The organism is Propionispora hippei DSM 15287, assembly GCF_900141835.1.
GTDB classification, from domain to species: Bacteria; Bacillota; Negativicutes; order Propionisporales; family Propionisporaceae; genus Propionispora; species Propionispora hippei.
On sequence record NZ_FQZD01000012.1, the window covers coordinates 1 to 114,674 of the forward strand.

A 114,674-nucleotide genomic window follows, 5' to 3' on the forward strand; every position below is an offset into this window, starting at 1 on the left:
GGACGAAACAAAGAGGCAATAGCAAAATATATCCGAGAGCAGTTACAAGAAGATATAATTGTCGACCAGCTAAGTTTGAAGGAATTGACAGACCCGTTTACGGGTGAGCCCGTGAAAAAGTCATAAAAAGAGCCCCTTTAGGGGCTGACTGAAAAGGTTATGCGGTTGGCGGACTTTTTCAGTGAGTCTTGAGACTCAGCTAGTACCTTGCCCTTATAGGGCGTAATCAAGCCACCCGTTTTACGGGTGGTCCTGACTCCCGTGGAACAAAAGATGCAAAACTTCTCATACTATACAATAGATCAGATACTAATACCTTAAGGCTGACGAGGTACTAGTGCACTTATGCTACCTAAACACCTGGTTTTCTCCCTGCGCCGTTGTCACTGCTTCACCTTATGTCCGGTACGAGCGGCTCATCTATCACAGGACATAAAAATCCCTGCCATCTTAGCGAATGATCATAGTGACCAGAGTTCTCGGTGTAGTTTACGGGCATTCTTCACAAAAACAAGAGGCTTCCTCTTGCGTTTAAGCAGGATTTATTTTACCGGCAGGGAAACCTAATAGAAATCAGGTGGCAGCTTTGACGCGTAGACGGCATAGAAAATTGCGCAGAAGGAGTCGTTAGAGGATGAGACGCAGGACACGTATAGTATGGATCGGCGGAATTTTATGCTTCATTTGCCTTGCCGGGTTTCTTTATTTCCAAACCGGTCACCAGCGGCAGGAAGATAAACCTTATGAAATAAAAAAATCAGGAGCTGGCGGTACGGTAGACTTTTCGGCAACTGCCCAGAAGATTCACGTGGCCGTGAACAATGTTCTTGCCGCCGCAGGTCTGCAGGCCGAGGCCGGACAGGAAGGTGAGCAGCGGACAAAGCTGCAGGGAACTGAAGGAACTGTTATCTGGTCGCAGCGTAAAGCCCTGGTTAAAGTTGCCGACGAAGCGGCGGGGAAAAAGCTGGAGACGGCCCTGACGGAAGCGGTACAAAGCATTCCGGCTAAAATCATCGTGCGAAAGGCCGATCAATATCAGGGACATGAGGCTACTCGTTTGGACATTGGTTTGCAAAGTAAGGTGGATAACGAAACAGTCACCTGCATTACCGATCAGCTTTACTTAGTTAATATGCCAAAACCGCAGGCCGGAGCAACAGAAACAAAGCCAAAACCGACCAGGGCGCGGATGGCGATTGTTGTTGACGATTTCGGCTACGCCCGGGAGCCGATCACGGCCTATGCTACCATTGACCGGCCGTTGACTTTTGCCATTTTGCCTTATCGGATGTATAGCAATGAAGCAGCGCAAGCAGGCAGCCGGTCAGACCGGCAATTGATTTTGCATCTGCCGATGGAACCACTAGCGGCCAGTGAGCAATCTGAAGCCACTACCATTACTGTGCAAATGAGTGATGAGGAAATACGGAGTACGGCTGATCAGGCAATCCGTTCCATACCGGGAATTATCGGTGTAAACAATCATCAGGGTTCCCGCGCGACGGCCGATAAGCGGGTGATGAGCCAGGTTTTGAGTGTGGTCAAAGAACATGGTCTGTTCTTTTTAGACAGCCGGACAACCAGCAAATCGGTGGCAATAGAAGTAGCCGGTCCCCTGGGGGTAAGAACCACGTCTAATGATCTTTTCCTGGATAACAACAATGAAGTGGATGCCATAAAACAGCAAATTCGCACGGCGGCCAATATGGCACTGCGTTATGGTGCGGTTACCGTGATCGGTCACGCCCGCCTTCATACGGCCACAGCAATTAAGGAAATGATTCCGGAGCTGGAGGCCAAGGGAATTCGTCTGGTTTTTGCATCGGAACTGCTGTCGTAGCAGACTCACCGGCTTCCTGAGCAAGGATTTTTCCCTCAGCCAGCCAGGACCAGTATTTCTTGGGAATGACACGGCTGGCTAGTTTGATGTTTTTGCGGGTCGTGATATATTGAGAACGGTAGTAAGTCTCCCACAGTTCTTTGAAATTGTCCTGGGCCACGTAAGTTTGATAGTGATCTGCCGACTCGCAGGTGATTGTCTTATTTTCCAGCACGAGAGCTTGACTATTGAGGAGGAAAACCAGTTTATGACTGGGATAGCGGGCAGCTAGTCTCGTGAGAATTAAATCGGCTGTTTGATGGAATAATTGAGGTACGGCGATTAAGGTCCGGTCATTCTCGCCAGGAGAAAAACGGATAAAGCCGGTCATCCGGTGGATTTCATGGGCAACGGCGCGGGTGCGCAGGACAAAAATCCGGCTGATATCGCCAATGCCGCATAAAGTGTAGGCCGGCCCGTAAACAAGTGCCTGTTCCACGGTGGCAAAGATCACGGCCGACCGATCAACTGCACTGTACCGTAAATTAGCATTTACATGCCGCAGCAAGGTTCGCCCGGAGTCTGCAGCAAGCCAATCGGCCTGAAGGCCGCAGGTCAAATGCAGTTGTTCGATTAAACTACGCAGTGAAAAGCGGTTGGCATCATGACTTTCGGTAAGGGAAAATAAACCAAGACCGGTTTCTTCCCCTTTGATACAGGGAAGGTCGTTATGTAGTTTGGCCAGCAATGCAGCCTTAATGATGGAAGCCGGTGTCGGTGAGCAAAAGATCACGGGAATCCCCCCAGAGACTAAGTTGTTCGTAGGCCGTCTTGCGAGGCCTGCTAAGCATGGTAAAACTGCCGAAATAGCGGCCGTTGACAGTGATAAACGGCAGAGCCCGTTTTAGGACAATACCGGCATGCTTTAATTCTATCGGATCGGCAAAATGATGCTCCCGGCGCACTTTGGTGATGGTGGCGGCTGACTTGGGGCCGATACCGGGGATTTTCAGCAGATTGTGGTACGAGGCCTTATTAACTTCCAGCGGAAACAGGTCTGGATGGTGCAGGGCATAAGCGAGCTTGGGGTCCATCTGAAGATCGAAGTTACCGTCATTTTCAAAGACCAGATCGTCTAGGGTAAAGTTATAAAAACGCAGCAGAAAATCCGATTGGTATAGCCGGTTTTCGCGCAACAAAGGAGCCGGTGCAATATCGGCCAGCGGTGTACCGTTTACGGGCTGGAAGGCACTGAAGTAAGCTCGCTGCAGCCGATAATCACGGTAGAGCCGGTTGACAGAACCTATAATATCCCGGTCAGATTCACCGGCAGCACCTACGATGTATTGAGTGGAATGGGTTACTCCTTTTGCCGCTGTTATTTGCTTGCTGATGACGGACATGCCTGACAACAGTTCGGCGTCAAATTGTTTGCTGTGGCTGAGCCGGGCCAGATGGACTGCTGTCGGGGCTTCCATATTGAGCGAGATGCGATTGGCGACCGCAGCGGCGGCCTGGATTTCACTCTCGCTGGAACCGGGCAGTATTTTAAGATGGATATAACCGCCAAAGCGATAATGATTGCGCAGCAGTTCGGCAACCTTGATTATTTCTCCCATCGTGCGCGAGGTCGAATGAAGGATTCCGGAACTCAAGAACAGGCCTTCTACATAGTTGCGGCGATAGAAATCCATAAATAAACCGGCCAGTTCCTCCGCCCGGAAGGCGGTTCGGGGAATATCACGGGCTGTGCGGTTGGGGCAGTAGGCGCAATCCTTCTCGCAATAATTGGTTAATAATACTTTGAACAGGGAAATACATCGTCCGTCCGGAGTAAACGAGTGACAGACACCGCTAGGTAGACTGCGTCCTATAGCGGTGTTTTTAAAACGGTTATTCCGGGACGAAGTGGAAGCACACACATCATATTTGGCACCTTCGCCTAAAAGCTTTAATTTATTTTCCATGTTCTCACCTTTTGCTCGTGGTCTGGCTAAAGCCGGTAGTGTTTATGGTCGGTAACCTTATATATGTAGTATACAACACGAACAAGTGTTTGGCAAACATTTGTTTGCTATTGCTTTTATTGATTGACACAGGGTATACTGAATCTAAAAAGATTCTGCATTTTTATGGACAATATAATTTTTTATAGGAAAAGCGCAAAACTACGTCAAATAATAGCAAAGAAAAATTGAAAGAGGTGATAGCTTGTCTAAACCAATTTACATAATAGGACATCGCAATCCTGATACCGATTCCATATGCTCGGCGATTGGCTATGCATTTCTGAAGGAAGCTTTAGGAGCCCATGTTATTGCGGCAAGGGCCGGGAAAATCAATACGGAAACCAAGTTTGTCCTGGAGACGATCGGTGTGGAACCGCCTAAGCTGATCAGTGATCTATACCCACGGGTAAAAGATGTAATGAGCTATAATAGTGTTTCGATTCACCCCAAGGCGACGCTGCGTGAACTGGGTAATAGTATGAAGCAAAACAAATTGAAATCAATTGCCGTTATTGACGATGAACAGAAACTGGTGGGTGTCGTTTCAGCAGGTGATTTGGCCAACCGGTATTTCGAAGAAGTGGAAATGCAAGATCTGGCCCAAGGTGAAGTTGATTTCTATGGTGTACAGCGAGCGCTTGACGGGGAAGTCATTTGCGGTAAGAATTTGGAACGCAAGGTGGAAGGAAAAGTACGAATTGCGGCAGCCAGAATTTTTACCATACTGAATATTGCCAATCCGGGCGATATCATGCTGGTATCGAACAATTTCGATGCCCAAATGGCGTGCATCCAAAAGGGAGTTGCCTGTTTGATCGTGACCAGTGAGCGGGCGGTGGAAGAAGAAGTAATCGACGCGGCCAATAAGCAGGGAGTTATTATTATCCGTTCGCCCTATGATACATACACTTGCGCCCGGTTAATCAACCAGAGTATACCGGTTCGGATGATTATGCAGAAGAAAATCATATCCTTCCGGTCCGACGATCTGTTAAGCGATGTGAAAAAGGTCATGGCCAGTACCAATTACCGAAGCTATCCTGTGCTGGATCACGGCAAACTGATCGGCTATATTACCAGAGATCATCTGCTTAACAAAACCAAGGAGAAAGTAATTCTGGTCGACCATAATGAACAGAGCCAAGCGGTGGAAGGAATTGAGGAAGCTAAAATTATTGAAATCATTGACCATCACCGTCTTGGCGGGCTGCGGACAAGTGAACCGATTTTTATCCGTCATGAACCGGTGGGCTGCACGGCTACTATTGTTGCCAACATGCTGTGGCATCGTGACGTGGAAATTCCTCCTAAGATTGCCGGACTTTTAATGGCAGCCATTATTTCCGATACCATGCTGTTTAAATCACCGACCGCCACGCCGAAAGACCGGGATACAGCGGAGAAACTGGCTGTGCTGGCCGGGCTTAATCTGGAGGAGTTTGGCATGGCCGTACTGCGGGCCGGTACCAGGCTGGGCGATATGACGGTTTCGGAGTTGCTGCGCTATGATGTAAAGGAATTCCAGATCGGTGAATACCGCGTGGCTGTAGCTCAGTTGTCGGTGCTTGATCCGGAAGAAATTCTGGGAGCCAGGGAACAGATTGAAGAGGATATGGAAAGCATGTGCCACCGGGGGCATTATGACATTGTGCTGTTCATGATCACCGATATTATTAAAGAGGGAACTTATCTGTTATATAGCGGTAAGCAGAGTGTACTGATCGCGGAAGCTTTCGGCAGTGGCGAAGGCGAGGAACTGCTTTATCTGCCGGGCGTCATGTCCCGGAAAAAACAAATTATTCCTCCCTTGTCGGAGGCGGCCAGGGAAAAGTTTTTATAATTTGAAGATGACCTGGGTATTGCTGCAAACATGGCAGGCTTATGCGCTGGATAAATGGAAAGGACATTTATCCAGCGTACTTTTTGTAGGTGTGCCTGCCGGAGCCCTATTTCAGAAAAGGTTTAACGAAGTATGGCAAGAAAGCGCTGCCAGGGATCATTCCGAACAGTTTGAAGACATGCTCTAACCAAGCTGAGGATTTTTTTCGGTAAAAAGGGAATAGGCCCAAGATGGAGAACTTAAATTAAGTCTAAGGAACTGCATAGTGGAGGAATACATGACGAACCATATTATTGATCAACTTAATCCCGCACAGGCTTCGGCCGCAACACATGTTAGCGGTCCGCTGCTGATTATGGCTGGCGCCGGATCGGGAAAAACCAAAGTATTAACCTGCCGGATTGCCTATTTGTTGCAGCAGGGGGTGGCCCCCTGGAATATTCTGGCGATCACTTTTACCAATAAGGCAGCGGCTGAAATGAAAGAACGGGTGCACAACATGGTGGGGGCTGTGGCCCGCGATATCTGGCTGAGTACCTTTCACGCCTTTTGTGCCCGGTTTCTGCGCATGGAAATCGAGAACCTGGTAAGATACAAGAAGAATTTTGTTATTTATGACAGCGGCGACACGCAGGCACTGGTTAAGATGTGCCTGAGAGAATTGAATTTGGATGAAAAACAGTATACGCCGGGGGCGGTTCAGTCGGCAATTTCCAATGCGAAAAACGGGTTGATTGATGCCCGGAAATTTGCTAGAGAGGCCGATACCTTCTATGGGCAAAAAGTGGCCGAAGTATACGAATTATACCAGCAGAAGCTGCTTAACAATAATGCTTTGGACTTTGATGATTTACTGATGCTGTCGGTGCAGCTTTTGGAGCAAAACCAGGAAGTTCGGGAAAAATATCAGCAAAAATTCCAGTACATTATGATTGACGAATATCAGGATACAAACCGGGCCCAGTATCTGCTAGCCCGCTTTCTGGCTGAAAAGCACCGGAATATCTGTGTAGTTGGTGATGCCGACCAAAGCATTTATGCCTGGCGGGGAGCCGATATCCGCAATATTATGGATTTTGAGCAGGACTATCCGGAGGCTGTCACTATCAAACTCGAGCAGAACTACCGGTCAACACAAACGATTCTTGATGCCGCCAATGCGGTTATTGAAAATAATACGGAGCGCAAACCCAAATCATTGTGGACAGATAATCCAAAGGGGGATTCAATTTCCTATTATTTGGCCCACGATGAACGTGATGAAGCGCAATTTATTGCAGATACTATGATGACATTGAATACCGCACAACATGTCTCTTATGGGGATATGGCCGTGTTGTACCGGACCAATGCACAGTCGCGGGTCGTGGAAGAGGCCTTTATGAAAGCCGGTATTGCGTACACCATGGTCGGCGGTCTGAAGTTTTATGACCGTAAAGAGATTAAGGACATGCTGGCCTATTTGAAGGTTATTTTTAATCCTGCTGATACAATAAGCCTGCTCAGGATTATCAACGTACCCCGCCGAGGCATTGGTGAGACCAGCATTGCCCGTCTTAATGATTATGCCGCACAGCATGGAATGAGTCTGTTTGATGTGATCAGCAACCCTGATCTGGTGCCTGATCTGACCGCCCGGGCCAAACGCCCCTTGGAGAACTTAGCTGAGCTGATCTTTAATCTTATGGCGGCAGCCAGTCAACTGCCGGTAGTTCAACTGATCGAAAAGGTCATGGATGAGACCGGATATATTGCCGAATTGGAGAAGGAACATACGCCGCAGGACGAAGCCCGACTGGAAAACTTGCGGGAGCTGCTTTCAGTAGCCAAGGAATTTGCCGCTGGCGAAGAAGATAATACACTGGAAAACTTCTTAAGCCATGTTTCGCTGGTATCCGATATTGATACGGCGGAGCTGGAGGAGGCAAGAGTAACCCTGATGACGTTGCATTCAGCCAAGGGGCTGGAGTTTCCGGTTGTTTTCCTGTGCGGTATGGAGGAAGGGATCTTTCCTCATGCCCGGACCTTGATGAATGAAAATGAAATCGAAGAGGAACGGCGCATTTGTTATGTGGGAATAACCCGGGCCAGGAGAAAATTGTATTTATCCAATGCGCGGATGCGTACCATTTACGGAAGGACAACCATGTATCCTCCGTCGCGGTTTTTACTGGAAATTCCGCCCCAGATGCTGGAGCGTCAACAGCGCAAAACGGAACGGTATGACAGTGGGTATGCCCGGCAGGGCAGTTTTGGTGTGCAGCGAACGGCTATGCCTGCCGCTGCGCCATCGATAATGCGGCAGCCTCTACCTCAGACCGGCGGACAGCAGCCGGCAGCCAATTGGCAGGCCGGCGACAAAGTTCAGCATGGCAAATGGGGGATTGGCACTATTGTGGAAGTACGCGGCAGCGGTGAAGGGCAGGAATTGAAAATTGCCTTTCCTAATCAAGGAATTAAACAGCTAATGACCAAATTTGCACCGATTTATAAAGTGTAGTGATATAACTAGGAGTGAACCAAATGCCTAATGATAAATTGCCAGGCACGCTGGCGGAAGCCGAACATGAAGCGGCAGCCCTACGTGAGCAGATTGAGTACCATACACACCGTTACTATGTACTGGATGAGCCTGAAATCAGCGATCCTGAATTTGATCAGCTCATGCGGCGTCTGCTGCGTCTGGAAGAGGCTTTTCCCAGCCTGGTAACCCCGGCTTCGCCGACACAGCGAGTGGGAGGAGTGCCGGCCGAGGGCTTTACCCGCGTTGCTCATCTCACCCCCATGCGCAGCCTGGGCAATACTTTTTCCGAAAATGAACTGTTGGCCTTTCATCAGCGTGTTGTCAGCGGTCTTGACGGTAAACCGGAAGCAGATATTGAATATGTAGTAGAACTCAAAATAGACGGTTTGGCCATTGACCTGGTCTATGAAAACGGGCATCTACTGCGGGGTGCTACCAGGGGAGATGGTACCGAGGGCGAGGATGTGACCGGCAATATCCGTACGGTGCGTGCCATTCCCTTGCTGCTGCGGGCAGCTCAGCAACCCCTGCCGTCCGTATTGGAGGTGCGGGGGGAAATCTACATGCCCCGCCGTGAATTTGACCGCCTGAACCTGGAGCGCCGCGAAGCCGGTGAACCGGAGCTGGCTAATCCGCGCAATGCCGCGGCCGGATCGCTGCGTCAGCTTGATCCGCGCATGACGGCCAAGCGGGCGTTGGATTCATTTATTTACGGCATTGGTGTACATGAGGGTGTTGAGCTGGAAACTCATGCGGAGACCTTGCAATATTTAGCCTCTCTGGGGCTAAAGGTCAATCCCTATTATAAAGTTTGTAGCACCATGCGGGAGGTAATCGACTACTGCTTGAGCTGGACGGAAAAACGTGGCGAGCTGCCTTATGACATTGACGGAATGGTCATCAAGGTAAATTCCTTGGCTGATCAGGAACGGCTGGGTTATACTGCCAAGGACCCTCGCTGGGCCATTGCCTATAAGTTTCCCACCGAACAGGCCGTTACTACTGTGGAGGATATCTTTGTGGGCGTAGGCCGGACGGGCGTGTTGACGCCGACAGCTATTCTGCGTCCCGTAAGGGTTGCCGGGTCGACAGTGAGCCGTGCCACCTTGCACAATCAGGATTTTATTGAGGAAAGGGACATTCGTGTTGGCGATACCGTTATCATCCATAAAGCCGGCGAGGTTATTCCCGAGGTGGTTTCGGTAATCAAGGAGAAACGCAGTGGCCGGGAAATGGCCTTTGTCATGCCGGCACAATGTCCGGAATGTTTTTCGCCGGTAGTGCGGCAAGAGGGCGAGGCGGCACACAAGTGTACCAATCCGCAGTGTCCGGCGCTTATTCGTGAGGGGCTGATCCACTTTGTCTCACGGGATGCCATGAATATCGACGGGCTGGGACCTTCGATTTTAACCGCCCTGCTGGAAGCAGGTCTGGTGAATGACGTGGCCGATTTGTATAGGGTGACTGTCGAAAAGCTGGTGCCCATAGAGCGGTTAGGGCAGAAGTCGGCCCAGAATCTGGTCAATGCCATTGAAAAGAGCAAAAGCGCCGGACTGGCAAGATTACTGTTTGCCTTGGGTATACGCTATGTGGGAGTTAAAGCTGCCGGTATTTTGGCAAAACATTTCGGCAGTATGGAAGCTGTCCGGGCCGCCAGCGCCGAGGAACTTCGCGAGTTGGATGAGATCGGGGAAAAAATAGCCGAAAGTGTGGTGGCTTATTTTGCCGTGCCGGATAATATTGGTCTCTTGGAAAAGTTGGCCGCTGCCGGCGTGAAAATGACGGAAGACGTGGCGAAAACAGCTAAAAAGCTGATCTTTGCCAAACAAACCTTTGTCTTAACCGGTACACTGCCTACCATGACCAGACAGGAAGCGGCGGCACTCATTGAAAGCTTCGGCGGCAAAGTATCAGGATCAGTCAGCAAAAAAACCGATTATGTCCTGGCCGGCGCAGAAGCCGGCGGAAAATTAGAAAAGGCGCAAGTTTTGGGCGTCACCATTCTTGATGAAGACCAATTCCTGCGCCTGTGTGCCGGGGCAGAGGATTAATTTAGGTTTAATAGCATTTCTTTGGTCATGTTATCCCAGAGTTTCCGGTCCGAGCCGGAATTAATGATCGCAAAGACATAATAGTCCGAGTTCTTTTCCAATAAGTAGGTTTTAACAGCAAAAGGCTGGATTAATTTATAGGTGCGGACAGCCATACTGCCCCCGGCGCTGATCATCTGCAGCTTTCCTTTTTTAGTATATTCAAAGGGATAGAACTCCAGCAGTTCAAAGGAAAAGGATGCCTTTAGCTCCGGTGTGGAAGCGATGGCTTCCTGGATGGCTTTTTCAGTCAGTGCTTTTAACTCTGACTGCTTTTTTTTGTCGTAGTTTTTCATTTCGCCGAGAAAACGGCCTGCAGTTTCCTTCATGTTCGGCGGGAGCTTTGCCGCCAGAACAAACGCCTGATTGTAAGAGCCGTTCTGTTTCAGGGCAAACTGATAGGCGCCAAGGTCATACTGGTTTAGTGCCGTTCTCAGGTTTTCTTCCGATATTTTCTTGGGTATTTCGCCGGTGCTACTGGAGCCTTCCTTTGCCTCTTTCTCTTCTTGCAGTTTTTCACCCATCTTTATGATTTCGATAAATACGTCTTTCATATCGATGATTTCCAGTTGGGACGGTATTTCCAGGGTGCCCAGGAAGGAGATGGTGGAATCCGTTTTCTTGTCTGTTTGGGCGGCGGCATAGCCGAGGGAAGGCAAAGCGCTGACACTTATTGCCAGGGTTAGTATGATTAGCAGGTTTTTAACAAGTCTACTCATTGTATCGCTCCTTACTATACGTCAATATGCTGATATTTTATCATATTTTTGCCAGTTGCAGGGAAGTAACTTTCTGAAAGTCCCTTTTCAGGAAGGTTTGTCCAGAAGTGCCGGAAGGGTTTTGGGCAGATATAAAGTATATGTAACTATAGCTTGAAAATTGAATTTTAGCCATAAAGGGGGATAGCTCTATGCATAAGGTGTATGCTATTATCGGGCCGCCGGCATCAGGAAAAAGCTCAATTGTCAAAAGCTTATACGATCAATATGAGATTCCGGCACTGGTCAGCCACACGACGAGAGCGCCCAAAGCAGGAGAGCGGCAAGGCATCGACTATTATTTTACCGATAAAACCGAATTTACGCAGACGGCCTTTTTAGAAAAGGTAAACTATTCCGGGGCCTACTACGGACTGAGCAAGGAAGAAGTGAGCAATAAAGTGAGCAGTTATCCTGTCTCGGTGGTCGATGTTAGTCTGGCCGGTTTTGAACAACTGAAAAAGATCCTGGGAGAACGGGTGGAATCCATTTATGTTTTAGTCGATAAAGATACAATTTTAAACCGGTACATTCTGCAGGGCGACGATCTGGAAGATATTAAAAAGCGGCTTGATTATGCCGAACTTAGTGGTGAGTTTAATAACTGGCAGATGGCCGATCATGTGGTAAAGAACACGGGAACGATGGCTAATGCGGTAAGGCAGATTTTAGCGATTATGGATTTGGTAAGCTTTAAAAAACGGGAAGAGTAACCTTAAAAAGAGGTTCTAGCCGTGCGCTGAACCTCTTTTTTACAGGCTGATAAATTGTCAGCCCTAATCCAGTGAATACTGGCGGTCTATTTTTCTTCTGCTTTAAGACTGACAAGGTACTAATATTTCTGAATCAGATATACGCCGCTGACTAGCAGGGCCAGGCCGGCGATACGGAACGGGCTGACTGTGTGAATGCTGAAGCCCAGCAGTCCGTAATGTTCCAGGATAATCGAAAGCAGCAGTTGTCCCAGTACGGTCAGGCTGAGCATATTGGCCGGACCAATCAAAGGAGTCAGCATGATAACGGCATACACATAAAAGGCCCCCAGCAGCCCGCCGCACCATTTCCACCAACTAATCTGAGTTAAACTGGCCAGAGGCGGAATCGAGCCAGTGGTTACCAGAACGCAGATCAATAGTGCCATTGAACCGACCGCAAAGCTGATCAGCGAGGCCAGTACCGGATTGCCCAGAGCGGTACGCAACTGGGTATTCAGACCGGCCTGAAAGGTAATGCCTAGGCCGGCGCAAAATGATAAAAGCAAATATAACATAAGGAATTCCTCCTGTGTGTAATCAATGGAAGGCAATAAAAGCGACAAAGAGGTGTTAGTTTGAGTGAGATTAAGCTGGGGCAAGAAGCGGAAACAGAAGTATTGCGTGCAATAAAGGAGTTCTTTCTTACCGAACGGGATGAAGAACTCAGTGATTTTCAGGCAGCGGTACTGCTGGATTTTATGGTGCGGCAGATCGGACCTTACTTTTACAATCAGGCGGTCGCCGATGCACAGGCGTTAATGACTAAAAAGGTAGAAGAGCTATATGGACTGGAAAAGCGGATTGACAATAAGCGCGGTAAAAAATAATGGAATTTCATCCTGCATTCTTTGATTTAAGATAGGAACCTGTCACCACCTGGATTATTGCCGGTAGTTAGGCAGCTTGTTCAGCAGCCGGTAGAGCAGGTCGTCCAGTATATAGTCTGGCCGGCCGCTAAGCAAAAAGGTACCCCGATAAGTTTGCCGGTCACGAACTGTTAGGAAGGAATCGGAACTTTTTTGATAGCTGGCGATATGCAAGGCGATATCGGTTTCCTGAATTTCCTCATTGTCCCAGGTACGGTACGTAAGAGAGCGGAAGGAGGAAACCTCCGCCGCGATGACAATGTCTGCCTGATTGGCGGCTGCCATGGACTGCAACAAGGTTTTATCAAGTACTGGCTTGCCGTTATGCGTTTGTATAGCTGTGTAATCAGCCTTGATGGTGTCTGACGGCAAAAGTTCAAAGACCGGTGTCAGCGAGGCTAACGAGGTATGGAATTTCCGCTCTAGCGCTTGGGTGATCTGACGCTCATAGGTCTGGTCCAGCTTTATATAGCCGGGGGTTATGACCGGCAGGATCGCTACTTTTTGCGGTTGAGCGGCAAGGCAGGTAGTAAAGGACAGGAAAAATGACATGCTCAGCAGAAAAAGAAAGATTTTTTTTCTCATAACAAAAGACTCCTTATTATGGATTTAGCCAGCGCTACGGCCCAGTATGTCTTTGGTTTAGTTATCCATCATTCTTTATTCAGCATTTGGTGTTAATATCCTTTAACGTAAAACAGTGCTTTTATGCATGGGCGGTTCGGGTTGAATTCTGTTGAGGCAAAAAGCCGCCAGCTCCGGAGGTGGCTCGTACCGTAAAACAGGCCGAATTCCCTGACAGCGGCAATATATTATTGAATCAACGGTTTCATTCTTTCTGTGCCGTGGTATAATATTATGGTATAATATAGGTCTTATGGAATGTTTGTGAAACTTTAGTTTGGATGGTGAAAAGATGAAGATTACTCGAAATGATGTGGAAAAAGTAGCGCTTCTTTCAAGATTGGACATGCCGGAGACCGAACTGGAGACCTTTACCGGCCAGCTCAATGCGATTCTGGAATATGCCGATTCACTGAATAAAGTGGATACGTCAGCTATTCAGCCGACGGCCCATGTGCTGCCTTTGAAAAATGTAATGCGGCCGGATGCAGTGAAGACTTCCCTGCCCCGTGAATTGGCTTTGTCTAATGCACCGGAGCAAGAGGATGGTTACTTTAAAGTGCCTAAGATTATAGAGGGATAATAAGCTTCCTGCCGGCTGACAGGTAAAGAAGTGGTAAATTTGTTTTAGGGAGGACTAGTATGGATTTGTTTGCCTATACAGCAAGAGAACTGCATCAGAAACTAATTGACAAAGAAATTACGGCAGTTGAAATTATAAAATCGGTGCATGACCGTGTCGATCAAGTAGAAGGCCAGGTTAAGTCATATATAACGCAAACCCGTGAAGCTGCTATTGCCCAGGCGGCAGCGGTTGACGCAAAACTGGCCCGTGGGGAAGCCATCAATTTTTTGAGCGGCATTCCTGCTATTATGAAAGACAACCTGTGCACGAAAGGCGTTAAAACCACCTGTGCTTCGCATATTCTGGAGCGCTTTGTACCGCCCTATGACGCCACCGTTATCGAGAAACTAGCGGCTAATGATTTGGTGATGACCGGTAAGGCCAACATGGATGAGTTTGCCATGGGTGGTTCGACGGAAAATTCGGGATTTTTCCCGACCCGTAATCCCTGGAATCTGGACTGCGTGCCAGGCGGTTCCAGCGGTGGTTCGGCCGCGGCTGTCGCTGCAGGAGAAGCCATCTGGGCGCTTGGTTCGGATACGGGCGGTTCCATCCGCCAGCCGGCCGCCTATTGCGGCGTGGTTGGCTTGAAGCCGACCTATGGCCGGGTGTCCCGCTACGGCTTGATTGCTTATGCCTCTTCGTTGGATCAGATTGGTCCTATTACGCGGGATGTAACTGACTCGGCCCATGTCATGAATGCCATCGCCGGCTACGATCCGAAGGATTCCACCTCGATTAATGCGCCGGTCCCCGACTATACGAAGTCGCTGGTGAACGATGTGAAGGGATTGAAAATCGGTCTGCCGAAAGAATATTTCGTGGCCGGTATGGACCCGGAAGTGGAAGCGGCTGTACGGAAGGCTATTGAACAATTGGTGGCTTTGGGCGCCGAATGCAGGGAAATCTCCATGCCGCATACGGAATATGCTCTGTCGGCCTATTATTTGCTGGCGCCGGCTGAGGCCAGCTCCAATTTAGCCCGATATGACGGCGTTAGTTTTGGCCACCGTGAGCAAGGCAACGACATTGTCGATATGTATAAAAAAACCCGGAGCCATGCCTTTGGCACCGAAGTCAAACGGCGCATTATGCTGGGGACCTATGCCCTAAGTTCAGGTTATTACGATGCGTACTATCTGAAAGCACTAAAAGTCAGGACGCTGGTTAAACAGGACTTTGACAAGGCTTTTGAGCAAGTGGACGTTATTATTACGCCGACAGCTCCGACTACGGCGTTTAAAATTGGTGAAAAAACCAGCGATCCGTTGGCCATGTACCTGCAGGATGTTTGCACCATTCCGGTCAATCTCGCCGGCGTTCCTGGTATTTCCGTGCCGTGCGGTTTTGCCGGCGGTATGCCGGTCGGTCTGCAAATCATTGGCAAGCCGTTGGGAGAAGAGACTATTCTTCGCACAGCGTATACCTTTGAACAAAACAATGACTATCACAAGCGTTCTGCACGGCTGGGGGGTTAGAAAATGGATTATGAAATTGTAATTGGCTTGGAAGTGCATTCCGAACTAAAAACAAAATCGAAGATATTCTGCGGCTGCAGCACGCAGTTCGGTTCGGAGCAAAATACCAATGTATGTCCGGTATGCTTAGGCTTGCCCGGTGTACTGCCCGTCATTAATGAAAAAGTGATTGAATTTGCCATTCGGGCCGGCCTGGCGTTGAACTGCGAGATTTTGCCCTTTAGTAAATTTGACCGTAAAAACTATTACTATCCCGATTTGCCGAAAAATTTCCAAACGTCACAATATGATTTGCCCATTGCCGTAAATGGTTATTTGGATATTGAGGTAGAGGGGCAGACCAAGCGGATTGGTATCACCCGTGTGCATATGGAAGAGGATGCTGGCAAGCTGGTGCATTCCGGGACGATCAATAATTCCGACTATGCGCTGGTTGACTACAACCGTACCGGCGTACCGCTGATCGAAATCGTATCGGAGCCGGATATCCGCACTCCGGAAGAAGCCAAGGCCTATTTGGAAAAGTTAAAAGCCATTCTACAATATATTGATGTATCGGACTGCAAGATGGAGGAAGGAAGCCTGCGCTGCGATGCCAATATCTCACTGCGGCCACGCGGTACGGAACCGTTTGGCACTAAGGCCGAGATCAAAAATCTTAACTCTTTCCGTTCGGTGCAGCGCGGACTGGAATATGAAGCGGCCCGGCAGGAACAGGTTTTAGAGGAAGGCGGCCGGGTTATTCAGGAAACCCGTTCCTGGGACGAAGCGAAGGGCATTACCCTTTCGATGCGCAGCAAGGAACAGGCTCATGACTATCGCTATTTCCCCGAGCCCGATTTAGTGCCCATCATTGTCGATCCGGCCAAGGTGGAAGAAATCCGGCAGAGTTTGCCGGAACTGCCTGATGCCCGGCAAAAACGCTTAATAAACGATTATGGCCTGTCGTCTTATGATGCCAGTGTGATTACGGCAAGCAAGGCGATGGCCGATTATTTTGATGAAACCGTGGCTTGCCAAGCAGATGCCAAGTCGGTTGCCAACTGGCTGATGGGGGAAGTGTCGAAGCACTTGAATACGGCAGGGCTGGATATTGAAGCTTGCCCGGTTACACCGGTTAAGCTGGCCGGCATGATCGCCTTGATTGATAAGGGGACTATTTCCGGAAAAATAGCGAAAACCGTGTTTGAAGATATGTGGTCAAGCGGCAAGGATGCCGATACGGTAGTAAAAGAAAAAGGGCTGGTCCAGATTAGTGATGCCGGTGCTATCGTTGCTATTGTTGACTCGGTTATTGCCGCTAATCCCCAGTCGGTGGCCGATTTCAAAGCCGGCAAGGAAAAAGCAATCGGATTTTTGGTAGGTCAGATCATGAAACAGACCAAAGGCCGGGCCAATCCGGAAATGGTAAACAAGCTGCTACGGGAAAGATTATAAAAAAATAAGGGCAAAGGCGATAGCGCTTTTGCCCTTATTTTTTTATTTAGATATTATTTGCAGCGGAAAATATATCTTGGCATTAAAGCATTTGTGACCGTACATAATGGTAGTACATACAGCTTTTCAAAAAGAAGGGAAGATCATGCTGCCGGAAAAAGCGGGCTGGAATATCGGTACGGTAATGGCCGTTCATGTGTTACGTATTGTAACCGGGTTGCTGCTGGCGCAGACCGTATATCCCTTTTGGTCTGGTGTTTCTGCTTTTTGGATTGAACTGGTCGATAGACTGACAGTGTTGTTTTTGGTTTGGTTAGTTATGGTTAAAAGCCGGGTGGCTTGGACGGAGGTCGGCCTCAGCCTGAATCATGCCGGCCGAAATGGTTTATGGGGATTATTAGCCGGGGTAGGGTTGCTGACCATTAGTATCTACAGTGAAAAATATTATGCCGCCTGGCTGCTCTTGACACCGGCACAGCATCCACTGGCCGTGCAGGCCCAGGCTGCCGCCTCCTGGCAACAATTGCTGTCCCCTTTATTTTTGGCCGGCGTGGCCGCACCGGTGGCGGAAGAGGCGTTATACCGACTGCTGACTTTTCTGCCACTGAGGGAACGTTGGGGAGTGTGGGGCGGAACGATAGGCAGTGCCGCTATATTTACGCTTATGCATTTTAGTGTGTACTGGTTAGGGGAAATGATGGTGATAGGAATTGGTCTTGCTCTTTTATATTATTGGACAGGATCATTAGTTAGCGCCATAGTGGCCCATTCCTTTGTTAATGCTAGTAAAATATTGCTGCTGTTTTTCGGTGTATTGCCTGTAACGTAACTGAAATTTAGCACAAGGGAGGAGATGCTGTATGCCTCGTTGCTTGCGTTGTGGAAACCGTAAAAGTTTTGTTTCCAGCAAAGTGCTGCCGGCTTCACCCTATAGCAACGGACCACTTTCCGGCTTGATCGGTGATTTTAAAGAAAACGGACTGGAACAGCTTACCAGCATGGGGGCTGTCAAAGCGGTTGTGAATGCGGCCAGCTCCCATCCGAAGGAATATTTTGATACCTGCTTTTACTGTGGCAGCCAGGAAGTGGCATGGGAAGAGGATTTAGCGGCTGCTGAGGCGAACAATATAGATCAATTAACATATATAGAGCCTACAAATCATGTATAGCAAGTTTAGTCAAGGAGAATGAGGGAGAGGGGATTGGCGTAATGACTAACTGGCAGGAACTACCGGCAGATAAGTTGCACTTTATATGTGATGAAAGGTTGCTTGATTTTGAAACGACCCAGACGGTTTCGCCGCTGGACGTTATGATTGGCCAGACCAGGGCGGTAAAAGCGGTTGAATTCGGGCTATATACTCAAAATTCCGGCTACAATATTTTTATTTCCGGCCTGGTCGGTACGGGAAAGATTACCTATGCTAAGGCGGCCGTGACTAAGCGGGCGGCACAAAAGCAAGAATTGCCGCTTGACTGGTGTTATGTGAATAATTTTCATAATGCGGCGCAGCCCAAAGCACTTTCCCTGCCGGCCGGTATGGGCGCTAAATTTCAGCAGGATATGCAAGTGCTCATGGACGAGCTGAAAACTGGTATAGCCAAAGTATTCAGCGGCGATGAGTACGAACAATCCCGCGCCGAGTTGATTAAAACCTTTCAGGATAAACGTACGCTCATTGTGGAAGGGTTTAATAAAAAAGCAGAGGAAATGGGGATACAGCCTCAGTGGTCTACTACCGGTTTTGCCGGTCTGCCCATTGTGGATAATAAAGTACTGACCCAGGAGGAATTTCAAAATCTGGATGTCACACAGCGGGAAGAGATTGAGAAAAAGGCGCTGCTGCTGCACGACAAGGCTGCCGAGGTTATTCGTCACCTGCAGGTAGTGGAACGGGAAGTACGGGAAGAACTTAAAAGTTTGGACAGCCGTATCGGTTTGTTTGCGGTTGGGCATTTGATTGATAGTTTAACCGAAAAATATGCGGACTTTACCGAAGTTACGGCCTATCTGGAGGCTGTTAAGAAAGACATTGTTACTCATATTAATGAATTTAAGCCGCACAACGAAGAAGAGCAAAATCCGCTGATGCTGTTTAAGCGGAATATGCAGGAGACGGGAAAAGAAAAGTACAAGGTCAATCTTGTCGTTGATAATGGAGCTAGCCGGGGGGCACCGGTTGTGGTGGAAACCAACCCGACTTACTATAATCTGGTAGGACGGGTCGAATATGAAACCCGCATGGGAATGGTTAGCACCGACTATACCATGATTAAGGCCGGCGCCTTGCATCGGGCCAATGGCGGCTATTTAATTTTAAATATCCGTGATGTACTGACCAATATCGGTGCCTGGGAAGCCTTGAAGCGGGTATTAAAGACTAAAAAGCTGTATATCGAAAATCTGGGGGAGCAATACGGCATGCTGGCCATGGCTTCATTAAAACCGGAACCCGTACCGGTAGATGTAAAGGTCGTGTTGGTCGGCAGTCCGCAAATCTATTATCTACTGTACAATTATGACGAGGATTTCCGGAAGCTGTTTAAGGTTCATGCCGATTTTGATGTCCAAATGAATAATAATCCGGAGAATATCAAAAGACTGGCCGGATTTATTAGTTCTACGGTAAATCGAAAAGAACTTAAACCTTTTGACCGGGTGGCTGTGGCCAAAGTCATTGAATACTCCTGTCGTCTGGCCCAGAGTCAGAAGAAACTGACTACCCGGTTTAATGAGGTTGTGGAAATTTTGTGTGAGGCCGATGTATGGGCCACGCTGGATAACAGCGAGCTTGTCCGGGCTGAGCATGTTAAACAAGCTATTGAAGAGAAGCGATACCGGTCGAATAAGTACGAAGAACGTTTGCAGGAAATGTTTGCCGACGGGAAATTTTTAATTGATACCGATGAAGAAAAAGTGGGGCAGGTTAACGGTCTGGCCGTTATGGCGGTCGGGGAGTATATGTTTGGTAAACCTTCCCGCATTACCGCCAACACCTATTTGGGTAAAAGCGGCGTAATCAATATTGAACGGGAAACAAAAATGAGCGGCACCAGCCACACCAAGGGTGTTATGATTTTAAGCGGGTATATGGGAGAAAAATTTGCCCAGCGCCAGCCGCTGACGCTGACAGCCAGCCTGACCTTTGAACAAACCTATGACGGTGTAGATGGCGACAGCGCTTCCAGTACCGAATTGTATGCCATCCTATCCAGTCTGTCGGACCTGCCAATCAAACAGTACATCGCTGTGACTGGCTCGGTCAATCAAAAAGGAGAAATTCAACCGATTGGCGGAGCTACTCAGAAAATCGAAGGCTTCTTTGAGGTCTGTAAGATCAAGGGTTTGACCGGCAAACAGGGTGTTATGATCCCCTGGCAGAATGTAGATGACCTTACACTCAACGACGAAGTGGTGGAGGCCGTCCGACAGGGAAGTTTCCATATCTATCCGGTCAAGACTATTGATGAAGGTATTGAAATTTTGACAGGTACTCCGGCCGGGCAGCTTCAGGCAGATGGCACCTATCCGCTCAATACGGTTCATGATTTGGTCGAGAAAAAGCTAAAAGAGTATATGCAAACCTTAATCAAATTGGGAAAAAGTGCGGATAATGAAAAATAAAAAACCTGGCTTGTGCCGAGTCTTGCGGGATACGGGCAAAGCCTTACTCTGAAATAGTGGCCTGGATTTTTGATGTCCGGTCATCAAGAAGGGCGGACAGGTGCCGCCCTTTTTCAAATAAGATAATTGAATTATAAAGGTGATAGTGTGAAAAAGAATATTGCTACTCCGCCGGTAAGAAAAGGCGGTATATACAGTCTGGATATTGTCAGCCTGGGCCATAGTGGCGAAGGTGTTGGGCGAGTGGAGGACTTTACTGTTTTTGTACCGCAGGCATTGCCGGGAGAGAAAGTTAAGGCAAAAATCATAGAGGTTAAAAAGAATTATGCCAAGGGAGTATTGCTGACCGTTGAATCAGCCTCTCCCCGGCGAATAACTGCAAAATGTCCGATCTATAAGTCCTGTGGCGGCTGTCAACTGCAGCACCTTACCTATGAAGGACAATTGGAAAGTAAACGGCAGACTGTGGTTGATGCGATTACCCGGATTGGAAAGCTGGACGGAGTTCCTGTCCACGCTACTTTAGGGTGTACCGAACCCTGGTATTACCGAAATAAAATGCAGTTTCCCGTAGGTTTGACAGACGGAACCGTAGTGGCCGGCTGCTTTGCCCAGGGAACGCATACTATTATTCCCACGACCGAATGCACCATCCAGCATCAGGCGAACAATGTGATTCTGCAGGAAGTGCAAGCCGCTTTACATGAGTTTGGGATTAGCGTTTATGATGAAAATACCGGCACAGGTCTGGTGCGCCATGTATTGGGACGGGTAGGGGTAGCTACCGGTGAAGTGATGGTTGTCTTGGTTACTGCCGCTAAGCACCTGCCTTACAAAGAACAAATCATTGACCGATTGAAAAATCGCATTCTCGGTCTGGTGAGCGTCATTCAAAATGTAAATGGCCGGAAGACCAATGTCATCATGGGCGAGGAGACACAAACACTTTGGGGACGGGATACCATTACCGACCGTCTGGGAGATTTCAACTTTGCTATTTCGGCCCGTTCTTTCTTTCAGGTAAATACCGTACAGGCAGAAGTGCTGTATAAAAAAGCTTTGGAATACGCTGATCTTTCCGGCCAGGAAGTGGTCATTGACGCATACTGTGGGACGGGAACAATCAGCCTGTTTTTGGCGCAAAAGGCCAAGAAAGTATATGGAATAGAGATAGTGGAACCGGCTATTTGTGATGCCCGGCTTAATGCCGAGCGCAATCAAGTGAAGAACGCCGAATTTATCGTTGGTGATGCCGTGGACGTACTGCCGCGCCTGTTTAAAGAAGGCCTGCGACCGGACGTCATTGTCGTCGATCCGCCTCGTGCCGGCTGTGATCGCCAGGTGCTCGAGACCTTTGTTAATATGAAACCTCAGCGTATTGTCTATGTATCTTGCAATCCATCCTCCCTCGCCAGAGACTTGGCGGTACTTAACGAACAAGGATACGAAACACAGGAAGTTCAGCCGGTGGATATGTTTCCGCAGACTTACCACATTGAGGTAGTAGCACTGCTGGAGAAAAAATAAATAGAACAGCCCTTGAAAATGCCGTAAATAAGCCATTTTCAAGGGCTGTTCTTATTATATAGTTTAAATTTAAGGCGGCTTTCTTGGTGTGTATTAAGGTAATTACTGGTTTGTTTGTAGTTGAGAAGTAGAAAAACGGTGTGCAGTTACGCTGATAGGGTTTAACCGTTTGGCAAAAGGAATAACCTTGTGGCGAAATGAAGTCAAGAAATGTCTCACTACAGTTTCGATTAAATGGCTTGATGTTATTCGCGAAAGAGAATATAATATAACACGGTTGGGCTTTATGGAGGTGCGCTGTGGAATACATGACTGCTCAAGAAGCGGCTGAAAAATGGGGTATTACAAAACGAAGAGTACAAATACTTTGTGTGGAGAACCGGATTGAAGGTGCTCAACGTTTAGGAACTATGTGGGCGATACCTCAAAATACAGAGAAGCCTGCAGATGCAAGAATTAAAAAAAACCATAATAACGATAGTTATGAGAAATAGAATATATCTTTTAACTATACTTTGGTTAAAAAATAAGACTAGTGTAAGAAAGAACTTTCAGGAGGAATTTTAATGGTAAAACATATTATCAAATGTGGCGATTGCCTTGAATTAATAAAAGAACAGGAAAAAGCGTCTATTGATTTGTTGGTGACTTCACCCCCATATTGGGCGAAGCGTATTTATAATGGCTCGGGAGAACTAGGATCTGAGCCAACACCAGAAGAATATGTTAAGACGTTAGCTGACTATTTTGATACTTTTAAACCATACATTAAGAAAACTGGAAATTTATTTATTAACATTGGTGATACATATTTTGGATCCGGAGCAGGGGCATGGAATAAATATGTTGATGACAATGGCGATATAACTCAATATCAAAAAGAAAGAAAAGAAAAATACTTTACATTAAAACCGTTGCAGCCGAAAATCAAACAAAATGGTAGACTGTACCAGAATAAACAATTGCTTCTAATACCATCGAGATTTGCCATTGAAATGCAAGAAAGAGGATGGATATTAAGGGATGATATAATTTGGCATAAACCTAATCGAATACCAGCTAGTGTTAAAGATAGATTCAACAATATGTATGAGCACGTTTTTCATTTTGTAATGGCAAAATCATATTACTTTGACCTTGATTCCGTAAAGGTATTGGGGGCTAATGGGAAAATGAAAAATCCTGGTGATATATGGGCAATAAATACTCAACCATTAGATGGCGACCATACAGCATCGTTCCCTGAAAAACTGGTAGAACAGATAATCTCATGTGCCTCACCAGAGAACGGAATTGTCTATGATCCATTTATGGGTACCGGCACTTCTTGGATAGTGAGCGACCGATTAAATAGAAACTTTATCGGACATGAAATTAATCAAGGGTTTTGTGAATATGCAAAAGATAGAGTTGAAAAAACATCAAGAGGTGAAAATATTGCCGAAATTTATTAATATTTCCCATGAGAGGTTATGTGACTGTAAGCCGGGGCATTTATCTTGCATTCCAGCTAAACAGTGGATACTTAATCAAATAGGTGTTTGGGAATTCAAATATGAGGAAAGAGACATTAGAGATAAAAAGCTACACCCTGCAACGTTTCCAATAAGTATGGCTAAAAGAGTAATGGAGCAATTTACACATGTTGGGGAGTTGGTCTTAGATCCTTTTGTTGGCTCAGGAACCACCCTTGTTGCAGCACAGGATTTGGCAAGAAATGCTATTGGATTTGATTTAAAACAAGAATATATTAAAATCGCTGAAAGTAGGATAATGCAACAATCGATAGTCTCTGATTTGATTCATAATTGCCAGCAAATAGCAGTATGTGATGATGCTAGAAATATTCAAGAGTATATACATGAAGGAATAGTCAAATGTGTGTTCACTTCTCCGCCGTATGCAAATTTATTAAACCGAGAGCGTAAAAATAAAAGTAGACGTGGAGATAAACGTAAGAACGATCAACTAGGGGTTGTTGAACAATACAGTCAGGATCCAAGAGATTTGGGAACTCTAGAACAAGCAGACTTTGAAAATGCAATCAAAGAAGTGTTTTCATCCATAAAACCTCTGCTGGCTCCTAAAGCGCATTGTATAATAAATATTACCGATGCGTGGATAGAGGGACGAAGGGTGCCTCTTCATATCAATGTTATTAAAGCTATGGAGGATGCTGGATATCAGTTCAGAAACACAATAATATGGGATAGAAGAAATATTGTCAATCAAATTGGCATCTTCGGTTGGCCAAGTAGTTATATAACGATGGGCACTACATTCGAATATATTCTGGATTTTATTGTAGAACCGACAGTTACTAAATAGGAGTTATAAATTATTAATGTGAATATAGAAGGCTAAAAAGGACAACGTCTAAAAATGTGACGTTGTCCTTTTTCATAAAACAGTTAAATTTCAAGTTGTTCATTATAAAGTCGATTTTTATATGCAGGGCGGACCCTGAATTTTGTGCCATGGTTATGACCTGTTCTGGCGTCAAAATCGATATATACTTGTCCTTCTTCAACTAAAGAAACAAAATTATCAATATCAAGTCCGGTATAAACTTCGAAGTGCTCATAGTGATAATATTCAATACCGTTTTCTCTTTTTGTCGTAGCTTTAACATAAAGCGTATTTTTTAATTTTGCGGAAATTTTACTTTCAATATCATGAAAGTCCCAAAAAGGTATAGGATTCAGCTCAGAGAGGCCTATTCGATCTGCAACAGAATTTTTCCAATGGTCATGATGAGATGCTATTTTTCCAGAATCAAATGTTATAAAAATTTTCTCGTTTTCTCTATCGACACCAACGGTGAACCCTCGGTCACTATAACTCGATGCACTTATTGTCTGGCGAAAACTCATTTCATAGTCTGGATATGTAGTGCCTGCTTCCTGATGTGGCCAACCATATTTAGGTAGTAATATTTTAGGAACAAATCTTGCATTTCGAGGTTTGGGCTCACTATGAAATAAAGTTAGTAAAGAACTTGTTTCTGCTCTTTGACTTTTTATTTCCCATTCACCAAAATCAGGTAATTGCAAATTATTTTCTGAAATTTCTAAGAGGTCCTCTAACGTGTTGCCAACTCCACCTTGATTACCGTAACGTTTATTTTCAATCCATCCCAAATCTTTTATTTCAGAAAGTCGATGAATCAAATTATTTAGGTCTCTTGAAACCAAAATAACACATCCTTTCATTTTAACATAGAATAAAATGAATTTACATAATTTAGTATATCAGATAAAACACGAAATGTACATTTTAAATATCCGATATATAATGGTTAAAAAGCTTAAATGCATACACAAAAGCAGCACTAAGAATGAACACAACGACATTATTATGTAAGCGTACTTGACAAAATAGGTTAAATGTGTAAAAATAGGAAACAGATAAACAATAGGAGGTAATTTTATTGGACAATATCAAACTTAACGATAACCTTATGCGTCGAATTGTCCGTGCTGTAGATAAAGCAATTGCCGATGATGTGCCGCAGTACCTGCGGGAGCATCACAAAGAAACCAACAACGCTATTATTCATCTTCGTGGTGACTGTATCAATGAAAATCTCCGCAAACTGGTAGTTGGAGGAGATATCGAGTTTGTTCCTTTTAAGCGGTATGTGTGGCAGGGCAGAATCATTGTAGACCGAGCCGAAAAGGTTACCTACACGATTACCACTCAGAAAACGCTTCGTGCCGTGCCGAGGAAACAGCGCAATAAACCACATTTTCTGCAGACCATCCTATATATGGAAAATGGTGGTTGCGAAGCATCTGTAAAGCAGATGACCCTTATGGATTTTTTCCCGTTTGAAGCAGAAGATCTGGAAAATGACTATAACTCCATTGTGGAAGGTCTGATTGACCCTACCGAGGGTTATCGCCATTACGTCATCGCCTACGATGCAGACGGCAGCGAACTCAGAGACATTCAGTTGGAGTTTCTGGATAAGGACTTCAATATAATCGCAACGGCATCTCTTAACGAATACATAAAGCCGGATTTTGCACGGCTTACAGATGTCGAGCCTGTTAATGAAGATCTTAGTGATGAGACTGATGGCGAAGCAAGGGGTCTGTTGGCGATTAAGTCTGGACTTCGCCCCAAATTACGGGAGGTTTCAAAACAGGCCTGACAAAATTAAGTCAGGAGATGAAGAATTATGGATAAAAGAATATTTAACGGTAAGCGCCTAAAAAACGGAAGACTCTTTAGGGGGCTTACACTTACTGAATTAGCTGATCGAACAGGTATCAGCAAACAATCACTTTCACTTTACGAGAATGAGCGAAATACACCGGAACATGAGCGAGTACAAGCTTTAGCCTCATCTTTAAGCTTTCCATACGATTTCTTCTTCCAAACGGATGCTTGTGAAACCGTGACGGAGGTAACCTATTTCCGTTCCCTTGCAAGTGCCACAAAGATGAATCGTACCTCACAAAGCGTAAAGTTAGAGTATGTGGCTAAAATGTATGAAGTTCTATTGGAATATATTGATTTTCCTGCTCTCAATTTGCCGGACGTAACCTTTGATGGCAGCGATGATGAGTTTGATGATAAGAGTACAGAGGATACCCAGCGGCAGATTGAATCCATTTCACAACAGATTAGAGAGTTTTGGGGTATTGGCGATGCTCCAATAAAAAATCTACAGTTCTTGCTTGAAAAGAACGGCATTATCGTAACCGGATTTGATACATTGGAAGATAAGATTGACGCATTCAGCCAGAGAACTATTGTCGGTAATAATGATATGTACTTTATAGCTGTTGCCCTTGGCAAGAGACCGGAAGGCAGAATCCGGTTTGATATGGCCCATGAACTTGGACACCTTCTGCTTCATCCATGGAGTGAGAACCTCGAACTCATTACAAAGGAAGAATTTAAGGTCCGTGAAAAACAGGCCAACATGTTTGCAAGTGCCTTGTTGCTGCCCCAAAACAGTTTTGGCAAAGATGTACAGGCATATCCTACAGACTTGAAGTATTACCAGTTTCTCAAGAAAAAATGGAAGGCTTCCATTCAAGCGATGGTTTACCGAAGCAATCAACTCGGTATCATTACCGATAACCAGTTCCAGTATATGATGCGTCAGATATCCAAAAACGGATGGCGCACCAAAGAACCCGGCGATGTTTCGTATGCTTTGAAGGAGAATATATTCCAAGGGGCTATCGACCTTCTTATTGAAGAGAAGATACTTAACCCCGCAAGCATCCTGCGGACTTTCAAACAGTACGGTATTACACTGTATCGCCAAGATATTGAGGAACTACTCCACCTGCGTGAGGGAACGCTTTATGTTGAGGAGAGCAAACCGCAAATCATACAGCTTAAACGCCCTGATGATACGCATAGAGGCAACGAATAAAATGCAACAAAGCCGCCTCCTAAGATAAGTCTCAAGGTGTTTGAAGAGTGGCATGTAGCCACTCTTTCCAAGAAGCGACTTTTTTCATAGGAGGCGTGTTAATGGAAAGACTTAATTCATTCAGAGATGTTATTGAGGACAGGCTTTTTAACGAAATTTTCAATGCCTTGTTAATCTTTGTAGAAGATAACCCTGGTAAATTGGAAGGCAATTCGCACTGCGTAGAAAGTCCGGATGAAGCAACTTTGTCTGATGTTGAGGTCAAGCTTGTCGATATCACTGATTCAGAGGGTAACGAGATTTTTTTTGATGTGGTAGTATCTGCAGAAATCGAAATTGCAGAAACAGTAAAGAGAAACCGTGAAACCGATGGCATAGAGCAGTGGTTTCGGATTTCCTGTTCTGCAGAATTGGAAGATGGGTTTCGAAAATTCTATATATCTGATATACACATTTATAACAAGTATAATAATGGCAAAGAAAACCACCTGTCTGAGTATCTAGTTCCCATCATTCGCAAGGACCAGTTGGATGATGTGGCAGAAGAATTCCTTAAGAAATATTACCCGGAAGCATTAGCAAAGCCAATGGCTGTTCCGGCTCGTGAAGTCGCAAAGCGAATGGGGATTGACGTTCAGGAAGTACATATTACTAAGACTTGCTCTGTTTTCGGACAGACATATTTCTCCGACTGCGAAATACAATATTATGACAGAGATGCCGGGTTATATAAGCCTTTGAATGTAAAAAGAGGAACTATCCTGGTTGACCCCAATGTGTATTTTATGCGTAATGTGGGATCCATGAACAATACCATCATTCATGAGTGCGTCCACTGGGATCTGCACAAAAAGTTCTTTGAACTGGAAAAGCTATACAACAAGGAAGCACGGTCTATCAGCTGCCAGGTTCAAGAAGGCATAAGACCTGAAAGAAATCGGACACCGCTGGACTGGATGGAGTGGCATGCCAATTCCTTAGCCCCGAGAATACTGATGCCTGTAAAGCAGACACGGCAGAAGATTGAAGAACTAATCGCCAAAAACAAGCGAGTGCTTCAGAACGATAATATCGCCGATATCATGGAATCTGTGGTTTTCGAATTATCAGAGTTCTTCGAGGTATCAAGGATTGCAGCGAAAATTCGTATGATAGACCTCGGTTACACTGAGGCTATTGGTGTTTATACCTATATAGATGACCACTACATTTTAAATTATGCTTTTGAAAGAGCGGCTCTGAAAAATAATCAGACCTTTACCATCGGGATGCAGGATGCATTATATGAGTATGCTACGAATGTTGATTTTAAGAAATTACTGAATTCCGGCAAATATGTCTATATTGATGCACATTTTTGTATTAATGATTCCAAGTATATCCGCCACAACGAAAACGGGTATGCGGAACTTACAGATTATGCAAGACAGCACATAGATGAATGCTGTCTTATCTTTGATCTCAAGACTCGAAAAAATAATAGCTACGGGGTCTCCTTCTACACAGAATGTGTGCTTTATAAAAATGCTGTCTCTGACACGATAGTTGAAGCCAAGTATAGTAATTCCGCTCAGAACCAGTTAACTGAAGCTAGAGCCGCAGAATTAAAGAGAATCAAAAATGAGGCAACGCAGACAACAAGAATTATGCGTAGTCTGCCTGCCACTTTTTCCGATACGCTTGTTGCCCATATGGATCGATTGAATTTTACAGTAGAATACTTGGAAGAGATGTCACTGGTAAATGCCAAGACCATACAGCGCATGAGAAACGATGATAGAAAACCGCATAAGCTGCCAACGGTAGTGGCTATTTGTATAGGAATGCAATTAAACCCTGTTCTAAGTGCTGATCTGATAAAGAAGGCCGGTCATACTTTCAGAATTGACGAGGAACACATAATATATCAGATGCTGCTGAACTCGTACTACCAAAACTCAATTTATGAATGTAATGAGATTTTAAGGGCGAATGACTGCAATCCGCTGAGTAAAGCAGAATAAAAAAACAAAAAATTCTTATGTGACCGGACATTTTTTGTCCGGTTGTTTTTTGCCAGAATCGACAGGCCCCCTATAGGCTGCAATATTAATTTGCAGCCTATAGGGGGCCTGTTTTGCATTAAAATAGGACATTCCATGTCCGGGGCAAAACTACACTTGAGCGGTACGATTATGCCATGAGTTGGCCAACTCGTGGCATTTTTCTTTTCCAGAGTTTTGCGAAAAAGTTTTTTTAAATAGGAAAAGAGCCTGCCTATTTAACTTTTAGTATTTAGCTACAGAGCAAGGGAAGGAGGTGAGAAAGCGATGGGACCTAATGAAAGACGCCAGGGAATCATGGAAACACTCTGCCACAGAAGGCAGGAGACTATGGCAAATATGGCATTTGAGTTTGGAGTCAGTGTCCGAACTATTAGAAACGATATTGACTGCCTGTCGCTTTCTTATCCTCTGGAAACTATACGTGGACGATATGGCGGCGGTGTCCGGGTTATGGATGGGTTCTATATGAACCACAAGTATCTGAAGCCTGAACAGAAGGAATTGCTGAAACGGCTCGGCGCGCAGCTGTCCGGCAATGACCTCGCCATAATGAACAGCATCTTCAAAGACTTTGCTCTGAGCAAATAGCACGGGTTACAACCCCGAATTTTGAAAGGATGGTGAATGTAATGAAAAAGGTTTTTGTATGTTCTCCCTACCGTGGAGATATCGAGAAGAACAGCAAGAAAGCTGCGTACGCTGCCAAAATCATATGTGGCTGTGGTTACATCCCAGTGGTACCGCATCTTTATTTCCCTCAGTTTCTGGACGAGAATGACGAGTCTGAGAGAATCCGCGGTATTGAACTTGGCATCGAGCTGATGAAGGGCTGTGATCTGATATGGTTGCTCGGGCCAAGCATTACAAGCGGAATGGAATATGAACTTGAAGCCGCAAAGGAAATCCGCATCCCAGTGATGATATACGATGAGCAGCTTAGACAGATAAACCCTAAAACCCTGATTCTTGACGAGCGTGTGGATGATCACTTCCGCAATGTTGTCAAAGGTCTGAAATTTGAATGAAAGGATGAGTAGCAATGAGTGAAATTTATTTGACTTTGGCTGACGGGTTCGAAAAACTCGCAGCCGGATATCGTACCTTGGCGGCTAATTCTGCTGAAGGTCAAATCAAAGAACAATCTTCTGCAGCCGAACTAAAACAGGAAAGCAAAATCAGTATCGAGTTGGTTCGCGCCGTTCTTGCTGAGAAAAGCCAGGAAGGCAAAACCCGCGAGGTCAAGGCTCTGCTGATGAAATACGATGCAGGAAAGCTCTCAGGTGTGAAGCCGGAGGATTATGAGGCTCTTCTCAAAGAAGCCGAGGTGCTTTAATGAGTGGACATGCAAGATTTTCTCCTTCATCGGCAAATCGCCGTTTGAACTGTCCACCGTCCTTGGTGCTTGAGGAACAGTTTGCAGAAGAAGAGTCTCAATATGCAGCAGAGGGTTCTGCCGGCCATGCGCTGGCAGAGCATCTCATCAGAAAGCACCTTAAACAAAGAAGCAAACGCCCTGTTTCCGATTATTACTCGGACGAGCTGCTCGAAGCTGTAGATGAATATGTGTCTTATGTTATAGGTGAAATTGAGGAAGCCAAGCGGGTCTGCAATGGCCCGGTATTCACTGTTGAACAGCGCGTGGATGCTTCGGACTATGTGGATGAATGCTTCGGTACGGCGGATATGGTCATTGTTACCGATAAGGTGGCGCATATCATTGATCTCAAACTCGGCAAAGGCGTCCCGGTTTTTGCGGAGGAAAATCCGCAGCTAATGATCTACGGACTCGGCATCCTTGGCATGGCAGAGATGCTCTACGATGTGGAAACCGTCAGACTTACAATCTTTCAGCCTCGCTTAAACAATTCAAGCACCTGGAATATTGCTCCGGATACTTTGAAGGCGTGGGGCGAGGAAGTGTTAAAGCCCAGAGGTGCTATGGCGCTGATGGGAGCTGGAGATTTCAATGCAGGTAGCTGGTGCCGATTCTGCAAAGCAAGGAATCAGTGCCGTGCAAGAGCCGAAGAGTTTCTTGCCCTAGCAAAGATGGAGTTTCGTCAGCCTGCTCTGCTCTCGGATGATGAAATCGCAGAGGTGCTGAAGATAGCTGACGATCTGGCAAAATGGGCCTCCGATGTTTATGCCTTTGCCCAGGACCAGGCTATCATCCACGGCAAAGAGTGGAACGGATTCAAACTGGTGGAAGGTCGCAGCAACCGCAAGTATACAAGCGAGGACGAGGCGGCAGAGGCCGCAACTACCGCCGGCTACACAGATATCTATAAACGCTCACTAGTTACCATCACAGAGATGGAACGACTTATGGGCAAACAGGAATTCACCCGTATTCTCGGACGCCTGGTGTACAAGCCTCAAGGCAAGATCACATTGGTGCCGTATTCAGATAAAAGAGAAGCAATCAATAAAACTACCGCTGCGGCGGAATTTCAGGAGGTTTCATTATGAACAAGAATACGTCTGCAACTAAAGTCATCGTACCATGCCGTTTTTCCTATCTTCACTGCTGGGAGCCAGACTCCGTAAATGGTGGTGATCCGAAATACAGCGTTTCGGCTATCGTGCCTAAAAGTGATACCAAGACTGTCGAAGCCATAAAGGCAGCTATTGAACAGGCCAAGAAGGACTCTGCATCTAAGTGGGGAGGTAAGATTCCCGCCAATCTCAAGACTCCGCTTCGCGATGGCGATATCGACCGCCCCGAGGACGAAGCCTACAAAGGCTGCTATTTTTTCAATGCCAACAGCCGTCAGGCTCCACAGGTGGTGGACGGAAAAGTACAGCCAATCCTTGATCAGAGCGAAGTTTACTCCGGCTGTTACGGTCGTGTCAGCGTAACCTTCTATGGCTACAACTCCAACGGCAACCGCGGCGTTGCGGCGGGCCTTGGCAACATCCAGAAGCTCAAGGACGGTGAGGCACTCGGAGGACGCTCAAGGGCAACCGATGATTTTGGAACTGCGGAAGATGAGGATTTCCTCGGCTAAGAACTAATGTGGGGCGGTGGGCAACTGCTGCCCTTTACATACAAGGAGAGGATGAAATGTATTTATCAATAGATATTGAGACTTATTCAGATGTGGATCTGACGAAATGCGGCGTTTATGCCTATGTAGACAGTCCCAACTTTACAGTGCTGCTATTCGCTTACGCATTTGATGATGAAGAAACTAAGATAGTGGATCTGGCTTGCGGGGAGAAGCTTCCTGCAGAAGTCCTTGAAGCACTAACCGATGGAAGCGTTATAAAGACAGCTTTCAATGCAGCATTCGAAAGAACCTGTCTTTCAAGATACCTGAACACACCTCTATCTCCGGCTTCCTGGCAGTGTACGGCGGTGCAGTCGGCGATGCTTGCACTGCCACTGTCTCTTGACGGTGTGGGCGAGGTTTTGGATATTAGGCGAAAAAAGCTCAAGGAAGGCACCGACCTGGTCAGATACTTCTCCATTCCATGCAAGCCGACCAAGACAAACGAAGGAAGAACCAGAAACCTGCCGGAACACTCGCCTGAAAAATGGGAGCTGTTCAAAACCTACTGCATCAGGGATGTGGATGCGGAGCGGGAGATAAGGTGGAAACTCAGGAATTTTCAGATTCCCGAAAGCGAGATGGAACTTTATAGGCTCGACCAGGAAATCAATGATAGAGGCATCATGGTTGACCGTGATCTTGTATCTCATGCCGTTGAGTGTGATCTTCAGTACAAAGATATGGTGACTGCACAGGCTTATGAATTGACTGGGCTTAACAACCCTAACTCTGTCACCCAAATCAAAGAATGGCTTATGGACAGAGGTGTCGAGGTGGAGAGCCTTGATAAAAAATCGGTCAAGGGCCTCATTCCAGAAACGGATGGAGAGGTGCTGGAGGTTCTGAAGCTGCGGCTGTTGATGGCAAAGACCTCGATCAAGAAATATGAAGCCATTGAGCGCTCCGTCTGCTCGGATGGGAGGGTCCACGGTCTGCTCCAGTTTTATGGGGCGAATCGGACAGGACGTTGGGCAGGAAGGCTTGTCCAGGTTCAGAACCTGCCACAGAACCATCTGGCGGATTTGGCTCTTGCCAGAAGCCTTATAAAACAAGGCCGGTATGAGGATGTGGATTTGCTATTTGACTCCGTTCCAGGTGTGTTGTCGGAACTAATCCGAACTGCCTTTGTGCCAAAGCCTGGTACCCGGTTTATCGTAGCGGACTTTTCTGCAATTGAAGCAAGAGTGCTCGCATGGTTCTCTGGTGAGAAATGGCGTCTTGATGTATTTGCCAGCCACGGAAAGATCTATGAGGCATCGGCATCCGCCATGTTCGGTGTTCCTATTGAGGAAATAACAAAAGGCAGCCCGTTTAGGCAGAAGGGCAAGATTGCGGAACTGGCTTTGGGCTATGGCGGATCTGTCGGAGCTTTGACTTCAATGGGAGCTTTGGACATGGGGCTGACTGAAGAAGAACTGCCCATACTGGTCAATCAGTGGAGAAGCGCGAATCCCCACATTACAAAGTTCTGGTGGGATGTAGATGCAGCTGCCACTTCGGCTGTACGTGAAAAGAAGGAAATGGTCGTCGGCAAGGTGTGCTTTTCCTACAAGTCCGGCATCCTGTTCATCACACTGCCCTCCGGCAGAAAGCTCTCCTATATCAAGCCGAGACTCGATACCAACAAGTTTGGCCGTGAAGGCCTGACTTATGAGGGGATTGGCGAAAGCAAGAAGTGGCTGAGGATCGAAACCTATGGCCCAAAACTGGTCGAGAACATCGTGCAGGCAACAAGCCGCGACCTTTTGGCACTCGCCATGCTCAGGCTTCGCAACAGCGGATTTGAAATTGTGATGCACATTCACGATGAAGCTGTGCTGGAGGTTTCAGAAGGATATTCAAGCGTTGAAGATATATGCAGGATAATGTCGGTTGCTCCGGAATGGGCAACAGGATTGCCGCTTAGAGCGGACGGTTACGAATGTGATTTTTATAAAAAAGATTAGGAGGATTAAGGATTATGAATAATATTAAGATTTTCAAAAATATCGAGTTTGGTGAAATTAGAACACTGGAACAGGACGGCAAGCCACTATTCTGCGGTAGCGATGTGGCAAAGGCGTTAGGCTATGCCAAGCCACAGAATGCTATCGATGCACATTGTAGGTATGCCCTAAAACGAGGCATACCGCACCCACAATCGCCTGAGAAAACAATTGAAATGCTCTTTATTCCTGAGGGTGACCTTTATCGGTTGATTGTTAACAGTAAATTGCCATCCGCAGAAAAGTTTGAACGCTGGGTTTTTGATGATGTTCTCCCAACTGTTAGAAAGCACGGTCTTTATGCCAAAGAGGAACTACTGAATGATCCGGACCTCTTTATATCCGCCCTTCAGGAATTGAAGGCAGAAAAAGAGAGAATCAAACTTCTGGAGCTTGAGAATGCGCAAAGCAGACAGATCATTTGTGAACTGCAGCCGAAAGCCAGCTACTACGATTTGATTTTACAGAATAAGAGTGTTATCCCTGTCAGCCAGATTGCGAAAGATTACGGGATGTCCGGTAAGGCCTTTAATAAGATGCTGCACGACCTGGGTGTTCAGTTCAAGCAGTGTAACACATGGCTCTTATACCAGAATTATGCTGACCAAGGTTACACCCAGTCCAAGACATATGCCATTGATGCTGAACGAAGTGCGATGCACACCTACTGGACGCAGAAGGGTAGACTGTTTCTTTATGACTTGCTGAAAAATGAATGCGGCCTGTTGCCGGTTATTGAACGCAGGCTAAGCGCATAGGGGGTGTGTTTCTTTGGGAATCAGCAAATACAACGCGGAAGGTTACTATGATCCGACCGCATATGAAGGCATCCGCAATGCAGAAGCGGATGCCAGAAAACTTAAGATTAAGTATCCCACAGGATATATGGAGCTGAACCTTGATTACTTTTTTCCCTGTACTCTGGACAAAGCCAGGAAGGTCTTTTCTCTGATTCACAGATATTCATCGGAAGTCGACAAAGACAGATTGCTTGCATTCCTTTATGGGTTGGAGAGCAGATATGGTGCCCAGATGCAGGAGTATGCCGATAAGGCAATGTACTATCCTGAGAAAACAGAGGAGTATCGAGAGTACACTTCAAGGTTTAAGGAAGCAAGGCGGCTCCGTCAGCGAACCGCAAGAAACATAGAACTCTTTACCGCAGGGAGGGAACTCAGATGAAAATAAGGCTTTGTACGGGCAATTCCCGTATGGACAAACATTGGAACCTGACGGAAATGGAACTAGACGAGTTCCGTAACCGCATATCCACCACTCACAGAACCGCAGAGACGGTGGAGCAGTACAAGAAACTCAGCAAGGCCAAGCAGGATGAGATTAAAGACGTTGGAGGCTTTGTACTTGGAACCCTGAAAGGTGGCAGACGAAAAAAGGACTGTGTCCTGACCCGCTCGGGGCTATGTCTGGATATGGACTACGCACTGCCAGACACCATCGAACAGATCGAGATGTTCTTTTCCTTCAAATGCTATTTCTACTCCACACATAAACATACTCAAGAAAAGCCACGCCTTCGACTAATTATTCCACTCGCCCGCGAGGTGTCACCCGATGAGTACTCTGCGGTAGCAAGAAAGGTGGCAGAGGAAATCGGCATTGAGCTCTTTGACGATACCACCTATGAACCGAGCCGACTGATGTATTGGCCATCGACCTCCGCTAACGGGGAGGTCCTGTTCCGTGAGATAGACGGAGATCTCCTTGACCCAGATGCAGTCCTTGCCAAATATAAGGACTGGCACAATTCAGCTGAATGGCCGGTATCAAAAAGGCAGCAGACTGTGGTGCAGCGGGAGGTCAAGAAACAGGCTGACCCTCTGGAAAAGCCAGGAACGGTTGGAGCCTTCTGCCGTACTTACTCTGTGACGGATGCCATTGATACTTTCCTTAATGATGTATATCGCAAGAGTGCAATGACCGGTCGCTACGACTATATCCCTGCAGACTCCCAGGCGGGTGTAGTTATTTATGAAGATAAATATGCATACAGCCACCATGCTACAGACCCTGCTTGCGGGCATCTCATGAACGCCTTTGATGTGGTGCGAATCCATAAGTTCGGTGGTCTGGATGCCAGAGCGGACGAGGACACAGAGCCCTCCAAGCTGCCATCCTTCAAAGCCATGCAAGAATTTGTCGTTGATGACGAAAAGGTGAAGCTACGCCTTGCCAAAGAGCGCGAGAGTCAGGCTATGGCAGAGTTTGATGGAGTTGATGAAGAAAACTGGCAGACCTTTCTAGAGCTGGACAAACAGGGGAGGGTTAAAGATACCCTGACTAATATTGCTAATATTATCCGCTATGACAGCAACCTCAAACCCATCGTATACAACGAGTTCAAAAGTATGCTTGATGTGATTGGAGAATTGCCGTGGAGCCAAGTGCGCCCCGGTTGGGGTGATGCCGACCTTGCCTGCGCAAAAGTGTACTTTGAGAGGGTGTACGGGATCTGGTCACCTACTAAATTTAAGGACGCGCTACTAGCGGTTTCATCTGCAGAACGCACCTACCATCCAATTAAGGAATATCTGGCAACAATCGCATGGGATGGAGAGGAACGTATCGACACACTGCTTATAGATTATCTCGGTGCAGACGATACCGCATTCGTCAGAGCAGTTACAAGAAAGACACTTTGTGCCGCTGTTGCCCGTGTATATGAGCCCGGCATCAAGTACGACTCCATCCTTGTTCTTAATGGTCCGCAGGGAGTTGGCAAGTCCACACTCTTTGCTCTTCTTGGACGGCAGTGGTATTCGGACAGTCTGTCCATTTCGGATATGAAGGACAAGACCGCTGCAGAGAAGCTGCAGGGCTATTGGATTCTTGAGCTTGGGGAGCTGGCGGGCATCAAGAAGGTGGATGTGGAGACAGTCAAATCTTTCATCAGCCGGACAGACGATAAATTCCGTCAGTCCTATGGCGTCAATGTGGAAAGCCATCCAAGAACCAACATCATCGTGGGGTCAACAAATGCTGAGAGTGGCTTCCTCCGTGACATCACAGGAAACAGACGCTTCTGGCCTGTTCATGTTACGGGCAACGGGAAATATAATGCGTGGGATTTAACCGAGGTCGACCAGGTTTGGGCCGAAGCCATCGTGAAGTACCGTGCCGGAGAGGAGCTGTTCCTTAAAGGCGAAGTGGCAACGCAAGCATATGTTGCTCAGCAACAGGCAATGGAATCCGATGACCGTGAGGGTATCATCAGCGATTACCTAGACCATCTGCTACCGGAAAACTGGGATGGCATGGATCTTTATCAGAGAAGGAGTTTCCTGGGCGGTAGCGAGTTTGACGGTGCAACCACAACAGGGAGTGTCGGCCGCGACAAAGTCTGCGTGATGGAAATCTGGTGTGAGTGCTTTGGCAAGGAGCGTCAGAACCTCAAGCGCACCGACTCCTATGAAATTGAAGGTATTTTGACTCGCATCGGAGGGTGGCGGAAATTGACCTCCAACAAAACCGGAAAGACTTATTACCCCCTTTATGGTCCGCAGAAAACCTTCGTCCGTGAAAAGCAAGGCACAAAATCGGGGAGTTAGGCACATGCCTATCGTTCCGTAAAAACCAACGGCACAAAGATAGGCATAGCCTAAAATGGTAGTAAAACAGGGTGGCCTGTAAGCTTTGTGCCTATCGTGCCTATAAATAACCATAATGAGCGATAAAAATATATGAAATAGTAGGAATAGGCACATGTATGTCCGTGTACACGCGTATAGAAGTTTTTGGCTTAGGCACGGAACATCGGCACAAGTGCTGAGAGGAGATGGTCTTTTGCGAGAAAGTGCAATAGAAAGAAAATTGGTCACCGAGGTAAAAAAGCGTGGAGGGCTTGCTGTCAAATTTGTATCGCCCGGTCTTGATGGAGTGCCGGACCGTCTTGTTCTATTCCCTGGCGGCAAGATGGCTTTCGTGGAACTGAAAGCCCCCGGTAAGAACATGCGGCCTATACAGGAGAAACGGGCAAGGCAGCTAACCGCTTTAGGCTTTAGAGTCTACTGCGTGGACAACAAAGAAATGATTGGAGGTGTGCTTGATGAAATACAAGCCGCATAGCTATCAGGAATATGCAAAAGAGTTCATACTGGCACACCCGGTCTGCTGCCTTATGCTCGACATGGGACTCGGCAAGACAATTATCACGCTTTCGGCATTATGGCTGCTTGCTTTGGATAGCTTCGACATTGGTAAGATCCTCGTTATCGCTCCCAAGCGAGTAGCTGAAGATACCTGGCCAAAGGAGATGGCAAAGTGGGAGCATCTGACAGGACTTACATTCTCTTTGGTACTTGGCAACCAGAAACAGAGAGAGGAAGCCCTTAACAAACGTGCTTTTGTTTATATCATCAACAGGGAGAATGTATCGTGGCTTATTGAAAACGGCCAATGGGATTTTGACACCGTGGTTATAGATGAACTGTCCAGCTTCAAATCCAATAAGGCACAGCGGTTCAAAACCTTGAAGAAAGTCCGTCCGAAAGTGCAGAGGGTTATAGGGCTTACCGGCACTCCGGCACCGAACTCGCTCCTTGACCTTTGGCCGCAATTGTATCTGTTGGATATGGGGCAGAGGCTCGGGCGCTTCATCGGCGGCTACCGTGAAAGGTTCTTTAAGCCGGATAAGCGCAATCGTGAAATTATCTATTCTTATAAAACCCGTGACGGTGCGGAGGAAAAAATATATGAACTGATTTCCGATGTCTGCATTTCCATGAAAGCCGTGGACTTCCTCGATATGCCGGAGAAGGTGTATAACCGCATTGAGGTTTCGATGGAGAAGAAGGAGCAACAGCTTTACGACCGTTTTCAAAAGGATATGGTTCTTTCCCTTGGTGGTGAGGATGTTGACGCCATCAATGCTGCCGGCCTTTCAAACAAATTGCTGCAGATGGCAAATGGTGCGGTCTACGGCGAGGACAGAAAAGTCCTCCGCATCCACGATAGAAAGCTGGATGCACTGGAGGATTTGATTGAAGCCGCCAATGGCAAGCCGATCCTTGTAGCTTACTGGTATAAGCACGACCTTGCCAGAATTCGTAAGCGGTTCGATGTACGAACAATTGATACCCCAGAGGATATTGACGACTGGAATGCCGAAAAAATACCTGTGGCTCTGATCCATCCGGCTTCGGCGGGTCACGGTTTGAACCTCCAAGAAGGCGGCTCCACCGTAGTATGGTTCGGGCTTACCTGGTCTTTGGAACTGTATCAGCAGTTGAACGCAAGGCTCTGGCGGCAGGGTCAAAAAAACACTGTGGTGATTGCCCATATCGTTACCCGCGGTACACATGATGAAGATGTGATGAAAGCGCTGGAACGAAAGGATATGAGGCAGTCCGCTTTGATCGCAGCGGTCAAAGCCAGGATTGGAGGTGCATCATGAACGAAAGGATAGAGAAAATAATGCAGGATTATCCGCAGATGGTGATGGAACGGACTTGTTTAGAAAATCAGATATTGAATTTTAAAGGCATCACCGGAACCGAAATGATAGAGTCCATGTATTTTACGCAGCCGGAGGGTGAGCGAGTTCAGGCTAGTGGCGTTTCTGATAAGACTGCCCGTATTGCCATAACATACAAGAACAAAATGGAACGTATCAATTGTGAGTGGCGGGAACATTTAGAGAAGAAACATTCTATCCTTGCGGAGGAACTGATCTTTTTCGAGTCAGCTGTTCTTTCCTTGAGCGGCATTCTCCCTGATTTTATTTCCGATATGGTCATCGAAGGCCTTACATGGGATGACCTAGCTGACAAATACCATGTCAGCCGGACGATGGTGGCAAAGTATCGCAAGAAGGCAATCCATGAACTGGAAATTCTGTACGCCATTCACGACCAGGAAATGGCAGAATATATTTTGAGGTGAATGTGATGTGTAAAAGAGGAGATATTTATTTCGTGGATTTCGGAAAGAACATAGATACAAGAAAACAGTGCGGAATCCGTCCTGTGGTTGTGGTCAGCAATAATAAGGCAAATGCCTATTCTCCTGTTATCACCGTTGTGCCGCTCACTTCCAAAATCCACAAGAAACGGTTTCTGCCAACCCATGTGTATATTCCCGTATCTGCCGGATGCGGAATGAGACGTGGAAGCCTGGCTCTTGCTGAACAGGTGGAAGCCATTGACAAGGACCGCCTTCTTGAGAAAAAGGGGTATATTGCTAGCGATGTTATTATGGGGAAAATCACAAAGGCAATACAGATACAGATCGGAGCATACGAAGAATATAACTGATTGAATTTTAGCAGTAAAAGATTTTTTGTTTTACCATTGACACTCTAACGGCAGTATGGTACATTTATCTCAAGATAAGTCTACCGGATATATGGTACAAAAATATGGAGGTGTAATATGGGAAGACAAAATTATATGACGATTACCGTAGCGGACACAATTCAGGATATGTTTAACGAGTTTGTGACAATCAAGGGGATTACAAAAACGGCAGCACTTAATGATGTAGTAGAAATGTATATGCTGGCTAAAGACGAAGAATTGTATTTGAACCTCAAAAAAAAGTACTTAAATGTTGAGGGGGTGAAGAACATGATTGCTGATCGAGATAGTAAGATTGATGATTCAATACCAGAGTACTTGTTTATGAAGCTGGGAATATCCACAACAAATGAAGGCGATGAACTTGATGGAGAAGAAACAGTTAGGGTTTATATGAACGATGAAAAGATCAGAGGCTTTACTTGGTTTTCTACACAGTCTTTGTTTTATGGGATGAGTCAGGATCGAGTGAAGCATTACAACAATCAGATTGCGGCTGGGAAAAAGGTGAAAATCCTTTTTGCAGTCAACAACGAAAATTTCGATAATGACATCGCATTTAGCGCTGATGTTCTGGAAGTGTTTTCTGCCAAGCTTCCGGTGGAATGTCCTGAAGAAGGGCTTCCGGTTGAATTTGATGGTGAAAAGGCGCGCATTTGGATTAAACTTGTTAACATTCAAGATGAAACAAAAATTAATGCGAGCATGATGCAAATAACAAGTACTGGAAGAGATTTAAAACAGACCATATCAAATTCTCAGTATCATTTTGGATATGTGTCATTCAAAGAATAAGAGTATATTTCGCTAAATGGTTTACTGAAGGTGTACTAAAGGTGTACTGCTTTTTCATTTCGACCGCGCTATACTTATAATTGCCAGGAAAGCATACAGAGTCTGGGTTCTCCCCCAGGCTCTTTTTCTTTGGCCGGATGCGTATTTCATCCTTTCACGCATCCGTACATAAGAAGGGAGAAATAATTATGCCGAAACGTCCTAACACCCCGTGCAAGCATCCCTGTTGTGCAAGACTTATTCCTTATGGTTCGCAGTACTGTGAGGAACACGCACCGATGCATCGTCAAGATGCGAAAGGCACAAAGGAAAAAGGATATAATAGTCGCTGGCGTGCGGTAAGAGCAAGGTTCTTAAAAGCACATCCATTGTGCGCAAAGTGCCTTGAGAACGGGCGACTTGAGAAAGCCACGGTGGTGGATCACATTGTTCCCCATCGAGGCGACCGCAAACTATTCTGGGATGAAAGCAACTGGCAAGCGCTTTGCAAGTCGTGTCACGATACAAAAACAATGACCGAGGACCGGTACCAGGAATTCAAGTACTAACCCCCAGGGGCGGTCTGAATCTCTGTGAGCCGCCAGCGCCAAGACCGCCGCCCCCCTTCGCGTGAAAAATCGCAGAATTAACAAGGGGGGATACCCCAAAAGCCTTAGAATACCCTCGTAAATTCATAGGAAATAGCGAAAGTGACCTGAAATAAAGGTTTTCCCCTTTTATCTTCCTCGCCGCTTTCGTCAAATTATTACCCAAAAGACTGTAAAATACTTGCTCAAACGCAGGGTTTCACGGTCTTTTTTTATACAAAATTTTAGCGAAAGGATGTGAAGCAATGACGGATTTCCAAACAAAGCAAATACGAGAACTGCGCATGAGAGGCGTCGGATACCGGGCCATTGCTTCGGTGGTCGGGCTTTCCCGTGATGTAGTTCGCAACTACTGCAAAAGTCACAGCCTATATGGCTATGCCACGGAGTTTACCATGAATATGAAAGAACAGATGCAGCAGGGCAAAGCCTGTCTGTGCTGCGGCAAAGATATCAAGCAACCAAATACGGGTCGGAAGCGTAAGTTTTGCTCGGACAAATGCAGACGGGAATGGTGGGCAGCCCACCCAGATGTCGTGCAGAAAAAGGAAACGGCATTCTATAAAAAGGCTTGTATCTACTGCGGTAAACCCTTCACCGTTTACGGAAACAAGAACAGAAAATATTGCAGCTACGAATGTTATGTACATGACAGATTCTGGCGAGCGGAAGAGGGCAGAGAGACTTATGTAAGTCCTGCCCGGTGTGAGGAGGTAAATTATGAGTGAAATGAATTGGCAATCACTGTCGGTGGATATTCTCCATCCGGCTGCATACAATCCCCGCAAGAAACTGAAGGCGGGAGATAAGGAATACGAAAAAATCAAAAATTCCATTTTGGAGTTCGGATATGTGGAACCCATAATCGTCAATTACGATATGACGGTCATTGGCGGCCACCAAAGGCTGACAGTCTTGAAAGATCTGGGATATAGCGAGGTGCAGTCTGTTGTCGTGCATATCGAGGATGAGAACAAGGTCAAGGCTCTTAACATTGCCCTCAATAAAATCACGGGAGCCTGGAACGAGCAGCTTCTTGCTGATCTTATCGTAGATTTGCAGACAGCAAACTTTAATGTGGATTTGACAGGCTTTGAGCTGCCTGAAATCGACCAGTTGTTTTCCAAGGTCCATAACAAGGAAATCAAGGAGGATGACTTCGATGTAGAAGCGGCTTTGAAAAAGCCTACCGTGACAAAGAGTGGTGACATTTGGCTTCTTGGAAAGCACCGACTCATCTGCGGCGATTCTACCTTGCCGGCAACCTACTCTGCTCTGATGGATGGTAGAAAAGCAAACCTTGTGGTTACCGACCCACCATACAACGTAAATGTTGAGGAAACAGCCGGAAAAATTAAAAACGATAATATGCCCGATGCAGACTTTTATAAATTTCTCTTTTCAGCCTTCGTCAATATGGAGCAGAACATGGAGAATGACGCATCCATCTACATATTCCATGCAGATACCCAGGGGCTCAATTTCCGCAAATCATTTACCGATGCCGGTTTCTATCTTTCCGGATGCTGCATTTGGAAGAAAAATGCATTGGTTCTTGGACGGTCCCCATACCAGTGGCAGCATGAGCCCTGTTTGTTTGGATGGAAGAGAGGCGGCAAGCATCAGTGGTATTCCGACCGAAAGCAGACTACCATATGGGAATATGACAGACCGAAGGCCTCAAAAGAGCATCCGACGATGAAGCCCGTGGCTTTGATGGCTTATCCTATTCAAAACTCATGCATGAGCAATTGTATCGTGCTTGACCCCTTCCTTGGCAGCGGCTCTACGATGATCGCCTGCGAGCAGACGGGACGTATCTGCTACGGCATTGAGTTGGATGAGAAGTTTGCGGATGTTATTGTTAACCGCTTTGTGGAACAGACCGGAAACAGTGAAAGTGTGTTTTTACTGCGTGATGGATCTCAAATCCCTTATGATAAGGTTCCACGCCCGGCAGCGGACACAACAGAAAATATAGAAATATGAGGTCTGGATTGTCTTGACTTATGTGCCTTTCAGAGTGATGTATGTAGTACCAAAAAATAAAGGAGGTTCAGCACATGATTATCAAGACAAATACGGATAACCGAAAAGCACTGGTCAAGGCAATCAGCGAGTTCACGGGCGAGGAGCAAAGCTACCTCGGCCTGCCAAGCTATGCATATCGAGTCGGCGAATTCATCATTGACCGCGACGGTGGGATAACCTGTGAAACCGATGATGGTTATAAGAAGTTGAAAGAGCATTTAATAGAACTTGGCTATCTTGAGTCTGAAGTTGAAGAATTGAATATCAGCATTCCCGCCGACGGAATGGATATGAACGCCCTTCGCAACCTGGTCTTTATGCTTCACAGCAAGCAATACCTTTTGAACCGGGTGGTGGGGCGCAACAGTTTTTCTGTCAGCGAGGACTTGATTAAAGCGCTTGAAACGAACCTGCCCGAAACTAAAGAAGCGTTACTCGCTCTCTGTGGGGCGGACAGCTATGAAGCAACAATCCATGGCATGACTTTTGACGAGGAGACGGTTACCTTCGCATTTCCTTTTTCGGACAACCCCGACAAGAACAGAGCTTATGCGGAACTGGCAGCCTTCATGGTGGCACAGGCAAGGGAGGCCAAGCGGGTAAGCGCTAAGGAACAGAAACCTGAAAACGAAAAATACTACCTTCGCAGTTGGCTTCTGCGTTTGGGACTTGCGGGCGAAGGCGGCAAGGCTTCAAGAAAAGCGCTTCTTACGGGCCTCAAGGGCCACACAGCCTTCAGAACTACCGCCGATGAGGAGAAGCATAAAGCTCGTCTGCTTGCGGAAAAGGCGCGCATGCAGGAATAGGAGGATTCAATAATGAAAGCACTTTTCGGAAGAAAAATGGTCGATATCGAAGAACTAAGGGATGCAACCAGAAAGGCTAAAAAAGAAGGATTTGTTGGATCGGCTTATAAGGTTACTAAAGAGGTCGCACTTAGTGACATCGATTTTAAAGAATTTACAAAGGACTTTCTTAAGGACCAGCCTTGGATTGATAAAGCCGATGGCGGTTCAAATCCAAGCGGTGAAATCCGGTGTATTAGAGTGCTCAACCTTCAAACGGGAGCGAGTATTTTGGTAAACAGCGAGGGTTACAATTATCCGCGGTATACAGCAATAGAAGAATAAGAGAAGCAAACTGCATACGGTTTTCAGCCTGAAAAATAGTTGTGTTTATTCAAAAATAGTACTGGATATTATGTGCTTTTAGAGTGATATATAGTACTACCAGAAGGAAAGAAACACACATTTTGAAAGGGTGAAAACAGATGAAAACGCAGAATTTCGGGATTGAAATCGAAATGACAGGCATCACGAGAGAGCAAGCGGCCAAGGTTATAGCAGTCTACTTCCAAACAGGCGAAACCAATTACGTTGGCGGCACCTACCGCACCTACGAAGCCAAAGACACCAAGGGCAGAGCATGGAAAGCCATGTACGACTCAAGCATTGTTGCCGAGAAGAAGGTCGGCGGTTCAATAACCTCCGCAGGCGATGAATACAAGACCGAGGTGGTCAGCCCCATCTTGACCTACGATGACATTGCGGATTTACAGGAACTGGTCAGACAGCTTCGGCACAAGGGCGCGATTGTGAACACCTCCTGCGGAATCCATGTTCATGTCGGGGCAGAGAGATTCACACCGCAGACCATCCGGAATATCGTCAACATCATCGCAAGCAAGGAGGACATCCTTTACAAAGCCCTTCAGATAGACCCAAGACGCCTTCGTTACTGCAAAAAGACCAACGAGGAACTGCTTGAAACCATCAACCGCAGGAAGCCCCAGACAATGGCGCAGCTTGCGGACATCTGGTACGCAGAAGACCCTTATGGCAGAGACCGCCATTACAACAACACCCGCTATCACGGCTTGAACCTCCATGCCACCTTTACCAAAGGCACGGTCGAGTTCAGACTTTTCAACTCCACCACCCACGCAGGAGAGATTAGAGCCTACATACAGTTCTGCCTGGCGGTTTGCCACCAAGCCTTGAAACAGAAGAAGGCTTCCGCAAGAAGAACGGTCACCGATAACGAAAAGTACGCCTTCCGATGCTGGATGCTCCGCTTGGGACTTATCGGGGGCGAGTTCAAGACCTGCAGATTGCACTTCCTCAAGCACCTTGAAGGCAACTCGGCTTGGAGACAGGTTGCTTGAAGGAATTAGCCACAGGCACACCAAGGGCGGCGCGACCGCCCTTTAGGTGGTGAAAGGAAAAATGACTTTCGGAAAGGGTGGATTGAATCATGAAAACAAAACTCTACATCGCATACGGCAGCAATATGGATATACGCCAGATGGCTTTCCGCTGTCCAACGGCGAAACTCATATGCACATCGGAAGTGGATGGCTACCGGCTGCTCTTTAGGGGTTCGCAGACAGGGGCTTACGCCACTATTGAAAAGGCGAATGGCTACAAGGTTCCGGTTATCGTCTGGGAAATCGGCGAGACAGATGAAATGAACCTTGACCGCTATGAGGGTTTTCCAGCATTTTATTACAAGAAAGACCTGACCGTTTCTGTAAATGGCAAGTTGGAAAAAGCCATGGCCTACATCATGGATGAACGCAGATCCCTTGGCGAGCCCAGCTACCGATACTACAAGGTGATCGAGGACGCCTACTCCGAGTTCCACTTGGATATAAACATTCTGGAAAAGGCCCTTGAGGACACCATTGCGGAGGGGGACGGCGATGTTTATTAAGAGAGAAATAGTCGAACGTCTACGCAAACAATACCCCGCTGGCACCAGAGTGGAACTTATCCGTATGGAGGATGAACAAGCGCCGCCCATCGGTACTCGAGGCACGGTGGTTGGTGTGGACGATATTGGAAGCATAATGGTCGCTTGGGATAGCGGCGGCAGCCTGAACGTGGTCTACGGTGAGGATTGTTGTCGAAAGATCGATAAATAACGCTGTCCCTATTATCTAGAAAAGACTTCTTCGGAGGTCTTTTTTTCATGCCATTAAAGCCAATGAGAGGAGGTGGGACTTATGGCACAGAGAGGAAGAAAACCAAAACCTACCGCCCTTAAGGAGCTGGAAGGAAACCCTGGCGGCCGGCAGCTGAACCAAAATGAGCCAAAACCCAATAAAAAAGCCCCACGCTGCCCTTCCTGGCTTGAAGAGGAAGCCAAAAAAGAATGGAAGCGCATGGGCAAGATTTTAGAACGGATAGGGCTTCTGACCGAAATGGATATGGCGGCCTTTGCGGGTTACTGCCAGGCGTATGCCCGTTGGAAGGAAGCCGAGGAATTCATCACCCAGCACGGCGCGATGATCCGCACCCCAAACGGCTATCTGCAACAGGTGCCACAGGTATCCATTGCCCAGACCAACCTGAAAATCATGCTAAAGTTCTGTGAACAGTTCGGTCTGACACCGTCGGCAAGGAGCCGGATCATAGCTGGTGAAGGTTCTCTTGACCCAACCGATGAGATGGAACAACTGCTTGAAGGTAGTTAATGATGCCATACCAATACACACCTTCACCTTTCATGCTTGAGACTTCCCGCTACGATAAGGCGAAAGCAGACCGAGCGGTTGCCTTTATTGAAAACCTCCGCCACACCAAAGGGAAGTGGGCGGGAAAGAAATTTCTGCTGCTGCCCTGGCAGGAACAGATTGTCCGGGATCTATTCGGGATTGTCGGAGAGAATGGCAAACGGCAGTTTCTTACCGCCTATATTGAGATACCGAAAAAACAGGGCAAGTCGGAACTCGCAGCCGCCATTGCCCTTTACCTTTTATATGCCGACAACGAACATAGTGCCGAGGTATACGGTGCCGCTTGTGACAGGTCGCAGGCTTCCATCGTGTTCGATGTGGCCAAGCAGATGGTGCAAATGTCACCGGCTCTTTTGAAGCGGTCGAAGATTACCGCCGCCACCAAGCGGATTGTAAACTATTCCAATGCAGGATTCTACCAGGTGCTTTCGGCAGAGACCGGAACCAAGCACGGGCTTAACGTATCCGGCCTTGTCTTTGACGAAATCCACGCCCAACCGAACCGCAAACTGTATGATGTTCTGACCAAAGGCTCCGGGGATGCCCGTGAACAACCGTTGTTCTTCATTATCACCACAGCTGGTTCGGACAAAAACAGCATCTGCTATGAGTTGCATGCCAAAGCTATGGACCTCAAGACTGGCCGAAAACAGGACAACACCTTTTATCCTGTTGTATATGGGCTGACCGAACAGGACGATTGGAATGATGAAGCCAACTGGTACAAGGCAAACCCGTCTCTCGGACACACCATCTCCATTGACCGTGTCCGTGAAGCGTATAAGAACGCGCTGGAAAACCCTGCGGAGGAGAAGGTGTTCAAGCAGCTCCGCCTTAACATTTGGACCTCGGCAACGGTGTGCTGGATACCGGAGCACATCTACGAGCGGGGCAATCTTCTCATTGATATCGATGACCTTAACGGCAGAGAATGTTATGGAGGGCTTGACCTATCCAGCACATCGGATATCACCGCTTTCGTCCTGGTGTTCCCGCCGCGCATGGAGGATGAGAAGTACATAGTGCTTCCATTCTTCTGGTTGCCGGAGGATACTTTGGAACTGAGGTGCCGCCGTGACCATGTGCTTTACGATGTGTGGAAGCTTCAAGGCTACCTCCAAACCACCGAAGGCAATGTCGTCCACTATGGTTTTATTGAGAAGTTCATAGAGGGATTGGGAGAAAAATACCACATCAAGGAAATTGCCTTTGACCGTTGGAATGCCACGCAGATGGTGCAGAATCTTGAGGGCATGGGATTTACGGTCGTACCTTTTGGCCAGGGCTATAAGGATATGTCCCCGCCGAGCAAAGAACTCTACAAACTGCTGATGGCGGGTAATATCAAGCACGGCGGCAACCCTGTTCTAAAGTGGATGGCGCAAAACGTGGTTATGCGTCAGGACCCTGCCGGAAACATCAAGCCGGACAAGGAAAAGTCTGTAGAAAAGATAGACGGCATTGTCGCCACCATTATGGCGATTGACCGTTGCATTAGAAATAAAAGCGATGATTCCAGCGTGTATGACGAGAGAGGTATTTTGTTTCTATAATTTATTACGCCTATGGTCGGAGGTGACTCATGAAAATACCATTTTTATCAAGAATATTTCAAACGCGGGCCAGCCCGAAAAACAGCTTCTGGGGCAGTGCCTACAGTTTTTTCTTCGGCACAAGCTCCAGCGGCAAGGCGGTCAATGAGCGGACGGCGCTACAGACAACAGCGGTCTATGCCTGCGTCAGGATACTGGCCGAAACCATAGCTTCGCTGCCAACGCACACCTACCGGTATGCACCCAATGGCAAAGAAAAGGCAACAGATCATCCCATATACTACCTGCTCCATAGCGAGCCAAATCCGGAGATGACTTCATTTGTGTTTCGAGAAACACTGATGGGTCATCTTTTATTATGGGGCAATGCCTATGCCCAGATCATCCGCGATGGGCGGGGCAAAGCAGTAGCCTTGTACCCGCTCTTGCCCAATAAAATGACCGTCAACCGGACAGATCAGGGTATTCTGTACTACCAATATGAAAAAGACGGACAATCCTATTTCCTTAGGAATTACGAAGTTCTCCACATTCCCGGCCTTGGCTTTGACGGCCTGATCGGGTATTCGCCCATTGCCATGGCCAAAAACGCCATCGGTATGGCAATCGCCACAGAGGAATATGGGGCTAAGTTCTTCGCCAACGGAGCGAATCCCGGTGGTGTCTTAGAGCATCCAGGGGTAGTCAAAGATCCGGCGCGAATCAGGGAAAGCTGGAACGCCGTGTACCAGGGCAGCGGCAACGCTCACCGGGTAGCGGTGCTGGAAGAAGGCATGAAGTTTCAAAGCATCGGCATACCGCCGGAGCAAGCGCAATTTCTGGAGACTCGCAAGTTCCAACTGAACGAAATCGCCCGCATTTTTCGCATTCCGCCGCACATGATCGGCGACCTGGAGAAATCCAGCTTTTCCAACATTGAGCAGCAGTCGCTGGAGTTTGTCATGTATACCCTGGACCCATGGGTGGTACGTTGGGAGCAGGCCTTGCAACGAGCCTTGTTTAGTGAAAGTGAAAAGCGGCAGTACTTCGTAAAATTCAACGTGGATGGGCTGCTACGGGGCGACTACCAGAGCCGGATGAACGGTTACGCTGTTGGTCGGCAAAATGGCTGGCTGTCCAGCAATGATATCCGCGAACTGGAAAATCTCAACCGGATACCGGCTGAACTTGGCGGAGACTTATATCTCATCAACGGCAATATGACCAAGCTTGCCGACGCAGGAGCTTTTGCCAAAAACAATACGAAGGGAATGGAGGGAAGCAAATGAAGAAATTTTGGAACTGGGTGAAGAACGAAGAAGGACGCACCCTGTACTTTGACGGCTACATCGCCCAGGACAGCTGGTTTGACGATGACATCACCCCGAAAAAATTCAAGGCCGAGCTTACAGCAGCCACCGGCGACATTGCGGTTTGGCTCAATTCTCCGGGCGGCGATGTCTTTGCGGCCAGCCAGATCTATACCATGCTCAAGGAATATGAGGGCAAGGTTACGGTCAAAATCGACGGAATCGCTGCCAGCGCTGCTTCCGTGATTGCTATGGCCGGTGATGAAATTGTGATGTCGCCGGTGGCCATGATGATGATCCATAATCCGGCTACCGTTATTTTTGGCGAAGCCGCGGATCTCCAAAGCGGCATCAAGATGCTTAGCGAGGTCAAGGAAAGCATCGTCAACGCCTATGAGGCGAGAACAGGACTGCCAAGAGCAAAAATATCGAACATGATGGATGCGGAAACCTGGTTCAGCGCGCAAAAAGCGGTGGAACTAGGCTTTGCCGATCAAATCCTCTACGCGCCTGAAAACACAGATGCATCAGAGGGTTTTATTTTTGACAAAATGACCGTCACCAACGCTTTTTTACGAAAGCTTCCGAAGGTAAAACCGGAGCATCCGATTACGCAGGCGGGGACGACGCATAAAGAACTGCTGACAAGGCTGGAACTTTTGAAATAACAAAACGGGAGGAATAAATCATGAATAAAATATTGGACCTGCGCGAGAAACGCGCCAAGCTTTGGGATAGCACCAAAGCTTTTTTAGATTCCCGGCGAAATGAAAACGGACTGTTGTCGGCCGAGGACACGGCCACCTATGAAAAAATGGAAGCCGATGTGGTGAACCTGGGAAAAGAGATTGATCGCCTGGAGCGCCAAGCGGTTTTGGATCTTGAACTTTCCAAACCGACCAGCGCCGCCCTTACGAATAGGCCCAGCCAGCACCAGGAAACGGAAAAAACCGGCAGGGCTTCGAATGAGTACAAAGCGGCCTTCTGGAAAGCGATGAAGAACAAAAACAGCTTTGATGTGCAAAATGCACTGCAGGTAGGAACGGATTCTGAGGGAGGTTACCTTGTACCTGATGAATTTGAGCGCACCCTCGTGGAAGCCTTGGAGGAGGAAAACATCTTCCGGCAAATGGCGACAATCATCACCACCTCCTCGGGAGATCGGAAAATTCCGGTGGTCGCTACCAAGGGGACCGCTTCCTGGGTGGATGAAGAAGGGGTTATCCCCGAAGCCGACGATGCCTTCGGCCAGGTTTCCATTGGAGCCTATAAGCTGGCCACCATGATCAAGGTGTCCGAAGAACTCCTCAATGACAGCGTATTTAATTTGGAGCAATACATTGCCAAAGAGTTTGCGCGGCGCATTGGGGCAAAAGAGGAGGAAGCCTTCTTTGTCGGTGACGGCACCGGGAAGCCTACCGGTATTTTCAATGCCACCGGCGGTGCCGGGCTGGGAATCACGACTGCCAGCGCGACAGCCATCACCATCGACGAAATCATGGACCTGTTCTATTCCTTGAAATCCCCTTACCGCAAAAATGCCGTTTTTGTAACCAATGACGCGACCGTCAAGACCATTCGGAAACTTAAAGACGGGAACGGCCAGTATCTGTGGCAACCTTCGGTTACTGCAGGCCAGCCGGATACTATCCTGAACCGCCCGCTAAAAACCTCCGCCTATGTTCAGGGTATTGCGGCAGCTGCTAAAACCATCGCCTTTGGCGACTTTAGCTATTACTGGGTTGCGGATCGTCAGGGGCGGGCTTTCCAGCGGCTCAATGAACTCTTTGCCGCTACGGGACAAGTCGGCTTTAAAGCCACCCAACGTGTGGATGGCAAGCTGATTCTTGCAGAAGCCATTAAAGTGCTGCAAATGAAGGCGTAGGTGAGAAAAGATGAGTAACGTCAAAAACTATACGGAGCAAGGCGGAGACAAAACCGTAATTGGCGGTACCTTGGAGATTGTGGCAGGCGGGCAGGTAGTGGGCCTTTTTACACCCGCCGCATTTCAGGCTGACAGTACGGCGACTACCATAGCAGGGCTAGTGACGGACTTAAATTCGCTTCTGGCTAAGCTAAAAGCTGCGGGCCTTATGGAACCAACCGATGGCTGAGCCGCTAACGCTGACGGAAGTAAAGGAATACCTGCGCATTGACGGTGAGGAGGAAAATGCCCTTCTCACCGCCTTGCTTTCCGCGGCGATATCTCACTCGGAAAACTATCTACAAGCGCCGCTGCCCAGTGAAACGCCAACCCCCGTTAAACAAGCCTTGCTGATTTTAATCGGACATTTTTATGAGCAGCGTATGGGCGAAGATATTCCCAATGTGGTATATGTTCTTCTTTCGCCGTATCGCGCGCATCTTTGGTAGGTGATGTTATGAATCCAGGAGAACTCAACTGCCGCATTACGCTGCAGCAGGAAACCAAAGTGCCTGACGGTCAGGGAGGCTACGCGACTGCTTACGCCCCCCGCTCAATCGTCTGGGCTAAAGTGATCACTGTAACGGCCAAAACGACAGACCAGTACGAGCAAATGGTGCCGGAAATATTACACCGCATCATTATTCGCTATCGCCGCAATGTGGCGGTGACAGACCGGATTCAATACGGCAGCAGGGTGTTCGAGCAGATCGGGCCACCCATTGATGAAGGCGAAAAACACGCATTCTTACGACTCGAATGCAGGGAGGTGGTGGCCGATGCGGCCGACGATTAGGTTTACAGGGATTGATCAATGCATTTCCTTCGGCGATCTTATTTCTACCAATGTCAGCCAGGCGATTGAAAAGGAAACTGAGCAAGGCGCCAAAGAGGTGCGCAAGCGGGAGCGGGAACTGGCGCCGGTCAAAAGCGGCCTGCTTCGGAAAAGCATCGTGAACCGCAAAGGAAAGTACGGTATCTCCCGCATGGTCAGGGCCAAAGCGCCGCATGCGCCGCTGCAGGAATATGGCACCAAACGGGGCGTGAAGGGCAAACATTTTGCTGAGCGGGCGCGACGGGAGCTGCTGCCGGGAATTCAGGAGAAGATCCGTTCAGCAGTGCGAAATGAGGTGAGACGGTGAAGCGCTCACCGGTATCGCCTCTCAACAAGGCACTGTATGAACGGCTTCAGAGCCAGATGAACGTTGCCGTCTATGATTATGTCCCTGCCGGCAAGAAAGCGCCGTATGTGGTGATGACCGATTCGACAGCGCAGAGCTGGGGTACAAAAACGGTGTGCGGCGCAGAGGTTATGGCCACCATTAAGGTTCTCAGCGAGTACCAGGGAGATAAAGAAGTGGCTGAGCTTTGCGATGCTGCCATTTCGGCAATTCAGACGCAGCCATTGGCGTTAACGGATGCGTGGCAGGTCGGGCTTTCGAGCGTGGACAGCCATTCGGTGGAACGTCTGGAAACGCACCGCGAAGCTACGGTAACCTTCAAGTTTACGATTATTGATACTAAGGAGTGATGAAAGATGCCTTTAATTCCAAGCGATGGCGTGGATTTTCTGTTAAAAGTAAATACAGGGACGAAAGAAACTCCGGTTTGGACGGTGGTTGGCGGACAGCGCGGCGCAACCTTGAGTTTGACTGCGGAGCAAATTGATGCCTCCAATAAACAGTCCGGAGCCTGGAAAACCAGTGTTCCCGGCATGATGTCCTGGAGCATTGACGCTGATGCAGTGATGCTGACCGATTCGTCCGGCTTAAGCATTGATGCCGGCAGGGCCAAGCTGCTTACGGTATTTGCCAACCGGGAATTGGTGCATGTGCGGTATGTCCGCAAGGATGGGTCGAAATTTCAAGGCTATGCGGCCATTACCGATTTGAGCGAGGAGTCCCCGCATGACGGCGTGGCAACGTATAAAATTACCTTGGCTGGTGCTGGAGCGCCCGAAGAAGTGAACGGGACCAAGCAGGTGGAAACGGCTGAAGTTGTCGGAACCATTACGACCGCCGGCAATGCCACCTTTACGATTACTGCTGCCGGGATGACCGGCTCGCCCAAAGCCATCAGTGTAGCTGTGGCGCTCAACGATTCGGCAGCCGTGGTAGCGCAAAAAGCCCGTGAAGCTTTGGCGGCGGATAGCGCAGTGACCGCGAAATTCAGCGTGAGTGGCTATGGAACTATGGTCGAGCTGACTGCTTTAACTGCAGTGGCCAACGACAGCACGCTCAACGTTGCTATTGCCAATGGAACCTGTGCTGGCTTGACGGCGGCTCCGACATCGGCCAATACGACTGCAGGGGTAGCACCGGCAGCATAAATAGCAGGGTGCGCAGCATAACGACTGTACACCCTGTTTTACTATGGGAATCATGGAGGGATGACAATGACAGGAACTGTGTTTATTACGATGGGCGGCAAGGAACGCCGCCTTCGCTACGATATTAACGCTGCCGCAGAGATGGAAGAACTGATGGGCGGAAAATCCCTGCTTTATGTGATGAGCAATCCCATGGCAGCGGGGTTTTCGGCTATCCGCATTTTGCTGTGGGGCGGCTTAAAGCATGCGGAAAAAGGGATCACCCTGCAGCGGGTGGGGTTAATGATGCAAGAATATATGGAAGCCGGCGGCAGCTTTGGGGAATTGGCTGGCAAGATTGGGGAAGCCATTAAAGCCTCTAAGATTATGGGCGAGAGTTTAGCCAGTGAAGAAGAACCACAAGAGGAGTCTGACGAGGGAAACGAGTAACCACCGTAGCCCAGTGGATCGCCCAAGCTGCACCAGTGGCGTATGGACCTTTGGGGTTAAAACCGTGGGAATTTGGACGCTTAACCTTTGGAGAATTCCAGCAGCTGGCGGACGGTTATCACTGGCGAACCAAGCAAGAACAAATCGCAACGGCAGGGTTTGTTGCTTCCATCATCAATACCTGCACGTCGCGCGACTTGAAAAGGTCGGTTACGGTGGACATGCTGCTTGGCCAGGAATCGAAAGAAAAGCAGGTAAAAACGAAAGATCAAGCTAGGGCAGAAATGAAAGACTTGCTATCTACAGTAGGATAACGAGTCGCTGCTGCTACTATGCGGTTGTTGACTTTCATGCACATATTTCAAGAAAAATGTGCATGAAAGTCAATTTATATATAGAAAGCTTTGTTGGCGAAAGAAGGGTGAGACCATGGCCGGAAATGCAGCGATGACAATTTTTATCGGCGGTGATAACAGCGACTTTCTGAAAAAATGGGAGAGCACCAGACGCGCCTTACGCAAAGGGCTTGGTTCGGAAGCGATGGCAGCGTCAGAAAGCATTGCCACCGGCCTAGCCGCCGCAACCGCAGCCCTCGGCGTTTTCGGTATTGCCAGCATCAAATTGGCGGGCGACATGGACGCCAGCCGCAAAGCGCTCACGACGCTGCTCGGCGATGCGCAGGCAGCAGAAAAAATGCTCTCCGAGCTGGCCACGTTTGCGGCGGATACCCCTTTTGAATTGCCAGGTCTTTTGACTGCATCGAAAAAACTATTGGCCTTCGGCTTTGCGTCGCAAGACATCATTCCGATGCTGGCAGCCATTGGGGACGCGGCGGCGATGTTAGGGATTGGGCAGGAGGGCATTAGCCGCTTAACCAATGCCATCGGCCAAATGCAAGCCAAAGGAAAAGTATCGGCGGAAGAAATGATGCAGCTTGCTGAAGCCGGTGTGCCAGCCTGGAAGTTTTTAGCGGATGCCATTGGCACGGACATCCCAACCGCAATGAAAATGGCCGAACAAGGTGCGATTGACAGCACTACCGGCATCAATGCGCTCTTAATGGGCATGCAGTCCAAGTTCCAGGGCGGCATGGAAGCCATGAGCAAGACCATCCCTGGACTCATGTCGACCATCAAGGACAATGTGGGCATGGTCATGGTCGAAATCGGCGACAGTATTGCGAAGAATTTAAATCTGGTCGAAAAGCTGCAAGGCGTTGCAGACTGGTTGTCGCAATTTGCTGCGGCAGTCAAAGCGCTCGGGCTGAAAGAAGCTCTGCAAGGCATGATCCCGCCAGAGGTCATCGCCTCGGTGTTTGTCCTCTCCGGCGCGTTATTGGGAGCGGCAGTTCCAGCGCTTGTGGCGTTTGGGATTGCGGCCTGGACGGCACTGGCCCCTCTATTACCCTTTATTGCAGCCGGCGCTGCAGTAGGGCTACTGGCTTACGAAATCTGGACCAATTGGGAGCCGCTATCCGAATTGTTCAGCACTTTGTGGAGTACGGTTACGGCCATTTTTACTGATGCTTGGAACGCGATTACCAATGTAGTAGACAATGCTGTGACCACAGTGACTACAGCTATTTCTGACGCTTGGAATGCCATCGTAAGTTTCACGGTTGGCATCTGGAACAGCATTGTAACGACCATATCCGAAGCGTGGAATTGGATCACCGGTCTTGTTGAAGATGCGCTGAGTGCGGTGGCCCAGTTCATTGGAGATGGCTGGAACGCGGCGGGTGAAGCCACCTCAAGTGTATGGAACGGCATCGTAGATTTAATCGATGGCGCTTGGGCCAGCATTAAAGAAGTGGTTGCACAGGGCATCAACTGGATTGTGGACAAACTTAGCCCGCTGAAAAGCTTTTTTGCACAGTTCATTCCCGATTCGGTAGGAGACTGGTTTAACAAGGTCACTGAGGGAATAGGTAAAATAGGTGCGGCGGCGGGCAAGTTCAGCTTTGGCTTTAGCCGCAAGGATATATCCGCCCTGCTTCCTCAGATGACAAAGCCTAACACCAAGTTCACGGGTTTAACAAATGCCGCCCCAGGCACAAGTTCGCCAGCGAGCGGCAGTGGAACAGACAAAGCGGCAAAAGATTTTGAGAAACTGCAGAAAAAAGCGGAGCAGGCAAGCAAGGCGATTGAAAAAGAATGGCTGCAGCTTACCGCCACCCAGATGGATGCCCTTGACGCCTGGTTTGCCGATGAACTGGACACCCTGAACGAATCCAAAGAAGCAAATGAGAACTATGAGCGGGATGTTCTGCGGCTTAATGAGATTTACGCCGCCAAAAAGAAAAAGATTCTGCTGGACGAGCAAAAGGAAAACAACCGGATTGCCGATCAGGCGGCTGATTTGGCCCGGAGTCTCTCCGACAAAATGGGCGGGCTTGGCCTGGCTGGCGTTGACAAGCAGAAGTTTGACATCGAAACCGATGCGGCGCGGCAAATCGGTGACATACAGAAAAAATACAGGGATCTTGCCCTGGAGTATTCCACTGGCACAGCTTCCCAGCAGGAGCAGTTTCGCAAGGCGTGGGAAGCCAATGGAATCCAGTTTACTATCGCAGAAACTGGCATGGTGGATTTCAGCCGCCAGGCGGCTGCCGAACAGGTCGCCATTGAAGCTGAGAAAAACCAAAAAATAAAAGATCTGCACTACGATCGCGTGAAATTTCAGGAAGAACTGGACAGAGCGCGGTCAGACGGGGACATCACCAAATTCCAACAGCTTCTAACTACCGAGCAGGCGATGTTCGCACAAGACTTAGCAGGAAAGCAACAATTTATTGATGCGTATTATGAAGTTTGGAAGGGGTCTCATAAATCTTCCGTGGAGATAATGGCTCAGCAAATGTCCGGTACTTACGATGGCCTGAAAGACTTTTTTTCAGACGTTATTACCGGTACGAAATCCATAGGGGAAGCTTGGCAGGATCTAGGCAAAAGAATTATGAAAATTATTGCGGATATGGCGGCTGAGTGGCTGGCAAGCCAAATTATCATGTCTTTATTTCCCTCGTTTGCACCCGCAAAAACACGAGGCGGGATTTCCGGAATTCCAGGACAATATGCTGCCGGCGGCAACTATCCCGGCGGCCTTGCCTTAGTCGGGGAAAAAGGGCCTGAACTTATTAATTTCAATCGGGGCGGCCATGTATTTACCGCAGCGGAAACTAAGAAAGTGTTACGTGCCGATGCAAACAATACCAGACCTATGATCATTAATATGAACATCACGACACCGGATGCTTCCAGTTTCCGCCGCAGTCAGTCGCAAATCATGGCAGAGGCTAACGCCGCTTTTGCTTTGGGAAGGAGAAATCTCTAGAATGCAAGCTTTTCATGAAGTGCAGTTTCCACCCGATATCTCCTATGGCGTAACTGGCGGTCCGGAGTATTCTACCGATGTTGTCATGACCGGTTCAGGCTATGAGCAGCGCAATATCAACTGGTCCCAGGCAAAATGTAAGTACCAAGCCGCGCATGGTGTTAAAAATGAAAACCAGATGAGAAGGCTGCTCGCCTTCTTCCGTGCGCGGCGCGGCAAAGCGTATGGCTTTCGCTTTAAGGATTGGCTTGACTTTACGGGAAGCAGAGAAATGATCGGTGTCGGCGATGGAAAAACGATAACCTTTCAACTAATAAAAACCTACATTGATGATGCCGGCTATACAGAGGTAAGAAAAATCCGAAAGCCAGTGACAGGGACGGTCAGGGTATATCTGGATGGTGCTGAACAGACCGACGGATGGTCGGTAAATTACACGACCGGGATTGTCACCTTTACCGCGGCGCCAGCCGCAGAGGTTATTATCACTGCGGATTATGAGTTTGATGTGCCTGTCCGCTTTGACACTGATCATTGCCCGCTATCCATTAAGGAATGGGACATTTATAGCTGGGACAATATTCCGCTGGTTGAAATACGAGTATAGGAGAGATTTATGACAACGGCAGCTTCTGTCATACACATCTATAATGGCTCAGTAACGCTTGGCGGCACGGATGGGGATTTGGTTACTGAAACAGCAGTTGGCGGCAATCGGATACTACTCGAATTAAATCGCGGTGCAGAATCGAATGTTGTTCCCTTAGCTGCTCGGGCTACCACTGCCGCCTGTTATCTTGTTCAGATTGTCTCAGACAATGGTAGGATACTGCTGTCGATAGATAGTGTTCACTGGGTAAAATCGATTTTTCTTCTAACTGTGGGAACGAATAATAGCTTGTTTTATATAAAAAGCATTGCAGATCAAGACGAAGATTATGGCAATACCGTATGGAGCTTAAAAGTAGATTATTATGCTCCAGTGTAAGAAAGGAGATTTTATGGGATTGCATTTTTATGTTGGCGGTACAACCGGTGCTCAAAATGGGACGCTTTTATCTGACGGCGATATGACCAACCCCTTAATCTTTGATGGAATGTATCCGGCAGCAGGAGTTACAGTTTCCAAGTCACGCAGCATTCATATTCGGGCCGATACCGGAGAGACTTGGCATTGGGTGCAAGTGCAGGTACGCGGAGCATACTCCGCTAATTATGGCCTGACATCAAATGTTGGTGCGAATGACGGATATCATTCTTCAATCGGTTGTTTATTACTTGCTACAGTTACCGATGTCAACCAACCTATTACCGTTTCGGGTTCTTGTTCGGGCAGCGACACGAACTCGCCGGATGTGACCTCTAAACTGGTGGCGTGGGGGTGGAAAGTCTAATGGCACATTTAAACGTATATGTGAATGGAACTCCCGGAGGCACAGACGGCATACTTGCAACAACAGATACGCTCATTGCGGACGGAATTATGTTTCCCAGCAACTTCGGCTCAACTGGCTTTACTGTTATTCCGTTGTGCCTGAGGTGCGATGCGGGTTTCAACGCCCAATCTGTAAAGATTACAACTCCTGCTCCGCAGTTTTTTTGTATTCTTCGCGGTACAACAACCAATACCGACATATTTACTTCCGCAGCGTCCATGTATTCCAATACAGGTTGGACTGCCAATTCATTTACGAATGGCAGTTTTTATAGCGGAATTACTGTTGGTAATACGAATGTTGCCTTTTTGGTGCTTGCAAGCGGCAACTCAACTCTGACAACAGGCATAACTGATTTCTTCACTTTATCCTTTATTGAAGTTGCTGTTTAGTATTGGCGGTGAAATGCTTTGGCTACGACATTAACTATTAGCGGGCGGCGTAATATAAACACGAATACGCAGACGGAATATCAACACGACCTGAAAAGGGTTTGGATTACTGGTGGCGTTGCAGTTCGGGGAACTAGAAATATTAATATGCAGGTATCAAGCTTCTATGTCTCTGACTTAAAACGCAACTGGCTGTCTGGCGGTTTATCGGTTAAAGGCACCCGTTTTATCAATACTCAAACGCAGACTGCGTATATTCATGATCTCAAACGGAGTTGGCTTCCAGGCGGACTTAGAGTCATAGGTACCAGAAATATTAACTCAAGTGCATTGCCGTCATATGTCGCAGATCTATTTCGCATTAAGAATGTGACTCTGGAACAATTTTCTAGCGTAATGTATTTACTTCGGAGGATTCTGCAACCCCCGGGAATACCGTGGATGCAAACCGATGTGACTACTATTGCCTGGTGTTGGAATTTAACGTTGCAAGATGGTGCCGTCATGGGATTTACTAACCATGACAGAGATCTTGTCATCAATAACATAACCTACGAGGCAAGCAGCGGCTTTGAGCCAACCGCTGTGGATACGACAAATGATATGGCAACCGATAATCTTGACGTAACTGGCATGCTCGACAGCGAACGTATTAAAACGACCGATATCTCAAACGGACGTTTTGACTTCGCCGAAGTCGAGATTTTTTTATGTAACTGGGCAAAGGTGACCGATCCTGTGCTGATTTTGAGACGGGGTACCATTGGCCGTATTTCGCACGGGAAAAACGGTTTTCAGGCCGAAGTTCGCGGTTTGCTGGAAGCTTTTCAACAAGCAGCGGGATTAGCGTACCAAAAACAATGCCGGGCACAGTTTGGCGACAGTCAATGCGGTTTGAATAAAGCAGCCTACACTTTTACAGGTTCGGTAACTTCAATCTCCCAGGATGGTTCTTTTTCAACCAATCTCACGCAAGAAGATGACTATTTTAGTTATGGCGTAATTCGTTTTGACCGAACCGGTGAAGAAATGGAAGTTAAAAAATATAGCCAAACCGGCGGCGGTATTTCACTATTCTTGCCGGTCTCAGATATTGCAGTAGGAGACACGTTTTCTGTTTCCGCGGGGTGTGACGGGAATTTTTCTACTTGTAAAACAAGGTTCAGCAACGTTTTTAATTTTCGGGGAGAGCCATTCATTCCTGGTAATGACTTAATGGCATCCTATCCCGGAAAGCAAGACTCAGCAACTGTTCCGGAAAGTCAGGCGAATAATCCAGAGAATTTGAGGTGGGGAGGAAGTGGATAGAGATGAAACGACAAGACATTGTTATAGAAGCAAAAAAATGGTTGGGGACGAAATGGCAGCATCAGGCCAGCTTAAAGCAAGTTGCCTGTGATTGTGTCGGCCTAGTGCGCGGTGTATATTGCGAGCTTACAGGGATAGACGTCGATATTGATATTGATTATCCCGCTACCTGGCACTTATTCAAAAAAGAAGAACGCCTGTATGCTGAAGCGAAAAGACACATGGTGGAAATCAGAAAGGACGAAGCCAGGCCGGGAGATGTGCTTGTTTTTGGGTTTTATGATCATCCGGCTAGCCATGTTGGCATATTGACTTCCCCTGATACCTTTATTCATAGCTATCAGGATATTGGACAAGTCATTGAAACCCGCTTGGACGATGCTTGGAAAAAGCGGCTGCGTTTTGCTTTCTCCTATCCTGGAGTTCTAGGCTGATGGCTACCTTGCTTTTAGCAACCATTCCTGCCAATGCCTTTTGGAGCGCTGCTTTAACAATGCTGGGCGGCTATATTGACAGTAAACTCTTTGGCCCCCACGTTACGCAGGAAGTCGGCAAAATGAGTGATTTGCAGATGCAGACTGCTTCCTACGGCGCACCAATTCCTCTGATTCTTGGGACCTGCCGCTCGACAGGCAATGTAATATGGTCTACCAAATTTGTGGAGCATACAAAAACAGAAAAACAAGGCGGTAAGGGCGGCGGAGGCGGCGTAACAACAACTACGTATTCTTATACTGTCAGTTTTGCTGTGGGTATTTGCCAGGGGCCAATAACTGCGATCGGACGCGTTTGGGCTGATGGTAAATTGGTTGACTTGGCAAAGTATCAGCATACTGTCTACCTTGGCGGCGATACGCAAACTCCAGACAGCTGGATGGAAGCGGTAGAAGGTGCGGGAAATGTTCCTGCCTTCCGTGGGTTAGCTTATATTGTCTTTAAAGATCTTGCCATTGGCGATTTCGGCAACCGTATACCGTCATTCAGTTTTGAAGTAACCAGGCAGATCGATAATGTAAAAGCTTTGGTGGAAACAGTCTCGCTTAGTGCGGGACTACAATATACCGATGTTGATGCATCAGACCTTGAGGGACTTGCTATAACTGGAATCTCTTCTGCGGGAGACCAGACCCGTAGGAGTATCATTGAACAACTGCAGGCCGTATTTCTCTTTGATTCCATTGAGCGTAGCGGCAAGATTGTTTTTAAACGGAGAAATGCAAATACTGCCTATGAAATACCGGATGAATATTTAGGAGCTTATGAAACATCTCCTCCTAATGAGCCATATAACCTGCAATACAAAGATGAACGTGAGCTGCCGCGCAGACTAACCATTAACTATTTGTCCAAAGACAAGGACTATCAGCAGGGAACAATGTCAGCCTATAGGCAAATTACGCAGAGTAAAAATGAGCAGACAGTAAGTGTTCAAATGGTTCTGGCAGATACCGATGCTAAAGAACTTGCTGAAGTACGGTTGTTTGAAGAGTGGCAGAATAGAAAAACATTGTCCCTGACACTTTCCAATCAATTTGGCTGGTTACTGCCGGGTGATATAGTAAAAGTTCCAATTCAGGAACAAAAGCAAAATTTCATGATTACCAAAACAACGTATGGAAAGCCTGGGTTAATAAAAATTGAGGCGGTAGCTACCACCCAACAAGTATACACCTCTGTTGGCAGAGTGGTGGATTCTGAAACAAATCCCTCGATTCCCCCTGCTCCGGGGAATGTGTCCATATCCTTATTCGATTTGCCTCTTCTTCCCGGCGAAACGTCTGCTGAGCGGATGTTCGCAGCTTGCACCTCAGACGGCGCCTTCTATGGCGCTAACCTATTTCGATCCAATGATGGCGGCGGAACATGGAGCTATGTTGGGCAAGTGACACAGAATGCTGTTGTTGGGACAACCATAACCGTCCTACCGCCTGGCAACAGTGTTACATGGGATGAAGCGTCTACTGTAGACGTTACACTTAGCCATGGGACGTTGGAGAGCCGCCCCGCTGGGGATGTGTTAAATTATTTCAATGCTGCGTTAATTGGTGCGGAGATTGTGCAGTTTAAGCAGGCTTCTCTAATTGCCGCTAATACCTACCGGTTGTCAGGCTTATTGCGCGGCAGGCTGGGCACGGAACATGAAGTCGGCTGTCATATTGCCAATGAACCGTTTCTTATGCTCAATTCGCTGCAGTCGATTTCTTTTCCGGCATCAGAGTGGCACATGGACAAACTTTATCGGATAGGACCGTCTACCTTGCCGATAACTGATGAGAAATATCGAGACTATACGGTTAACCTGAATGGGCTTGGGGCAAGGCCCTATTCGGTTTGCCATGTTAGTGGTTTTAGAGATGGGACGGGTTCTTTAACAGTTTCATGGGTTCGCCGCGCAAGAATGAATGGCGATTGGAAGCCATACACGGATGTGCCGGTGGGTGAGAATAGTGAGACGTATCAGGTGGATGTAGTTTCAGCGGATGGGAACATCAAAAGAACCATAACCGTAAACGAGCCTAAAGCCGTGTATTCAGCCAACGAGCAAATCGCCGATTTTGGCAGTTTACAAGCAGTGGTGCGCGTACGGATTTATCAGATGTCTGAAGTGTATGGCCGGGGAGCCGTAAAGGAGGAGGTTTTATGAGTGCAAATAACACGCCAAGACTGGGGCTGCCCTATATCATCGCCAGTCAAGCGCAAAAGGAAGTAACCCATAATGATGCGCTGAATCTCATTGATTTACTGGTGCAGCCGGTGATAAAAGGCAGAACGAATATTCCGCCGACGTCGCCAGCCGAGAGTGATGCATATATTGTGACCACAACCGCCACTGGCGCATGGATAGGGAAAGAAAATCAAATCGCATGGTTTATCGGCGGCGCTTGGCGCTTTATTGCTCCATTTGAGGGTATGTGGTTTTGGTCGGCTGTTGATGCAAGAGATTATGTTTATCATGGTAATGCCTGGATGGCTAAATAGTGTTTAGTAGGAAGGTTGCTTATTAAATTGATCGGAAAAGTTTTATGTTTGATGTAAAGGAGGATGAGAAATGATTGAGTACACACAAATAGAGCTGCGCATCATGGCCTTGTTTTCAGCCATAGGCGCAGCTTTTTCCTTTCTTGTCGGCGGTGTGGACAAGCTGGTTACGGCACTTCTTATTTTTGTTGTGATTGATTATGTGACCGGGCTGATCGCCGCGTGGAAGACGGCAACGCTGGACAGCAAAAAAGGCTTTGAAGGGATAAAGCGCAAGGTCGTTATGCTGCTGATCGTCATCATGGCCCATTGGATCGATGCCAGCATTTTTGGCATCAGCACCTGCCGGTCCATGGTGATCTTCGCGTATCTGGGCAATGAAGGCTTGAGCATTATTGAGAACTTGGACCGCATGGGGTATGGCGAGTATATTCCCGCATTTATTCGGGAGAAGCTGGTGCAGCTAAGAAGTGAAAAGAAGTCTTTCCGAAAAGAACCATAGCGGCCGATTGATTTTGCTTTCTGCATAAAATGGCGCTAAAAATATGCAGCAAGGGCGTGGGTAATAGAGTGAACGAAAGGGGATGCTGAATATGAAAGTGGTAATCGACCCTGGCCATGCGGGCCGAAATATTGACCCTGGTGCGGTAAATGGATCAACGGGCCTGCAGGAGGCGGATGTTGCGCTGGTGATTTCGCGGCAAGTAGCAAACTATCTGCTTAATGTAGGGTATGAGGTGAAACTAACCCGAACCGAATGGGAACAAGAAGAAACGGATGATCTAAGCTATCGGACAGCACTGGCGAATGACTGGGGCGCCGATATTTTTATTTCTCTTCATTGCAATAGCGCAGCGAACGAGAGCGCTGAAGGCTATGAGGTCTGGACATCTCCAGGACAGACGGAAGGGGACAGGCTGGCGACGTGCATATACAAGCAAATTGCTGCTGAGTTTCCCGATCGGGCAGGGAGAACGGATTACTCTGACGGTGATCCCGATAAGGAGTCGCGCTTCTATGTATTGGTCTATACCGACGCTCCTGCCTGCTTGGTGGAAATGGCGTTTATTTCAAATGATGAGGAAGCGGCCTTGTTGGCAAACGCCGCGTGGTGGGACCGGTATGCGAGGGCAATTGCGCGGGGAGTGACGGATTACACGATGATGCTGGAGGGATGAGGTATGATCCAGGTACTTCAAACTTGGAAAGCTGTCTTTAAGCAAAACAAGTGGCTGATAATGCTCGTTGTTTTCTTCCTATTAATAAGCGCAATGCTTTTCTGGCTTTGGCAGCGTTCCCAGCAGGCCGAGGAAAAGTACCGGCAGGCTGTGGTGCTGCAGCAGGAGCAACTAGAGCAGGTTCAGGAGCTTGGCAAAGCGCTTCATATCTCACAGATGAACGCTAAGGAACTGCAGGCGGCTTATGACGAACTGAAAACTAAGCCGCCTGTTGCCAGTTTTACCGTAAAAGCGCCTTCTCTGGAGGCTGCGGCTGAGCAGGTTGCGGAGAGGATCAATAAACAGGATGCGACTTTGCCGCCCGCCGCGCTGGAAAAGACCGACCGGACGGCTGTGGTCAAAAACGATACGGACTATAAAGTGGACGTACTGAAGATTAATCTGGACAAATCTTGGGAACTTTCCGCAGGAGTAGGAAGCCACTGCGGTGATGCCTATATTCCGCTTGGGGTGCAGCGAAACTATGCTTCGCATAAGGCTGTGGCGGCGGAAGTGCATCTGGTGCCGGAAGAACTAGCGAGGGGAAAAATAAAGACCTCCGGTTGGGAGGTCAAGCATGTTTGGCGCTATTAAGGCGGCGGATACTACGCAAAGAAAATCTAAGATACAGGTCGGGCAGATAGCAATTTGTCCGGCCTATATTTTTTAATGTTTTCTGTTTGGATTGACTGATTATTTGACCTGGTAGAAACAGTTGCAATGCTTGACTTACAAGGCTTTTAGAGTGATATATGGTACTACCAAAAAGGAAAGGAGGTCGCATTATGCGAGTGAAAATTGTTACACCAAAATCAGAGTTGTTGGAAGTTAAAAAGCTTAAGGTATGTGCGTATGCCCGTGTATCATCGGATAGCTTGAAACAGGAAGATTCTCTTGAGAACCAGACTTCCACATATGAAAGGCTGATTTCATCCAACCCTGATTATGAGTTCGCGGGGGTGTATGCGGATCAAGGCATTTCAGGTTATTGTGAGAACCGCCCTGCATTCCAGTCGATGCTTGAAAAAGCAAAGAACCATGAGATAGATTTGATTATAACTAAGTCGGTTTCCCGTTTCGCTCGAAACACAGTCACTGTATTAAAGGTGGCAAGAGAACTGAAGGAACTTGGAATCGGGATTTTCTTTGAAGAACAGAATATCAATACTTTATCAGGGGACGGTGAGATGATGCTTGCCGTCCTCGCTTCTTTTGCTCAGGAAGAATCTAGAAGCATGAGCGAGAACAATAAATGGACAATGAAGAAAAAATTTGAGCGTGGTGAAATTATGGTGAATACCACCCGCTTCATGGGATATGACAAAAATGAATTCGGAGAGCTGGTCATAAACCGTGAACAGGCTAAGATTGTCCGCAGGATTTTTGATATGTATCTCAGTGGAATAGGGATGTTCCGAATTGCAGCTCTATTAAATGATGAGAACGTACCGACTATTACAGGCGGGAAGTGGTATGAAGGAACGATCAGAGGAATGCTCAAGAATGAAAAATACAAAGGTGATTGTATTCTTCAAAAGTATTACACCCCCGAAAACCGAAGGAATACAAGCGTTAGGAACAACGGTGAAGTCCAGAGTTATTATATTGAAGAAAACCATCCGGCTATTGTCAGCAAGGCAGAATGGGATAAGGTGCAGCAGATTATGCAAAGACACAAGGAACAGCGGAAAATTGCTGCGGATGGTACGGATAAGTACAAAAACCGCTACCCACTTTCGGGTATTCTCATCTGCCCTTATTGCGGTAAGGCATTAAGGCGAAAACAGGTATACAACAAGAGAATAGAATGGTGGTGTTCCACATATATTCACGATGGAAAAACTGCCTGCAAGGGCGTTAAAATATCGGACGAGGAAGCATCAAAACAGAATATCACAGAGCCTACTGTGGTTGAGGAGGTAAAAATAAATGGCGAGAAATATTACAGTTATACCAGTAAGGAAGAATTCGACAGGGGTATCAGAAATAAACCAAGCGACCGCCCAAATAAAGATGGCGGCATACTGCCGCGTATCCACAGACCAAGAAGAACAGCTATCAAGCTATGAGAATCAGGTGAATTACTACAAATCCTACATTCAGCAAAATCCTATGTACGAGTTTGCTGGCATATATGCAGATGAAGGAATTTCTGGTACGAATACGAAAAAGCGTGAGGAGTTTAATCGCATGATAGCTGATTGCAGAGCTAGGAAAATTGACCGTATCATCACAAAATCCATCAGCCGCTTTGCGAGAAATACACTCGATTGCCTGAACTATGTGCGTGAATTAAAGGAGCTTGGCATTGGCGTCATATTTGAAAAAGAAAACATAGATACTCTAGATGCAAAGGGAGAGGTGCTTCTTACGATATTGAGTTCCTTGGCTCAGGATGAATCAAGGTCGATCTCAGAGAACTCCACATGGGGTATTCGCCGACGATATGAAAGCGGAAAATTTGGTATGAGCACAAAGCGTTTTCTTGGTTACGACGCCGATGAGAATGGTCAACTAGTGGTAAACCCAGAACAGGCAAAAATCGTGGTAAGACTTTATGATGAGTATCTTTCGGGTAAAACAGTGGATTATATCAAGCGTACTTTTGAACGGGAGGGTATAAAAAACTGGAACAGAAAAACCGTGTGGCAAGCCACGACCCTGCAGAGCATGCTCTGTAACGAAAAGTACAAAGGCGATGCTATTTTGCAAAAAAGCTATACGGTAGATTTTCTAAGCAAGAAACGTGCAAAGAACCAAGGGGAAATTCAACAGTTTCATATTGAAGATAACCATGAGGCCATCATAGACCCTTTGATTTGGGAAGCAGTACAGCTTGAACAGGAGCGCAGAAGAAAATATATTGAAGAACACGGTACAAATTCATATTCTCACAAACCAGAAACAAATCCCTTTGCTGGCAAGATAGTCTGCGGAACTTGTAACCAATCTTATGCAAGGAAAGGCTGGAAAACAGGAGATGTATACCGTAAGGTTTGGCAATGCCAGGAACGATACAAAGTCAAAGGCGTATCAGGCTGCACGAATCGCCATATTGATGAAGAGGTACTTGAAGAGGCATTTAAGATGGCTTGGAACTTGTTGCTTAAAAATAGAGAGGAGACAAAAAAACGATGGCAGTGTTTTGCTGAATTTGGCAATCCCTTAGAGCAGTACAGAGCAGTGCAGTTTGCGGATATTACGGAGAATGCCAAGTACATCACGGATTTTGATACGGATTTCATGCTGAATACTTTGGACCACATCGCCGTTTTTGAAAGCGGGAAACTGGTTGTTGCTTTTATGGACGGGACAGAGATCGAATGTGGCGGCGAATAAACTAATCATATAATGGCGGCTGACTTGGAACGAAAACGTTCTGGCAGTCGCCTTTTTTTATGTGCAAATGGATAAAGTGGTCTTATTTACAAAATAAGTACAAATGTTTATACAAATATGTTTACAAATGTTATGGGCTGTGATATTCTCATGTTGAGGTGATGGAGATGGAAATCAACATTAACAGTTTGGTATCTATTGAAAAAGCAATGAACGAAGCCGTGGCTGTGTTTAAAACTGTTGATGATGTAGGTAAAGTAATTATTCTTAAAGACAATAAGCCGGCCTACATCATTTTAAAGTATGAAGAAAACACTGAAGTACCGGTTAGTGCCCTTGCAGCGAAGACCACACATACGTTACAAGAGGCTATGAAGATTGTATTGTCCGAAGCTACAAATCAAACGCTTCATGCCTCTGAATTAGCTGATATTATTTACGATAGAAGGCTGTATGTACAGAAAAATGGCGAAAAAGCCAAAGCCAATCAGATGAGAGCACGTTGCGGCCATTATCCGGAGATGTTCGAGGCATTGCCACGCAACTATATCAGGTTGAAATAGTCCTGGGCTATCACAAGATTAGGGAAAAGAACAATCCAAAATATAGTTTATTATTATATCTAAGGAGGACGTAATATGTCTTTTCAAACGCCGCTTACCATATGTGAAGTTATAAACGATGTTCATTCAAAGAAATACTTGCTGCCGTCCATTCAAAGAGAGTTTGTGTGGGGTCCAGAGCAAATAACAATGCTTTTCGATAGCTTAATGAGAAATTATCCAATAAATTCATTCTTATTCTGGAAAGTACCAAAAGAGAAAGCGTCAGAATTCAAGTTCTATGAATTTTTACGTGATTATCATCAAAAGGATAACAAGCATAATCCTAAAGCAAACATTAGCGGAAGCGATGATGTAATGGCCGTACTTGATGGGCAACAGCGATTAACGTCTTTGTACATAGCGCTTAAGGGAACATATGCCAACAAGATCGCATATAAAAAATGGGACAACCCTTTGGCTTACCCGAAAAAAAAATTATATATCAATCTACTGGGAGCGCCTGAGGATATTTCCTACAAGTATGAGTTCGAGTTTTTAACTGAATCAGAGGCTACCGAGCAGGATGACGACCACCACTGGTTTCCGGTTGGAAAGATACTGGACTTAAAAGAGCTATCGGATGTAATGGATTATCTTATAACATCCGGATTAGCAGCCAATCCCGACAAGGAAAAAGCGCAGTGTGCCAATAGAACATTATCAAAGCTGCACGCTGTCATACATGTGAATAGGATTATTAGCTACTATCTTGAGCAAAGCGCAGAACTTGATAAGGTGCTTAATATCTTTATTCGTGTAAACAGTGGCGGCACAACGCTAAGTTATTCTGATTTGCTTTTATCTTTTGCAACTGCCCAATGGGAAACAAGAGATGCCCGTGAAGAGATCAACGAATTTATTGATGAAATAAATCAAATCGGCAGAGGTTTCAATATTAGCAAAGATATTGTGCTAAAAGCCTGTCTGGTACTTTGCGATATTTCGGATATTTCATTTAAGGTTGATAATTTTAACCGCACTAATATGCTCTTGATTGAAAAAGAGTGGGATAACATAACAAAGGCTATCCGTGATGCAGTTACCCTTATCAGTAGTTTTGGGTTTAGCAGAGAAAATATAACATCTAACAACCTGATGATTCCTGTGGCATATTATCTTAAAACTATTGGTTTACCTAATAATTTTGAAACCTCGACATCAAGAATAGGGGATAGAAAAAATATTAAGCTGTGGTTTGTATCTGCTTTATTGAAGAGGGTATTTAGTTTTGCTCCAGATGGCGTGTTGAAACCTGTTAGAGAAATCATTAAAACTCAATCAGCGAATGGATTTCCAGTTGATGCTATTTTTGCCCAGTTCAAAGGTACAAATCGTGCATTGCAGTTTACAGATGATGATATCAATAATCTTCTTTATTCCAAATATGGGCATGGCGATACATTAGTTATTCTTTCAATCCTGTATCCTTGGGCCGATTTAAAGCATAATTTTAATGTTGATCATATGTTCCCTAAGAGTGAATTTACAGCTAAGAAATTGAAAGCAAAAGGTGTACCAGATAGCAAAGTTGATGATTTTATTGCAAATCACAATTATATTGGAAACCTCCAGCTACTTGAGACAATACCTAACATTGAGAAGAAGGCAATGGATTTTGATGCCTGGTTAAGCCAAAAGGTTCCTGCTGGTGAACTTCCAGATTATAAGAAAAAGCACTATGTTCCCAATGTAACTCTTGATTTTAGCAGCTTTGACGTATTTCTTGAAGAACGTGAAAAACTTCTTATTAAAAAATTGGAAACCGAGTTGCGCAACTGATAGGGGACAAGTAATAAGGATGATCTTGCAGAAGTTGGGAAAATCGGATAAAAACATACGAAAAGTTAATATCCTCAGGTGAAAGAATACTTATGTATAGGCGGTGAAATGTATGACAATTATTGAGAAAGTAAGAGATACTTTTGCCGATTGCGAGTTAGGCGCTATTTATGTTACAAGTGAAATTATTGCTATGGTAAAAGCAAAACATGGAGTAAATGAAGGCAGTATTATTCCAAGTGATTATTGTTATAATCTTACCAATAAAGGTAAATTGGCAGATGCTTCCTTAGAGAAATTTAAGATACTTGAATGGCTAGCTAGAGGTAAGTACAAATATTTAGGGGAAAACTATCCGTATACAGGAGTTGTCATCAGTAATCCTCGCAAGAACCCTATAAAGCAGGTATTATAATGAGTGATAAACCGAAAAAATGAATTTTGTTTTAAGGAATAAACTTGTGTAGCAAAAAAACATGTTAACCAAGAAAAATTGAACGAAAGATAATTATATGCGTGGAGGTGCTGGAATGGCACAAAGTGTTGTAGTTAAAAAAGATGAAAAGGTAAGTAGTATTTTTGATTTACTTGGTGTTGATTGTACCTGTGATGATTTTACCAAAAAATTCAAAGAAGAATATCCAAAAGACTGGAATAGAATCAATAAAGTCTATCAAGACCATGAAAGACGAGACACTAAAGGCAAAGGACATCCTATGCCAGAGCCAAACAAGTACATGGAGAATATGTATAAGGGGGGAAAAGAAAAATACAAAAAACTTACCGATTAAAAATTTATTGTCGCACAGTGTGAATTTATACTTGAATCTTTCTGCTTTTAGAGCATTACTAATTGATAACTACAAAATCAAGGAGTGATGCATAATGGCAATTAACGAGCAAACAAAAAGTGAAATCAGAGCACTTCGCTTACAGGGTTATGGCTACCGAAAAATTGCTGGTGAAATAGGAATTTCGAGAGATTTAGTCAGAAATTATTGCAAGACAAACGCGCTGGATGGATTAGGCAGTAGTCTTATAAATGTTCCCAGATGTGCTAATTGTGGTAAGGCAATTGAGGTTAAACCAACAGGCCGACGCCGTAAATATTGTTCTGATAAATGCAGACATCAATGGCAAGAGGCGACCCCTCTCATGCATGAGCATAGTTGTACATATTGTGGTAAAAAATTCACCAGCCCGGCCAAAGTAGCCAAGTATTGCTGCCATAAGTGCTTTGAGAGAGATCGGTTTTGGCGAAAAGAAGATGTGCAAATGGTGATGGAATACATTGAAAAGGAAGAACCCGTTCCTAATGCACCCGGATGGATTAAGAAGCTAATCAATGGTATTTTGGATGAGTAATAAACTTCTTTTCCACCCCTTTTGCAGAAGAGTACTCCCCATTTGACGGGGGTGAGTTGCAGTAAAATCCACCTTTGGTGGGGTAGCATTTTTGGATATACTCATTCGCAAAATATGTTCTGCGAAAATTTATAAGGAAAATGTGATGACGCACGTTGAGTGTGTTGCGTTGATAGAGCGCGAATAGCCTGATTTCAAAGAGTTTGCGGGCCTTGTGGTAATTTAATACGTGTGTATTATGTTCGCCTAGACGTTTTATTCTGGGCGATTTTTTGTTTAGGGGGGTATCGTCTTTTACACGATATTACACTTTTTCGCAAAATTGTTGGAGGATTTTATATAACCGGTATGGAAGATTATAGGAAAAAACATCTGATTAATAAATGATACTTAGAATATGGCAGTGTAGATGATAGATTTACTAAGTTCTTGAGATATTTAGTCAATATCGAGCGTTTTTTGCAAAGTCGCCTGTAAACCTATGAAATGGGGTTAAAAAGTGAAATATAATTTTTATGATTTGGCAAAAGATACTTTGAATACTGTAAAACAGCCACTTTCTATCAATGATATTTGGGCAAAATCTGTGGAGTTGGGTTTTGCAGCCAAAATCAGTATTACAGGAAAGACTCCCTGGAAAACGTTGGGGGCAAGAATATATACGGACATAAAACAAAATTCTGATACAGAGTTTATTCAGGTCAGTAAAAGACCCGCGAAATTTTATTTAAAAGATTTGTTCTTAACTAACAGTTATACAAAGGAGAATAGTAAAGTAGAATTAAGTTCAAAGCCCTCATTTCATGAGAGGGATTTACACATTTTATTATCTACTTTCGTTTTGTCAAATCCTCATTTTAACTGCTACACAAAAACAATATATCATGAAAAATCTAAAAAGAATGTCAAGGGTTCAAATAAATGGTTACATCCTGACTTAGTTGGTATATATTTTCCTTTTGAAGAATTTCAAAATAATACCTTAAAATTACTTGAAGTACTTAAAGAAAATCCATATAAGTTGTTCTCATTTGAAGTGAAAGTTGAAATTGATTTTAGTAATCTGCGTGAATATTATTTCCAAGCAGTCTCAAATTCTAGTTGGGCCCATGAAGGATATTTGGTAGCGCTAAGTATTAATGATGATCCTGCTTTGATTGATGAAATACGTAGGCTAAACAATGCTTTTGGTATTGGTATCATAAAACTAGACCTATTAAACATTGAACAAAGCGAAATTCTTTTTTCTGCTAAAACTAAGGAGTTTTTGGATTGGGAAACGATTGACCGCTTAACTGAGGAAAACAAAGATTTTAAGCAGTTTATTGATGATTTAATGGAAGATATCAAACTTGGAAAAGTTAAAAGTACGTATGACAAGACTCTAAATGCAGATGAATATGCGTTATACATTGATGCTAAAGGAATGAGCGCGAACCTGACTATCCCGGTAAGGGGAGTGGCCAATCGTTAACTGGACAAGCTTCTTCAAGCAGTTTATGTAGGCAATTACTATGGCTAGAGAAAATTTTCAGGCGTACTAAAGTGATGAATTATATGAGCATAGTAGGTAATTCATATAAAATGTTGTTACGTTTCTGTTACGTAACTGAATAATAATTTTGATTTTGTATTTGTGGTTATATTCGCCTCGACTTCGGTCTGGGGCGACTTTTGTTCTTATGGGGACTTTTTGTATTAAAATGCGTGAATTGAAAAGCTATCATATTATCTTATGTTTATTAATGGCAAATCATATTTAATAATGTTTAATGGATTTTATTCATAGTTTTTTTATTACTATTTTTATTTATGTATTGTATAATAAGTAGTTGAAATTATCATCATTACCAGTCTAATGGTCGAGGTGAAGAAAATGAATGAAAAATGGTCAAGCCTTGAAGAATAGCTAAGTACTTAGGTGTAACTAAGGATACAATTCGTAACTGGATTAAAAAGACTGACATTCCAGCTCATAAAATCGGGCGGCAATGGAAATTTAAAATTTCAGAAGTGGATGAGTGGATTAAAAGCGGAAAGAGTGCATTAATTTAAAGCTTTCTCCGTAAACAAATGCTTTTTGTTATTAGATCAGTAGTAGGCGTTTTTTTATAAGTTTGTTGCTTGGAGGCTATGGCGGATGATTCCCACTAAGAAATATGGTGTAGTTTATACCCCGAATAGATTAGCGGATTTTGTGGCTTCTTTAATTAGAAAAGAAGCAGATAAAGATAATTATCAAATACATACTGTTCTGGACCCGGCTTGTGGTGAAGGGGCTTTGTTGGAAGCAATGAAACGGACTGGAAAAAGAAATGAAAAGTATTATGGAATCGATATCGATAAAAAGGTTATTTCTAATCTGTCCGTACAAAACGATAATAGTTTTGAGTTCATTTGTAAAGATGCAATACTTCCTCCAAAAATCAAAGGACAAGCTGCAGTATATTGGCGAAAAAAGTTTCCTAATATATCTGCAATTATTGCAAATCCTCCTTGGAGTTCAGAAAAAATATATGATAGGCAACAATTGTCGGCTGCAGGATTTAAAATGAATGCGGGGCAATATGATAGTTATGTGTTGTTTTTAGAGTTGGCATATGAGATTTGTGACGAAGGCGGATACTTTGGTTTCATTATTCCAGACTCGCTTTTTGAGAGCCAAAACGAAAACTTACGACGTTTCCTAGCGGAAAAGACTCAAATTAGGGTTATTGCTAGATTAGGTGAAAAAATTTTTGAAGAAGTTAATAGAGCGACGACAGTAATTATATGTAAAAAAGCAATTCCAGCGGAAGATGATGTAACAATGTGCTTCCGTCTTAATACAGACCAGAGAAAACAGTTTCTTACCTCTGATATTTATCTCGAAACCTTCTATGACAAAGAAAAGCATCCAGTCAAGCAGGCTCGTTTCATTTCTAATGATAGTTGTAGTTTTGACGTGGATACTCGATCAAATGAAGAGGACCTACTTGCAAAAATCAGATCGGATTGTATAGATTGGGAAGAGACGTTTATCTTTGGGCGTGGGGTTGAGATATCTAAAAAAGGTGGTATCGCTAGATGCCCTATGTGCGGACATGCACAAGGCTATACAAAGGCACAGTTTGCGGCTGGAAATAAAAAGTGTGTCTACTGTAATGAAGATCTTCCTTTGAATGATGCCACATTAAAGAGCATTGTCCAGGAGACTCCTTTTGATGGTTGCGAACGAATTCTAGTTGGCGAGCATGTTAAGCGCTATCGGATAATTGGAGAAAGCTTTATTGAGTTAAATATTCCTGGAATCAACTATAAGAATGAGAACTTATATATTCCCCCAAAACTATTAATTAGAAAGACTGGTTTGGGTATTTACTCTTGCGTGGATTATAGTGGTGGTTTAACAAGTCAAACAGTGTACATTATCAGATACAAACAGGAAAGTGACGCACCACCACTTGAGTATTATTTAGCTTTGCTTAATTCACGGGTTGTGTATTATTACTATCTCAAGGTGTATGGGGAAAATGAGTGGAAATCTCACCCTTATTTCACTAAGAAAATTATTTTCTCGCTGCCATTAAAAGCCTATACCGGGGACGAGCTTGATAAAGAAATTATAGGTTTAGCAAAAGCACTTTCAAAAAAATATTCATATGAAACGGATTTAGAATTGGAAGGGCTTGTCATGAGGCGTTATAATATTAACCCTGCCGAACATGACATGATCGCTGAAGAAATGAGGCGCTTGCCTGACTTAAGTGCAGTTAATGGCATGAAATTTTAAGGAGACAACGATGTATAGATATATAGGAAATAAAGCAAAATTATTGCCATTTATCATGGATAAAACTAGGGAATTAATTGGTTGCACTGGGGTTGTTGCTGATATTATGGCTGGAACCGGATCAGTATCATTAGAGTTCAGAAGGCAAGGCTATTCTGTAATAGCCTCAGATATTATGACTTATTCTTATCACCATTTAGTAGTAAACTTACTTCTTAATGAATCCCCTGCTTTTGCAGGACTTCGCCATATTCCCTTTAACAATACAACTCCATATGAAGCGGTTATAGATTACCTGAATGCCTTGGAAGCAAAAAAAGGCTTTTTCTTTAATGAATTTGCGCCTGATGGTAAGCCTGAAAGCAGTTGTGATCCACGCAAATACTTTACGTCTGAAAATGCAGCTAAAATCGATTGCATTAGAGAACAAATTAATAGTTGGATTGATTTGAACCAGATTACGAATACCGAAGCTTCGTTGTTAAAACATACGCTCATTATGGCTGTAAATAGAGTTGCAAATATTTCTGGCACATATGGATACTTTCTATCTGACTTCAAGAAGAATGCTTTGGAATCAATTATTCTTACACCTATCCAATTTGATGAGACAGAGAATGTTAACCATACAGTTTTCCAAGGTTTTGCAGAAGATTTGGCTGAGAATATTACTGCAGATTTATGCTATATTGATCCACCCTATATGAAAAGACAATATGCTGCCAATTATCACATATTAGAAACTATTGCAAAAGGTGACTTTCCGGATGCAATTGGAAAGAGTGGCTTACGTGATTGGTGGGATCAACATTCAAAATTTTGTACAAAAACAAGAGGTATTGATTCTTTTGAGAGCGTTATTAGCAAGATGAATTGTGATAAATTCATCATTAGTTATAGTGAAGATGGTCTATTCTCTTTACAACAGCTTATGGAGTGCTTTGCAAAGTATGGTAGTGTTGATGTCCAGCACATAGATTATAACCGTTTTCGTAGCAATAACAGCCCATTACCTAAGAAGTTAAAGGAATACATTATAACAATACAAAAATAGGAGGATGCGTCATGGAGTGTATAGATCGGATTTTTTACCGAAAAATTAATCCATCAGATTTTAAGAAATTGTACGATATTGATAGACCCGCTACTGGTGGCGGGCAGACCTACCTCGAGGCTGCGGGAATAGACACCGAGGAGTTAGTTAGCTTCCTTTCGAGTGGTGAAATGTCGGACAGCCCCTTACCAAACGAGAATCGTCACATATATACAATTAATGCTTATGTATTGGGACAAGACGGTGAGGCTACCAAATTAGAGTTTGCACCTAGAGGAGGCCGGAACAATTACCGTATTAGCCGTCAAACCAGCCGTCAAAAACATCCAGCTTGGAGAATTGATAATGGTTTCCCGGAGCCTAATAGAGGTGAAGGTGGCGAATATTTATCAGAGGCTAGTTTTGAGGGGATTATTGATAACCTGATTATAACAATCGTAAGGACAAATTATAATAAATATTATGCAAGTTTTATTACTGTAGATAGACTCCCCGATAGTTGGCCTCAAGGGATTGGCTTGGAAAGCATTTTTGAAGATGAACGGCGTGGAGTGTTAAACATTGCTGCACATAGGATTCCCTTTATAAACCAAAAGGAAAACCCATTTGGAAGACCAGAAGTAACTATTAATAACAATCAAAATATTATTGCTGCGAGAGTTACCGGAGGGTGTAATACGCTTCTATATGGCGTTCCTGGGGCTGGTAAAAGTCATACTGTAAAAACAGAATATTGTAATAATCCGTTAAAAATGGAACGTGTAGTTTTTCACCCGGATTATACCTATTCTGATTTCGTTGGACAGATACTGCCCAAAGTTCTTGGAGATCGTATAACATATGAGTTTATTTCAGGACCTTTTACCAAATTATTGGAAAAAGCGTATAACAACCCTCGTACTGAATATTATCTCATTATTGAGGAAATAAACCGTGGAAACGCCCCTGCAATTTTTGGTGAGGTTTTTCAACTTTTAGATAGAGACGAGAATGGAAATAGTGAATATGGTATTTCTAATTCCGATGTGGCAAAAATTGTCTATGACGATGAAACGCACCTTGTTTCCTTGCCGTCCAACCTCAACATCCTTGCTACAATGAATACATCGGACCAAAACGTATTTACGTTGGATACGGCATTCCAACGCCGTTGGCGTATGCGGATGATTGAGAATAATGTCACTCGTGCAGAACACGCTGATACAAAGATTCTTGATACGGATATCACATGGAAAGTATTTAATCATATTATTAATTCGCAAATTTTAGAAAATAATGTAGCTATATCTTCTGCTGAGGATAAGCGTCTGGGCGCATACTTCGTTGGTCCGGCGGATCTAGTGTTCAATCCCGATGAGGATGACATGGAAAAGGATGCGTCGTTGCGTAAGAAGGCCGCTACAGACAACAGCCGTTTTCCGGAAAAAGTACTCAAATATCTTTGGGACGATGCATTTAAGTTTTCTCGCCCTTCAATTTTTGTTGATCAGTACCGTAGCCTTGAGGAAATCGTCAAGAAATTTAATGGTAGCCGAGGGCAGGAACGTTATGCTATCTTTAAGCCAGAGATTTTTTCCCAGGTAAATAACCGTTCTTAGAATTAGTAAAGGAGAGCGTGTATGGCAGCAATAGTTGAAAATGACCTTAGACAACGTTGCCGTGTCAGCACTAACCTGGAAGGAGATACTTTTGTAGGCATAAAATCGGAAGGAGATGGAATTTCAGTTTGCTTTCCTTTGGGATACAGATTGCCTAACGATGATAAAGAGCTCCGCCAGGATGTGGTTAAACTGATCATGGTGCTTTCTAAGTATGCAAACCGAAAGGATCAGCGCCTTCCGGTCAATCAAATGAAAAGACCAGAAACAGTAGATTTTCCGATCCAAGCGTATATGTCTATTATTAGTGACTATATGGGAAATGGATATTTTACAGAAAACGAAGTGCGTTACAAAGAAAATCGTCGGGGGAAAATTAGCTGGACAAGAACAATAAAGCATCAGAAGGCCTTGCCACAAGGTAATTCTTTTGTATATTTAGACTACATTGTAAAAGATACTGTCTCTAATGATGAGAGCCTTATCTCTTTAGTTCATGAGTACTGTGTATATGAGAGTTTCCAAAAATTGGGATGGCTATATACCGCTACAATGCCAAAAGAGCCGCGCTTACGCAGGTTTGATAAACCAATGTTTTCCACGATTGTGTTCGATAAATTAGGACAAACCTTCAACGACAAGCATAAGGAACTGTTTAACAGCATGCTTGCTATGATAAATTACCTTGGAGATAAAGACGTTCCACAACAGTTTTATTTTGGTACCGAGCGTTTTGAGTATGTTTGGGAGAAGTTAATTGACTTTACTTTTGGTGTAAGTGACAAAGATAGGTATTTTCCCAGAACTACTTGGCATTTGCGTGACGGAGGACAGAAAGATAATAAGGCTTTGGAACCGGACACCATAATGCTTTCTGGAAAGAAAATTTACGTGCTAGATGCCAAGTATTATAAATACGGTGTAACTGGAGTACCTGCTCACCTACCAGAGTCGACATCTATCAATAAGCAAATTACATACGGCGAATATATTGCAACCGAGTTTGGCGAAGATATAACCGTATATAACGCTTTCCTAATGCCGTTTGATAGAACCAAAGAGCGTTTCGTGACTGCGTTACATATGAAAAACATTGGTGAAGGCACTGCGGACTGGAAAAGAAGCGGTAAGGAATATGAACGGGTTCAAGGTATCCTCATTGATGTCCGAACCCTTATGCACAATGTTGTGAGAAAAAATCACAATGAAATTATTCTTCTTTGTGAAGAAATCGAGCGAGCTTTTAAAGAAAAGACTACAACTACAGCTGCGTTCCCAATAGCCCCTGAAAACGAAGGAATAGAAATATTAGTGAATATATAAAAATGGCAAGAGTCAGCATACCGCGGCTCTTGCCATTTTTATTGTTGTGATTGTTTTTTCTGCCTATGTCGTCTTTGTGACGCCGCATTACGGCAACTGTCATCACAATATCTTTTCTTACTATTTGTAGTACTTATCCTAAAAAAACCTCCGCAAGTAGGATTCCCACATTGTCTGTAAATTACCATATTGGAATCCATATAAAAGAGCGAGAAGTAAAGTCCAGCTATATAATCAGGTATATACCATGAAGCAGACATTCTGTCGGTATCATAATCCGGGGTTATTGCACTAATAGCATGGTCGATTTCTGTTTTTAAGGTTGTTTTAGCAATGTCAATAAGGGCTGTTTTCATTGAAGCATCAAAGAATTTTTTATACCTTTCGGTGACATCTGATTTTGAAAACTTTAGTAACCCACATGGACCAATATTACAAATCGGGGATATATCACTTTGAAAATGAAAGAAAAATTCCACCACTTGGCGCTCGCGTGGCGGTAAACCGAGCGCATTTTTGAATAAATGCCGTATTTCATGAAACGCAATGTCGTTGGAATGCAAAGGATTACCAAAAGGATCTGTATCGTTAAAACCTGGGTAATACTCTGTAAAATACAGCTTATAATCGTTGCCTTTTATACCATCTGGTATAAGAAAGTACTGATCAGTCGCATCAACTTCTTTAGAAGGGTAAATGGGCAAATCGTTGTCGGAAGATAAATCTGTATTTTTTATGTACTGCCACATTTTGTGAGGGCAAGTATCGTAGCTCGCGTTATTTAAAGAAGTTATAGTTACTGGTTCAGTAAAAAGAAGATAGCAAACTAAATATAGGATTGCCATATAATCTTTTTGTGGTTCTTGTATTTTTGTCATTAACTTAATTGTATACTGCATTCGCCGGATAATAGTAAAAAGATCGTCACTTTTGTAGCTTTCATACATGGTAGATGAAATAGGGATAATGAACCCATATTTTTCAAAATAATTTATCAAACGGTCTAAATTCCCGTCTGGTAAAGAAAGCAATTCATCAAGAACAGCATCGTTTGTAACTGACCCTGCAGAATTTATACGAACCATACCACGTTGTGGTGTGTAAGCAAATCGTATAGGTTTTGAGGGGTCGCTTTTTATTCTCAGCCTTTTAAGTGGGCGACCATCATCAGTGTGGTTTATATCTATACGACAGTCGCTTTTGTAATTTGTAAAGGTAAATAAGTTACCTGACATTGTTAAAAACTCAGTGTTTGATAACATGGCGCCACCTCTAATAATTAGCTTATATAAGTAATTATATAAGTGTTTACAATAAATTGCAAATTTTTGTCAAGTAAAAAATATCCGGTTGCTAATTATTAAGAATAACAGTAATGGTTAGAGTGATTATTTTGAAATTATATATAAAAAGTAATAGATTTTTTTGGAAATGTTCTTATTTTTTGCATCTAATTACAATAAAAGTAGGACAGGCAAGTTCCTAAAACTTGATAAAAGGAGGACAAGCTGATGAAAGACATTAAGAATTGTGCTGGGAAACTAGTTTGCCGAGTAGATCCGAACACACAGCTAGTTGAGATTGTACACAAGGGAATTGTGACAACAGTCCGTTTTCTTCCGGAGAACCAAATAGAAGTAATCAGTAGCGAGTATAAGAAAACCGCCTGAGATATAGTGCATCCACAGAGCTGCTGGACGGCCAGGATGAATACCCAGTTTTTAGGGTGTTCCCTGGTTGTTTTTTTATGGTTTCGCGAAAAAGTTTTTTTAAATAGGAAAAGAGCCTGCCTATTTAGTTTTTATCCTTAAGTCACAGAGCAAAGGAAGGAGGTGAGAAAGCGATGGGGCCAAACGAAAGACGCCAGGAAATCATGGAAACCCTCTGCCACAGACGGCAGGAAACAATGAATAATTTGGCGTTTGAGTTTGGCGTCAGTATCCGGACCATCCGGAACGATATTGACATCCTGTCGCTTTCTTATCCTCTGGAAACTGTGCGCGGTCGTTACGGCGGCGGTGTCCGAGTTATGGACGGGTTTTACATGAACCGCAAATACCTAAAGCCCGAACAAAGGGATTTGCTGGTGCGGCTAAGTACGAACCTGTCCGGCAAAGACCTCGCCGTAATGAACGGCATCCTGCAGGAGTTTGCTCTGAATCAATAACACGGGCTGTACGCCCGAATGCAGAAAGGATGCAATGAGATGAAAAAAGTTTTTGTGTGCTCCCCATACCGAGGCAATATCGAGAAAAACACGAAAAGGGCTGTTTTTGCCGCCAGGGTCATTTGCAACTGCGGCTATATCCCTGTAGTGCCGCACCTCTATTTCACGCAATTCCTGAATGACGAGGACCAGTTTGAAAGAATCCGCGGCATCGAGTACGGCATTGAATTGATGAAGGAGTGCGACCAGCTGTGGCTGCTCGGTCCGGAAATCAGCAAAGGGATGGAATACGAACTTGAAATCGCCAAGGAAATCCGCATCCCAGTCATTCTGTACGATGAGGAACTTCGGCGGCTTAATCCGAAAACGCTGGTTCTTGACGAGCGTGTGGACGATCGGTTCCTCAGTATTATCAAGGGACTCAATTGTGAGTAGGAAAGGATGAACAGTTATGAGCGAAGTGTATTTAACCCTGGCTGACGGGTTTGAAAAACTGGCGGCAGGTTACAGAGCCTTAGCCGTCCAAGGTGCCGGTGCTCAGCCTAAAGAGGAAGTTCCCGCAGCGGCTCCTGTGAAGGAAAGCAAGGATATCGGCATCGAGGCGGTCCGCGCTGTTCTCGCTGAGAAAAGCCGGGATGGCAAGACCCGCGAGGTCAAGGCCCTCCTTATGAAATACGATGTCGGCAAGCTTTCCGGCGTAAAGCCGGAGGACTACGCCGCCCTGCTGGCTGAAGCGGAGGTGCTTTGATGGGCGGCAAGCACGCAAGATTTTCCCCGTCGGCGGCAGGCAGGCGTTTGAACTGTCCTCCCTCGCTGACGCTGGAAGAGCAATTCCTTGATGAGGAATCCGAGTATGCGGCAGAAGGTTCCGCCGGCCATGCGCTGGCGGAGCACCTCATCAAAAAGCATCTGAAACAAAGAAGCAATCGTCCTACATCCGCCTATTATACGGACGAGTTAATTGAAGCCGTGGACGAATACGTCTCCTTTGTCATCAGTGAAATTGAGGAAGCCAAGCGCATCTGCAATAATCCGGTGTTTTCCGTTGAACAGCGGGTGGACGCTTCGGACTATGTGGACGAATGCTTCGGCACAGCGGATATGGTTGTTGTTACCGATAAGGTGGCGCACATCATAGACCTCAAATTGGGCAAAGGAGTGCCGGTATATGCCGAAAGCAATCCGCAGCTTATGATTTACGGCCTTGGAATTCTCTGCATGGCCGAACTGCTCTACGATGTGGAAACCGTCCGCCTTACCATCTTTCAGCCCCGCCTCAACAATTCAAGCACCTGGGATATATCGCCAGATGCGCTTAAAACATGGGGCGAGGAAGTGTTAAAACCAAGGGGCGCCATGGCCCTAATGGGCGCCGGAGAGTTTAAGGCCGGCAGCTGGTGCCGCTTCTGCAAAGCAAGAAACCATTGCCGTGCCAGAGCCGAAGAGTTTCTGGCGCTGGCCAAGATGGAGTTTCGCCAGCCCGCTCTTCTGTCGGACGACGAAATCGCGGAGGTCTTGAAGGTATCTGACGAACTGGCCAGCTGGGCATCCGACGTATATGCCTTTGCGCAAAACCAGGCCATTGTCCACGGCAAGGAATGGGACGGCTTCAAGCTTGTCGAGGGACGGAGCAACCGCAAGTACACAAGCGAGGACGAGGTGGCGGAAGCCGCTGCAGCCGCCGGATATACAGACATTTACAAGCGCTCCTTGGTGGCCATCACCGAGATGGAGCGGATCATGGGCAAGCAGGACTTCAGCCGTATCCTTGGGCATCTGGTGTACAAGCCGCAAGGCAAAATCACTCTGGTGCCGGATTCCCACAAGAGAGAAGCCATCAATAAAACTACCGCCGCGGCGGAATTTCAGGAGGTTTAATCATGAAAAATCAGTCTACCGCTACTAAGGTCATCGTACCCTGCCGTTTTTCCTACCTGCATTGCTGGGAGCCGGATTCCGTCAACGGCGGAGATCCTAAATTCAGCGTTTCGGCCATCGTGCCGAAGAGCGACACCAAGACCGTGGAAGCCATCAAAGCCGCAATTGAACAGGCAAAAAAGGATTCTGTCTCCAAGTGGGGCGGCAAGATTCCCGGCAATCTCAAAACCCCGCTTCGCGACGGCGATATCGACCGCCCCGATGACGAAGCCTACAAGGGCTGCTATTTTTTCAACGCCAACAGCCGGCAGGCTCCACAAGTGGTGGATGGCAAAGTACAGCCCGTTCTTGACCAGAGCGAGGTATACTCCGGCTGCTACGGCCGCATCAGCGTGACGTTTTACGGATACAACTCCAACGGCAACCGCGGTATCGCGGCAGGCCTTGGCAACATCCAGAAGCTGAAAGACGGAGAGCCGTTGGGCGGCGGTCGCCCCAAGGCGGCTGATGATTTCGACACGGTCGATGAGGAAGATTTTTTGGCCTAAGAACTGTAAGGGCGGTGGGAAACCGCCGCCTTTTTACATAAAAGAGGTGACGCCATGTTTTTATCATTGGATATTGAGACGTATTCAGATGTGGATTTAACCAAATGCGGCGTCTACGCCTATGCGGACAGCCCGAATTTCACAATTTTGCTTCTTGCTTACGCATTCGGCGATGAGGAAACCCAAATAGTGGATTTGGCCTGCGGAGAACAGCTGCCGCGGGAAGTTCTGGATGCGCTCACCGATGAGAGCGTCATAAAGACAGCCTTCAATGCCATGTTTGAAAGGACTTGCCTTTCACGATATCTGGGAATACATCTTTCGCCTGCTTTCTGGCAATGCACGGCGGTGCAGGCGGCCATGCTGGCTCTGCCGCTGTCCCTGGAAGGGGTGGGCGAGGTTTTGAATATTGAGCGAAAAAAACTGAAAGAAGGCGGTGACTTGGTCCGGTATTTCTCGATTCCCTGTAAGCCTACCCAGACGAATGGTGGCAGGAAGAGAAATCTGCCGGAGCACGCGCCGGACAAATGGGCACTATTCAAAAGCTATTGCGTCCGGGACGTGGACGCCGAGCGGGAGATAAGACAGAAACTGAGAAACTTCCCGATTCCCGACCTCGAGATGGAACTGTACCGGCTCGATCAGGAAATCAACGACAGAGGCATTTTGGTTGACCGCGACCTGGTATCCTGCGCCGTGGAGTGCGATCTTCGGTATACGGAGTCAGCAACGGCGCAAGCGTATGAATTGACCGGGCTTAATAACCCCAATTCTGTTGCCCAGATCAAAAAATGGCTTTCCGGGCGCGGAGTTGAGGTGGAGAGCCTTGACAAGAAAGCGGTTAAAGGCCTTATGCCCGAAGTGGACGGCGAGGTACTGGAGGTTCTGAAGCTGCGGCTTCTGATGGCCAAGACCTCGGTTAAAAAATATGAGGCCATCGAGCGTTCGGTATGTTCGGACGGCAGGGTTCACGGCCTGCTTCAGTTCTACGGGGCGAATCGCACCGGACGCTGGGCGGGAAGGCTCGTCCAGGTTCAGAACCTTCCACAGAATCATTTGCCGGACTTGGAACTGGCCAGAAATCTCATCAAGCAAAGCCGCTTTGAGGATGTGGAACTGCTCTTTGACTCTACTCCCGGCGTATTGTCGGAATTGATTAGGACCGCCTTCGTGCCAAGGCTAGGCACCCGCTTTATCGTGGCAGACTTTTCCGCCATTGAAGCGCGAGTGCTAGCCTGGCTCTCCGGCGAGAAGTGGCGCCTTAATGTATTCAGCAGCCACGGCAAGATTTATGAAGCATCGGCATCCGCGATGTTCGGCGTTCCCATTGAGGAGATCGGCAAAGGAAGCTCGCTTCGCCAGAAGGGCAAAATTGCGGAACTGGCTCTGGGCTATGGCGGTTCGGTCGGAGCATTGACCTCAATGGGCGCGCTGGATATGGGGCTGACAGAAGAAGAGTTGCCTTCTTTGGTTAATCAGTGGCGAAGAGCCAATCCGCACATCACAAAGTTCTGGTGGGATGTGGATGCCGCCGCCATTGCGGCAGTCTGCGAAAAGAAGGAAACGGCGGTCGGCAGGGTGGGTTTTTCCTATAAGTCCGGCATCCTGTTCGTTACGCTGCCATCCGGAAGGAAATTGCCCTATATCAAGCCGCGAATGGCGATCAACAAGTTTGGCCGCGAGGGGCTGACCTATGAGGGGATCGGCGAAAGCAAGAAGTGGCTTCGTATTGAAACCTATGGCCCCAAGCTAGTGGAGAACATCGTCCAGGCAACGAGCCGCGACCTGTTGGCGCTCGCCATGTTGCGGCTCCGTAGCCATGGGTTTGCAATCGTCATGCATGTTCACGATGAAGCCGTACTGGAGGTGTCGGAAGGACAATCAAGCGTTGGGGAAATCTGCAAAATCATGGCGGAGGCTCCCGGCTGGGCAGCTGGACTTCCGCTTAGAGCCGATGGATACGAGTGCGGTTTTTATAAAAAGGATTAGGGGTGATTGCCTTGGGAATCAGCAAATACAATGCGGAGGGCTATTATGACCCGACCGCCTACGAGGGCATCCGACGGGCGGAAGTGGATACCGGAAAGCTAAAGATCGTTTATCCCACTGGATATATGGAACTGAACCTGGAAGGCTTCTTTCCCTGTCCTTTGGATAAAGCCAGGAAGGTCTTTTCCTTGATTTACAGATACTCGCCGGAGCCGGACAAGGACAGGTTGCTTGCTTTCCTGCGCAGACTGGAGAAAAGGTGCTTTGCCCAGATGCAAGAGTACGCCAATGAAGCGGCAGCCTATCCGGCAAACTCAGACAAGTGGCGCGAGTATACCGCAAAGTTTAAGGAAGCGATGCGGCTCCGGCAAAGAACCGCAAAAAATATAGAACTTTTTATCGCAGGGAGGGGCGGCAAATGAAAATTAGGCTTTCTACTGGCAATTCCCGTACAGACAAACGCTGGAATCTGGCCGAGATGGAACTGGATGAGTTCCGTGACCGGATTTCAGCCACGCGCAGGACCGCGGAAACCGTGGAGCAGTACAAAAAACTCAGCAAGGCCAGACAGGATGATATCAAGGATGTGGGCGGTTTTGTCCTAGGAACGCTGAAGGGCGGCAGACGGAAAAAGGATTGCGTCCTGACGCGATCCGGGCTGTGCCTGGATATGGACTACGCGCTGCCGGATATCATCGAGCAAATCGAGATGTTTTGTTCCTTCAAGTGCTGGCTTTACTCCACTCATAAGCATACGCCGGAAAAGCCTCGCCTTCGCCTTATCATCCCGCTTGCCCGCGAGGTGTCGCCGGATGAGTACTCTGCAGTGGCAAGGAAAGTAGCGGACGAAATTGGCATTGAACTTTTCGACGACACCACCTACGAACCGAGTCGTTTGATGTACTGGCCGTCCACCTCCGCAGACGGGGAGTTCGTGTTCCGCGAGGTTGACGGCGAACTTCTCGATCCCGACGAGGTGCTCGCAAAATACACTGACTGGCGTAATTCAGCGCTGTGGCCTGTGTCCAAGCGGCAGCAGACCGTGGTGCAGCGTGAGGTCAAGAAACAGGCCGATCCCCTGGAAAAACAAGGGGCGGTGGGTGCGTTCTGCCGCGCTTACTCCGTGACGGATGCTATGGATACCTTTCTTGCTGATGTATATCGAAAAAGCGCCATGCCCGGCCGTTATGACTATATCCCGGCAGACAGCCAGGCGGGCGTGGTCATTTACGAGGATAAATACGCATATAGCCATCACGCCACCGACCCGGCGTGCGGAAAGCTGATGAACGCCTTTGACGCGGTGCGGATTCACAAATTCGGAGAACTGGACGCAAAGGCGGATGAAGACGCCGATCCCGCCAAGATGCCTTCTTTTAAGGCCATGCAGGAGTTTGCGGTTGCTGACGAACGGGTTAAAGTCCGGCTTGCCAAAGAGCGCGAAAACTTGGCGCTGGATGAGTTCAATGAAGTGGACAACGAAAACTGGCAGACTGTACTGGAACTGGATAAGCAGGGCAAGGTCAAGGACACTCTGAGCAATATCGCCAATATCATCCGCTTCGATCCGAATCTCAGGCCAATCGTATACAATGAGTTTAAAAGCATGGTGGATGTGATCGGCGAGCTCCCCTGGAAGCAGGTGCGTCCCGGTTGGGGCGATGCCGACCTTGCCTGTGCCAAGGTGTACTTTGAACGGGTATACGGGATTTGGTCGCCAGCCAAATTCAAGGACGCGCTTCTTGCTGTGGTATCAGCGGAGCGGCCATTCCATCCGATTAAGAAGTATTTTGAAACCCTGGAATGGGACGGAACGGAGCGTATCGACACACTGCTCATTGATTATCTGGGCGCGGAGGATACCGCCTTTGTTCGGGCAGTTACCCGCAAGACCCTGTGTGCCGCCGTAGCCCGTGTATATGAGCCGGGAATCAAGTTTGACTCCATCCTCGTCCTTAACGGCCCGCAGGGTGTGGGCAAGTCCACGCTGTTCGCCCTTCTTGGCAGACAGTGGTATTCGGACAGCCTGTCCATCTCCGACATGAAGGACAAAACCGCCGCCGAAAAGCTGCAAGGGTACTGGATTTTAGAACTAGGCGAACTGGCCGGAATCAAAAAGGTGGACGTGGAAACGGTCAAGTCCTTCATCAGCCGTACGGACGACAAGTTCAGGCAGTCCTATGGCGTCAATGTGGAAAGCCATCCCAGAACCAATATCATTGTAGGTTCCACCAACTCGGAGAGCGGGTTTCTTCGCGACATCACCGGAAACCGGCGCTTCTGGCCGGTGCATGTGACGGGCAATTCTAAGTTTCGCGCTTGGGAGCTGACCGAGGTTGACCAGGTTTGGGCGGAAGCCATCGTGAAGTACCACGCCGGCGAGGAATTGTTCCTGAAAGGCGATGTGGTCGCCGAAGCCTATGTCCAGCAACAACAGGCGATGGAAGCCGACGACCGAGAGGGTATTATCGTAGACTACCTGGAAGTGCTGCTTCCCGAAGGGTGGGACGGGATGGACCTATACCAGAGAAGGACGTTTCTAGGCGGCAATGAGTTTGGCGGCTCTGCCATGACGGGAACCGTGCGCCGGGACAAGGTCTGCGTGATGGAGATCTGGTGCGAGTGCTTTGCCAAGGAGCGCCAGAACCTCAAACGGTCTGATTCCTATGAAATAGAAGGCATCTTGACCCGCATCGGAGGGTGGAAGAAGTTGACCGCCAACAAATCCGGCAAGGTCAGATACCCCCTCTACGGCCCGCAAAAAACCTTTGTGCGGGAGGGGTAATGGAACCAAGGAACAAATTTTACCCGTTCCGTTGTAACCCGTAATGTCGTGGGAACGCCGACAGGCACAGTCCGCGAAGGCGGAAAAACAGCGAGCCTTGCTGGTTCTGTGCCTACCGTTCCTAAAAAAAGACATATTGATTATTTTGATGTAGGTATTAAGAAGAAAGGCACTTGCAAGTACGTATACGCGCGTATAGGATTTTTAGCACATAGGAACGACACAAGGAACAGATGGTGAAAGGGGCGGCTATTTTGCAGGAAAGTACCATCGAGCGAAAATTGGTCACTGAAGTAAAAAAGCGTGGCGGGCTGGCCGTAAAATTCGTATCCCCAGGTTTTGATGGGGTGCCGGACCGACTGGTTCTTTTCCCCGGTGGCGTTTTTGCTTTTGTAGAATTGAAGGCTCCTGGCAAGAATCTGCGGCCTTTGCAAGAATTACGGGCAAGGCAGTTGACCGCTTTGGGTTTTCGGGTTTACCGCATTGATAACAAAGAAATGATTGGAGGTGTGCTTGATGAAATACAGACCGCATGATTATCAGAAATACGCAACCAAATTTACGCTGGAACATCCTGTCTGCTGCTTAATGCTGGATATGGGATTAGGCAAAAGTGTTATTGCCTTGACGGCACTGTGGATAATGGCTCTGGACAGCTTTGACATCGGGAAGATACTTGTTATCGCTCCCAAGCGCGTAGCTGAAAACACCTGGCCGAAGGAATTGGCGAAGTGGGAGCATCTGACCGGGCTATCTTATTCCCTGGTTCTGGGCAGCAAGAAACAGCGTGAAGAGGCTCTTGCCCAAAAAGCGTCGGTGTATATCATAAACAGGGAAAATGTGGCGTGGCTTGTGGAGAATCATCGCTGGGATTTTGACACGGTGGTGATTGACGAGCTGTCAAGCTTCAAGTCCAATCAGGCACAGCGGTTCAAGGCGTTAAAGAAAGTCCGACCCTTTGTGCAGCGGGTGATCGGCCTTACTGGCACTCCGGCGCCCAATTCTCTCCTAGACCTTTGGCCGCAGATGTTTCTTCTGGATATGGGGCAAAGGCTCGGACGCTTCATCGGCGGCTATCGGGACCGGTTTTTCGTTCCTGACAAACGCAATCGTGAAATTATTTACTCTTATAAGCCCCGCGAAGACTCGGAGGGAAAAATCTATGAACTGATTTCAGACATATGCATTTCCATGAAAGCCGTTGACTTCCTCGCTATGCCGGAGAAAATCAGCAATTGCGTTGAGGTTGAACTGGATCAGAAGGAGCGGCGGATTTACGACGATTTCCAAAGAAAAATGTGTATATCTCTCGGCAATGAGGAGGAGCTGGACGCCATGAACGCGGCAGGCCTTTCGAACGAACTGCTGCAGATGGCAAACGGCGCGGTTTACGGCGAGGACAAAAAAGTCATTTATATTCATGACAGAAAGCTGGACGCGCTTGAGGATTTGATTGAAGCCGCCAACGGCAAGCCCCTTCTTGTGGCTTACTGGTACAAGCACGATCTGGCTCGCATTTGCGAGCGGTTTGACATCAGAACAATTGATACGGAAAAAGACATTGATGACTGGAATGCTGGAAAGATTCCCGTTGCCCTCATCCATCCGGCGTCGGCGGGACATGGACTGAACTTGCAGGAGGGCGGCTCCACTGTAGTGTGGTTTGGACTTACCTGGTCATTGGAATTATACCAGCAGCTGAACGCAAGACTCTGGCGGCAAGGTCAGAAAAATACGGTGGTGATTCAGCACATCGTCACCCGCGGCACACACGATGAAGATGTCATGAAAGCTTTGGAGACGAAGGATACGCGGCAGTCGGCTCTGATTGCGGCAGTCAAGGCCAGGATAGGAGGTGCGGCATGAACGGCAGAGTGGAAAGAATAATGCAGGAATACCGGCAGATGGTGATGGAGCGGGTCTGCCTTGAAAACCAGATCCGAAACTTTCAAGGGATCACGGAAGAGGAGATGATTGATTCCTTGCAATTTTCCCAACCAGACGCAGAACGTGTGCAGACCAGCGGCGTTTCCGATAAAACCGGACGTATCGCCGTTTCCTATAAAGACAAGATGGACCGAATCAACAAGGAATGGCAGGTGCACCTGGAAAAGAAGCATACCGTCCTAATAGAGGAACTGATTTTTTTCGAGTCGGCCGTTTTTTCATTGAGCGGCACTCTGCCTGAGTTCATTTCGGATATGGTCATCAAAGGGCTTACCTGGGATGACCTTTCCGCCAAATACCATATTAGCCGGACGATGGTGGCGAAGAACCGCAAGAGGGCAATTCGTGAACTGGAAACACTTTATGCCATCCACGATAAGGAGATGGCGGAATATATTCTGAGCTGAGGTGAGTGCAATGTGCAGAAGAGGCGACATTTATTATGTGGATTTCGGAGAGAACATAGATACGCGAAAACAGAGCGGAATCCGTCCGGCGGTAATTGTCAGCAACAATAAGGCAAATGAGCATTCACCGGTCATTACGGTGGTGCCACTGACATCTAAAGTTCATAAGAAGCGGTTCCTTCCAACCCACGTGTATATTCCCGCGTCCGCTGGGTTTGGATTAAGCTGTGGAAGCCTGGCGCTTGCCGAACAGGTGGAAGCCATTGATAAGGACCGCCTTCTGGAGAAAAAGGGTACTATAAAGAGCACTGAAATCATGGAGAAAATTACAAAGGCGATACAGATACAAATCGGGGTGTTTGAAGAATATAATTAGAAAGTTATATGTGGGCAAGAAAGATATACTTAATTTAAAAAAGAGATTATACTGATTTAGTGTATAGTATGTTTAGATCATTGACTTAAAAGGGGGAATCTATATGGCGCACTCTATACAAGCTATGAGAACAGTATTTGATGTTGTTAAGGCTGCAAGAGATAACAATAATGCGTTTTCTGATGAAGATATACAAAGATTGTTACAAGCAATAGTACCTGATGAGAATACTAGAAAACGATATGATAATTTTTCTAAAGGCTACTATTCTGAAGAACTTTTTCGAAGAATTTATTCACTTTTACCTTGGATAAGATTAATTACTCCATTGGGGCAGGAACAATTTCCAGAAAAATCAAAAGAGGAAATGCAAGTACCAGATTTTGAAATAATGTATGAAGTAGGTAGTTCAGATAATATAAAAAAAATTTTAGTCGAGGCTAAATTAGTGGATGGTGATAAGCAGACATTTGAATTGCTTAAACATACTTATAATGTTTTGAAAAAATATGAAGATAATTCTGAAAGCCCTTTGTTATTCGCGATTTTTTGGAGAAAACAAATGATATGGACAGTGAACTCTATAGAATCATTTTCAGAGAAAAGCAGTTCTTATAAAATTTCATTTAAGAATGCGTGTAAAAGTGATGTCTCTGCTATATTTGGAGATTACACATACTTGTTTAGAAAAAGGCCACTTAGAAAGTCAAAATTCTCTAACGGTGAATTATTACAGTGTAATTATTCCCATAGTCATGAAAAATATGGGCGTACCCTTTATGAAGGGATTTCATTGAATGGTAAGAACTTTGATGATTTAGGTGCTTTGGAAACACCGGTGTTAGATTGTGCGTTTGACTTTAAAGAAATAGAGTCCTTTAAAATAAATGAATTCGAAACAGAATTAACAGAACAATTGGCAGATGTAAAATATGCTTATAGATTATCCTCTTTAATGCTTGGATATTTATTGAAAATTCATTGCTACAACTATAATGATATGTATTGTCAAGAACATAATATTGTAGAAAATACTTTTGGTATAGTTGATACAGTAAGAAGAAAAATGGGAGGAGAGAAGTTTTATTTATTGCCATATGATAAAAAAATATCAATAAAAAAACTGATTAATTTGCAGTTTGGCAATGTTCCTCGTATTTATAAGGCATACATTGAGACGAATAGGAAGGAAGGTTACGGTATTTTGTGTAGTCATGATTAATTAACATTTGATTTTCAAGGTGTACTAAAGGTGTACTAACGGTGTACTGCTTTTTCATTTCGACTGCGCTATACTTATAATTGCCTAGAAATGATACGAGTCTGGAGTTGACCTCCAGGCTCTTTTTCTTTGGCCGGATGCGTCTTTCTTTCATCCTTTCACGCATCCGTACATACGAAAGGAGAAAGTAGGTATGCCGAAAAGACCACAAAAACCGTGTAAGCATCTGGGATGCCCACGACTGACGAACGATCGTTACTGCGATCAGCATGCTAACCTGCATATTGGTGATAGAGCCAGCGCCCTTGAACGTGGCTATAGTAGTCAATGGCAAAAGGCGAGAAAGCGGTTCTTGGCAAAGCATTCTCTTTGCGCGGAGTGTGAGTTGACCGAAAAATTGACTCCAGCGACCGTTGTGGACCACATCAAGCCGCACCGGGGAGACAAGGCGTTGTTCTGGGACGAGAGCAACTGGCAACCGCTGTGCAAAAAGTGCCACGACAGGAAAACCCGGACGATGGATCAGCATCAGGAATATAACTACTAACAATCATGCTAAGAAACGGCGGTGAGCCGAGGGGAGGGGCGGGTCAGATCTTTACGGCCTTTACCCCCCAGACCGCCGCCCCCCTTCGCGTGAAAAATCGCAGAATTAGGCAGGGGGGATACCAGAGGAGCGTTGGAACACCTGCAAATTTTGAAATAAATAGCGAAAACGCCAATGAAAATTAGCAACGGATGCATCGGCAGTTTCGCGGAATTGTTACGGTTAAGGCTGTATAACACTTGCTCAAATGCAAGGTTTTGCGGCCTTTTTCTATGCAAAGATTTTGCGAAAAGGATGTGAAGCAATGACGAGTGTCCAGGAAAAACAGATACGGAATTTCCGGATGAAGGGAATCGGCTACAAAGCCATTGCTTCCACTCTTGGACTTTCCCGCGATGTGGTCCGCAACTACTGCAAAAGCCATGGACTTGACGGTTATGCGACAGAAGTGGTTGTGAATCTGAAAGAACAGATGCAGCAGGGTGACGTTTGCGGATGCTGCGGTACAGTCATTCTGCAGCCGGCGATAGGCCGAAAGCGAAGATTCTGTTCAGAAAAATGCAGGCGGGAATGGTGGGCCGCACACCCGGAGGAGTCGCGTAAAAAGGAAGCGGCTTTTTATGAAAAGACCTGCGTTTACTGCGGTCAGCATTTTACCGTATACGGCAACAAAAACAGAAGGTACTGCCGTCATGAATGTTATGTGCATGACAGATTTTGGCGGGAGGAGGAAGGCAGAGAGCCATATGCAAGTCCCGCCCGGAGTGAGGAGGAAAAGCATGAGTGAAATGAAATGGCAGTCAGTGCCGGTGGAGGAGCTTCGCCCGGCGGCATACAACCCGCGCAAAAAGCTGAAAGCGGGGGATAAGGAATACGAGAAGATCAAGAATTCCATTTTGGAATTTGGCTATGTGGAACCCATTATTGTGAACTATGATATGACGGTTATCGGCGGACACCAACGGCTGACGGTCCTGAAAGACTTGGGATATACCGAGGTGCAATGTGTAGTCGTTGAAATCAGGGACGAGAACAAGGTCAAGGCTCTGAATATTGCTCTCAATAAAGTCACGGGAGCATGGAATGAACAGCTTCTTGCTGATTTGATCGTGGATTTGCAAACGGCAAATTTCAATACGGATTTTACGGGCTTTGAAGCGCCGGAAATCGAGCAGCTTTTCTCAAAGGTTCACAACAAGGAAATCAAGGAAGACGATTTCGATGTGGACGAAGCCTTAAAGAAGCCGACCATTTCACAAAAAGGTGACATCTGGCTGCTTGGTAGGCACCGGCTTATTTGCGGCGACGCTGTTTTACCGGAAACGTATACTGCTCTCATGAATGGCGGCAAGGCCAATCTGGTGGTGACCGACCCGCCGTATAACGTCAACGTGGAGGAAGCCGCCGGAAAAATTAAAAACGACAATATGCCGGATGCGGACTTTTACAAGTTCCTGTTCGCGGCGTTCGTCAATATGGAGCAGAACATGGAAAACGACGCTTCCATCTATGTATTTCACGCAGACACCCAGGGGTTTAACTTCCGCAAAGCCTTTGCCGATGCCGGATTTTATCTTTCCGGGTGCTGCATCTGGAAGAAAAACGCGCTGGTTCTTGGCCGTTCTCCTTACCAATGGCAGCATGAGCCATGTCTGTTCGGATGGAAGAAGGGCGGCAGGCACCAATGGTACTCCGACCGCAAGCAGACCACCGTCTGGGAATATGATCGCCCGAGATCCTCTAAAGAGCATCCGACAATGAAGCCGGTGGCTTTAATGGCGTACCCGGTTCAGAATTCCAGCATGAGCAATTGCATTGTGCTTGACCCCTTTCTGGGAAGCGGCTCCACGCTGATTGCCTGCGAGCAGACGGGACGTATTTGTTATGGCATTGAACTGGATGAGAAATTTACAGACGTCATCGTTAATCGTTTTGTTGAAGCCGTCGGAGATTTATCCGGCGTCTTTTTGCTGCGTGACGGGATTCGAATTCCCTACGAAGCGGAGATGGATTCTGAACTGGTGGAGGTGTGAAGCTGTGGAACAGACCCGGAGAACTGATTTTGTCCTATTTATTCAAGATAAGTTCGAGGATATTCAAAAGCTGTTTGCTAGAAAAAATGAAGGCTATGGCGCAAGCGGTGATCTCTTCTGGAATTTTCGCCAGACTGCCGAGCGGCTATACCCATCTATGTATGCTCAGGACCCTTGCGCAGCCATGTTTCTGGTAGCCGAAACGCTGGTGGACAAGCATAACGTAGCTCTGGCCAAAGGCATTGCGGTCAGCGAATGCGAAGAACGCCTGCTGGATCGGATTGTGTATTCTCTGCTGGAACTGAAGATGGTATATGATCGTTCTGAACGGTCAGAAATATAAGGGAAATCTACGGAAACATGTGCGTAAGCCCTTGCTAATTCCTGTGTTTAGAGTGATATATAGACTACCAAAACACAGGGAGGGAAAACACATGAGAATTCAAAAAGGCGACCGGTTTCAAGCCACCTACTCGAAGCAAAGTTATGTGATTGTTGGGAAATGGGGCGGCAACCTGGTGCTTGCCCCGACGGCGAAGGACAATGACGAATGCCTGATCTACTCGGTTGGCGAAATTGAAGAATTGGTGAACACGTTGAAGTGGGTACGGGAAGCGGGGTGTGAACAATGACTCGCAAAGAACTTGTGCAGGCGCTGGAAACAAAATGGGGAGTCAAAGCAAACTATCTTGGCGTACCAAGCTGCGCGTATGAAATCTATTGCGAAGCGGGAAACTTCCTAATCGACCGTCATGGCGTAGTCAGAGATCAAACCGGCCGCGAGTATTCCGCTGAAGAAGTATTGAACCAACCCCAGACCGAGCCAGCCGAAGAGCCGGAGCCGATCGGGTGGGAGGAACTGCCGCTTTCGGGGTATGCGGTTGAATTGCCGCTGGAAGGCCACACGGCGGCGAGTCTGCGAAATTTGATCAACATGCTCGCCAGCAAAGAGAGGCTGCTTGTGAGCGCCTTTGCCCTGACGCGGTCGCTGGTGGACAGCCGCTTGGCGGAGGAACTTTGCAAAAGAAGCGTCGAGGATATGGAGAGTTTTCAGGCGGTTTGGAGTGAATTCGGAGATGGGCACTGCCTTGGATTTGAAATGAATTTTGAAAAGCAGACCATGGCCGTGAAGCTGGTAAAAGAAAACATGGCAGTGGAGGAAATGACGGCCTTTTTGGATCTGGCGGTTTGCATGAATGAGAATGCCAGAAAGCTTAAATACTCTTCCTTCAAACCCGCCCAAGAGGACAACCCCAAATACGCCATGCGAACCTGGCTGCTCCGGCTGGGTATGAGCGGCGACGCTTTCAAAAAGACCCGAAAAGTTCTGCTGGCCCGTCTTTCCGGTAGCGCCGCCTTTCGCACACCGGCAGAGGAGGAAAAGCATAAGGCCCGCTTGCTGGCCAGAAAACAAAACCTGTGCGAGGAGGATGGCGATGTTTGTTAAAAGAGAAATAGTCGAGCGGCTGCGCAGACAGTATCCTGCCGGCACGAGGGTTGAGCTTGTGCGTATGAATGACGAACAGGCGCCGCCCATTGGCACTCTCGGGACGGTAACCGGCGTGGACGACATTGGCAGCATTATGGTTTCCTGGGACAACGGCGGCAGCCTGAGCGTGGTCTACGGAGAGGATTTGTGCAAAAAGGTAGACTAAAATAGCATATTGAGATGCGGCCCTGGCAGGGGCTGTTTCTCGTACAACCAGACACGAGACTTCTTCGGAGGTCTTTTTTTTCATGCCATGAAAGCTGATATGAGGAGGTGAGGGGCTTATGGCGCAGAGAGGAAGAAAACCAAAACCGACCGCTCTTAAGGAACTGGAAGGCAATCCGGGCAGACGGCCGTTAAACAAAAATGAACCAAAGCCTAATAAAAAAGCCCCGCGCTGTCCTTCGTGGCTGGAAGAGGAAGCAAAAAAAGAATGGAAACGCATGGGCAAGCTCTTAGAGCAGATGGGACTGCTAACGGAAATGGATATGGCGGCTTTCGCGGGATATTGTCAGGCGTATGCCCGCTGGAAGGAAGCCGAAGAATTTATAACCCAGCATGGTACGATGATCCGAACTCCCAACGGCTATCTGCAGCAAGTGCCGCAGGTGTCCATAGCCCAGACAAACCTAAAAATCATGCTGAAATTCTGCGAGCAGTTCGGCCTTACGCCTTCGGCCAGAAGTAGAATTGCGGCAGGCGAAGGCTCTGTTGATCCAACAGACGAGATGGAGCAACTGTTGGGAGGCGGTGAATGATGTCGTACCACTACACGCCTTCTCCCTTCATACTTGCAACTTCCCGTTATGACAAGGCAAAGGCTGACCGGGCGGTTGCTTTTATTGAAAATCTCTGCCACACCAAAGGCAAGTGGGCGGGAAAGAAGTTCCTGCTATTGCCTTGGCAGGAGCAGATTGTCAGGGATCTTTTCGGCATTGTCGGCGAGAACGGCAAACGGCAGTTTCTTACCGCCTATATAGAAATACCGAAAAAACAGGGCAAGTCGGAACTCGCAGCCGCCATTGCCCTTTATCTTTTGTATGCCGACAACGAACCTAGCGCCGAAGTGTACGGAGCCGCTTGCGACAGGTCGCAGGCTTCCATTGTGTTCGACGTGGCCAAGCAGATGGTGCAGATGTCGCCGGCTTTGTTAAAACGGTCGAAGATTACAGCCGCCACTAAGCGCATCGTGAACTATTCTAATGCAGGGTTTTATCAGGTACTTTCGGCGGAAACAGGGACAAAACATGGTCTTAACGTGTCTGGTCTTGTTTTTGACGAAATTCACGCCCAACCGGATCGCAGACTGTACGATGTCCTGACCAAAGGTTCCGGAGATGCCCGTGAGCAGCCGCTGTTCTTCATCATAACCACAGCAGGAAATGATAAGAACAGCATCTGCTATGAATTGCACGCCAAAGCGCTGGATATCAAGGCCGGTCGCAAAAAAGACAGTACTTTTTATCCGGTTGTATATGGGCTGACCGAACAGGACGATTGGAATGATGAAGACAACTGGTACAAGGCAAATCCGTCCCTCGGTCACACCATCGCTATAGAGCGTGTCCGCGAAGCCTATAAAAACGCGCTGGAAAATCCTGCGGAAGAAAATGTGTTCAAACAGCTTCGCTTAAATATCTGGACATCGGCGACCGTGTGCTGGATTCCGGAGCATATCTATGGCCGGGGCGATCTTCCCCTCGACATGGATTCGCTCCATGGCAGAGAGTGTTACGGCGGGCTTGACCTTTCAAGCACCTCTGATATTACCGCTTTCGTCCTGGTGTTCCCGCCACGCGCGGAGGACGAGAAGTATGTCGTGCTTCCGTTCTTCTGGCTGCCAAAGGATACTTTGGAGCTGCGGTGCCGCCGGGACCATGTGCTTTACGATGTGTGGGAACTGCAAGGCTATATTCAGACCACCGAAGGCAACGTCATTCACTACGGCTTCATTGAAAAATTTATAGAGGAGTTGGGCGAGAGATACCACATCAAGGAAATCGCCTATGACCGCTGGAACGCCACGCAAATGGTGCAGAACCTGGAGGATATGGGATTTACGGTTGTTCCCTTCGGGCAGGGATACAAGGATATGTCTCCGCCGTCCAAGGAACTCTATAAGCTGCTGATGGAAGGCAGCATCAATCACGGCGGAAACCCTGTCCTCAAATGGATGGCGCAGAACGTGGTTATGCGCCAGGACCCAGCCGGAAATATCAAGCCGGACAAGGAAAAGTCGGTGGAAAAGATCGACGGAATTGTCGCCGTCATTATGGCGCTTGACCGATCGATACGAAATAAAAGCGATGCTAGCGTTTATGATGGGAGAGGGATTCTGTTTATTTAGTTCTTCGAAATAAGTTGACTCATAGTGGCGTCTGGTATTGCAATAAAGGAAGAATGCCGCCTACGTAAAGATTGATCTATCCGGGCGCTGGACAAAGAAAAAAGCACCGATTGCATTTGCGGTGCTGTGATTCTTGATTATGGCGTTAAACGTATTAAGCATTCATTTCTTTCTTAACAGTCTCCCATTCTTCTTTCAATATCTTTGCTGCTATTTCGTTAAAGGAAAAAAGGTGATTTGTGAAGTTCTCATTATACCCATCATTATCTGGATGAGAATATTCCATCAAGTCAAGAATATTTCTGATTGTCTTAAGGACATCTTTATGTAACTGATCCTTTTCTTCGTTAGGATTTAAAGAGAATTGTATATACGATGCCATCCATTGGATTTTTTTTATTTTCTCTATATCAGTGTTATTAAGGCCAATTTCTGGGCCTTTAATAAATCTGATGTATAAATGGTATTCGTTGCAGGCGGCACTAAAATCAGCAAACTGTTCTCTAAGCTTATGTATCCATTTCATTCTTTCTGAAGTTACGAAATCATTATAACTCTTCTTTTTTTGAATATCCATTTTTGCTTGTTCTGTATCTAGTTTTGACTTTTCAATCATTCTCTGATTGGTTTGAGTAAATTTTACACCATATAAGGCTAAGATCGGACTCAAAAAAGCCGCCAAGGTTAGAAATAGATCTTTGAACTGTCCCCAGTTAATTCCATTGATTATTTGAATTGCTGAATCCATCATAATACCTCTCTTCAAGATGAACCTATAGGATATAGGTGTTTTGGTTATTTATTTGGCTGTTACTTGAAAATTATAGCATGTTTTAGTGAATAAATCTTGTTATCAATGTACATTAAAATGCTCTTTGGGAGGTGACTCATGAAGATTCCTTTTATATCAAGACTTTTTCAAACAAGAGCCAGCCCACAAAACAGCTTCTGGGGCAGCTCCTACAGCTTTTTCTTCGGCGCAAGCTCCAGCGGCCAGACGGTCAATGAGCGAACGGCGCTGCAGACCACGGCGGTCTACGCCTGCGTCAGAATCCTGGCGGAAACCATCGCTTCTCTGCCGTTTCACACCTACAGATATACAACCAACGGCAAAGAAAAAGCCATGGACCATCAAATATACTATCTGCTCCACAGTGAGCCAAACCCGGAGATGACCTCATTCGTGTTTCGTGAAACACTGATGGGGCATCTTTTGTTATGGGGTAATGCTTATGCGCAGATCATCCGGGACGGGCGGGGCAGAGTGGTCAGCTTATACCCGTTGCTTCCAAACAAAATGCTGGTCAACCGGAACGATCAGGGAATTCTGTACTACCAGTATGAAAAGGATGGCCAGACATTTTTATTGCGCAATTACGAAGTCCTCCACATTCCAGGGCTTGGCTTTGACGGCCTTATCGGCTATTCACCGATCGCCATGGCCAAAAACGCCATCGGCATGGCAATCGCCACCGAAGAATACGGTGCCAAGTTCTTTGCCAACGGGGCTAATCCAGGCGGTGTCTTAGAGCATCCCGGCGTGGTCAAAGACCCGGCGCGAATCCGGGAAAGCTGGAACGCCGTGTATCAGGGAAGCAGCAACGCCCACCGGGTAGCGGTGCTGGAAGAAGGAATGAAGTTTCAAAGCATAGGCATACCGCCGGAACAAGCGCAGTTTTTAGAAACGCGCAAATTCCAAATCAACGAGATTGCCCGCATCTTTCGCATCCCGCCCCATATGATCGGCGATCTGGAGAAATCCAGCTTCTCCAATATCGAACAGCAGTCGCTGGAATTTGTAATGTATACTTTGGACCCGTGGGTGGTTCGCTGGGAAGAAGCCATACAGCGAGCCTTGTTCAGCGAAAGCGAAAAGCGGCAGTACTTCGTAAAATTCAACGTGGACGGGCTGCTCCGCGGCGACTACCAGAGCCGGATGAACGGCTATGCCGTAGGTAGGCAAAACGGCTGGCTTTCCAGCAACGACATCCGCGAACTGGAAAACCTCAACCGAATACCGGCAGAATTGGGCGGAGACTTGTATCTCATCAACGGCAACATGACTAAGCTGGCTGACGCGGGGGCATTTGCCCAAAAGAATGCAAAGGGAATGGAGGGAAGCAAATGAAGAAATTTTGGAACTGGGTAAAAAACGAGGACGGCCGCACCTTGTATTTTGACGGCTACATCGCACAAGACAGCTGGTTTGACGATGACATCACCCCGGAAAAATTCAAGGCCGAGCTTACTGCTTCTGCCGGTGACATCGCGGTTTGGCTCAATTCTCCAGGCGGCGATGTGTTTGCGGCCAGCCAGATCTACACCATGCTCAAGGAGTATGAAGGCAAGGTCACAATCAAGATTGACGGCATCGCAGCCAGTGCAGCATCGGTGATCGCTATGGCCGGCGATGAAATTGTGATGTCGCCGGTGGCCATGATGATGATCCACAATCCAGCCACGGTTGTCTTCGGTGAAGCGGCTGATCTCGCAAGCGGCATTAAGCTGCTGAACGAGGTCAAGGAAAGTATCATCAACGCCTATGAACAGCGGACCGGCCTGCCGCGCGGAAAAATTTCAAATATGATGGACGCGGAAACCTGGTTCAGCGCGCAAAAAGCGGTGGAACTGGGCTTTGCCGATAAAATCCTCTACGCGCCTGATGCACAGGATGCGGCAGAGGGTTTTATTTTTGACCGCCTAACCGTCACCAATGCTTTTTTGCGGAAGCTTCCCAGGGAAAAAGAGAAGCCGCAGGCTGCATTGGCAGGGACGCCGCACAAAGAACTGCTGACTAGACTTGAACTTTTGAAATAAAAAACAGGGAGGAACTCACTATGAATAAAATACTGGAATTGCGCGAGAAGCGCGCCAAGCTTTGGGACAGCACCAAAGCTTTTTTAGATTCCCGGCGAAATGAAAATGGTCTGCTGTCAGCCGAAGACACTGCTACCTATGAAAAGATGGAAGCCGATGTTGTGAGCTTGGGTAAAGAAATCGACCGCCTGGAGCGCCAAGCGGTGCTGGACCTCGAACTGTCCAAGCCTACCACCGCTGCCATTACGAACAAACCCAGCCAGCATCAGGAGACAGAGAAAACCGGCCGGGCGTCCGGCGAATACAAAGCGGCCTTTTGGAAGGCAATGAAGAACAAAAACAGCTTTGATGTGCAAAATGCCCTGCAAGTTGGAACCGACTCCGAAGGCGGTTACTTGGTGCCGGATGAATTTGAGCGCACCCTGGTGGAAACCCTGCAGGAAGAAAACATTTTCCGGCAACTGGCTACTATCATTACCACTTCATCGGGGGATCGTAAAATTCCGGTAGTCGCCACCAAGGGAACCGCTTCCTGGGTGGACGAAGAAGGCGCGATCCCCGAGTCGGACGATGCCTTTGGTCAGGTTTCCATAGGAGCCTACAAGTTGGCTACGATGATCAAGGTGTCGGAGGAGCTCTTAAACGACAGCGTGTTTAACCTGGAGCAGTATATCGCCAAGGAGTTTGGCCGGCGCATTGGAGCGAAAGAGGAGGAAGCCTTCTTTGTCGGCGACGGCACCGGAAAACCTACCGGCATTTTCAATACCACCGGCGGTGCCGGCGTGGGAATCACGACTGCTAGCGCTTCGGCCATCACTATTGACGAAATCATGGATCTGTTCTACTCGCTGAAATCGCCATACCGCAAGAATGCCGTATTCGTCACCAATGACGCGACCGTCAAGTCCATCCGCAAGCTGAAAGATGGAAACGGCCAGTACCTTTGGCAGCCTTCGGTGACCGCGGGCCAGCCGGATACCATCTTAAACCGTCCGCTGAAGACCTCCGCTTATGTTCCAGCCATCGCGGCGGCGGCAAAAACCATCGCCTTTGGCGATTTCAGCTACTACTGGGTGGCGGACCGCCAGGGCAGAGCCTTCCAGCGGCTTAACGAACTCTATGCGGCAACCGGGCAGGTCGGCTTCAAGGCCACTCAGCGTGTCGACGGCAAACTGCTTCTTGCCGAAGCTGTCAAAGTGCTCCAAATGAAAGCGTAGGTGAGAAGCGATGAGTAACGTCAAAAACTATACGGAGCAAGGCGGGGAGAGAACCGTAATTGGCGGCACCTTGGAGATTGTGGCAGGCGGGCAGGTGGTCGGCCTTTTTACGCCAGCCGCCTTTCAGGCTGACAGTACGGCTACTACCATAGCAGGGCTGGTGACGGACTTCAATTCGCTTCTGGCCAAGCTAAAAGCCGCGGGCCTCATGGAACCGACCAATGGCTGAGCCGCTGACACTGACGGAAATAAAGGAATACCTGCGCATTGACGGTGAGGAGGGAAATTCCCTTCTCACCGCCTTACTTTCGGCGGCGATATCTCACTCAGAAAACTATCTGCAAGCGCCGCTGCCGAGTGAAACGCCAACTCCCGTTAAACAAGCCTTGCTGATTTTAATCGGACATTTTTATGAACAGCGCGCGGGCGAGGATATTCCCAATGTGGTGTATGTCCTTCTTTCCCCATATCGCGCGCATCTCTGGTAGGTGATGATATGAACCCAGGAGAACTGAACTGCCGCTGCATCTTGCTGAAGGAAACTCAGGTGCCGGACGATCAGGGCGGCTATGAAACGATTTATATGACGCGAGCTACCGTTTGGGCTAAGGTCATGGCGTTGACCGCCAAGACGGTAGACCAATATGAGCAGCTAACACCTGAGATTTTACACCGCATCATTATTCGCTATCGCCGCGATGTGGCGGTGTCGGACCGGATTCAATACGGCGGCCGTATCTTTGAGCAGATCGGGCCGCCTATTGATGTGGAAGAAAAGCATGCGTTTTTAAGCCTGGAATGCCGGGAGGTAGTGGCCGATGCGGCTGGCAATTAGGGTAACCGGGATTGATCAATGCGTTTCCTTCGGCGACCTCATTTCTACCAATGTCAGCCAGGCGATTGAAAAAGAAACCGAGCTGGGGGCTAAAGAAGTTCGAAAGCGCGAGCGCTCGCTGGCTCCGGTCAAAAGCGGCCTTTTGCGCAAAAGTATCGTGAGCCGCAAAGGAAAGTACGGTATCTCTCGCATGGTCAGGGCTAAAGCGCCGCATGCGCCGCTGCAGGAATATGGCACTAAACGGGGCGTGAAGGGCAAGCATTTTGCCGAGCGGGCGCGCCGTGAGCTGATGCCGGGCATCCAAGAGAAGATCCGGACAGCGGTGCGAAATGAGGTGAGACGATGAAGCGATCCCCAGTGTCGCCGCTAAACAAGGCGCTCTTTGAGCGTTTAAAAAGTCATATGGCGGCTCCGGTTTATGACTATGTGCCGGCAGGCAAAAAAGCGCCCTATGTGGTGCTGACCGACACAACGGCAGAGAGCTGGAGCACCAAAACGGTATGCGGCGCGGATGTCATGGCCACCCTCAAAGTCTACAGCGAGTACCAGGGAGACAAGGAAGTGGCGGAGCTTTGCGATAGGGCTATTTCGGCGATACAAAGCGAGCCACTGATTTTAACCGACGAGTGGCAGGTCGGGCTTTCGAGCGTGGACAGCCATTCGGTGGAACGCCTGGAAACGCACCGCGAAGCTACGGTAACCTTCAAGTTTACGATTATTGATACTAAGGAGTGATGAAAGATGCCTTTGATTCCAAGCGATGGTGTGGATTTTCTGTTAAAAGTAAATACCGGAACAGCCGAAATCCCAATCTGGACGGTGATTGGCGGCCAGCGGGGCGCGACCTTGAGCCTGACAGCGGAACAGATCGATGCGTCCAATAAACAATCGGGAGCCTGGAAAACCAGCGTACCCGGCATGATGTCCTGGAGCATTGACGCCGATGCGGTGATGCTAACCGACGCATCAGGCCTGAGTATTGACGCGGGCCGTGCCAAGCTGCTCACGGTGTTTGCCAACCGCGAGCTGGTGCATGTGCGGTATGTCCGCAAGGATGGCTCGAAATTCCAAGGCTATGCGGCCATTACCGATTTGAGCGAGGAGTCTCCGCATGACGGGGTAGCGACATATAAAATTACCTTGGCCGGAGCGGGTGCGCCGGAAGAGGTAAACGGCACCAAACAGGTGGAAACGGCTGAGGTTATCGGTGCCATTACGACCGCCGGCAATGCCACCTTCACAGTGACTGCCGCCGGGATGACCGGCTCGCCAAAAGCCATCAGCGTAGCCGTGGCGCTCAATGATTCGGCGGCCGTAGTAGCGCAAAAAGGCAGAGAAGCTTTGGCTGCAGACAGCGCGGTGACAGCCAAATTCAGCGTGGGCGGCTATGGGGCTATCGTGGAACTGACAGCTTTGACCGCAGCGGCTAATGACAGCACTCTCAATATTGCCATTGCCAACGGAACATGCGCCGGTTTGACAGCGGCTCCGGTTTCAGCGAATACAACTCCGGGCGTTGCGCCCGCAGCATAACGGATGGGGTGTGCAGTTTGGACTGTGCACCCTGTTTTCTTGAAAAATGGAGGAATGAACGATGACAGGACCCGTGTTTATTACGATTGGCGGCAAGGAGCGCCGCCTTCGCTACGATATTAACTCAGCCGCCGAGATGGAAGAACTGATGGGAGGAAAATCCCTGCTCTATGTGATGAGCAATCCCATGGCGGCTGGCTTTTCGGCGATCCGCATTTTGCTCTGGGGCGGCTTAAAGCATGCGGAAAAAGGGATTACCTTGCAACGCGTGGGGCTAATGATGCAAGAATACATGGAAGCCGGCGGAAACTTCGGGGAACTGGCCGGCAAGATCGGGGAAGCCATCAAGGCCTCGAAGATCATGGGCGAAAGTCTGGCCGATGAAGAAGGAACGCAGGAGGAGAACGACGTGGGAAACGAGTGACCACCGTAGTCCAGTGGATCGAAAAGGCCGCGCCGGTGGCTTACGGCCCGTTGGGCTTAAAGCCATGGGAATTTGGACGGCTGACCTTCGGCGAGTTTTACGAGCTGGCGGAAGGCTATCACTGGCGAACCAGGCAGGAACAAATAATGACAGCGGGTTTTGTCGCTTCCATTATCAACACCTGCACGTCGCGCGAGCTAAAAAAGCCGGTTACGGTGGATATGCTACTTGGCCGGGAGCCAAAAGAAAAACAAAAAGTAACGCAAGATGAAGCCAAGAGGGCAATAAAAGACTTGCTGTCGAAAGTGGGGTGAGACTATGGCCGGGAACGCTTCGATGACGATTTTTATCGGCGGGGACAACAGCGACTTTTTAAAAAAATGGGAGAGTACCAAGCGCGCACTCCGCAAAGGGCTTGGCTCGGAAGCGATGGCAGCGTCGGAGAGCATTGCGACCGGCCTAGCCGCCGCGACCGCAGCTCTCGCCGCTTTCGGGGTTGCCAGCATCAAACTGGCAGGCGACATGGATGCCAGCCGCAAAGCCTTGACTACGCTGTTGGGCGATGCTAAGGCCGCGGAAAAAATGCTCGCCGATTTGGCAACCTTTGCGGCGGATACTCCTTTTGAACTGCCGGGGCTTTTAACTGCATCGAAAAAACTATTGGCCTTCGGCTTTGCGTCGCAAGACATCATTCCGATGCTGGCAGCAATCGGCGACGCGGCGGCCATGCTGGGCATCGGCGAGGAAGGCATTAGCCGTTTGACCAACGCTATTGGGCAGATGCAAGCCAAAGGGAAAGTGTCCGCCGAAGAGATGATGCAGCTAGCCGAAGCCGGAGTGCCGGCGTGGAAGTTCCTGGCGGACGCCATTGGAAAAGATATTCCCACAGCCATGAAAATGGCAGAGCAAGGGGCGATTGACAGCACTACCGGAATCAACGCGCTTTTAATGGGCATGCAGTCCAAATTCCAGGGCGGCATGGAAGCCATGAGCAAGACCATCCCCGGACTCATGTCGACTATCAAGGATAATGTGAGCATGGTCATGGTGGAAATCGGCGACAGCATCGCGAAAAACCTAAACCTAGTGGAAAAGCTGCAAGGTGTTGCCGACTGGCTGTCGCAATTTGCCGCGGCGGTGAAGGCGCTCGGGTTGAAAGAAGCGTTGCAAGGCATGATTCCGCCGGAAGTAATCGCTTCGGTGTTCGTCCTTTCCGGAGCACTTTTAGGCGCGGCGGTTCCGGCAATGGTGGCGCTTGGAATCGCGACTTGGACGGCGCTCGCACCGCTTCTGTCTTTCATCGCGATTGGCGCGGCGGTTGGCTTGCTGGCCTACGAGATTTGGGTCAACTGGGAGCCGCTGTCCGAGCTTTTCAGCACTTTGTGGAGTACGGTTACGGACATTTTTACTGATGCTTGGAACGCGATTACCAATGTCGTAGACAATGCTGTGACCACAGTGACTACAGCTATTTCTGACGCTTGGAATGCCATCGTAAGTTTCACGGTTGGCATCTGGAACAGCATTGTAACGACCTTATCCGAAGCGTGGAATTGGATCACCGTTCTTGTTGAAGATGCTCTGAGTTCGGTGGCCCAGTTTATTGGCGATGGCTGGAACGCAGCGGGCGAAGCCACCTCCAGTGTATGGAATGGCATTGTGGATTTCATCGACGGCGCTTGGGCCAGCATTAAAGAGTTGGTTGCACAGGGAATCAACTGGATTGTAGACAAACTCAGTCCGTTGAAAAGCTTTTTTGCCCAGTTTATTCCCGATTCGGTGGGGAATTGGTTTAACAAGGTCACTGAAGGAATCGGCAAAATAGGCGCGGTGGCGGGAAAGTTCAGCTTTGGCTTTAGCCGCAAGGATATATCCGCTCTACTCCCTCAGATGACGAAGCCTAACACCAAGTTCACAGGCCTAACTAATGCTACCCCAGCAACCGCTTCTCCAACTACAGGCGGAGGAGCTGATAAAGAATACGAAAAACTCCAGAAAAAAGCGGAGCAAGCGAGTAAGGCAATTGAAAAAGAATGGCTGCAGCTTACCGCTACCCAGATGGACGCCCTCGAAGCATGGTATGCCGATGAACTGGACACCTTGAACGAATCTAAGGATGCCAATGAAAACTATGAGAGGGATGTCCTGTGTCTTAATGAGATTTACACCGCGAAAAAGAAAAAGATTCTGCTCGATGAGCAAAAAGAAAACAACCGGATTGCCGATCAGGCGAGTGACCTAGCCCGGAGTCTTTCCGATAAGCTAGGCGGGCTTGGCTTGACTGGCGTCGATAAGCAGAAGTTTGACATCGCAACCGATGCGACGCGGCAAATAGATGAAGTGCGGAAAAAATACAGAGATCTTGCCCTGGAGTATTCCGCCAGCACAGCCGATCAGCAGGACCAGTTCCGCAAAGCGTGGGAAACCAATGGAATCCAGTTTTCTATCACAGAAATCGGCATGGTAGATTTTTGCCGCCAGGCGGCTGCCGAACAGGTCGCCATTGAAGCTGAGAAAAGCAAAAAAATTAAAGATCTGCACTATGACCGCGTCAAGTTTCAGGAGGAACTGGACCGGGCGCGCGCGGATGGAGACGTAGCCAAATTCCAGCAGCTTCTAACTACCGAGCAGGCGATGTTCGCACAAGACTTGGCAGGAAAACAGCAATACATTGACACGTATTATGAAGTTTGGAAGGGGTCTCATAAATCCTCCATGGAAATTATGGCTCAGCAAATGGCCGGTACTTATGACGGCCTGAAAGGCTTTTTCTCAGACATTCTTACTGGTACAAAGTCCATAGGCGAAGCCTGGCAAGCCCTAGGCAAAAGCATAATGAAAATCATTGCAGATATGGCGGCACAGTGGCTGGCTAGCCAAATTACCATGTCTTTGTTTCCCGCACTGGCGCCTGCAAAATCGCGAGGCGGGATATCCGGAATTCCCGGACAATATGCTGCCGGCGGTAACTACTCCGGTGGTCTTGCTTTAGTAGGGGAAAAGGGGCCAGAATTGATTAACTTTAATCGCGGTGGATATGTGTTTACTGCGGCTGAAACAAAGAAAATGTTAAGTCAAAGCGCCGATTCAAGAACGAGCCGACCTATGGTCATTACTATGAACATCACGACACCGGATGCGGCCAGTTTCCGCCGCAGTCAGTCGCAAATTTTGGCAGAAGCAAATGCTGCTTTGGCTATGGGAAGGAGAAATCTCTAACATGCAAGCTTTTCACGAAGTGCAGTTCCCGCCGGATATTTCTTATGGAGTAACTGGGGGGCCGGAGTATTCTACCGATGTTGTTATTACTGGTTCGGGCTATGAGCAGCGTAATATCAATTGGTCTCAGGCAAGGTGTAAGTACCAAGCCGCTCATGGTGTGAAAAATGAAGATCAAATGAGACGGTTACTGGCCTTCTTTCGGGCTCGACGAGGCAAGGCATATGGTTTTCGTTTCAAAGATTGGCTCGACTTTAGGGGAAAAGGAGAATATATCGGTACAGGCGATGGCAAAAAGACAACATTTCAACTGAGTAAAACCTATATAGACGATGGTGGATATACCGATGTACGTAAAATCAGAAAACCAGTCGTTGAAACAGTGAAAGTGTATCTTGCTGGTATTGAGCAGCAAGCCAATTGGTCGGTAAATTTCACTAATGGCGTCATTACTTTTGTCTCGGCACCGGCTCAAGATGCTGTTATTACTGCTGATTTCGAGTTTGACGTGCCCGTTCGATTTGATACCGACCATTGTCCTCAGTCTATCAAAGACTGGAATATTTACGGCTGGGATAATATCCCCCTCATAGAAATACGTGTTTAGGGAAAAAAAATATGGCCATCATTGTCTATAACGGCACGGTTACAACAGGAGGGACAGATGGAAAACCAGTAACACAAGATAATCCCATTGTTGTTTCTGCAGATAGAGGCACGGTATCTGAAGCTCTGAATCTTGCGCTGCGTGCCACAGGTCCCTTTCATTTCTTATGCAATATTAAAGTTACAGGAAAAGATGCTGAGGCTGTGCAGTTATCACTCGACGGCGTTACATGGTCTCAAAATTTATTTATCCAGCAGGCGGACACAGTCAACCGTCTGTTTTTTTTACGGACAGTAGTCGGCGATGAGGAAGATTATGGTGATAACACTACCGTATCGCTCAAGCTAGACTACTATCAACCGGTTTAGGGGTGATAGTTTGGGATTGAAATTTTATATTAATGGAACCGTTGGTGCCAAAGATGGTACATTAGTGTCTAGTGGCAGTATGACGTCTCCTATTGTCTTTGACGGCATGTATCCGGGAGCAAGCGGATCACAAGTCTCAAAAACTATTTTTATTCGCGCCGACGACGGTGAGACTTGGCGTGATGTCAACGTGCAGTTTAAGGGAAGCACTTCTGCCCGTTTCGAATATTCTTCTCCCTCATCCGGCTTTGTTACTAATTATGACACGAACACACCACAAGTCATACTATTTCTTCCTAAGGTTACTTCAAATAATATTTCGTTCGTGGTAACCGCTAAATCTCTTTCCAGTGAATCTACATCACCCGACACTTCCGTATCTTTAGTCGCTTGGGGGTGGCAAAGCTAATGGCGCATTTACGCTTGTATAAAAGGGGAACTCCGGGACTAACAGATGGTATTGAGCTGATACCGGGGACAGATATGATTGATGCGAGTGGCCTTTATCCTAGAATACCGTCAGGACATGTAAGTGCAGCGGTTATGTCCTTATGCTTACGATGTGATCCTGGCTTCAAAGCAACGAGTGTGACTATTTCAGCTGTTTCTCCAGGCATATCAGGTGTATATGGTAATGTTTACGGGCCAATTACTACGGTAGCTCAGTGGGAAAGCCTTTCGAGCATGAGTAATATTGTAAACTGGGGTTGCAGTATTTCGACTGTGTTAAATGTTAATATCATGTTTTTGCTTGCAGTCTATGCCTATTCTGGATACCCTGCCATAAATCAAGCTGGGAATCTCTTAAATATCTCCTTTACCGAGGCCGCGCTATAAATGGCTACTACCCTAATCTGGCAGGCCCAGTTTAAAACGTATGGGAATAACACTACTGAGTATTTGGCGGATACTAAACGCATTTGGACTCCGGGAGGATTGACTTGGCAAGCTCAGTATCGAACAAACGCAAACAATCAGACTGAATTCATAGCCGATATGCAGAGAAACTGGATTCCAGGCGGATTGATATGGCAAGCGCAGTATAGAACGTATGGTAATAACCAAACGGAGTATTCAGCGGATATCCAGAGAATCTGGGTCCCGGGTGGATTAACGTGGCAAGCTCAGTTTAAGACGTATGGTAATAGTAACAGTGAAAGTATTGGCGACATATTCCGCATTGTAGGCGTTACGCTTATTTATCGTACCGATATTGCTCCGCTAATTCGAAGAGTGAATCAGCCTCCTGGAGTACCTTGGTTACAAGAAGAAGTAACAACAGCGGCATGGTGCTGGAAGCTTTCGCTTAGGGACGGGACGGTATTTGGGTTTACCAATCATGATGAAGATATCACCTTAGGCGGTGTAACGTACGAAGCATCCACCGGCTTTGTCCCAACTGCTGTGGAAACCTCAAATAACATGGCAGTAGATAATCTGGAAGTCGAGGGCTTTTTAGACAGTAGCCGAATTCAGGCGGAGGATATTGCTACAGGGCGATTCGATTTTGCTAAAGTTGAAGTCTTTTTGTGCAACTGGAGGAATACCAAAGATCCTTTATTAGTTGTCCGTAAAGGAACAACAGGACAAATAAAAACCGGCAAGTACGGATTCCAGGCAGAAGTTCGGGGATTGCTTGAGGCCTATCAACAATCAGCAGGTACAGTGTATCAGAAAAGCTGCCGGGCAAAGCTTGGCGATTTTCAATGTAAAATTGAGCTTAGCCTATTAACTACATTTGGACAGGTAATGCAGGTAAACCAGAATGGAACAATTCAGACTAATCTTTCTCAGTCTAAGGGTTATTTCGACTACGGAGTAATGACTTTTAATACGGGTGGCAATAGCGGGTGTCAGTATGAAGTAAAGACCTTTGAAGATGGATTACTAACGCTTTTCCTGCCAGCCACTTTTAGCGTAGCGATAGGGGATACCTTTTCTATAACGCCCGGATGTGATGGTAACTTTTCAACTTGTCGGAAAAAGTTTAATAATGGGATGAATTTCAGAGGAGAGCCGCATATACCGGGCAATGATTATCAATCGGCATATCCGGGACAAGGCTCCAGTAATACCGTTTCAGAAGGCAGTAATCTTAGACGTGGATAGGAGGGAATCGGCAGTGACGCGTGGAGAAATAGTAGAGGAGGCTCGTTCCTGGATTGGTACAAGGTGGGTTCATCAGGCCTGCCTAAAGAATGTAGCCGCGGATTGTGTTGGATTAATACGAGGGGTTTATGAACGCATTACCGGTCAAGCGGTGAAGGTAGTAATTGATTATCCGGCTACCTGGCATTTATTTAAGGCGGAGGAACGCTTATACAATGAAGTAAAAAATTATCTAGCAGAAATTCCTGTAGAAGAAGCGCGTCCTGGTGATGTGCTTCTTTTTGGTTTTGGAAAAGGTCCAGCGCATCATGCAGGTATTTTAGCAACATCACATACGTTTATTCATTCATGGGCCGACGTAGGAAAAGTATCGGAAACCAGGCTGGATGAGTTTTGGACAAAAAATATCCGGGCCGCTTTTCGGTATCCTGGAGTTCTTGACTAATGGCTACGCTCATTTTAGGAACTATAGCGAAGAACGCTGGCTGGAATGCGTTTTGGTCTGGAGTAGCCGCTATGGCCGGCAGTGTCATTGACCAATCCTTATTTGCTCCTAACGTTAGCAGAGAAGGACCGAGATTAGATGACCTCAGACTGCAAACTTCAACGTTCGGTGCTAGCATACCTAAGATTTACGGAACGGTCAGAACAGAGTGCAATGTAATTTGGGGGACAAATTATGTTGAGCACGTTACAACAGAAAAACAAGGAGGCGGGAAGGGTGGCGGAGGCGGGTCGGTTACCACAACCAGCTATTCCTATTCTGTGTCCTTTGCGGTTGGACTCTGTCAGGGGCCGATTAGCGGTATTGGCAGAGTGTGGGCAGACGGTAAGTTAATTGATTTAGCAAAACATGACTATACCCTCTACTATGGTACGGAAGCACAGACTCCCGACCCTTATATGGAAGGTATCGAGGGAGTGGGCATGGTTCCGGCATACCGTGGACTAGCCTACATCGTATTCAAGAATTTCTTTGTTACAGACTACGGAAATCGGATACCTAACCTGTCCTTTGAGGTGATGCATTCCACTACCGAGCTTAAAAACATTGTAGAAGAGATTAGCGTTAATGCTGGATTAGATTTATCCG

128 protein-coding genes (1 of these 128 running past the window's edge) are annotated in these 114,674 nt (G+C 46.9%); 120 read left to right on the forward strand and 8 right to left on the reverse strand.

Going from position 1 to position 114,674, the window contains the following annotated elements; genetic code table 11:
- Positions 1-634: 634 nt before the first annotated feature.
- On the forward strand, positions 635-1,840 hold the full coding sequence (locus F3H20_RS08265; protein ID WP_149734472.1) for a divergent polysaccharide deacetylase family protein: 1,206 nt from the start codon (positions 635-637) through the stop codon (positions 1,838-1,840).
- On the opposite strand, the gene F3H20_RS08270 is transcribed toward F3H20_RS08265, so the two are convergent.
- Together F3H20_RS08270 and F3H20_RS08275 are read right to left on the reverse strand one after the other, a co-directional pair.
- The gene (locus F3H20_RS08270) at positions 1,770-2,612 is read right to left on the reverse strand and encodes a DUF4130 domain-containing protein (protein WP_188128252.1); all 843 of its coding nucleotides are present in this window, start codon (positions 2,610-2,612) and stop codon (positions 1,770-1,772) included. The two genes, F3H20_RS08265 and F3H20_RS08270, sit on opposite strands and share 71 nt — an antisense overlap.
- Positions 2,575-3,786, reverse strand: coding sequence for a putative DNA modification/repair radical SAM protein (locus tag F3H20_RS08275; RefSeq protein WP_149734474.1), 1,212 nt, complete (start codon positions 3,784-3,786; stop codon positions 2,575-2,577). The genes F3H20_RS08270 and F3H20_RS08275 overlap by 38 nt, the downstream gene beginning before the upstream one ends.
- Positions 3,787-4,030: 244 nt before the next feature.
- Here F3H20_RS08275 and F3H20_RS08280 point away from each other — a divergent pair, with 244 nt between their 5' ends.
- From F3H20_RS08280 to ligA, 3 genes are all read left to right on the forward strand, one after another.
- On the forward strand, positions 4,031-5,668 hold the full coding sequence (locus F3H20_RS08280) for a putative manganese-dependent inorganic diphosphatase (protein WP_149734475.1): 1,638 nt from the start codon (positions 4,031-4,033) through the stop codon (positions 5,666-5,668).
- Between the two features lie 277 nt (positions 5,669-5,945).
- Positions 5,946-8,168 carry a DNA helicase PcrA gene (gene pcrA / locus F3H20_RS08285; protein WP_149734476.1) on the forward strand — a complete coding sequence of 741 codons (2,223 nt, stop codon included), beginning with the start codon at positions 5,946-5,948 and terminating at the stop codon, positions 8,166-8,168.
- A 23-nt stretch (positions 8,169-8,191) separates the two neighbouring features.
- Positions 8,192-10,243 carry an NAD-dependent DNA ligase LigA gene (gene ligA, locus F3H20_RS08290; protein ID WP_149734477.1) on the forward strand — a complete coding sequence of 684 codons (2,052 nt, stop codon included), beginning with the start codon at positions 8,192-8,194 and terminating at the stop codon, positions 10,241-10,243.
- Here ligA and F3H20_RS08295 read toward each other — a convergent pair.
- On the reverse strand, positions 10,240-11,001 hold the full coding sequence (locus F3H20_RS08295; protein WP_149734478.1) for a hypothetical protein: 762 nt from the start codon (positions 10,999-11,001) through the stop codon (positions 10,240-10,242). The genes ligA and F3H20_RS08295 overlap by 4 nt on opposite strands.
- Before the next feature lie 191 nt (positions 11,002-11,192).
- Here F3H20_RS08295 and F3H20_RS08300 point away from each other — a divergent pair, with 191 nt between their 5' ends.
- On the forward strand, positions 11,193-11,753 hold the full coding sequence (locus F3H20_RS08300; RefSeq protein WP_149734479.1) for a GTPase: 561 nt from the start codon (positions 11,193-11,195) through the stop codon (positions 11,751-11,753).
- Positions 11,754-11,872: 119 nt separating this feature from the next.
- Here F3H20_RS08300 and F3H20_RS08305 read toward each other — a convergent pair whose 3' ends face one another.
- The gene (locus tag F3H20_RS08305; RefSeq protein WP_149734480.1) at positions 11,873-12,310 is read right to left on the reverse strand and encodes a DMT family transporter; all 438 of its coding nucleotides are present in this window, start codon (positions 12,308-12,310) and stop codon (positions 11,873-11,875) included.
- A gap of 60 nt (positions 12,311-12,370) precedes the next feature.
- On the opposite strand from F3H20_RS08305, the gene F3H20_RS08310 reads away from it, so the two are divergent.
- A complete protein-coding gene (locus F3H20_RS08310) occupies positions 12,371-12,622 on the forward strand; it encodes a DUF2164 domain-containing protein (protein ID WP_091745141.1) in 252 nt (83 codons plus the stop codon).
- 54 nt (positions 12,623-12,676) lie between these two features.
- Here F3H20_RS08310 and F3H20_RS08315 read toward each other — a convergent pair whose 3' ends face one another.
- Entirely contained in the window at positions 12,677-13,246 is a 570-nt protein-coding gene (locus tag F3H20_RS08315) for a hypothetical protein (protein WP_149734481.1), read from the reverse strand.
- A 331-nt stretch (positions 13,247-13,577) separates the two neighbouring features.
- Here F3H20_RS08315 and gatC point away from each other — a divergent pair, with 331 nt between their 5' ends.
- The 10 genes from gatC (at position 13,578) to F3H20_RS08365 (ending at position 24,305) form a co-directional block, all read left to right on the forward strand.
- On the forward strand, positions 13,578-13,868 hold the full coding sequence (gatC, locus tag F3H20_RS08320) for an Asp-tRNA(Asn)/Glu-tRNA(Gln) amidotransferase subunit GatC (protein ID WP_091745138.1): 291 nt from the start codon (positions 13,578-13,580) through the stop codon (positions 13,866-13,868).
- Positions 13,869-13,927: 59 nt separating this feature from the next.
- The gene (gene gatA / locus F3H20_RS08325; protein ID WP_149734482.1) at positions 13,928-15,388 is read left to right on the forward strand and encodes an Asp-tRNA(Asn)/Glu-tRNA(Gln) amidotransferase subunit GatA; all 1,461 of its coding nucleotides are present in this window, start codon (positions 13,928-13,930) and stop codon (positions 15,386-15,388) included.
- Between the two features lie 3 nt (positions 15,389-15,391).
- A complete protein-coding gene (gene gatB / locus F3H20_RS08330) occupies positions 15,392-16,825 on the forward strand; it encodes an Asp-tRNA(Asn)/Glu-tRNA(Gln) amidotransferase subunit GatB (protein ID WP_149734483.1) in 1,434 nt (477 codons plus the stop codon).
- Between the two features lie 145 nt (positions 16,826-16,970).
- The gene (locus tag F3H20_RS08335) at positions 16,971-17,654 is read left to right on the forward strand and encodes a CPBP family intramembrane glutamic endopeptidase (protein ID WP_149734484.1); all 684 of its coding nucleotides are present in this window, start codon (positions 16,971-16,973) and stop codon (positions 17,652-17,654) included.
- A gap of 31 nt (positions 17,655-17,685) precedes the next feature.
- The gene (locus tag F3H20_RS08340) at positions 17,686-17,994 is read left to right on the forward strand and encodes a hypothetical protein (RefSeq protein ID WP_188128253.1); all 309 of its coding nucleotides are present in this window, start codon (positions 17,686-17,688) and stop codon (positions 17,992-17,994) included.
- A gap of 41 nt (positions 17,995-18,035) precedes the next feature.
- A complete protein-coding gene (locus F3H20_RS08345; protein ID WP_149734485.1) occupies positions 18,036-20,450 on the forward strand; it encodes a Lon protease family protein in 2,415 nt (804 codons plus the stop codon).
- 147 nt (positions 20,451-20,597) lie between these two features.
- Positions 20,598-21,977 carry a 23S rRNA (uracil(1939)-C(5))-methyltransferase RlmD gene (rlmD, locus tag F3H20_RS08350; RefSeq protein ID WP_149734486.1) on the forward strand — a complete coding sequence of 460 codons (1,380 nt, stop codon included), beginning with the start codon at positions 20,598-20,600 and terminating at the stop codon, positions 21,975-21,977.
- A gap of 308 nt (positions 21,978-22,285) precedes the next feature.
- A complete protein-coding gene (locus F3H20_RS08355; protein WP_316843012.1) occupies positions 22,286-22,471 on the forward strand; it encodes a DNA-binding protein in 186 nt (61 codons plus the stop codon).
- A gap of 72 nt (positions 22,472-22,543) precedes the next feature.
- A complete protein-coding gene (locus F3H20_RS08360; RefSeq protein ID WP_018702322.1) occupies positions 22,544-23,431 on the forward strand; it encodes a DNA-methyltransferase in 888 nt (295 codons plus the stop codon).
- Positions 23,373-24,305, forward strand: a complete 933-nt coding sequence (locus F3H20_RS08365) for a DNA methyltransferase (protein WP_223191688.1) — start codon at positions 23,373-23,375, stop codon at positions 24,303-24,305. Before F3H20_RS08360 ends, F3H20_RS08365 begins: the two co-directional genes overlap by 59 nt.
- A gap of 83 nt (positions 24,306-24,388) precedes the next feature.
- On the opposite strand, the gene F3H20_RS08370 is transcribed toward F3H20_RS08365, so the two are convergent.
- Positions 24,389-25,171 carry an MvaI/BcnI family restriction endonuclease gene (locus F3H20_RS08370; RefSeq protein WP_018702324.1) on the reverse strand — a complete coding sequence of 261 codons (783 nt, stop codon included), beginning with the start codon at positions 25,169-25,171 and terminating at the stop codon, positions 24,389-24,391.
- A gap of 236 nt (positions 25,172-25,407) precedes the next feature.
- Between F3H20_RS08370 and F3H20_RS08375 the strand changes: the two genes are divergently transcribed.
- The 63 genes from F3H20_RS08375 (at position 25,408) to F3H20_RS08685 (ending at position 80,717) form a co-directional block, all read left to right on the forward strand.
- Positions 25,408-26,133 (forward strand): DUF5986 family protein, encoded by a 726-nt coding sequence (locus tag F3H20_RS08375; protein ID WP_149734487.1) that lies wholly within the window; start codon positions 25,408-25,410, stop codon positions 26,131-26,133.
- Between the two features lie 27 nt (positions 26,134-26,160).
- Positions 26,161-27,372, forward strand: coding sequence for a helix-turn-helix domain-containing protein (locus F3H20_RS08380; RefSeq protein WP_149734488.1), 1,212 nt, complete (start codon positions 26,161-26,163; stop codon positions 27,370-27,372).
- A gap of 101 nt (positions 27,373-27,473) precedes the next feature.
- A complete protein-coding gene (locus F3H20_RS08385) occupies positions 27,474-29,375 on the forward strand; it encodes an ImmA/IrrE family metallo-endopeptidase (RefSeq protein WP_149734489.1) in 1,902 nt (633 codons plus the stop codon).
- 306 nt (positions 29,376-29,681) lie between these two features.
- Positions 29,682-30,005 (forward strand): HTH domain-containing protein, encoded by a 324-nt coding sequence (locus F3H20_RS08390; protein ID WP_149734490.1) that lies wholly within the window; start codon positions 29,682-29,684, stop codon positions 30,003-30,005.
- 41 nt (positions 30,006-30,046) lie between these two features.
- Positions 30,047-30,442, forward strand: a complete 396-nt coding sequence (locus F3H20_RS08395) for a DUF7768 domain-containing protein (RefSeq protein WP_149734491.1) — start codon at positions 30,047-30,049, stop codon at positions 30,440-30,442.
- A gap of 14 nt (positions 30,443-30,456) precedes the next feature.
- Positions 30,457-30,750: a hypothetical protein gene (locus F3H20_RS08400; RefSeq protein WP_149734492.1), complete on the forward strand. Its 294-nt coding sequence runs from the start codon at positions 30,457-30,459 to the stop codon at positions 30,748-30,750.
- The gene (locus F3H20_RS08405; protein ID WP_149734493.1) at positions 30,750-31,883 is read left to right on the forward strand and encodes a DUF2800 domain-containing protein; all 1,134 of its coding nucleotides are present in this window, start codon (positions 30,750-30,752) and stop codon (positions 31,881-31,883) included. The genes F3H20_RS08400 and F3H20_RS08405 overlap by 1 nt, the downstream gene beginning before the upstream one ends.
- Positions 31,880-32,422, forward strand: a complete 543-nt coding sequence (locus tag F3H20_RS08410) for a DUF2815 family protein (protein WP_188128254.1) — start codon at positions 31,880-31,882, stop codon at positions 32,420-32,422. Before F3H20_RS08405 ends, F3H20_RS08410 begins: the two co-directional genes overlap by 4 nt.
- A gap of 56 nt (positions 32,423-32,478) precedes the next feature.
- On the forward strand, positions 32,479-34,413 hold the full coding sequence (locus tag F3H20_RS08415; RefSeq protein ID WP_149734495.1) for a DNA polymerase: 1,935 nt from the start codon (positions 32,479-32,481) through the stop codon (positions 34,411-34,413).
- 14 nt (positions 34,414-34,427) lie between these two features.
- The gene (locus F3H20_RS08420; protein ID WP_018702334.1) at positions 34,428-35,210 is read left to right on the forward strand and encodes a phage antirepressor; all 783 of its coding nucleotides are present in this window, start codon (positions 34,428-34,430) and stop codon (positions 35,208-35,210) included.
- Between the two features lie 13 nt (positions 35,211-35,223).
- Entirely contained in the window at positions 35,224-35,634 is a 411-nt protein-coding gene (locus F3H20_RS08425) for a hypothetical protein (protein WP_018702335.1), read from the forward strand.
- Positions 35,631-38,018, forward strand: a complete 2,388-nt coding sequence (locus tag F3H20_RS08430; protein WP_188128255.1) for a virulence-associated E family protein — start codon at positions 35,631-35,633, stop codon at positions 38,016-38,018. Before F3H20_RS08425 ends, F3H20_RS08430 begins: the two co-directional genes overlap by 4 nt.
- A gap of 235 nt (positions 38,019-38,253) precedes the next feature.
- Positions 38,254-38,535, forward strand: coding sequence for a VRR-NUC domain-containing protein (locus F3H20_RS08435; protein WP_188128256.1), 282 nt, complete (start codon positions 38,254-38,256; stop codon positions 38,533-38,535).
- Positions 38,516-39,862, forward strand: coding sequence for an SNF2-related protein (locus tag F3H20_RS08440; RefSeq protein ID WP_149734497.1), 1,347 nt, complete (start codon positions 38,516-38,518; stop codon positions 39,860-39,862). Before F3H20_RS08435 ends, F3H20_RS08440 begins: the two co-directional genes overlap by 20 nt.
- Entirely contained in the window at positions 39,859-40,350 is a 492-nt protein-coding gene (locus F3H20_RS08445) for a hypothetical protein (RefSeq protein WP_149734498.1), read from the forward strand. Before F3H20_RS08440 ends, F3H20_RS08445 begins: the two co-directional genes overlap by 4 nt.
- Before the next feature lie 5 nt (positions 40,351-40,355).
- Entirely contained in the window at positions 40,356-40,721 is a 366-nt protein-coding gene (locus F3H20_RS08450) for a type II toxin-antitoxin system PemK/MazF family toxin (RefSeq protein ID WP_149734499.1), read from the forward strand.
- A 117-nt stretch (positions 40,722-40,838) separates the two neighbouring features.
- Positions 40,839-41,558 (forward strand): hypothetical protein, encoded by a 720-nt coding sequence (locus F3H20_RS08455; RefSeq protein ID WP_149734500.1) that lies wholly within the window; start codon positions 40,839-40,841, stop codon positions 41,556-41,558.
- Between the two features lie 278 nt (positions 41,559-41,836).
- Positions 41,837-42,106 carry an HNH endonuclease gene (locus F3H20_RS08460; RefSeq protein ID WP_223191698.1) on the forward strand — a complete coding sequence of 90 codons (270 nt, stop codon included), beginning with the start codon at positions 41,837-41,839 and terminating at the stop codon, positions 42,104-42,106.
- Positions 42,107-42,390: 284 nt separating this feature from the next.
- Positions 42,391-42,873, forward strand: coding sequence for a serine integrase family protein (locus F3H20_RS08465; RefSeq protein WP_149734502.1), 483 nt, complete (start codon positions 42,391-42,393; stop codon positions 42,871-42,873).
- Entirely contained in the window at positions 42,866-44,134 is a 1,269-nt protein-coding gene (locus tag F3H20_RS08470; protein ID WP_223191689.1) for a site-specific DNA-methyltransferase, read from the forward strand. The genes F3H20_RS08465 and F3H20_RS08470 overlap by 8 nt, the downstream gene beginning before the upstream one ends.
- Positions 44,135-44,208: 74 nt before the next feature.
- Complete coding sequence (locus F3H20_RS08475) at positions 44,209-44,982, forward strand: hypothetical protein (protein WP_149734503.1); 774 nt, start codon at positions 44,209-44,211, stop codon at positions 44,980-44,982.
- Positions 44,983-44,994: 12 nt separating this feature from the next.
- Positions 44,995-45,306, forward strand: a complete 312-nt coding sequence (locus F3H20_RS08480) for a DUF6329 domain-containing protein (protein ID WP_149734504.1) — start codon at positions 44,995-44,997, stop codon at positions 45,304-45,306.
- 140 nt (positions 45,307-45,446) lie between these two features.
- Positions 45,447-46,340, forward strand: coding sequence for an amidoligase family protein (locus tag F3H20_RS08485; RefSeq protein ID WP_149734505.1), 894 nt, complete (start codon positions 45,447-45,449; stop codon positions 46,338-46,340).
- Positions 46,341-46,429: 89 nt separating this feature from the next.
- On the forward strand, positions 46,430-46,888 hold the full coding sequence (locus tag F3H20_RS08490; RefSeq protein ID WP_149734506.1) for a gamma-glutamylcyclotransferase family protein: 459 nt from the start codon (positions 46,430-46,432) through the stop codon (positions 46,886-46,888).
- Complete coding sequence (locus tag F3H20_RS08495; RefSeq protein ID WP_149734507.1) at positions 46,878-47,099, forward strand: DUF4314 domain-containing protein; 222 nt, start codon at positions 46,878-46,880, stop codon at positions 47,097-47,099. Before F3H20_RS08490 ends, F3H20_RS08495 begins: the two co-directional genes overlap by 11 nt.
- Before the next feature lie 81 nt (positions 47,100-47,180).
- The gene (locus F3H20_RS08500) at positions 47,181-47,651 is read left to right on the forward strand and encodes a phage terminase small subunit P27 family (protein ID WP_149734508.1); all 471 of its coding nucleotides are present in this window, start codon (positions 47,181-47,183) and stop codon (positions 47,649-47,651) included.
- Positions 47,651-49,246, forward strand: a complete 1,596-nt coding sequence (locus F3H20_RS08505) for a terminase large subunit (RefSeq protein WP_223191690.1) — start codon at positions 47,651-47,653, stop codon at positions 49,244-49,246. Before F3H20_RS08500 ends, F3H20_RS08505 begins: the two co-directional genes overlap by 1 nt.
- Positions 49,247-49,275: 29 nt before the next feature.
- Positions 49,276-50,514 carry a phage portal protein gene (locus tag F3H20_RS08510; protein WP_449421256.1) on the forward strand — a complete coding sequence of 413 codons (1,239 nt, stop codon included), beginning with the start codon at positions 49,276-49,278 and terminating at the stop codon, positions 50,512-50,514.
- Entirely contained in the window at positions 50,511-51,203 is a 693-nt protein-coding gene (locus tag F3H20_RS08515) for a head maturation protease, ClpP-related (RefSeq protein WP_149734509.1), read from the forward strand. The genes F3H20_RS08510 and F3H20_RS08515 overlap by 4 nt, the downstream gene beginning before the upstream one ends.
- Before the next feature lie 20 nt (positions 51,204-51,223).
- The gene (locus tag F3H20_RS08520) at positions 51,224-52,420 is read left to right on the forward strand and encodes a phage major capsid protein (RefSeq protein ID WP_149734510.1); all 1,197 of its coding nucleotides are present in this window, start codon (positions 51,224-51,226) and stop codon (positions 52,418-52,420) included.
- A 10-nt stretch (positions 52,421-52,430) separates the two neighbouring features.
- On the forward strand, positions 52,431-52,649 hold the full coding sequence (locus F3H20_RS08525) for a head fiber protein (RefSeq protein WP_149734511.1): 219 nt from the start codon (positions 52,431-52,433) through the stop codon (positions 52,647-52,649).
- Positions 52,642-52,908, forward strand: a complete 267-nt coding sequence (locus F3H20_RS08530) for a head-tail connector protein (protein ID WP_149734512.1) — start codon at positions 52,642-52,644, stop codon at positions 52,906-52,908. The genes F3H20_RS08525 and F3H20_RS08530 overlap by 8 nt, the downstream gene beginning before the upstream one ends.
- An 8-nt stretch (positions 52,909-52,916) precedes the next feature.
- Entirely contained in the window at positions 52,917-53,255 is a 339-nt protein-coding gene (locus F3H20_RS08535; RefSeq protein ID WP_149734513.1) for a phage head closure protein, read from the forward strand.
- Positions 53,239-53,601: an HK97 gp10 family phage protein gene (locus tag F3H20_RS08540; protein ID WP_149734514.1), complete on the forward strand. Its 363-nt coding sequence runs from the start codon at positions 53,239-53,241 to the stop codon at positions 53,599-53,601. Before F3H20_RS08535 ends, F3H20_RS08540 begins: the two co-directional genes overlap by 17 nt.
- Positions 53,598-53,990 (forward strand): DUF3168 domain-containing protein, encoded by a 393-nt coding sequence (locus tag F3H20_RS08545; RefSeq protein ID WP_149734515.1) that lies wholly within the window; start codon positions 53,598-53,600, stop codon positions 53,988-53,990. The genes F3H20_RS08540 and F3H20_RS08545 overlap by 4 nt, the downstream gene beginning before the upstream one ends.
- A gap of 6 nt (positions 53,991-53,996) precedes the next feature.
- A complete protein-coding gene (locus F3H20_RS08550) occupies positions 53,997-54,788 on the forward strand; it encodes a phage tail tube protein (protein ID WP_149734516.1) in 792 nt (263 codons plus the stop codon).
- Positions 54,789-54,854: 66 nt separating this feature from the next.
- On the forward strand, positions 54,855-55,217 hold the full coding sequence (locus tag F3H20_RS08555; RefSeq protein ID WP_149734517.1) for a hypothetical protein: 363 nt from the start codon (positions 54,855-54,857) through the stop codon (positions 55,215-55,217).
- A gap of 50 nt (positions 55,218-55,267) precedes the next feature.
- Positions 55,268-55,531, forward strand: coding sequence for a hypothetical protein (locus F3H20_RS08560; protein ID WP_149734518.1), 264 nt, complete (start codon positions 55,268-55,270; stop codon positions 55,529-55,531).
- A gap of 115 nt (positions 55,532-55,646) precedes the next feature.
- Complete coding sequence (locus F3H20_RS08565; protein ID WP_149734519.1) at positions 55,647-58,550, forward strand: tape measure protein; 2,904 nt, start codon at positions 55,647-55,649, stop codon at positions 58,548-58,550.
- A gap of 1 nt (position 58,551) precedes the next feature.
- Positions 58,552-59,157 (forward strand): DUF2460 domain-containing protein, encoded by a 606-nt coding sequence (locus F3H20_RS08570; protein ID WP_149734520.1) that lies wholly within the window; start codon positions 58,552-58,554, stop codon positions 59,155-59,157.
- A gap of 9 nt (positions 59,158-59,166) precedes the next feature.
- A complete protein-coding gene (locus F3H20_RS08575) occupies positions 59,167-59,538 on the forward strand; it encodes a hypothetical protein (RefSeq protein WP_149734521.1) in 372 nt (123 codons plus the stop codon).
- Positions 59,539-59,551: 13 nt separating this feature from the next.
- Entirely contained in the window at positions 59,552-59,944 is a 393-nt protein-coding gene (locus F3H20_RS08580; protein WP_149734522.1) for a hypothetical protein, read from the forward strand.
- Positions 59,944-60,378, forward strand: coding sequence for a hypothetical protein (locus F3H20_RS08585; RefSeq protein WP_149734523.1), 435 nt, complete (start codon positions 59,944-59,946; stop codon positions 60,376-60,378). The genes F3H20_RS08580 and F3H20_RS08585 overlap by 1 nt, the downstream gene beginning before the upstream one ends.
- Before the next feature lie 18 nt (positions 60,379-60,396).
- Positions 60,397-61,686, forward strand: coding sequence for a DUF2163 domain-containing protein (locus tag F3H20_RS08590; RefSeq protein ID WP_149734524.1), 1,290 nt, complete (start codon positions 60,397-60,399; stop codon positions 61,684-61,686).
- A 2-nt stretch (positions 61,687-61,688) separates the two neighbouring features.
- A complete protein-coding gene (locus F3H20_RS08595; protein WP_149734525.1) occupies positions 61,689-62,120 on the forward strand; it encodes an NlpC/P60 family protein in 432 nt (143 codons plus the stop codon).
- Positions 62,120-64,330 carry a phage tail protein gene (locus tag F3H20_RS08600; RefSeq protein ID WP_149734526.1) on the forward strand — a complete coding sequence of 737 codons (2,211 nt, stop codon included), beginning with the start codon at positions 62,120-62,122 and terminating at the stop codon, positions 64,328-64,330. Before F3H20_RS08595 ends, F3H20_RS08600 begins: the two co-directional genes overlap by 1 nt.
- The gene (locus F3H20_RS08605; protein ID WP_149734527.1) at positions 64,327-64,665 is read left to right on the forward strand and encodes a DUF2793 domain-containing protein; all 339 of its coding nucleotides are present in this window, start codon (positions 64,327-64,329) and stop codon (positions 64,663-64,665) included. The genes F3H20_RS08600 and F3H20_RS08605 overlap by 4 nt, the downstream gene beginning before the upstream one ends.
- 70 nt (positions 64,666-64,735) lie before the next feature.
- Complete coding sequence (locus F3H20_RS08610) at positions 64,736-65,167, forward strand: phage holin family protein (RefSeq protein ID WP_149734528.1); 432 nt, start codon at positions 64,736-64,738, stop codon at positions 65,165-65,167.
- Between the two features lie 91 nt (positions 65,168-65,258).
- Positions 65,259-65,843, forward strand: a complete 585-nt coding sequence (locus F3H20_RS08615) for an N-acetylmuramoyl-L-alanine amidase family protein (protein WP_149734529.1) — start codon at positions 65,259-65,261, stop codon at positions 65,841-65,843.
- Positions 65,844-65,846: 3 nt separating this feature from the next.
- Complete coding sequence (locus F3H20_RS08620; RefSeq protein WP_149734530.1) at positions 65,847-66,476, forward strand: hypothetical protein; 630 nt, start codon at positions 65,847-65,849, stop codon at positions 66,474-66,476.
- Between the two features lie 191 nt (positions 66,477-66,667).
- Positions 66,668-67,951, forward strand: a complete 1,284-nt coding sequence (locus F3H20_RS08625) for a recombinase family protein (protein WP_018704653.1) — start codon at positions 66,668-66,670, stop codon at positions 67,949-67,951.
- Complete coding sequence (locus F3H20_RS08630) at positions 67,869-69,221, forward strand: recombinase family protein (RefSeq protein WP_394349563.1); 1,353 nt, start codon at positions 67,869-67,871, stop codon at positions 69,219-69,221. Before F3H20_RS08625 ends, F3H20_RS08630 begins: the two co-directional genes overlap by 83 nt.
- Before the next feature lie 167 nt (positions 69,222-69,388).
- Positions 69,389-69,784 carry a hypothetical protein gene (locus tag F3H20_RS08635; protein ID WP_018704655.1) on the forward strand — a complete coding sequence of 132 codons (396 nt, stop codon included), beginning with the start codon at positions 69,389-69,391 and terminating at the stop codon, positions 69,782-69,784.
- A 75-nt stretch (positions 69,785-69,859) separates the two neighbouring features.
- Complete coding sequence (locus tag F3H20_RS08640; RefSeq protein ID WP_018704656.1) at positions 69,860-71,605, forward strand: DUF262 domain-containing protein; 1,746 nt, start codon at positions 69,860-69,862, stop codon at positions 71,603-71,605.
- A gap of 112 nt (positions 71,606-71,717) precedes the next feature.
- On the forward strand, positions 71,718-72,020 hold the full coding sequence (locus tag F3H20_RS08645) for a DUF7225 domain-containing protein (RefSeq protein WP_018704806.1): 303 nt from the start codon (positions 71,718-71,720) through the stop codon (positions 72,018-72,020).
- A gap of 115 nt (positions 72,021-72,135) precedes the next feature.
- Positions 72,136-72,396, forward strand: a complete 261-nt coding sequence (locus F3H20_RS08650) for a hypothetical protein (RefSeq protein ID WP_018704805.1) — start codon at positions 72,136-72,138, stop codon at positions 72,394-72,396.
- Between the two features lie 94 nt (positions 72,397-72,490).
- Positions 72,491-72,970: a hypothetical protein gene (locus F3H20_RS08655; RefSeq protein ID WP_018704804.1), complete on the forward strand. Its 480-nt coding sequence runs from the start codon at positions 72,491-72,493 to the stop codon at positions 72,968-72,970.
- A 499-nt stretch (positions 72,971-73,469) separates the two neighbouring features.
- On the forward strand, positions 73,470-74,444 hold the full coding sequence (locus F3H20_RS08660; protein WP_149734531.1) for a COG2958 family protein: 975 nt from the start codon (positions 73,470-73,472) through the stop codon (positions 74,442-74,444).
- 491 nt (positions 74,445-74,935) lie between these two features.
- The gene (locus F3H20_RS20510; protein WP_262501608.1) at positions 74,936-75,025 is read left to right on the forward strand and encodes a MerR family transcriptional regulator; all 90 of its coding nucleotides are present in this window, start codon (positions 74,936-74,938) and stop codon (positions 75,023-75,025) included.
- Positions 75,026-75,110: 85 nt separating this feature from the next.
- Positions 75,111-76,742, forward strand: a complete 1,632-nt coding sequence (locus tag F3H20_RS08670; RefSeq protein ID WP_149734532.1) for an N-6 DNA methylase — start codon at positions 75,111-75,113, stop codon at positions 76,740-76,742.
- 10 nt (positions 76,743-76,752) lie between these two features.
- Positions 76,753-77,796: a DNA adenine methylase gene (locus F3H20_RS08675; protein ID WP_149734533.1), complete on the forward strand. Its 1,044-nt coding sequence runs from the start codon at positions 76,753-76,755 to the stop codon at positions 77,794-77,796.
- Between the two features lie 11 nt (positions 77,797-77,807).
- Positions 77,808-79,394 (forward strand): AAA family ATPase, encoded by a 1,587-nt coding sequence (locus F3H20_RS08680; protein ID WP_149734534.1) that lies wholly within the window; start codon positions 77,808-77,810, stop codon positions 79,392-79,394.
- Positions 79,395-79,415: 21 nt separating this feature from the next.
- Complete coding sequence (locus tag F3H20_RS08685; protein WP_149734535.1) at positions 79,416-80,717, forward strand: LlaJI family restriction endonuclease; 1,302 nt, start codon at positions 79,416-79,418, stop codon at positions 80,715-80,717.
- Positions 80,718-80,755: 38 nt separating this feature from the next.
- Here the strand turns inward: F3H20_RS08685 and F3H20_RS08690 are convergent, their stop codons facing one another.
- Positions 80,756-81,979 carry a CGNR zinc finger domain-containing protein gene (locus F3H20_RS08690; RefSeq protein ID WP_149734536.1) on the reverse strand — a complete coding sequence of 408 codons (1,224 nt, stop codon included), beginning with the start codon at positions 81,977-81,979 and terminating at the stop codon, positions 80,756-80,758.
- 581 nt (positions 81,980-82,560) lie between these two features.
- Between F3H20_RS08690 and F3H20_RS08695 the strand changes: the two genes are divergently transcribed.
- The 22 genes from F3H20_RS08695 (at position 82,561) to F3H20_RS08800 (ending at position 100,452) form a co-directional block, all read left to right on the forward strand.
- Positions 82,561-82,884 (forward strand): HTH domain-containing protein, encoded by a 324-nt coding sequence (locus tag F3H20_RS08695; RefSeq protein ID WP_149734537.1) that lies wholly within the window; start codon positions 82,561-82,563, stop codon positions 82,882-82,884.
- A gap of 39 nt (positions 82,885-82,923) precedes the next feature.
- Positions 82,924-83,319 carry a DUF7768 domain-containing protein gene (locus tag F3H20_RS08700; protein WP_149734538.1) on the forward strand — a complete coding sequence of 132 codons (396 nt, stop codon included), beginning with the start codon at positions 82,924-82,926 and terminating at the stop codon, positions 83,317-83,319.
- A gap of 16 nt (positions 83,320-83,335) precedes the next feature.
- Positions 83,336-83,632: a hypothetical protein gene (locus F3H20_RS08705; protein ID WP_149734539.1), complete on the forward strand. Its 297-nt coding sequence runs from the start codon at positions 83,336-83,338 to the stop codon at positions 83,630-83,632.
- Positions 83,632-84,762: a DUF2800 domain-containing protein gene (locus tag F3H20_RS08710; RefSeq protein ID WP_149734540.1), complete on the forward strand. Its 1,131-nt coding sequence runs from the start codon at positions 83,632-83,634 to the stop codon at positions 84,760-84,762. The genes F3H20_RS08705 and F3H20_RS08710 overlap by 1 nt, the downstream gene beginning before the upstream one ends.
- Before the next feature lie 2 nt (positions 84,763-84,764).
- Positions 84,765-85,310 carry a DUF2815 family protein gene (locus F3H20_RS08715; protein ID WP_149734541.1) on the forward strand — a complete coding sequence of 182 codons (546 nt, stop codon included), beginning with the start codon at positions 84,765-84,767 and terminating at the stop codon, positions 85,308-85,310.
- Positions 85,311-85,364: 54 nt separating this feature from the next.
- The gene (locus F3H20_RS08720; protein WP_149734542.1) at positions 85,365-87,299 is read left to right on the forward strand and encodes a DNA polymerase; all 1,935 of its coding nucleotides are present in this window, start codon (positions 85,365-85,367) and stop codon (positions 87,297-87,299) included.
- A gap of 11 nt (positions 87,300-87,310) precedes the next feature.
- Positions 87,311-87,721: a hypothetical protein gene (locus tag F3H20_RS08725; protein ID WP_149734543.1), complete on the forward strand. Its 411-nt coding sequence runs from the start codon at positions 87,311-87,313 to the stop codon at positions 87,719-87,721.
- Positions 87,718-90,084, forward strand: a complete 2,367-nt coding sequence (locus F3H20_RS08730) for a virulence-associated E family protein (protein WP_149734544.1) — start codon at positions 87,718-87,720, stop codon at positions 90,082-90,084. The genes F3H20_RS08725 and F3H20_RS08730 overlap by 4 nt, the downstream gene beginning before the upstream one ends.
- A 233-nt stretch (positions 90,085-90,317) precedes the next feature.
- On the forward strand, positions 90,318-90,620 hold the full coding sequence (locus F3H20_RS08735; protein WP_188128257.1) for a VRR-NUC domain-containing protein: 303 nt from the start codon (positions 90,318-90,320) through the stop codon (positions 90,618-90,620).
- The gene (locus tag F3H20_RS08740; RefSeq protein WP_149734546.1) at positions 90,601-91,950 is read left to right on the forward strand and encodes an SNF2-related protein; all 1,350 of its coding nucleotides are present in this window, start codon (positions 90,601-90,603) and stop codon (positions 91,948-91,950) included. The genes F3H20_RS08735 and F3H20_RS08740 overlap by 20 nt, the downstream gene beginning before the upstream one ends.
- A complete protein-coding gene (locus F3H20_RS08745) occupies positions 91,947-92,438 on the forward strand; it encodes a hypothetical protein (protein ID WP_149734547.1) in 492 nt (163 codons plus the stop codon). The genes F3H20_RS08740 and F3H20_RS08745 overlap by 4 nt, the downstream gene beginning before the upstream one ends.
- A 10-nt stretch (positions 92,439-92,448) precedes the next feature.
- Complete coding sequence (locus F3H20_RS08750; RefSeq protein ID WP_149734548.1) at positions 92,449-92,814, forward strand: type II toxin-antitoxin system PemK/MazF family toxin; 366 nt, start codon at positions 92,449-92,451, stop codon at positions 92,812-92,814.
- A 103-nt stretch (positions 92,815-92,917) separates the two neighbouring features.
- Positions 92,918-94,036, forward strand: a complete 1,119-nt coding sequence (locus F3H20_RS08755) for a hypothetical protein (protein WP_149734549.1) — start codon at positions 92,918-92,920, stop codon at positions 94,034-94,036.
- Positions 94,037-94,229: 193 nt separating this feature from the next.
- Positions 94,230-94,583, forward strand: coding sequence for an HNH endonuclease (locus F3H20_RS08760; protein WP_149734550.1), 354 nt, complete (start codon positions 94,230-94,232; stop codon positions 94,581-94,583).
- A 304-nt stretch (positions 94,584-94,887) separates the two neighbouring features.
- The gene (locus tag F3H20_RS08765) at positions 94,888-95,370 is read left to right on the forward strand and encodes an RNA polymerase subunit sigma-70 (RefSeq protein ID WP_149734551.1); all 483 of its coding nucleotides are present in this window, start codon (positions 94,888-94,890) and stop codon (positions 95,368-95,370) included.
- Positions 95,363-96,616 (forward strand): site-specific DNA-methyltransferase, encoded by a 1,254-nt coding sequence (locus F3H20_RS08770; RefSeq protein ID WP_223191692.1) that lies wholly within the window; start codon positions 95,363-95,365, stop codon positions 96,614-96,616. The genes F3H20_RS08765 and F3H20_RS08770 overlap by 8 nt, the downstream gene beginning before the upstream one ends.
- Before the next feature lie 4 nt (positions 96,617-96,620).
- A complete protein-coding gene (locus F3H20_RS08775; protein ID WP_149734552.1) occupies positions 96,621-96,959 on the forward strand; it encodes a hypothetical protein in 339 nt (112 codons plus the stop codon).
- Positions 96,960-97,050: 91 nt separating this feature from the next.
- Positions 97,051-97,248: a hypothetical protein gene (locus F3H20_RS08780; RefSeq protein WP_149734553.1), complete on the forward strand. Its 198-nt coding sequence runs from the start codon at positions 97,051-97,053 to the stop codon at positions 97,246-97,248.
- Positions 97,245-98,063 (forward strand): hypothetical protein, encoded by an 819-nt coding sequence (locus tag F3H20_RS08785; protein WP_149734554.1) that lies wholly within the window; start codon positions 97,245-97,247, stop codon positions 98,061-98,063. Before F3H20_RS08780 ends, F3H20_RS08785 begins: the two co-directional genes overlap by 4 nt.
- Positions 98,053-98,271, forward strand: a complete 219-nt coding sequence (locus F3H20_RS08790; protein ID WP_149734555.1) for a DUF4314 domain-containing protein — start codon at positions 98,053-98,055, stop codon at positions 98,269-98,271. The genes F3H20_RS08785 and F3H20_RS08790 overlap by 11 nt, the downstream gene beginning before the upstream one ends.
- A 118-nt stretch (positions 98,272-98,389) precedes the next feature.
- Positions 98,390-98,863, forward strand: a complete 474-nt coding sequence (locus F3H20_RS08795; protein ID WP_149734556.1) for a phage terminase small subunit P27 family — start codon at positions 98,390-98,392, stop codon at positions 98,861-98,863.
- Positions 98,860-100,452, forward strand: coding sequence for a terminase large subunit (locus F3H20_RS08800; protein WP_223191693.1), 1,593 nt, complete (start codon positions 98,860-98,862; stop codon positions 100,450-100,452). The genes F3H20_RS08795 and F3H20_RS08800 overlap by 4 nt, the downstream gene beginning before the upstream one ends.
- Before the next feature lie 154 nt (positions 100,453-100,606).
- Here the strand turns inward: F3H20_RS08800 and F3H20_RS08805 are convergent, their stop codons facing one another.
- Positions 100,607-101,203, reverse strand: a complete 597-nt coding sequence (locus F3H20_RS08805; protein WP_149734557.1) for a hypothetical protein — start codon at positions 101,201-101,203, stop codon at positions 100,607-100,609.
- A gap of 138 nt (positions 101,204-101,341) precedes the next feature.
- Here F3H20_RS08805 and F3H20_RS08810 point away from each other — a divergent pair, with 138 nt between their 5' ends.
- The 19 genes from F3H20_RS08810 to F3H20_RS08900 all read left to right on the forward strand — a co-directional run.
- On the forward strand, positions 101,342-102,580 hold the full coding sequence (locus tag F3H20_RS08810; protein ID WP_223191694.1) for a phage portal protein: 1,239 nt from the start codon (positions 101,342-101,344) through the stop codon (positions 102,578-102,580).
- Positions 102,577-103,269: a head maturation protease, ClpP-related gene (locus tag F3H20_RS08815; protein WP_149734558.1), complete on the forward strand. Its 693-nt coding sequence runs from the start codon at positions 102,577-102,579 to the stop codon at positions 103,267-103,269. The genes F3H20_RS08810 and F3H20_RS08815 overlap by 4 nt, the downstream gene beginning before the upstream one ends.
- 20 nt (positions 103,270-103,289) lie before the next feature.
- On the forward strand, positions 103,290-104,486 hold the full coding sequence (locus F3H20_RS08820; protein ID WP_149734559.1) for a phage major capsid protein: 1,197 nt from the start codon (positions 103,290-103,292) through the stop codon (positions 104,484-104,486).
- 10 nt (positions 104,487-104,496) lie between these two features.
- Positions 104,497-104,715, forward strand: a complete 219-nt coding sequence (locus F3H20_RS08825) for a head fiber protein (RefSeq protein ID WP_149734560.1) — start codon at positions 104,497-104,499, stop codon at positions 104,713-104,715.
- Complete coding sequence (locus F3H20_RS08830; protein ID WP_149734561.1) at positions 104,708-104,974, forward strand: head-tail connector protein; 267 nt, start codon at positions 104,708-104,710, stop codon at positions 104,972-104,974. The genes F3H20_RS08825 and F3H20_RS08830 overlap by 8 nt, the downstream gene beginning before the upstream one ends.
- An 8-nt stretch (positions 104,975-104,982) precedes the next feature.
- Positions 104,983-105,321 carry a phage head closure protein gene (locus F3H20_RS08835; protein WP_149734562.1) on the forward strand — a complete coding sequence of 113 codons (339 nt, stop codon included), beginning with the start codon at positions 104,983-104,985 and terminating at the stop codon, positions 105,319-105,321.
- Positions 105,305-105,667, forward strand: coding sequence for an HK97 gp10 family phage protein (locus F3H20_RS08840; RefSeq protein WP_149734563.1), 363 nt, complete (start codon positions 105,305-105,307; stop codon positions 105,665-105,667). Before F3H20_RS08835 ends, F3H20_RS08840 begins: the two co-directional genes overlap by 17 nt.
- Complete coding sequence (locus tag F3H20_RS08845; RefSeq protein ID WP_149734564.1) at positions 105,664-106,056, forward strand: DUF3168 domain-containing protein; 393 nt, start codon at positions 105,664-105,666, stop codon at positions 106,054-106,056. Before F3H20_RS08840 ends, F3H20_RS08845 begins: the two co-directional genes overlap by 4 nt.
- A 6-nt stretch (positions 106,057-106,062) precedes the next feature.
- The gene (locus tag F3H20_RS08850) at positions 106,063-106,854 is read left to right on the forward strand and encodes a phage tail tube protein (protein WP_149734565.1); all 792 of its coding nucleotides are present in this window, start codon (positions 106,063-106,065) and stop codon (positions 106,852-106,854) included.
- A gap of 61 nt (positions 106,855-106,915) precedes the next feature.
- Positions 106,916-107,278 carry a hypothetical protein gene (locus tag F3H20_RS08855; RefSeq protein ID WP_149734566.1) on the forward strand — a complete coding sequence of 121 codons (363 nt, stop codon included), beginning with the start codon at positions 106,916-106,918 and terminating at the stop codon, positions 107,276-107,278.
- The gene (locus F3H20_RS08860; RefSeq protein ID WP_149734567.1) at positions 107,275-107,592 is read left to right on the forward strand and encodes a hypothetical protein; all 318 of its coding nucleotides are present in this window, start codon (positions 107,275-107,277) and stop codon (positions 107,590-107,592) included. The genes F3H20_RS08855 and F3H20_RS08860 overlap by 4 nt, the downstream gene beginning before the upstream one ends.
- A 4-nt stretch (positions 107,593-107,596) precedes the next feature.
- Complete coding sequence (locus F3H20_RS08865; protein ID WP_149734568.1) at positions 107,597-110,497, forward strand: tape measure protein; 2,901 nt, start codon at positions 107,597-107,599, stop codon at positions 110,495-110,497.
- 1 nt (position 110,498) lies between these two features.
- Positions 110,499-111,104, forward strand: a complete 606-nt coding sequence (locus F3H20_RS08870) for a DUF2460 domain-containing protein (protein WP_149734569.1) — start codon at positions 110,499-110,501, stop codon at positions 111,102-111,104.
- A gap of 11 nt (positions 111,105-111,115) precedes the next feature.
- Positions 111,116-111,472 carry a hypothetical protein gene (locus F3H20_RS08875; protein WP_149734570.1) on the forward strand — a complete coding sequence of 119 codons (357 nt, stop codon included), beginning with the start codon at positions 111,116-111,118 and terminating at the stop codon, positions 111,470-111,472.
- A gap of 10 nt (positions 111,473-111,482) precedes the next feature.
- Positions 111,483-111,881 carry a hypothetical protein gene (locus F3H20_RS08880; protein WP_149734571.1) on the forward strand — a complete coding sequence of 133 codons (399 nt, stop codon included), beginning with the start codon at positions 111,483-111,485 and terminating at the stop codon, positions 111,879-111,881.
- Positions 111,881-112,309, forward strand: coding sequence for a hypothetical protein (locus F3H20_RS08885; RefSeq protein WP_149734572.1), 429 nt, complete (start codon positions 111,881-111,883; stop codon positions 112,307-112,309). Before F3H20_RS08880 ends, F3H20_RS08885 begins: the two co-directional genes overlap by 1 nt.
- 99 nt (positions 112,310-112,408) lie before the next feature.
- Positions 112,409-113,581 carry a DUF2163 domain-containing protein gene (locus tag F3H20_RS08890; protein WP_223191695.1) on the forward strand — a complete coding sequence of 391 codons (1,173 nt, stop codon included), beginning with the start codon at positions 112,409-112,411 and terminating at the stop codon, positions 113,579-113,581.
- A 13-nt stretch (positions 113,582-113,594) separates the two neighbouring features.
- A complete protein-coding gene (locus F3H20_RS08895; protein WP_149734574.1) occupies positions 113,595-114,026 on the forward strand; it encodes an NlpC/P60 family protein in 432 nt (143 codons plus the stop codon).
- On the forward strand, positions 114,026-114,674 hold the 5' portion of the coding sequence (locus tag F3H20_RS08900) for a phage tail protein (protein ID WP_149734575.1). 1,589 nt of this gene lie beyond the right edge of the window; the window shows 649 of its 2,238 coding nt (coding positions 1-649); it begins with the start codon at positions 114,026-114,028; its stop codon lies off the right edge, out of view. The genes F3H20_RS08895 and F3H20_RS08900 overlap by 1 nt, the downstream gene beginning before the upstream one ends.

Excerpts from the sequence above, each read along its gene's own strand:
- F3H20_RS08655 (WP_018704804.1), top strand. The coding sequence starts at position 72,491 with ATGGCAATTAACGAGCAAACAAAAAGTGAAATCAGAGCACTTCGCTTA.
- F3H20_RS08875 (WP_149734570.1), top strand. The coding sequence starts at position 111,116 with ATGGCCATCATTGTCTATAACGGCACGGTTACAACAGGAGGGACAGAT.
- F3H20_RS08455 (WP_149734500.1), top strand. The coding sequence starts at position 40,839 with ATGGGAAGACAAAATTATATGACGATTACCGTAGCGGACACAATTCAG.
- F3H20_RS08680 (WP_149734534.1), top strand. The coding sequence starts at position 77,808 with ATGGAGTGTATAGATCGGATTTTTTACCGAAAAATTAATCCATCAGAT.
- F3H20_RS08335 (WP_149734484.1), top strand. The coding sequence starts at position 16,971 with ATGCTGCCGGAAAAAGCGGGCTGGAATATCGGTACGGTAATGGCCGTT.
- F3H20_RS08625 (WP_018704653.1), top strand. The coding sequence starts at position 66,668 with ATGCGAGTGAAAATTGTTACACCAAAATCAGAGTTGTTGGAAGTTAAA.
- F3H20_RS08635 (WP_018704655.1), top strand. The coding sequence starts at position 69,389 with ATGGAAATCAACATTAACAGTTTGGTATCTATTGAAAAAGCAATGAAC.
- F3H20_RS08865 (WP_149734568.1), top strand. The coding sequence starts at position 107,597 with ATGGCCGGGAACGCTTCGATGACGATTTTTATCGGCGGGGACAACAGC.
- F3H20_RS08570 (WP_149734520.1), top strand. The coding sequence starts at position 58,552 with ATGCAAGCTTTTCATGAAGTGCAGTTTCCACCCGATATCTCCTATGGC.
- ligA (WP_149734477.1), top strand. The coding sequence starts at position 8,192 with ATGCCTAATGATAAATTGCCAGGCACGCTGGCGGAAGCCGAACATGAA.
- F3H20_RS08430 (WP_188128255.1), top strand. The coding sequence starts at position 35,631 with ATGAAAATAAGGCTTTGTACGGGCAATTCCCGTATGGACAAACATTGG.
- pcrA (WP_149734476.1), top strand. The coding sequence starts at position 5,946 with ATGACGAACCATATTATTGATCAACTTAATCCCGCACAGGCTTCGGCC.
- F3H20_RS08650 (WP_018704805.1), top strand. The coding sequence starts at position 72,136 with ATGGCACAAAGTGTTGTAGTTAAAAAAGATGAAAAGGTAAGTAGTATT.
- F3H20_RS08600 (WP_149734526.1), top strand. The coding sequence starts at position 62,120 with ATGGCTACCTTGCTTTTAGCAACCATTCCTGCCAATGCCTTTTGGAGC.
- F3H20_RS08740 (WP_149734546.1), top strand. The coding sequence starts at position 90,601 with ATGAAATACAGACCGCATGATTATCAGAAATACGCAACCAAATTTACG.
- F3H20_RS08670 (WP_149734532.1), top strand. The coding sequence starts at position 75,111 with ATGATTCCCACTAAGAAATATGGTGTAGTTTATACCCCGAATAGATTA.
- F3H20_RS08770 (WP_223191692.1), top strand. The coding sequence starts at position 95,363 with ATGAGTGAAATGAAATGGCAGTCAGTGCCGGTGGAGGAGCTTCGCCCG.
- F3H20_RS08760 (WP_149734550.1), top strand. The coding sequence starts at position 94,230 with ATGCCGAAAAGACCACAAAAACCGTGTAAGCATCTGGGATGCCCACGA.
- F3H20_RS08845 (WP_149734564.1), top strand. The coding sequence starts at position 105,664 with ATGAAGCGATCCCCAGTGTCGCCGCTAAACAAGGCGCTCTTTGAGCGT.
- F3H20_RS08750 (WP_149734548.1), top strand. The coding sequence starts at position 92,449 with ATGTGCAGAAGAGGCGACATTTATTATGTGGATTTCGGAGAGAACATA.
- F3H20_RS08855 (WP_149734566.1), top strand. The coding sequence starts at position 106,916 with ATGACAGGACCCGTGTTTATTACGATTGGCGGCAAGGAGCGCCGCCTT.
- F3H20_RS08495 (WP_149734507.1), top strand. The coding sequence starts at position 46,878 with ATGTTTATTAAGAGAGAAATAGTCGAACGTCTACGCAAACAATACCCC.
- F3H20_RS08685 (WP_149734535.1), top strand. The coding sequence starts at position 79,416 with ATGGCAGCAATAGTTGAAAATGACCTTAGACAACGTTGCCGTGTCAGC.
- F3H20_RS08295 (WP_149734478.1), bottom strand. The coding sequence starts at position 11,001 with ATGAGTAGACTTGTTAAAAACCTGCTAATCATACTAACCCTGGCAATA.
- F3H20_RS08395 (WP_149734491.1), top strand. The coding sequence starts at position 30,047 with ATGAAAAAGGTTTTTGTATGTTCTCCCTACCGTGGAGATATCGAGAAG.
- F3H20_RS08390 (WP_149734490.1), top strand. The coding sequence starts at position 29,682 with ATGGGACCTAATGAAAGACGCCAGGGAATCATGGAAACACTCTGCCAC.
- F3H20_RS08540 (WP_149734514.1), top strand. The coding sequence starts at position 53,239 with ATGCGGCCGACGATTAGGTTTACAGGGATTGATCAATGCATTTCCTTC.
- F3H20_RS08470 (WP_223191689.1), top strand. The coding sequence starts at position 42,866 with ATGAGTGAAATGAATTGGCAATCACTGTCGGTGGATATTCTCCATCCG.
- F3H20_RS08695 (WP_149734537.1), top strand. The coding sequence starts at position 82,561 with ATGGGGCCAAACGAAAGACGCCAGGAAATCATGGAAACCCTCTGCCAC.
- F3H20_RS08640 (WP_018704656.1), top strand. The coding sequence starts at position 69,860 with ATGTCTTTTCAAACGCCGCTTACCATATGTGAAGTTATAAACGATGTT.
- F3H20_RS08555 (WP_149734517.1), top strand. The coding sequence starts at position 54,855 with ATGACAGGAACTGTGTTTATTACGATGGGCGGCAAGGAACGCCGCCTT.
- F3H20_RS08475 (WP_149734503.1), top strand. The coding sequence starts at position 44,209 with ATGATTATCAAGACAAATACGGATAACCGAAAAGCACTGGTCAAGGCA.
- F3H20_RS08355 (WP_316843012.1), top strand. The coding sequence starts at position 22,286 with ATGACTGCTCAAGAAGCGGCTGAAAAATGGGGTATTACAAAACGAAGA.
- F3H20_RS08605 (WP_149734527.1), top strand. The coding sequence starts at position 64,327 with ATGAGTGCAAATAACACGCCAAGACTGGGGCTGCCCTATATCATCGCC.
- F3H20_RS08840 (WP_149734563.1), top strand. The coding sequence starts at position 105,305 with ATGCGGCTGGCAATTAGGGTAACCGGGATTGATCAATGCGTTTCCTTC.
- F3H20_RS08520 (WP_149734510.1), top strand. The coding sequence starts at position 51,224 with ATGAATAAAATATTGGACCTGCGCGAGAAACGCGCCAAGCTTTGGGAT.
- F3H20_RS08360 (WP_018702322.1), top strand. The coding sequence starts at position 22,544 with ATGGTAAAACATATTATCAAATGTGGCGATTGCCTTGAATTAATAAAA.
- F3H20_RS08885 (WP_149734572.1), top strand. The coding sequence starts at position 111,881 with ATGGCGCATTTACGCTTGTATAAAAGGGGAACTCCGGGACTAACAGAT.
- F3H20_RS08530 (WP_149734512.1), top strand. The coding sequence starts at position 52,642 with ATGGCTGAGCCGCTAACGCTGACGGAAGTAAAGGAATACCTGCGCATT.
- F3H20_RS08830 (WP_149734561.1), top strand. The coding sequence starts at position 104,708 with ATGGCTGAGCCGCTGACACTGACGGAAATAAAGGAATACCTGCGCATT.
- F3H20_RS08810 (WP_223191694.1), top strand. The coding sequence starts at position 101,342 with ATGAAGATTCCTTTTATATCAAGACTTTTTCAAACAAGAGCCAGCCCA.
- F3H20_RS08585 (WP_149734523.1), top strand. The coding sequence starts at position 59,944 with ATGGCACATTTAAACGTATATGTGAATGGAACTCCCGGAGGCACAGAC.
- F3H20_RS08805 (WP_149734557.1), bottom strand. The coding sequence starts at position 101,203 with ATGATGGATTCAGCAATTCAAATAATCAATGGAATTAACTGGGGACAG.
- F3H20_RS08345 (WP_149734485.1), top strand. The coding sequence starts at position 18,036 with ATGACTAACTGGCAGGAACTACCGGCAGATAAGTTGCACTTTATATGT.
- F3H20_RS08825 (WP_149734560.1), top strand. The coding sequence starts at position 104,497 with ATGAGTAACGTCAAAAACTATACGGAGCAAGGCGGGGAGAGAACCGTA.
- F3H20_RS08850 (WP_149734565.1), top strand. The coding sequence starts at position 106,063 with ATGCCTTTGATTCCAAGCGATGGTGTGGATTTTCTGTTAAAAGTAAAT.
- F3H20_RS08305 (WP_149734480.1), bottom strand. The coding sequence starts at position 12,310 with ATGTTATATTTGCTTTTATCATTTTGCGCCGGCCTAGGCATTACCTTT.
- F3H20_RS08420 (WP_018702334.1), top strand. The coding sequence starts at position 34,428 with ATGAATAATATTAAGATTTTCAAAAATATCGAGTTTGGTGAAATTAGA.
- F3H20_RS08575 (WP_149734521.1), top strand. The coding sequence starts at position 59,167 with ATGACAACGGCAGCTTCTGTCATACACATCTATAATGGCTCAGTAACG.
- F3H20_RS08820 (WP_149734559.1), top strand. The coding sequence starts at position 103,290 with ATGAATAAAATACTGGAATTGCGCGAGAAGCGCGCCAAGCTTTGGGAC.
- F3H20_RS08515 (WP_149734509.1), top strand. The coding sequence starts at position 50,511 with ATGAAGAAATTTTGGAACTGGGTGAAGAACGAAGAAGGACGCACCCTG.
- F3H20_RS08780 (WP_149734553.1), top strand. The coding sequence starts at position 97,051 with ATGAGAATTCAAAAAGGCGACCGGTTTCAAGCCACCTACTCGAAGCAA.
- F3H20_RS08620 (WP_149734530.1), top strand. The coding sequence starts at position 65,847 with ATGATCCAGGTACTTCAAACTTGGAAAGCTGTCTTTAAGCAAAACAAG.
- F3H20_RS08505 (WP_223191690.1), top strand. The coding sequence starts at position 47,651 with ATGATGCCATACCAATACACACCTTCACCTTTCATGCTTGAGACTTCC.
- F3H20_RS08835 (WP_149734562.1), top strand. The coding sequence starts at position 104,983 with ATGAACCCAGGAGAACTGAACTGCCGCTGCATCTTGCTGAAGGAAACT.
- F3H20_RS08815 (WP_149734558.1), top strand. The coding sequence starts at position 102,577 with ATGAAGAAATTTTGGAACTGGGTAAAAAACGAGGACGGCCGCACCTTG.
- F3H20_RS08580 (WP_149734522.1), top strand. The coding sequence starts at position 59,552 with ATGGGATTGCATTTTTATGTTGGCGGTACAACCGGTGCTCAAAATGGG.
- F3H20_RS08730 (WP_149734544.1), top strand. The coding sequence starts at position 87,718 with ATGAAAATTAGGCTTTCTACTGGCAATTCCCGTACAGACAAACGCTGG.
- F3H20_RS08500 (WP_149734508.1), top strand. The coding sequence starts at position 47,181 with ATGGCACAGAGAGGAAGAAAACCAAAACCTACCGCCCTTAAGGAGCTG.
- F3H20_RS08790 (WP_149734555.1), top strand. The coding sequence starts at position 98,053 with ATGTTTGTTAAAAGAGAAATAGTCGAGCGGCTGCGCAGACAGTATCCT.
- F3H20_RS08440 (WP_149734497.1), top strand. The coding sequence starts at position 38,516 with ATGAAATACAAGCCGCATAGCTATCAGGAATATGCAAAAGAGTTCATA.
- F3H20_RS08710 (WP_149734540.1), top strand. The coding sequence starts at position 83,632 with ATGGGCGGCAAGCACGCAAGATTTTCCCCGTCGGCGGCAGGCAGGCGT.
- F3H20_RS08410 (WP_188128254.1), top strand. The coding sequence starts at position 31,880 with ATGAACAAGAATACGTCTGCAACTAAAGTCATCGTACCATGCCGTTTT.
- F3H20_RS08800 (WP_223191693.1), top strand. The coding sequence starts at position 98,860 with ATGATGTCGTACCACTACACGCCTTCTCCCTTCATACTTGCAACTTCC.
- F3H20_RS08405 (WP_149734493.1), top strand. The coding sequence starts at position 30,750 with ATGAGTGGACATGCAAGATTTTCTCCTTCATCGGCAAATCGCCGTTTG.
- F3H20_RS08745 (WP_149734547.1), top strand. The coding sequence starts at position 91,947 with ATGAACGGCAGAGTGGAAAGAATAATGCAGGAATACCGGCAGATGGTG.
- F3H20_RS08465 (WP_149734502.1), top strand. The coding sequence starts at position 42,391 with ATGACGGATTTCCAAACAAAGCAAATACGAGAACTGCGCATGAGAGGC.
- F3H20_RS08535 (WP_149734513.1), top strand. The coding sequence starts at position 52,917 with ATGAATCCAGGAGAACTCAACTGCCGCATTACGCTGCAGCAGGAAACC.
- F3H20_RS08300 (WP_149734479.1), top strand. The coding sequence starts at position 11,193 with ATGCATAAGGTGTATGCTATTATCGGGCCGCCGGCATCAGGAAAAAGC.
- F3H20_RS08735 (WP_188128257.1), top strand. The coding sequence starts at position 90,318 with ATGGTGAAAGGGGCGGCTATTTTGCAGGAAAGTACCATCGAGCGAAAA.
- F3H20_RS08510 (WP_449421256.1), top strand. The coding sequence starts at position 49,276 with ATGAAAATACCATTTTTATCAAGAATATTTCAAACGCGGGCCAGCCCG.
- F3H20_RS08870 (WP_149734569.1), top strand. The coding sequence starts at position 110,499 with ATGCAAGCTTTTCACGAAGTGCAGTTCCCGCCGGATATTTCTTATGGA.
- F3H20_RS08460 (WP_223191698.1), top strand. The coding sequence starts at position 41,837 with ATGCATCGTCAAGATGCGAAAGGCACAAAGGAAAAAGGATATAATAGT.
- gatC (WP_091745138.1), top strand. The coding sequence starts at position 13,578 with ATGAAGATTACTCGAAATGATGTGGAAAAAGTAGCGCTTCTTTCAAGA.
- F3H20_RS08400 (WP_149734492.1), top strand. The coding sequence starts at position 30,457 with ATGAGTGAAATTTATTTGACTTTGGCTGACGGGTTCGAAAAACTCGCA.
- gatA (WP_149734482.1), top strand. The coding sequence starts at position 13,928 with ATGGATTTGTTTGCCTATACAGCAAGAGAACTGCATCAGAAACTAATT.
- F3H20_RS08795 (WP_149734556.1), top strand. The coding sequence starts at position 98,390 with ATGGCGCAGAGAGGAAGAAAACCAAAACCGACCGCTCTTAAGGAACTG.
- F3H20_RS08490 (WP_149734506.1), top strand. The coding sequence starts at position 46,430 with ATGAAAACAAAACTCTACATCGCATACGGCAGCAATATGGATATACGC.
- F3H20_RS08480 (WP_149734504.1), top strand. The coding sequence starts at position 44,995 with ATGAAAGCACTTTTCGGAAGAAAAATGGTCGATATCGAAGAACTAAGG.
- F3H20_RS08755 (WP_149734549.1), top strand. The coding sequence starts at position 92,918 with ATGGCGCACTCTATACAAGCTATGAGAACAGTATTTGATGTTGTTAAG.
- F3H20_RS08340 (WP_188128253.1), top strand. The coding sequence starts at position 17,686 with ATGCCTCGTTGCTTGCGTTGTGGAAACCGTAAAAGTTTTGTTTCCAGC.
- F3H20_RS08615 (WP_149734529.1), top strand. The coding sequence starts at position 65,259 with ATGAAAGTGGTAATCGACCCTGGCCATGCGGGCCGAAATATTGACCCT.
- F3H20_RS08265 (WP_149734472.1), top strand. The coding sequence starts at position 635 with ATGAGACGCAGGACACGTATAGTATGGATCGGCGGAATTTTATGCTTC.
- F3H20_RS08715 (WP_149734541.1), top strand. The coding sequence starts at position 84,765 with ATGAAAAATCAGTCTACCGCTACTAAGGTCATCGTACCCTGCCGTTTT.
- F3H20_RS08525 (WP_149734511.1), top strand. The coding sequence starts at position 52,431 with ATGAGTAACGTCAAAAACTATACGGAGCAAGGCGGAGACAAAACCGTA.
- F3H20_RS08720 (WP_149734542.1), top strand. The coding sequence starts at position 85,365 with ATGTTTTTATCATTGGATATTGAGACGTATTCAGATGTGGATTTAACC.
- F3H20_RS08690 (WP_149734536.1), bottom strand. The coding sequence starts at position 81,979 with ATGTTATCAAACACTGAGTTTTTAACAATGTCAGGTAACTTATTTACC.
- F3H20_RS08415 (WP_149734495.1), top strand. The coding sequence starts at position 32,479 with ATGTATTTATCAATAGATATTGAGACTTATTCAGATGTGGATCTGACG.
- F3H20_RS08785 (WP_149734554.1), top strand. The coding sequence starts at position 97,245 with ATGACTCGCAAAGAACTTGTGCAGGCGCTGGAAACAAAATGGGGAGTC.
- F3H20_RS08700 (WP_149734538.1), top strand. The coding sequence starts at position 82,924 with ATGAAAAAAGTTTTTGTGTGCTCCCCATACCGAGGCAATATCGAGAAA.
- F3H20_RS08315 (WP_149734481.1), bottom strand. The coding sequence starts at position 13,246 with ATGAGAAAAAAAATCTTTCTTTTTCTGCTGAGCATGTCATTTTTCCTG.
- F3H20_RS08765 (WP_149734551.1), top strand. The coding sequence starts at position 94,888 with ATGACGAGTGTCCAGGAAAAACAGATACGGAATTTCCGGATGAAGGGA.
- F3H20_RS08595 (WP_149734525.1), top strand. The coding sequence starts at position 61,689 with ATGAAACGACAAGACATTGTTATAGAAGCAAAAAAATGGTTGGGGACG.
- F3H20_RS08645 (WP_018704806.1), top strand. The coding sequence starts at position 71,718 with ATGACAATTATTGAGAAAGTAAGAGATACTTTTGCCGATTGCGAGTTA.
- F3H20_RS08550 (WP_149734516.1), top strand. The coding sequence starts at position 53,997 with ATGCCTTTAATTCCAAGCGATGGCGTGGATTTTCTGTTAAAAGTAAAT.
- F3H20_RS08675 (WP_149734533.1), top strand. The coding sequence starts at position 76,753 with ATGTATAGATATATAGGAAATAAAGCAAAATTATTGCCATTTATCATG.
- F3H20_RS08385 (WP_149734489.1), top strand. The coding sequence starts at position 27,474 with ATGGAAAGACTTAATTCATTCAGAGATGTTATTGAGGACAGGCTTTTT.
- F3H20_RS08365 (WP_223191688.1), top strand. The coding sequence starts at position 23,373 with ATGCAAAAGATAGAGTTGAAAAAACATCAAGAGGTGAAAATATTGCCG.
- F3H20_RS08380 (WP_149734488.1), top strand. The coding sequence starts at position 26,161 with ATGGATAAAAGAATATTTAACGGTAAGCGCCTAAAAAACGGAAGACTC.
- F3H20_RS08610 (WP_149734528.1), top strand. The coding sequence starts at position 64,736 with ATGATTGAGTACACACAAATAGAGCTGCGCATCATGGCCTTGTTTTCA.
- F3H20_RS08705 (WP_149734539.1), top strand. The coding sequence starts at position 83,336 with ATGAGCGAAGTGTATTTAACCCTGGCTGACGGGTTTGAAAAACTGGCG.
- gatB (WP_149734483.1), top strand. The coding sequence starts at position 15,392 with ATGGATTATGAAATTGTAATTGGCTTGGAAGTGCATTCCGAACTAAAA.
- F3H20_RS08275 (WP_149734474.1), bottom strand. The coding sequence starts at position 3,786 with ATGGAAAATAAATTAAAGCTTTTAGGCGAAGGTGCCAAATATGATGTG.
- F3H20_RS08445 (WP_149734498.1), top strand. The coding sequence starts at position 39,859 with ATGAACGAAAGGATAGAGAAAATAATGCAGGATTATCCGCAGATGGTG.
- F3H20_RS08450 (WP_149734499.1), top strand. The coding sequence starts at position 40,356 with ATGTGTAAAAGAGGAGATATTTATTTCGTGGATTTCGGAAAGAACATA.
- F3H20_RS08565 (WP_149734519.1), top strand. The coding sequence starts at position 55,647 with ATGGCCGGAAATGCAGCGATGACAATTTTTATCGGCGGTGATAACAGC.
- F3H20_RS08485 (WP_149734505.1), top strand. The coding sequence starts at position 45,447 with ATGAAAACGCAGAATTTCGGGATTGAAATCGAAATGACAGGCATCACG.